We start from the raw sequence: 111,906 nt of genomic DNA on the forward strand, positions 1-111,906 counted from the left end.
CCCCTAACCCCTCCCTCGCCCCGCTGGGCGATGGAGGGGGACTTCATTTGGCAATGTGTGCTGCTGCCACGTGCAAACATGACTGCCAACTGAGTCCGACCTGACGCGCTTTGCGCGTCAGGTCTCCCCGAATTTGTCTTGGTATTTTTCTTCGTCCTCCACCCGTCGGGCTGGGCCGAGGAGCGCAGCCGAAAGTGGATCAGGGCGAGCGATTGTCTGAGCGCAGCGAGTTCGAGCTCGACCCCACTTTCGGCGAGCACCGCAGGTTGCCCCGGAGCGTAGCGCAGGGGACCCAGACCATCGGGTCGCCTTTCTTTTCCTTAGGTTTCTTTGGCGAAGCAAAGAAAAGTAAGTCGCCCGCCGGGGCGAGACCCGGCTTGCCCGAAGACCCACAGCCGCACAAGCTTGCACAGGCTTCGACAGGCTCAGCCCGAACGGTGGAAAGTGTGGCGTTAGAGGATCGCCTGCATGGATCCCGGATCAAGTCCGGGATGACAGCCAGCAAGACAAATCGCTATGAATTTAATAGCTACTCACACCCGTATCACAAGGGCCAGAGTAACAAATGACCTATAAAACCCGCGTCTGCACCGCAGCAGCAGCCGACTCAGCCTGCAAACGCTGATACTTCTGCCAGAGCGTTTCACGGTCTTCAATGAACGCAGGATTGAGAGGAATGCAGGCCACCGGGCAAACCTGCACACACTGCGGTTCATCGAAATGCCCAACGCATTCGGTGCACCGCTGCGGGTCGATCTCGTAGATTTCCTTGCCCAGGTAAATCGCCTGGTTCGGGCACTCCGGCTCACACACGTCGCAGTTGATGCATTCGTCGGTGATCAGCAAGGCCATGCTCAGATGCCTTTCTGTGCGCCCGCGGTGTGTGCCATCCGCAGCGCGGACGCCACGCCGGCGCTGACCATCTGGCTCACATCGCCGCCCAGTTTGCTGATCTCACGCACCAGCGTGCTGCTGATGCATTGCACCGGCGCATCGGGCAGCAGGAACACGGTATCTACTTGCGGACGCAGCTTGCGGTTCATGGCCGCCATCTGGGCTTCGTAGTCAAAATCGGTGAGGTTGCGCACGCCGCGCACAACCGCCACCGCCTGCTGGGCCGCGCAAAAGTCCATGATCAGCCCATCGAAAGGCAGCACGCTGACGTTGGCCATGCCTTTTGTTTCGTCCTGCACCTGTTGCAGGCGTGCGTCCAAGCTGAACAGGGTCTTCTTGTGGTGCGCTACAGCGACGCCGATCACGAGCCGGTCAAACAGCCCCGCCGCGCGGCGCACGATGTCCTGGTGCCCGAGTGTGAAGGGGTCAAAAGTGCCGGAATAAACCGCAATGCGGGTGCTGGTAGCCATGGGCCAATTATGCCCGCCTGCCCGTGGAGCCGCGTGCCCCTGCCGCCTTCAGGGCTACGCCGCCGCGCTCTTGCGCACCAGCAGGTGAAAGTGCACCGCCCCGGCCTTGCCGCTGCGATGCAGCTGCAATCCATAGTCGGCCAGCGCATCGTCCGACCAGGCCTGCGGCGCTTCCAGGTAGACATAACCGGGCTCGGCCACCACTTGTGCCGCCGCCTTGAGCGCCGGCTCGAACAGCGGCGAATCAAAGGGCGGGTCCAGGAACACAAGCTGCATGCTGGCGGGCGACGCTCGTCTCAAGGCAGCCAGACCATCACCACGCTCGATCTTCACCATGTCCGCATGCAGTTTTGCCTGCAAGGTCTTGAGCTGGTCCACCAGGCCGGGGTCTTGCTCGCACAGCAGCACCTCGGCGGCGCCGCGTGAGGCGGCCTCCAGCCCCAACGCACCGGTGCCGGCAAACACGTCCATGCAGCGCCAGCCGGTCAGGTCATGACCCAGCCAGTTGAACAAGGTCTCGCGCACGCGGTCTGGCGTGGGGCGCAAGCCGGGCTTGTTGGGCACTGGCAGTTTGCTGCGTTTGTACTGGCCGCCGATGATGCGGATTTCGCCCGGCGGCACGGTTTTCCGCCCCACCACCTTGCCCGACTTGGGACGTGGTGTGGTGGTTCCTGCAGCAGTTTTTTCAGCGGTCGGTGTGTATTTCATGGTGTGGCGCCTAGGATAACAGTCACCATTTTTTCGGGCTGCAGCTTGCGCGCAAATGCGGCCCGCACCTCGGCGGCGCTGACGTTGGCAATCTTGTCGGTCCAGCCGTCCAGGTAGTTCAGCGGCAGATCGTTCCAGGAAATATTGCTCAGGTTGCCGAGCAGCTTGCGATTGCTGTCGATCAACAGCGGAAAGCCGCCGATCAGGTTGTCCTTGGCGGCTTTGAGCTCGGCGGCGGTCGGGCCTTCGGCGACAAAGCGCGCCAGCACCTGCTGCGCGACTTCCATGGCCTGCGCGGCCTGGTCAGGCCGGGTTTGCAGACCTAGCGTGAAAGCCCCCGCATGCCTGCCCGGCGAGAAATAGCTGAAGACGCTGTAACTCAGGCCCCGTTTTTCCCGCACCTCCTGAGTCAGGCGGGAAACAGCCCCACCGCCACCCAAAATGTAGTTGCCCACCGTCAGCGGAAAAAAATCCGGGTCATCGCGCGTGTAGCCGGGCTGGCCAATCATCACATGGGCCTGGGCCGCGTCAAAGGGGATGCGCAGCACCTGTGCCCGGTCAAGTGGCGGCACTTCCGGCACCACTGGCAAAGGTGGCGCCGTCGCACAATCCATGGCGGGCAAACGCGACAACAGCCCGGTCACGAGCTCATCGGCCTTCGCCCGCGACAGTGCACCCACGATGTTCACGCGGACATTGCAGCGGGTGATGTAGGCTGAATGAAAAGCACGCATATCGGCAACGCCAATGCGGTTCAGGGTCGCTTCATTCACTTCATACCCATAGGGATGGCCGCTATACACAACCTTGCCAAATTCGCGGGATACCACGCTGGCAGGCCGGGTGTACGACTCCTTGAGATTGGCGACCAGCCGTTGCCGGTCGCTTTCCCAGATATCTGCCGGAAAAGACGGTTCGGCAATCTGGCGCGCCGCCAGTTTCACGGCCTGGTCCAGCAACTCGGGCTCGGTCAGGCTGCGCAGCGAAAAACTGAAACGGTCGGCTCCCGCAGAAGCGCCAAACTGCGCGCCCAAATCAGCCCAAGCCTCGCCCAGCGCGTTTTCGTCCAATGCCGGCGCACCACCGCGCGCAGCCACGCCTTTGGACAACAGGGATGCAGTCACCCCCGCCAGCCCGGAGCGATCTGCCGTCACGCGCCGGCTTCCGGCATCAAAATCGAGTTGCACATCCACCATGGCAATGGCCGGGCTTTCGATCAGGTAAACCTTGGCGCCACTGGCTTGCGTCCAATGCTGCACGGGAATGACCGCATGGGAAAGTAAAGGATAAAAAAGGCCTGTAGCCCAGAGAATCAGGGCGCAGGGAGCTCTTCTTTTAATAGCAAAAATCACTTTAGCATCCTGGAAAATGGTTGTAGGAAAACAGTACCAGTCATCAATGCCTGAGTGAGCCCGGCGCCTGGTGTGGCGGGCGATTCGGGTCCAGCGGCTGCGGCAGCAAGGTGGCAATGGTCAGCTGGTCGTCACCAAAATAGCGAGCGGCCACGGCCTGCACCTCGGCGCTGGTGATGGTGCGCAACTGGGCAATGAGCCGCGTGTCCGTGTCGAGCGGCAATCCATTGATCCAGTAAGTGCCGAGCTCCCGGGCCTGGCTGAACACGGCATCAAGCTTGTAAGTCTCATGGGCAGCCCACTGGGTTTTGACGCGCTTGAGTTCAGCCTCACTGACACCGTTGCTTGCAACCAGCGCCAACTGCTGGCGCAAGGCATCGGCCACCTGGGCGGCGGTTTTGCCCGCAGCAGGTACGCCGTCAAGTGTAAAAACCTGTGGGCCGCGTCCTATGAGGCCATTGGACGCACCTGCACTGTCTGCCAGGCGGTTGGCGCCCTGCGTCAAGGCCCGGTCCAGCCGTGCCCCGCTGTAGCCGTCCAGCACGGAAGCCAGCATGGTCAGGGCCAACGCGTCACGGTTAAAGGCATCACTGCCCTCTTTCGCGTCCGGAGAACGCAAGCCCGGCACCTTGAACGACAGGCTCACATAGGCCTGGCTCGCAGCGGCCTTGAAGTCCATCCGGCGCAAGCCTGTCTGCAGGGGTTCCACGCGCGGTTTGCGCGCTGGCACAGCCCGAGCAGACATGCCACCATAATATTTTTCAGCCAGCCGCCGCACCTGCGGCACGTCCACATCACCAGCCACCACCACTACCGCATTGCCAGGCACATACCAACGGCGATAGAAGTCACGCGCGTCGTCGGGGGTCATGGCCTCCAGATCGCTCATCCAACCCACCACCGGGCGCCGGTAGGGTGAGGCGAGAAAAGTCATGGCATTGGCGGCTTCATACATCAGCGCACGCGGCGAATCTTCGGTGCGCAGGCGTCGCTCTTCCTTGACGACTTCAATTTCCTTTTCAAATTCTTCGTTGCTCCACTGGTTGCGCGCAAAGCGGTCAGCCTCCAGGCGCATCACCTCCTCGAGCTTGTCCGAGGGGATCTGCTGGTAGTAGCCGGTCGCATCACGCATCGTGAACGCATTCTCGCGGCCTCCCAATGCAGCAACGCGGCGTGAAAACTCGCCCGGTTTCATGTCAGGCGTTCCCTTGAACAACATATGTTCCAGCACATGAGCGACACCGGTGGTGCCATCCACCTCGTCCATGGAGCCGACCCGTACCCAGAGCATGTGGGCCGCCGTGGGCGCACGCCGGTCGGTCTTGACGATGACGGTCAAGCCGTTGGAAAGCTGGAACTGGGTGACGGGGGGAGCGGTCTGGGCCCACGACGGGCTTGCCAGAAAGAAGCTGAGGGCGAGGGGAAAGAGAGCGTTGCGTGAGGGGGTCGGGAAGCGGGTAAACATGCCCATGAAATCCTTCGTGGTGTGTTTCATAGAATAGTGTGACTCCAAAGTACAACCAATGTTCAGTTTCTTCAAGAAAAAAAAGCCCACCGCTTCGCCCGAACCCACTCCGGCAGCAAGCCCTGCCTTGCCTGAAGCTCCGGCTGCAGGTGCCACGGCAGCACCGCCGGGCAGCGCAGTTGCGAGTGGCGGTTTGATCGGCAGCGCGCTCGTCACCCCGATCGACATTCCTTTGCCCGGTGCGATTCCTGCCAATCGCGAGCATTGGGTCAGCAAACTGCGTTCCGGACTGAACAAGACCGGGGCAAGTATTTCGGGTGTCTTCACCGGCAACCGCATTGACGATGCACTGTACGAAGATCTCGAATCCGCGTTGCTGATGGCCGATGCCGGGACAGGCGCCACCACCTATCTGCTCGATGAGGTCAAACAGCGCGTGAAGGAGAGCGGCGTCACGCACCCGGTCGCTGTGAAGAACATCCTGACGGAATCACTCGCACAATTGCTCAGGCCATTGGAGCAGGCTCTGGTAATCGGCGAGTACAAACCGACTGTGATCATGGTGGCCGGTGTCAATGGTGCCGGCAAGACCACATCGATAGGCAAGCTCACGCGACACCTTGCCAGCGAAGGCGCGTCGGTGCTGCTGGCCGCGGCCGATACCTTTCGCGCCGCTGCGCGCGAACAGCTTGAAGTCTGGGCCGACAGGAACATGGTGGAGATCGTCAGCCAGGAAGGCGGCGATCCGGCAGCGGTGAGTTTTGATGCGGTTAACGCCGGCAAGGCGCGAGGCAAGGACGTGGTGCTGGTGGACACCGCCGGGCGCCTGCCCACGCAGCTGCATCTGATGGAAGAGCTGCGCAAGATCAAGCGCGTGGTCGGTAAAGCGGATGTCACGGCACCACACGAAATCCTTCTTGTCATTGACGGCAACACCGGGCAAAACGCGCTGAGCCAGGTCAAGGCTTTTGACGACACCCTTCAGCTCACAGGCCTGATCGTCACCAAACTCGACGGAACAGCCAAGGGCGGAGTGCTCGCCGCCATCGCGCTGTGGGCACGGGAGCGCGCAAAAAATTCGCCCGGCCTGCGGCCCGTGCCGGTCTATTTCATCGGCGTTGGCGAAAAGCTGGAAGACCTCGAGACCTTTAACGCCCGCGAATTTGCTCACGCCCTGCTGTCATGACTCTTCCGGCTGTCAGGCGGCGCCCAGCCGTAGCAGCAACACGCCCAGCACGACGAACAAAACGATAAAAACCGTCTCGCCCAGCAACATGGCCACTGGCTTCCAGCCCAGCTTGAGCAGGTCTTCAAAACTGGTCTTCACCCCCGCAGCGGCAATCGCTGTCACCAACATCCAGCGCGAAGCGTCGCCCGCCACCTGGGCCACCGCCGGGGTAATCGTGCCCACACTGGCCAGCATTACCAGCACCACAAAAGCCAGCAGGAAACCGGGAACCAGGGGCACTTCGGTGTCCGGGGTTTTGACTGCCGGGTGATGGCGGTAAAGCACCGCAATCACCAACACCACCGGCATGAGCAGCATCACGCGAAAAAGCTTGACCAGCGTGGCAACATCGCCGGCCTGTGGGCCGAGCATCATTCCGGCAGCCACCACCTGTGCCACATCGTGGATAGAGCCTCCGAGCACAATGCCCGCCTGCACAGGCACCAGGCCGATCAGATTCAGCGCGAAGGGGTAGACCACCATCGCGGTGGTTGAAAGCACCGTGACACCAACCACGGCCAGCAACGTAAAGCGTTCGTTCTCACGGGTTTGCGGCAACACGGACGATACCGCCAAGGCAGCCGATGCGCCACAAATGGCCACGGCGCTGCCGGTCAGCAAGCCCTGCTCCCGCGTACTTCCGAGCCAGCGTGCCAGCAGAACGCCCAACAATATCGTCAACAAGACCGCCAGCACCATCAGCACAGCCGTCTGCACGCCAAGCGCTGCAACCTGCGCAAACGTGATGCGCGCACCGAGCAGGGCCACGCCGACGCGCAGCACCGTACGGCCGCAAAAGTTGATGCCCGGTGCGGCCTGCGGGTCGCGGCTGAGGAAGTGAAACGCCAGCCCTATCAACAGGGCATACAGCAGTTGCGGCCCGCCATAGTGTTCCGAAATAAATGTAGCTGCCAGTGCAATCACCAGGCACACCAGCACGCCCGGCGCATGGGCGGCCAACTTTTTCCGCATAACGCCAATCACGATGTGAAAGCCATGTGATGGTTCATGCTTTTTTGGAAAGCACACTGACATAGTCGTGTGCCTGCGTGTTGATGAATGAAACCCGGTACTCGACCGGCTTGTCCCCGAACGTCAGCGCCAGCCGGTGAACTTCCATCACCGGCGCACCTGCCGGGAGCGACAGTACGGCTGCCACAACTTTGCTGGCGGCCGAGGCCCGCGCGCGCTCCTGGGCGCGGAGCACGGTGATGCCGAAGTCGGTCTGGTAAAGCGCATATACCGTGCTGGCACGTTCAACGAAGCGTTTTTCCGTCAGGTTGCGAAACATGGCAGTCGACAACACCAGCCGGTCCAGAACCACCACCTTCCCGCGCAGCGACAGCTTGTTGTCTATCCGGAACACCGGATCACCGAGCTTGATCCTCAGGGCACGGGCCTCGCCTGCATCGGCTTTGTCGCGGCTAAAGCCGAGGCAGGCAATGTCCGGAAATTCCTGTTCGGAGGTAGGTTCGTTGTCTTCAGGGTCCTGGCGGCGCTCCACGTGAAAAAACTGAAACATGAAACGCGCCCGGTTGTGCGGCGCGACGAACGTTCCTTTTCCCTGGCGCCGCACCAGCACATGCTCATGTACCAGTTCGTCGACTGCATGGCGCAACGTACCCACGCTCACCTGCAGCTGTGACGCCAGTGCGGACTCGCTGGGCAGGGGCTTTCCTGGTCCGTAGTGCCCCGCTTCGATGATTTTTTGCAGCGCCTTTTTAACCTGGCGGTAAAGAGGCAGGGACTCATCGCCGGACGGGGTCTTGGACTCAGACTTGCTTTTTGTTTTCACCGGGCCATTGGACCACCGCAGGGTGGGGTCGTACAAGTCATTTATATGAGTGAATTGACAAGCCGCTGCCCCTGCCTAGACTGGCGATTCGATTCAACTTCGACCTCTGGAAAATCAATGATTCATTTTGTATTACATGACGCCAAAGACACCGTGGCCGTTGTCGTGGTGGAAGGCGTGACTTCCGGCACCGAGATGACCGGCTGGATCATGGACGAAGACCGCATGATCAAGGTCAAGGCGCAACAGGACATTCCCATCGGCCACAAGGTGGCGCTTAAAGACATGGCCGTCGGCGATACCGTGTGGAAATACGGCATCGACATGGGCAAAGTGGTGGCCGGTATCAAGGCCGGTCAACACGCCCACGTGCACAACATCAAGACTAAAAGGTGGTGATTTGACGACCCATCCGGCTACTGCGCGGCCCGCATGCGTCGTTGCGAATCCTCGCCGGGTGTTACCCCGGCTGCGGTTCACGCCTCGCCTGCAGGCCGCTCGCTACGCCGGCTGAGCCATCAAATTCGTCAAAAAAATTTAAGGATCCCCCATGTCAGTCATCGATAAAAACACCACCTTCCTCGGCTACCGCCGTGAAAACGGCCGCGTCGGTGTGCGCAACCACGTCATCATTCTTCCGCTGGACGACCTGTCCAATGCCGCTGCTGAAGCCGTCGCCCACAACATCAAGGGTGCCATGGCGATTCCGCATCCTTATGGACGTCTGCAGTTCGGCGCCGACCTCGAATTGCACTTTCGCACGCTGATCGGCGCGGGCTGCAACCCCAATGTCGCCGCCGTGGTGGTCATCGGCATCGAAGACAGCTGGACAAAAAAAGTTGTGGACGGCATTGCTACCACTGGCAAGCCCGTGGTGGGCTTCGGCATTGAAGGCCATGGCGACCATGAGACCATCATGCGTGCTTCAAAGGCGGCACGCGAGTATGTGCAGTGGGCCAGCGAAAAGCAGCGCGAAGCCTGCGCCATTTCGGAACTGTGGGTGTCCACCAAATGCGGCGAGTCCGACACCACTTCCGGTTGCGGCGCCAACCCAACTGTCGGCAACGCCTTTGACAAGCTGCATCCGCTGGGCAACTACCTGTGCTTTGGCGAAACCACTGAACTCACTGGCGGTGAAAAAATCGTCGCCGACCGCTGTGCCAACGACGCGGTGCGCGAAAAATTCATGTTCATGTTTGACCGCTACCAGGCGGTAATCGACCGCCACAAGACCAGCGACCTGTCGGACTCACAACCCACCAAGGGCAACATTGCAGGTGGCCTGACCACCATTGAAGAAAAGGCACTCGGCAATATCCAGAAAATCGGCAAGAAATGCACGGTGGACGGCGTCATCGACAAGGCTGAAATGCCGACCCATCCGGGCCTGTGGTTCATGGACTCGTCCAGCGCTGCCGCCGAAATGGTGACCCTGTGTGCGGCCTCGGGTTACGCCCTGCACTTCTTTCCCACAGGCCAGGGCAATGTGATCGGCAACGCCATTGTTCCGGTCATCAAGATCTGCTCCAACCCGCGCACCGTGCGCTTGATGAGTGAACACATCGACGTGGACACCTCTGGCCTGCTGCAAAGGGAGATCACGCTGGACCAGGCAGGCGACAAGCTGCTGGAGAACATGCTGCGCACTGCCAATGGACGATTGACAGCGGCGGAAGCTTTGGGGCATCGCGAGTTTGTGTTGACCCGCCTGTTCGAATCGGCCTGAGTCTCCGATGGCCCGCATCGTCATCACCGAGTTCATGGACGAGCGGGCGGTCGCGCAGCTGGCGGCCGCGCATGATGTCCTGTACGACCCGCTGCTGGTAGACGACATGCCCCGGCTCATCACTGAAGCCCAGAAGGCCGAGGTTTTGATCGTGCGCAACCGCACGCAGGTGCGCAACGCCCTGCTTGCCGCGCTCGGAAAATGCAGGGTGGTGGGCCGGCTGGGTGTGGGCCTGGACAACATTGATGTCAGTGGCTGTGAGGCCAAAGGCATTGAAGTGATTCCGGCAACTGGCGCCAATGCGCTCAGCGTTGCCGAGTACGTGATAGCCAGCACCATGATGTTGCTGCGTGGTGCCTTCACGGCAACGGAAGCGGTTGCTGGTGGCCAGTGGCCGCGCACAGCGCTAGGCAATGGCCGCGAAACCGCGGGCAAGACACTCGGTGTCATCGGCTTTGGCTCCATCGGGCAAATGACAGCGCGCATGGCGCAGGGCTTGGGCATGAAAGTCATGGCCTTTGATGCCCTGCTCCGGGCAGATGCAGAAGTGTTCAAACAAACAGGCGTTGCATGTTCCAGTCTGGACAAGCTGATCAGCGAGGCGGACGTGGTGACGCTGCATGTTCCGTTGGTGGACTCCACACGCGGTCTTTTCAATGCAGCACGAATTGCGGCCATGAAGAAGGGCGCTGTACTGATAAATACCTCACGCGGACACATTGTGGACTTGCCGGCTGTAGCGGCTGCGCTACGCTCGGGCCATTTGGGTGGTGCCGCCATCGATGTTTTTGATGCGGAACCCTTGCCCGCTGACACATCGCTGCAGAATTGCCCTAACCTGCTCCTGAGCCCTCACATCTCCGGCGTCACCTTCGAAGCCAACGAGCGTGTGTCTTTCATGATTGCCGACAAAGTGTTGAGAAGCCTCGCCTGAATGACCCCACTGACCATTGACGAAGCCACCCGCCTGGCAACCCGCGCGCTGCGCCTCGCCGGCGCCGGCGAAGCCATGGCAGCCAGCACCGCCAAGGCGCTGGTCAGCGCCGAGGCACAAGGACTGGCTTCACATGGTCTGAGCCGTGTAGCGCAGTACGCGACGCATCTGCGCAATGGCCGGGCCAATGGCAGCGCGCAAGCGAGGGTGGTGCAACACAAGGGCGCCGCGGTACTGGTCGATGCCGCACAGGGCCTTGCCTTTCCGGCCTGCGACCTGGCCATTGCTACCGCCATCACCACTGCCACGACGCTGGGCGTGTGTTTTGCCGGTGTGGCCAACAGCCACCACTGCGGCGTGCTGGTGGATCACCTGCGCGCGGTGGCAGAGGCCGGCATGGTGGGCCTGGCTTTTGCCAACTCACCGGCAGCCATGCCTGCTGCCGGCGGCAAACACCCGATCTTCGGCACCAACCCGGTGGCGGCCATTTTTCCGCGCAAGAATGCTGACCCGTTGATGATCGATCTTTCACTGAGCGAGGTCGCGCGCGGCAAGCTGATGGTTGCAGCCCGGGACAACCAGCCCATTCCCCTGGGCTGGGCGTTGGACAGCGAGGGCCGTCCGACCACCGACGCCAAAGCCGGGCTGACAGGCGCCATGCTCCCACTGGGCTCCGTCAGCAGTCCCAAAGGTGCGATGCTGGCACTGATTGTTGAATTGATGGTGACCGCGGTGATAGGCGCCCAGTTCGGTTTTGAAGCCTCTTCATTTTTTGTCGACGAAGGCAATGCGCCGCGCATCGGCCAGGCTTTTATCGTGATTGACCCTGGCGCGCTGGCCGGCAAGGACGTGTATTTCGAAAGAATGGAAGCGCTCGTCAGCGAAATGCTGATTGACGATGGCGTACGCCTGGCGGGTGCCAGAAGAATGGGCCTGGAGGAAAAGGCAAAAAATTCAGGGCTGACGATTCCGGATGCACTGAAAGACCAGCTCGACAGGCTGGTGGCATAGCCCTTCATGGCTGCATGAACATCCATGCAGCGCGGAGGATTCGGTTATCAACGAGCAACCTTGGAGAAAAGCATGAAACGTCGAGACATCGTATTGGCTTCCGCTGGCGCTACCCTGGGCGCACTACCTGCCTGGGCCCAGACCCCCAGTTTTCCAAAGCCGGGAAGCACCATCAAATATGTCGTGCCCTTCCCCCCCGGCGGTCTGACGGACGTGATGGCCCGCACCGTGGCGCAAAAACTCACAGAGGCCTGGAAAACCTCGGTGATTGTGGAAAACAAGGCCGGCGGCAATGCCCAGATCGGCGCCGAGCAGGTGGCCAAGTCGGCACCCGACGGCAGCAGCCTGCTGGCCATCACCCTCACCCATGCAGCCAATGTTTCGCTGTTTCCAAACGCGCCTTACAGCCTGACCAAGGACCTGCGGCCCGTCGCACTGCTGGCGGGCTCGCCCATGCTGGTGGTCGTTCCCACCGGCAGCCCCGTCAAGGACTTCAAAGACCTGATGGCGATCGCGAAGAGCAAGCAGCTCAACGCGGGCTCCAGCGGCAACGGCACGCCGCCGCACCTGACCATGGCGCTGTTCAACGATCTGAACAAGACGCAGATGACGCACATCCCCTACAAGGGCGGCGCGCCTTCCATGACCGACCTGATTGGTGGCCAACTCGATGTGATTTTTTCGAACTTTCCGGAATCCATTGCCCACGTCAAGGGCGGCAAGTTGCGCGCCCTGGCGATATGCGGCCTGAGCCGCCACCCCATGGTGCCCGACGTGCCGACCGCAATGGAATCCGGCATGCCCGGCCTGTATGTTGAAAACTGGACCGCAGCGATGATCCAGGCAAAGACGCCGGACGCCATCGTGGACCGTTACTCGCGCGAGATGATCAAGATCATGTTCAGCGCCGATGTGGAAGAACGCGCCAGGCAACAGGGCTTTCGCGTCTCTCCCAAGGGGGCTGGCGACTTTGCCGTCTTTCTCAAGAGCGAGATCGAGCGCTGGAACCGCATCATCCGGACGGCGAAGATTACTGCGACCTGATTACCGCACCAAGCGGCTTGAAGGCGCTGCAGCGCTGCATTGCCGCAGCGGGAAATGCAGTACTTCCCCTGCTTTCCCAGGTTGCGGCCATGCATTAAAGTGTTCTTTCGGCCGGAGCTTTCACCACCGGCGCAGGAGGCACCATGAACCCAACCATCGCATCTGACCCATCCGGCGAAACCCGCCAGGTTGACCGCTTGCTCGCGCACTATGGCGAAAGCCATCAGAACCCGAAGAACGAAGTCATCCACTTCATCGCGATACCGCTCATCATGCTGAGCCTGCTCGGCATGATCTTTACCTTGCACCCTTACGTTGCCTACGCCTTCATGGCCGCCAGCATGGTGTACTACGCCCGTCTGTCCCTGGTTTTTTTCGGCACCATGATCCTGTGGTCAGCCATCTTGCTGGCGCTGGTACATGCCATGGGGGACCTGGCATTTCCGCTTTCAGCAGGCATTTTTGTAGGTGCCTGGATCATGCAGTTTGTCGGGCACAAGCTCGAGGGTAAAAAGCCTTCTTTCTTCGAGGACATCCAGTACCTCTGGGTCGGCCCGCTGTTCGTGCTCAGCAAACTGTTTGGCAAGCTCGGTATCCGCTGGTAGCCGCCCGGCCGCTGGCCGGTTGAATACCGGATTTCCGCCCGCATCTGTGTTTTTCTGACTTCGACGGGAATCCTACGTGTCCAGCTTCATTAGCCGCGTTTTTCGTTTCATCCTGCGCCTGGTCCTGCGGACCTTTGCGACCATTTTTGCCTTGAGCCTGCTGCTGGCCACCCTGGTATTGCTGGCGCTGGGCTTTTTGCGCTCACTGATCACCGGCCAGAAGCCCAAACCCATGGTGTTTGGGCGTTTTCAGCGCTTTTCAGCCCAAGCCCCCTGGCAAAGCGCCGGCATGCGTGATGCTGCGCCCGCGCGCACAGGCGACGTGGTGGACGTGGAAGTGCGCGAAATCCGCGACGACAAACGCCTGCCCTGAGCGCCTGGAAGTTCGGGTTTGAAGGCAATTTGCTATATAAATAGTAGCTACTCCTGCCCGAATCTATTGGGAAAAAGCCACTTTTCATCATCAAGATTGGCCGCCAGCGGCTCTTCAGGGCCCCAAAGCGCTCCTGCGGGCTTGCGCACAGGTATTTGGACGCCACCTGCTTTGCAGGTTGGCCTACACCCCCGCTGCTGAACTAAATAGCAAAATGGGACACAAACTAGGGTAAACACGGATTAGCCGTACCCTATCAAAGCGATTGAACCTATCGCTTAGCACTCCATCCAACAGAGTGCTAATATTTGACTTCAGAAAAGGAGTTTTGCTCTATGTCCTACGCTCTCTCTCCCCAAGTGGCCCCCGCAACCACGGCTTTGGCGCCTGCCAATCCTTGGTCGCTGCTGCCGCCATTGGGTAACCTGGACGCCTATATTTCTGCGGTCAACCGCCTCCCCATGCTCACTTTGGAGCAGGAACAGGAATTCGCCCGAAAACTCAAGGATGAGAACGACCTTGATGCAGCCGGTAAGTTGGTGCTCTCTCACTTGCGCCTGGTGGTTGCCACTTCGCGTAAATACCTGGGCTACGGACTGCCCCATGCCGACCTGATCCAGGAGGGCAACATCGGCCTGATGAAGGCGGTCAAGCGTTTTGACCCGGATCAGGGCGTGCGTCTGGTCAGCTATGCGCTGCACTGGATCAAGGCCGAGATGCACGAGTACATCCTGAAAAACTGGCGCATGGTCAAGGTGGCCACCACCAAGGCACAGCGCAAGCTGTTTTTCAACCTGCGCTCGATGAAACAGGGCTTCAAGGACGACGCCGACGTGGCGACGCACCGCGACACGCTGACCGAGGGCCAGATCGACTCGATGGCGAAGACCTTGAACGTCAAGCGGGAAGAAGTCATTGAAATGGAGCAGCGCATGTCGGGACACGATGTGCTGCTGGACCCGAGCCCTAGCGATGACGGTGAAGAGGCCTTTGGCCCCATTGCTTACCTGTCTGACGCCACACAGGAGCCAACTCAGCTGATGGAGTCGCGCCAGCGTGATTACCTGGCCAGCGACGGCATCACCACGGCACTGGAAGGTCTGGACGATCGCTCGCGCCGCATCGTCGAGGAACGCTGGCTCAAGGTGAACGACGACGGTTCGGGCGGCATGACTTTGCATGACCTGGCCGCCGAGTACAAGGTCAGCGCCGAACGGATTCGCCAGATTGAAGTGGCGGCGATGAAGAAAATGAAAAAGGTTCTGGCGGCTTACGCCTGATCTCTTGTCGGCAACACCGCGAGGAGCGGTGCTTGCCCCAAGCCTGCATACGACCATCGTGTGCAGGCTTTTTTTTGCCCTAAGCCGGCGCCGGTTGCTGCTGCAACCCCTTGACCCAGGCCACCACGCTCCAGCGCACCCGGTTGCCGGTGTTGGGCAGGGAACGGTGGGGCGTGTAACGCCCGATCACCGCGGCTTCACCCGCGCTCACGGAAATCGCCTGACGCGGCAAACCGGCAAGGAGTGCATCGGGAATCACAAAACGCCCCTCCTCGCTGCGTTCGTGCGGCAGGGGCCTTTCTTGCGGGGTGCTCACCAGCTCCAGGCCGCCGGTGTCCGGGCTGGTGTCGGCCAGCGGAATCCAGCAGGCACCCAGAACGGTGTGGCAGGTCGAACCGGGGGTCACCGGTGCGGCGATGGCCACATCTGAATGCCACCCGTGCAGGGTGCGGGGCAAGGCGGGAACATTGACCCGCACGCGTATCGTCACGCCCGACGGTTCAAACTGTCCGCAGAGTTGTTCTATGGCGCCGAGGAGGCGGGGATCGTCCCGAAGTGCCTCAATACGCGGATCGCGATGGGCATCGGCGTAAACAGCGGCCAGCAGCGCCGAGGCATACACCGGATTGCGCTGCGCCACCAATTGCAGCCGGTGGAAGATATCTTCCTGGGGCTCGCTTTCTTCATACGGCGTGCGCAGCGCACGGGCCACGCGGTCCACCGTCTCCTGAACAGCCTGGCCTATGGCCTCCAGCTCTTGGGGCTTCAAGAGCTCAACAATGCGAAAAGCAGGAGGCAAGCTGGGCAATGGTGAGGGCTGCATGTTGGATGTACCGCCCCGACGGGCAGTTCTTTCAGTTGTTTTTGAGCAGAAGACGGATGTCGGAAGCCAGTGCCGCAGCGCCGCTGCCGTAACGGCTGTACAAGCGGACTTTGCCCAGGGGATCGAACACATAGCTGCCAGCGGAATGGTCCATCGTGTAGCTGCCGGGTGTCTTGCCCTCGACCTTCTTGTAGAAAATCTTGAAGTCTTTGGCAAGCTGCGGCAATTTGTCGAGTTCAGGACGAAGTGCCAGAAAGGTCGGGTCAAAGTTGGCCATGTAGGCCTTGAGCACTTCACGGGTGTCGCGCTCCGGGTCCAGCGTGACAAAAAGGCCCTGCAGACGCTCACCGTCACTGCCCAGCAGTTTCTTGATCTCGGCGAGTTCAGCCATCGAGGTGGGGCAAACATCCGGGCATTGGGTGTAGCCGAAAAACACAACCACCACCTTGCCCTGAAAGTCCTTGATGCTGCGCGACTGGCCGTTGTGGTCGGCCAGCGCGAAGTCACGTGCATAGTCGGCGCCCGTGATGTCAATGCTGGTGAATTGCGGCTTGGTTTCACCGGAACATGCACTTAAAAGGCCGGCAGCCCCTGCCGCAAAAGCGGCGCCAGCTATTAATTTGATAGTGTTTCGTTTGCCGGGAGAAGCAGGTGACGTGCTCATACGAGGTAATGATCCAGCAGCAGGGCTGCAAATAAAACAGACAGGTGAATCAGCGAAAAGCGGAAGGTCTTGCGCGCCAGTGCGTCGGAATAATGGCGCCACAGGCGCCAGCCGTACCAGCTGAAACCAATGCTCAGGCCAATCGCTACCACCAGGTAGAGCCAGCCGCTCATCTTGAACACAAAAGGCATCAGGCAGGCGGCGAACAGCACCAGGGTATAGAGAAACACCTGTAGGCGGGTGAATTCGTTGCCGTGGGTAACCGGCAGCATGGGCAGGCCGGACTTGCGGTAGTCCTCCACGCGGTACAGCGCCAGCGCCCAGAAGTGCGGCGGTGTCCAGAGGAAAATAATCAGGAACAGGATCAGGGCCTCGGGGCTGACGACACCTGTCATGGCGGCCCAGCCAAGCACCGGCGGCATGGCCCCCGACGCGCCGCCGATCACGATGTTCTGCGGCGTCAGCGGTTTGAGAATCACCGTGTAGACCACCGCATAACCGACAAAAGTTGCAAAGGTCAGCCACATGGTCAGCGGATTGACCCAGACGTAAAGAATCCAGGAGCCGACGGCGCACAGCACGGTGGAAAACGCGAGCGTCAGCGGATTGCTGATTTGCCCCTGCGCCGTGGCGCGCCAGGCGGTGCGCCGCATCTTCGCATCGATCTGCTGCTCGACCAGGCAATTAAAGGCCGCGGCAGCACTCGCCACCAGCCAGATACCGGCACAGGCTATCAATGCCAGTTGCACCTCCGCCCAGCCCGGCACGCCGGGCACAGCCAGCACCATGCCGATCAGGGCGCAAAACACGATCAGTTGCACCACGCGCGGCTTGGTCAACGCGTAGAACTGCGCGAACTTGGAAGGCACAAAGGAAGCGGCCGCGACGGAAGCGGAAGAGTCGGACGGGTTCATAGGCTGGCAGCCCTCAATTTTGACGCACTTGCCACCTGGCCGGTGCGACGGCTGGAAAAAACAGCACCGGTGAGTACCACCACCAGGGCAGCAGCCCCACCGGTGTGTGACACAGCGGCCACCAACGGCCAGCCCAGCACGACGTTGCTCAGACCGGTTGCAAACTGCCACAAGGCCAGCCCGCCAATCCACAATCCGTAGGAACGCATGGCAGGCAAATGCCGCAGCCGGCTCGCCAGCCAGAGCAAGGCGGCAAAGACGACATAGGCCGCGAGCCTGTGTACATAGTGAATGGCCGTCAGGGCCTGGAAGCTGATGTTGTCACCATCCCGCCCCACACCCAGGGCGCGCAAGAAGGTAAAGCCTTCCCGCAGATTCATGGCTGGCCAGAAACTGCCCTGGCAGGACGGAAAATCGGTGCAGGCCAGTACCGCGTAATTGGTGCTGACCCACCCACCGAGCGCGATCTGCAGCCAAAGCAAGGCAAAGGTCGCCAGCAACAGAAGCCAAGTGCCCGACGGCAGGGAAACAGACAAAGACTCCCCCTGTGCCTGCGCGTAACGCACCGCTTGCGCGCGCAGCAGGGCCAGCAAGATCAAACCGCCAAGCAGGTGCAGTGTGACGATCAAGGGAAACAGTTTCATGGTGACCGTGAGCGCGCCAAAAGCGCCCTGAATACAAACCCACACGAGGGTCGCCGTCGGCCACCATGCAGAAATAACGCCCCCACGCTCTTCACTGCGTGCAAGTCGCTGCCCCCCGAGGGGGCCGCTGCGCCTTCGGCCCGGCATAGCCGGTTCCGCGGCCCCTGCTGGTCTGGAGCCCTTCTGCGCACGACCTTCAAGCCAAGTGAAAAGTGTCAGCGTCAAAATCAGCACGCCGACACCTGTGGCCAGATAACGGTGAATCATTTCTACCCAGGCTTTGGCATGGGTCACCGGGCCGGTAGGCATGGCTGACTGCGCCTCGCTGATGGGCTGCTGCGCGCCCACCGGACTGGCATGGCCGTAACACCCCGGCCAGTCGGGGCAGCCGAGCCCGGAGTCCGTGAGGCGCGTAAAAGCACCAAACAGCACTAGGTCAAAAGTCAGAAACAGGGTCACCAGCGTAAGCACCTGCAGGCGCCGCGCCATGGGCTGGTTCTTGTTGCGCAGCCACACCCAGGCCAACGGGCCCAGTGCCAGCACCAGGCCCATGCCCATCAGGCGCAGCGCCGGACTCAGGTTGTAGAGGTCGGTCATGGTGCCCCCACGGTCGCGCACTTCGTGTCGCTCCCTGCCCCCCGAGGGGGCCGCTGCGCCTGCGGGCCGGCGGAGCCGGACCCGCGGCCCCTGCTGGCAACAGCCGCGTGCGACATCTCCCCTCCTGTGCCAGTTCGAGCCGCGGAACCGGCTTTGCCGGGCCGCAGGCGGGCGGCCCCCACGGGGGGCAGCGCATTACACGCAGCCGAAGGCGCAGTGAAAAGCGTGGGGGTCATAGCCTGCCGGCTTTGTCCCACGAACTGGAAGCACGCATCAGGCGCTCCAGGTCGCGTTTGGCGCTGGCTGCGCCAGCGGCGTCCAAGCCTGCAGGAAATCGCATCATCCAGTTGCCCAGCGGATCCACCACATAGAGGTGGTCTTGCAGGCGCTGGCCGGCGGCGGCCTGCAGCCACTGGTCCAGGCCGGCCACACGCAGCACCGTGGCGCCCTGCAGCGCTGGTTTGAGCTTGTCGGGAATCGCCGCCTCATCACTGACCAGCCATACCCGGTCCAGCCGGTCCTTCTCGCGCCCCAGTGACTCGCGCAGCTGGCGCTGAAAATAGAGGGACTGCTGGCAGGCGCTGTCGCAGGCGCCGCCCGCAACGCTGACCAGCAGCCACTGGCCCTTGAGCGCGGTCAACTCTATGCGGTTGCCGTCCGGTGCGACCGCCGCCAGGGCCGGAAGCGGGCGCTGCGGGTCAATCAACTCGCCATAGTTGCGCCGGCCTTCGGGGCGAATCACGTAGTAGGTGAAGTAGGAGGCAACGACAGGCGCTGCACACACCAACAGCACCGCCAGCATTTTCCAGCGGCCCGAACGTGTGTCAGGGGCACTGGCAGCCATTGCACCGGGCTGTGGCATGGCATGCACGGTCAGGCCCAGCGGCTGGTCCTGACCGGCTGCTGCGGCGCGGCCTGCAGATGACAGGGAGGAATCGGGCTGGGGATGTTGCACGTTGAAATCGCCGTTCAGGGTTGGGGGTGAGACGCGTGCCGCTTTTTGCGGCGCGGGGAAATCAGCTGGAACCATAGATACAAGCCGGCAACCAGGGCGCACAGGCCAAACCACTGGAAGGCATAACCGTAATGTTTGTCGACGCCAACAGCGGGCGCCGCCCAGTCACGCAGCAGTCCTTCGCTTGCCGGCCCTGTTTGCAGCAACGAAACCATCAACAGGGGCTGGCCAATTTCAGCGCTGAAAGCAGCGACGTCGAGATTTTGCCGGATACGCCCGTTTTGCACGCCTTCGAACTCGTATAGCTTGGACGGTGGCGGGGCCATGCGGCCGCGCACACTGACGAGGCCTGGCGGCGTTGAAGTGGCAGGAAGCCGTGTGCGGTCGGCGAAGTCACGCGGAATCCAGCCACGCTGCACCAGAATCCACGGCCGGCCATTTTCCAGCGCCAAAGGCGTCACCACCCAGAAACCCGACCTGCCGCCCATGGGCCGATTCTCCAGGTACACCGTGTGCGCCTCCTGCCACACGCCCTGAAGCAGCGCCTGCCGGTGCAACACATTTGCTATATTTTCAGTAGCTAACAGCGCCCGATTATCAAGGGCTGGAAGCGTATTTCTTTGTTCAATGGCCGTTTGCAACGCTGTTTTCTCCGCTGCGCGGCGCAACTGCCAGTTGCCCAGGGAAAAAGTCAGCGCGACTGTCAGCACGGCAGCCACCGTCACCACCCAGAAGCGGGCGCTCTGCAGGGAGGCATTCATGCGCGGATAATCCTGCTCATGACTTACCTCGTAGCACTTGCATTTTTGGCCATCCTCGCCAGCCTGGGATCAGCACTGTTTTTCATGCTCAAGGACGGCAGCAACGGCAAAGCCAAAACCAGCAACATGGCGCGCGCGCTGGCCTTTCGTGTGGGGTTTTCCATCCTGCTGTTTCTGTGCATCCTGATCGCCTGGAAACTGGGCTATATCCAGCCCACCGGCATTGCCGCAGGCAAATAATTAAGTTCAAAAACAAAGGCCGCTGTTCGCGGCCTTTTTTCTTTGTTTTGTTGTTGCACAAAGCAGCACAGCTTGCGCCGTGGCGGCCCTGCCGCGCCGCCTCAGAGCCAGTAGACCAGCATGTACAGGCCGAGCCAGACCACGTCCACAAAATGCCAATACCATGCAGCGCCCTCAAAGCCAAAGTGGCGTTCGGGAGTGAAATGGCCTTTTTGCAGGCGCAGGGTGATGAACAGCAGCATCAACATGCCCACAAACACGTGAAAACCGTGAAAGCCTGTGAGCATGAAAAAGGTCGAGCCATACACGCCGGAAGACAATTTCAGATTCAATTCTGAATACGCGTGGGAATATTCGTAGCCCTGCACGCACAGGAAAATCACGCCGAGAAGCACGGTCATCCACATGAATGCAATCGTCTTGCCGCGATGATTCTCGCGCAGCGCGTGGTGGGCGATGGTCAGCGTGACGCCGGAGCTGAGCAGCAAAGCGGTGTTGATGGTCGGCAACCAGAACGGTCCCATGGTCGTGAACGGCTCGATGATGTCGGCAGGGGACGCGGTCACACCCGGAGCAACACTGGGCCAAACTGCCTTGAAATCAGGCCAGAGCAAGGCATTTTCCAGGCCGCCGAGTTCCGGAACGGAATGCACACGCGCCCACCACAAAGCCGTGAAGAAGGCACCGAAAAACATGACTTCCGAGAAAATGAACCAGCTCATGCTCCAGCGGTAGGACAACTCGACCTTGTGGCCATAGAGCCCACCTTCACTTTCGGTCACGGCGGTACGAAACCACAGGAACAGCACGGCAAGCCACCAGGCCATGCCAAAAGCCAGAGAGTAAGCACCCCAGCCAGCGCCATTGATCCACTGACCTCCGCCAAAAAAGACGAAAAACAGTCCGATAGCCGCCATCACCGGATAAGCCGAAGGCGCCGGAACGAAGTAATACGGGGTTCCTGCATGTGCTGCTGAAGACATTTCCAACTCCTGTTTCGCTAAATTCTAGTATTCAAAAATCAATGATGGCCGGTCGGGCGCCCCCGCTATTTGCCCACCACCCAGGTGGCCAGAAGAATCAGGCCGCCAACAAAAACCAACACACCCACCAATGCCGCAATGACAATGTGCACCGGGTTGAGCTGCTCAACATCTTTTTCGTACTCACCCCGGCTGCGCAACCCGACGAATGACCAACCCACCGCCTTGATGGTGCGCCAGATCGAGCCCTTGCGCTGCGTCAGCGGCGTGCTCATACGCCCGATCCCGGGCGCTGAACAGCCAGATCAACTGCAGCAACCGGGCCTGCTACAGGTGCAGCCGGCGTTTTTCCGCCAACCTCAAAAAACGTATAGGACAACGTGATGGTGGCCACGTCTTTCGAGAGCTTGGGGTCAATCACAAAAACCACCGGCCACTGCTTTTTTTCACCAGGCGCCAGGGTGTATTGGCTGAAGCAGAAGCATTCAAGCTTGTTGAAATATGCTCCGGCCTGCAGCGGCGCATAACTCGGTATGGCCTGGGCAGACATGGTGCGGTTCTGCACATTCTGGAACTCGTACATCACTGTCATCAGCTCGCCTGGGTGCACCTGCAGCGAACGCTGCGCCGGCTTGAACACCCAGGGGCCACGTGCATTGGCATCAAACTCCACGGTGATGCTGCGGCTGGTATCCACCTGGGTGTTGGCCGCCATCTTCGGAGTCGCGCCGGGAATCTGCCGGTCGCCGAGGGCCAGGATATTGATGCCGGTCATCTCGCAAATAGCTTTGTAAATGGGCACCAGCGCGTAACCGAAGGCAAACATGCCGAGCACAATCACGCCCAGCTTGCCCAGCATCCGGAAATTTTCGCGTTTCAGGCCCATGTTTCAGCCTTTGCCGAAAAAGACCAGCTTGGCCATGATGCCGAGAAAGAACACCACCGCTATCGAGGCGAGGATCAGCCCCAACCGCAGATTGTTCTTTTTCTGTTCAGGTGTCATGGCACGCAGGCTATCTCTTCAGAACGGCTCAGTAACCAATCACCTTGGTTGCCGTGGCATCAAGGCGCGGAGGCGTCTCGAAGGTGTGGAAGGGTGCGGGCGAGGCCACTTCCCACTCCAGGCCTTCGGCTCCGGCGCCATCAGGATCGTTCCATGGCCGTTGTGAGGCTTTTTCACCCTTGCCGCGCATGGTGGGCAGGACCACGAAGAAGAAGAAATAGACCTGTGCAAAACCGAAGAAGAAGGCACCCACGCTGGCGATCGCATTGAAATCTGCAAACTGCATCGGATAGTCGGCGTAACGGCGCGGCATGCCGGCCAGGCCCAGGAAGTGCATCGGGAAGAAAGTCACGTTGAAGGAAATCAGCGACCACCAGAAGTGGATTTTGCCGCGGGTTTCGTTGTACATCACGCCGGTCCACTTGGGCGACCAGTAGTAATAACCGGCAAACAGCGCATAGAGCGAGCCCGCCACCAGCACGTAGTGGAAGTGGGCCACCACGTAATAGGTGTCCTGCACCTGGATGTCAATCGGCGCGACGGCCAGGATCAGGCCGGTGAAGCCGCCCATGGTGAACACGAAAATGAAACCGACGGCAAACAGCATGGGCGTCTCGAAGGTCATGGAGCCCTTCCACATGGTCGCGATCCAGTTGAAGATCTTCACGCCGGTCGGCACGGCAATCAGCATGGTCGAGTACATGAAGAACAGCTGGCCGGTCACGGGCATGCCGGTGGTGAACATGTGGTGCGCCCAGACGACAAAACTCAGGATGGCGATGGAGCCGGTGGCGTACACCATGGAGGCGTAGCCAAACAGGCGTTTGCGGGCAAAGGCCGGAATGATCTGGCTGATGATGCCGAAGGCCGGCAAGATCATGATGTAGACCTCGGGGTGGCCGAAGAACCAGAAAATGTGCTGAAACATCACCGGGTCGCCACCGCCGGCGGGGTTGAAGAAGCTGGTGCCGAAGTGACGGTCGGTCAGTGTCATCGTGATGGCGCCGGCCAGCACGGGCATCACGGCGATCAGCAGGTAGGCGGTGATCAGCCAGGTCCAGCAGAACATCGGCATCTTCATCAGTGTCATGCCGGGTGCGCGCATGTTCAGAATGGTCACGATGATGTTGATCGAACCCATGATGGACGAAGCGCCGAGGATGTGCAGTGCAAAAATGCCGGCGTCCATGGACGGGCCCATCTGCAATGACAACGGCGCATACAGCGTCCAGCCGCCGGCAGGAGCGCCACCGGGCATGAAGAAAGAGCCGACGATCATCAGACCGGCAGGAATCAGCAGCCAGAAGCTGAAGTTGTTCATGCGGGCAAAAGCCATGTCGGCCGCGCCGATCTGCAGCGGGATCATCCAGTTCGCAAAACCGACGAAGGCCGGCATGATGGCACCGAACACCATGATCAGGCCGTGCATGGTGGTGAGCTGGTTGAACAGCTCCGGATTGACCAGTTGCAGGCCAGGCTGGAACAGCTCGGCGCGGATCATCAGGGCCAGCAAACCGCCAACCATCAGCATCGTGAAGCTGAACAGCAGGTAAAGCGTGCCAATATCCTTGTGGTTGGTCGCAAACACCCAGCGACGCCAGCCCGTCGGGGCATGGTCGTGGTCATCATGCGCGTGATCGTGATGGTCTAGAACTGCACTCATCTTGGCTTCCTTTGGTGGCTTTTGCCTGTAGCTTTGTCTTTGCGCCGGACCAGATGGCCCGACCGGATGCTTGTTAAATCTGCGGGAGGTCCCGGGCCTTATTTGCGCGCGGCCTGCACTTCAGCGGGCTGGACGAGCTGGCCGGTCTGGTTAGACCAGTTGTTCTTTGTGTAGGTGGTCACCGCGGCAAGATCGGTATCGCTCAACGCTTTCCACGAAGGCATTGCGCCACCGGCCGCGCCATTGAGCAGGACCTGGAGTTGCTTGCCGTGGTCCTTGTCCATAACGATGGCTGAACCGTCCAGCGGCTTGATCGGGCCTGCGCCCTTGCCATTGGCCTGGTGGCAGGCTGCACAGTTTGCGGCATAAACCTTCTCGCCGCGGGCTTTCAGCTCGGGCAGCACCCACACCTTGGAAGGATCGTCGGCCTTCGCAGCGGCTTCCTTGACCTTGATGCCAACCCATTTGCTGTAGTCCTCAGCCGAGAGAACCTTCACATGGATGGGCATGTAGGCGTGTTCCTTGCCGCACAGCTCGGCGCACTGGCCGTAGAAGTCGCCGGTCTTTTCGGCCCGGAACCATGTGTCACGCACAAAGCCGGGAATTGCATCCTGCTTGATACCGAAAGCCGGCACCATGAAAGCATGAATCACGTCATTGGCAGTGGTGATGATGCGAATCTTGCGATCAACGGGCACCACCAGCGGGTTGTCCACCTTGAACAGGTAGTCGTCCGGGGCCGCACCGGCTTTTGGACCGCCGCTGTTCGACATTTCACGATGGGTGCTGTCCAGGGTCGAAACAAAACCAATGCCTTCGCCTTCGCCCTTGATGTAGTCGTAGCCCCATTTCCACTGCATGCCGGTCGCCTTGATGGTCAGATCAGCGCCGGTGGTGTCCTTGGAGGCCACGAGCACCTTGGTAGCGGGCAGCGCCATCAGGATAACGATCACGAACGGAACGATGGTCCAGATGATTTCGACGGTGGCAGATTCGTGGAAATTGGCGGCCTTGTGGCCGGCGGCCTTGCGGTGCTTCCAGATTGAATAAAACATCACACCGAACACCGCCAGGAAAATGACCACGCAAATGATCATCATGAACCAGTGCAACCAGTGCTGCTCTTGCGCGATTTTGGTCACGGCCGGATGCAAATTGAGCTGGTTGACAGCAGGGCCGCCAGGCAGGTCGTTGACCGCGTAGGCTGCGGTGCTCATCCAGGCAGCGAGCAGTGCCGTGACGGCGGCCAGCTTACGGCTCGCTTGCAGGACCAGGGAATTCAAAACTGCGCCGGCTTGCTTCATGCCTGACCCTATTGTTGTGCGTACGTTCATCGTGATCACTTTTAATGCCTCAATTACCGACTGATTAAGCTATTGATTATAAAGTCAGCCCCGACACCGTCCGGGCACCCCCGGACCGACGCCCCGCCATCCGGCTTCACTCAGCAACCACGCAACGCGTGGCGAATTTCCCGCGCAAGTGCCGGCCGCAACTCCGGTCGCACATGCCGCCCTACGCTGACCGAGCTGCCCTGGCCCGACACCTCAATCAACGAACCGTCACCGCTTCTGGGCTCCACGCGGACACATTCACGATTGAACTCTGCCCGTTCAAGCCGCCCTGCACTTTCCAGCTCTACGACCAGATAACTGCCCTGCAGCACGATGCGTTCCCCATCCTTGGCGTGCCGGGCATACGTCCGAAAAGCCAACCCCACCGCCACCAACTCCAGCCATGCAAAGGGCATCACCAGGGTCGCGCCCTGCACCCAGAAAAATCCGGCAATGCCGAGCGAGACGACGCACAGCGAGACATACAGCCCCAGCAGTTGCGCCGGCGTCACCGAGCAGTTGCGCTTGAGCTGCCACTGGACCGCCTGCGAATCCTGGCCGCCATGGCGAGGAGCAGTCAAACGAAACCCGGGGTGGATGTGCGACACAGTGCAGCACTCAAAAAATTGCCGCCGGTCAAACGCTTTCGGCGGCCTTGTGCATGGGAACATACCCAAAATTCGACTTTGGATTGTAGCCGGGTTTACCCCGTGCAGACCTCGCCCGTGGGGACCCATTCCGCCTGTTATGCCTCAACTCTTGGCGTCTGTGGACGAGCTGCGCGGCACCTGCAGCATGGCGCGCATGTCCTGAACCGATACAGCACTCATCGCACTGAGCTTGATTTTCGGCGGCGCCTTGAGAGCATGGCCATAAATGATCTCGAAGGTCAGGGAGAGCCGACCATCGGCCTGGCGCGGCAGATGCTCTGTCAGCGCCTGCAACAGCCGCGCGCGCCAGGCCCGGCCGCGCAAGGCGGGAAACCGTTGAGGATGGAAATTTCGGCCCAACTCGCGTAATTCCTGCAGCAGGCGCTGGGGTGTCTCGTAGGTCAAGGTAATACGTTCCATGTCCATCACCGGCTCGGCAAAACCGGTTTGCACCAGCATGTCACCCCAGTCGTGCATGTCGGTGAGCTCGTGACCGGCCGGCGGCCAGCCCATCAACTGGTAAATGGCACGCAATTCACGCACACTGTCCGGCCCGAGACACGAAAACATCAGAAACCCACCGACCCGGAGTGCTCGGTGCCATTGCTTCAGCAGCGCCTGCGGATCAGCGCTTTCGTGCAAGGCCATGTTGGCCCAGAGCATGTCCACACCGGCGGGTGGCGGGGCCTCGAAATGCACGGCACGGCTCGTCCATCGTTTGGGGTTCCACCATGGTTTTGCTATATTTTTTATAGCTGCTTGCGCCCGAACCGCATCGGGTTCCTCCACAAAACACTCTGCATCACGATAGGTATCAGCGAGTTGCCGGTGTCCCTGCAGACCGCCACGCACGGCCGCCCAATGCGCCCAGACCTGCGGTTTAAGCTTGATCCACTGCAACCTGCCCTGCATGCGCTGCGCCACTTCTTCGTGAAGCCAGGGCGACGCCGCCGGCGCCACGCGCTGCCAGCGGGCGACGGCAATCGGATCCAGGGTGGGGGGACGTTCGTTGGACATGAAAGGCAATGGGGAAGAAGCGCCGAGTATATTGACACGATGTTGCTGCGCCTGCCCAACCCGGCCCTCCCCTGATGCTGAAAAACCTGGCCAGCCAGTGCGCGGTCTGTCACAGCTGGCCTGCGCGCCGTATCTGTACCCATTGCGAGGCGCGCTTCGCCAAACCGATGTCACGCTGCAGGACATGCGCGCTGGCGTTGGTTACCGGCCTGGACCAATGCGGTGCCTGTGTTCGGCAGCCGCCGCCACTGGATGCCTGTTTTGCCGCGGTGACCTATGCCTACCCCTGGCCAGCGCTCATTGCAGACTACAAATTCGGTCAGGACCCGGCCTGGGCGGGCGTGTTTGCAAAAATGCTGCTGAACACGCCGGAGGTTGCAGACAGCCTGAACGCTCTGCAGCGCGGTGACTGGTTGTTGCCCATTCCGCTGTCGTCAGCGCGGCTCGAAACCCGCGGGTTCAATCAGGCATGGGAACTGGTGAAGGCCATTGGCAACCATGGCGCGAGGCTGAGTCAGGCAGACGCACGCTTGCTGCTGCGTATAAAAAACACGCCGCCCCAGTCGCAGCTCAAGCGGGAGGCGCGGCTGCGCAACGTCAAAGGTGCGTTTGTTGTCGATCCCTTGCGCGTGCCCGAACTAAAAGGCCGCCGCGTGCTGCTGGTTGATGACGTGATGACCAGCGGCGCGTCCTTGTTCGCAGCTGCGCAGGCCTTGCGCGAAGCAGGTGCCGCCGTGGTTACTGCTGTGGTCATTGCAAGGACTGAATAGCCCCCACGGTAGATATGGCCCCCACGGTCGCTCACTTCGTGTAGCTCCCTGCCCCCCCGAGGGGGCCGCTGCGCCTGCGGACTGGCAGAGCCAGATCCGCGGCCCCTGCTTGAAAGGGAGAGAGCTTCTCGTAGTGCCCACCTACTCACACGCGACAATCGGGCATGTTCAATATCGTTCTGGTCGAGCCCGAGATCCCGCCCAATACCGGCAATGTCATCCGGCTGGCCGCCAACACCGGTTGCCGCCTGCATCTGGTGGAACCGTTGGGATTCTCGATGGATGACAAGCACATGCGGCGGGCAGGCCTGGACTATCACGAGTATGCGGAACTCAAACGCCACGCCGGATGGCAAACGTTTCTGGACACCGAACAACCCGATCCGCAGCGGCTGTTTGCCTTGACCACACGCGGCACCAGGCTTGTGCACGACGCGGATTTCCTGCGGGGCGACTGGCTGGTGTTTGGCTCGGAAACCCGCGGCTTGGCACCGGCGGTGCGCGCGATGTTTGCCCCCGCGCAACAACTGAAGTTACCCATGCTGGCCGGCCAGCGCAGCCTGAACCTGTCCAACGCCGTGGCCGTGACGGTGTTTGAAGCCTGGCGTCAAAACGGTTTTGCTGCGCTGCGGCCTGCCGGCAACATCGATCCCGGTTAAGGCGCGCCAGCTGTATTTTTGTCCGTCTGGCGAGGCTCGGCCTGCGCGGCCTTCAAGCGCGTCTGCTCAATCAGGAACTCCATGAAAACTCTGGCGCGCGCCGGAACGTACTTGCGGCTGGGCAAGGCTGCGTACAGGGTAAAACGCCCAGTGATCCAGGGCGCCATCAGGCGCTGCAATTGCCCGTCATGCAGGTAGTTCGCCACCAGATCGAGAGGCTGGGCACTGATACCGGCGCCATCGAGCGTTGCGCGCAACAAGGTGTCGGTGTGGTTGGCCACGAGCACCGGCTTGATGTCAACCGCGACCTCCCTGTCGCCCTCCTCCGGGTTGATCAGCAACCATTCGCGCTGCCGCGCGCCTGCCTGGCTCAGACGCAGGACCGCATGTTTGCGCAAATCTTCGGGCTGCTGCGGCATTCCGGCGCTGCTCAGGTAGCGGGGAGAGGCACACAACAGGCCCTCTGACACAATCACCGGCCGCGCCACCACGTTGGCGTCATAGAGCGGGCCGGCACCCAAAATCGTCAAATCGAAGTCTTCAATCGGGGGAATGAGCGGCGAGTCCACCGTGATGTCCAGCACCACCTTGGGGTAGCGACGCCTGAACTCTGCCACCAGCGGCGCCAAGATGTATACAGCCATCACGGGCTGGGTGTGGATGCGCAGCAGTCCTGCCAGTTCATCGGTTTGCTGGCGCGTGGACGTTTCCGCTTCGTCCACGTCGTTGAGGATATGCCGCACCCGCTGAAGGTAAGCCTGTCCGGCCTCTGTCAACGACAGTTTGCGCGTCGTGCGCTGCAGCAAACGGGCACCCAGATGCAGCTCCAAATCGGTGATCAGCCGGGTCATCACGGCAGGCGACATGTCCATCGAGCGGGCAGCGGCGGCAAAGCCGCCATCGTCCACCACCTGCTGGAAAGCGCGCATCGACAAAAGTCGGTCCATAGGGTTAGTACCTAATAAATCAAGCCTTTATTGTTTCATATATAGCAATTAATAATTGAATTAAATGATGTTTTTCTTCTTTGTTGTCAATAGTAAAGTTCATTCATCGATGAGCCGAAACCAATAGAGACGACTCACCGAGGCTGGACAAGACGGGACACGATAGCTCCCGGCCTGCCCGGAATGTCTAATCATTTTTCAAAGGATTCCATCATGAACACCAAATTTGCCGCAACCGCACTGGTTCTTGCTTCCACCCTGATCGCCGGCACCAGCTTCGCCGCCTCCTCTTACCAAGAGGCCGATCGTCACGCACCTTCCGGCCCCAGCACGCTGACCCGCGAAGCCGTGAAAGCCGACTACCAGGCTGCGAAGAAGGCCGGCGGCCTTCCTCCTACGATTGAAGGCCAGGACTACAACATCAAGCCGGTTACAACTTCGCTGAGCCGCGAAGCGGTCAAGGCTGACTACCAGGCTGCCAAAAAGGCTGGTGGACTGCCACAACTCAACAACTACTCCTGATAAACCGCTCCGGCCCTTGCGGGCCGGAGCAATTCATTCAGGTTCCATAAAAAATCCCGCCTTCCGGCGGGATTTTTTTATTCGCGCCAGCAAACTCAGGCGTAGCGCCGCACCAGTGATTCAGCCACGCAGACCGGCTTGGCTGCGCCTTCGCGTTCCACCGTGACCTCCCAGGTCATCTGCACCCCGTCGTTTTCAATGGGCTGGCAAGCGAGCAGTTTCATGCGGGCGCGCAACCGGCTTCCCACCGGTACCGGCGCCACGAAACGCACCTTATTCAAGCCATAGTTCACGCCCATGCGGCTCTGCACGATTTCAAACGAAGATTCAAAAAACTTGGGCAACAGCGACAGCGTCAGGAAACCATGCGCGATCGGCCCGCCAAAAGGTCCGCCGCGAGCCTTCTCCGGATCCACATGAATCCACTGGTGATCGCCGGTAGCCTCTGCAAAAAGGTTGACCTGTGCCTGGGTAATGGTGAGCCAGTCGCTGACAGCCACTTCCTGGCCAACACAGGCCGACAGCTCGGAAAGAGTCTGGAAAGTTTTCATCGCCAGACTTTAACGTTGACTGCGCAGCAGGCTTGTCCAGCCAGCGACACAGCGACGGGCGGCAGGCAGAGCGCCTGCGGCCCGGCCGACCTCACTGGTCAAGCCAGCGGCAGATTCCCTGCCATTGTTCGAGGTCTTTTTCCACCCGGCCCGGTGCCACATCAAATACGGTGAGCCCGCGGGCCGCCAGATGAATATAGTTCTGCGTGTCGCGCAGATAGCCAAGCACCGGCAAGCCGAGGCCTTCGACAAAACCGCGCAGCTTGTCGGCCGCGATGGTGCGGGCGTCGACCCGCATACCCACAATACCCACCTGCATCTTGCCCGCGTGGCGATGTTCGGCAAGCTGGTCCAGAAAACTGCGTGTGGCAAAAATATCAAAGACGCTGGGCTGCAGGGGCACGATCACCTTGTCAGCCAGTTTGAGCACATCGTTGAAACGCCAGCCGTGAAGGCCTGCGGGCGTGTCCAGCACCACGTGGGTAATGCCCTTGGGCGGCTTGACAATCATGTCGGCGTTGACTTCCCAGGTGGCAATCGGCCGCGCCGCCGGGGGGCGCAAGCCCAGCCACAGCCGGGACGATTGCTGGCGGTCCGCATCGCCCAGCATGACCGCATGGCCCTGACTGGCGAAATAACCCGCCACATTGGTGGACATTGTCGATTTGCCGACGCCGCCCTTCGGATTTGCAATCACAACCACAGGCATACAAATCTCCCGGAATTATTGCGCTATGGTAACGGCAGCCACAGCTATGGCCAAAATCGGCACTTTCACGGCCGCCCCGCGCCTAAGAAGCCTGCATTGCAGCAATACGGCCGTCCCCCGCGTTTCTTTATACCAAATAGACCTCAGGCCCTTTAACAACGGGGGCAAGCAGCTCCTGTTTTTATAGCAAATCAGGTGAAAGCCTGGCGAACTTCTCGCTCAGAACCGCTGCGCGTCCTGCGACTCCTTACGCCGCTCCTCCGCTGCGCGCCGCTCAACACAAACCGGGTGCTTGCTGAACGCTGGTTTGGCGCACTGCTCGTTCATGCAGATCTGAAAACCCAAAAAAATCCGGTTTTCGCAGGCCTGCCTGGGACCGGATGCCTGGACCTGGGCTTGGGCGGCTCCGGCGCTTTCGGGCACGGCCACCGGCACCGTCGCTTCCGCCCCCGGTTTGGCCGCGGTAACGGCCTTCGGTACCAACGGCTTGGCGGGTGAAACGGGCTGCACCCGCTTGGCCACGGGACTGAAGGCTGGCGCCTGCGCTGCCATCGCCGGGGATACCCCCGGTTTGGCGGCAGTCGTGGCAGCAGCGGTTGCCGGCACCACGCCACCTGCCGGCACCGCCTCTGCCACCGGTGATGGGCTGGAACCGGGCTTCAAAGCCAGGACGGCCACCACAAGCACGGCCACGCCGGCCGTCGCGGCCAAGGGAATCGCCCAGCTTCGCCGCGCCGGTTGAACGCTCCCGGCGATTGTTGGAGGCACCACCACCTGCGCGTCAGATGAAAGGGCGGCACGAGGCTGGGCCCGCGTCCAGGTTGGATCTTCATCCACACTTTGAGGCTGGGGCGCCACAGCAACAACCGCTGCAGCCTCGGTAGCCCCGGAACCCATCTGCGTTGCGTCAGGGTCCTGAGAAACGGCTGCATTAGCCGCAACAACCGGCGAGTTGGCAGGTGCCACCGGCTCGCTCTGCGTCTGGAGTCGGGTCCACTCGCTGCGCTCCTCGGGAGGGGTGGCCAAGGTAATGGATGCCGTTCCGGTGCCGGAGCCCTCCGTTGACAGGCTACCGCCCAGTTTCCGTACGCGCCGGCGCGCCAGGTCAGCGTAGATGCCGGACGGAAACTTGTCGAGAAAACCTTCCAGGTCTTCCAGATCCTCGGAGTCCTTGATGTCTTTCCAGTACACCAGCTCCAGCTCCTGCGTCACCGTAGAGCCCGTAGAGCCGGTGTCGGTTGAAGAAGCCAGCCTGACGGTGGAGCCCCCGGCGCGGGACTTGCCGGTATCCGTAGCAGTACCGCCGCGGCGGCCCGGCGGGCTCACCGGTGGAACAACGGTGGGGTCGGCAGCGTACTCACTGGCGGCCTGCAGTGCCTGCGCAAACTCCTGCGCTGTGGCGAAACGTTCATCGCGCTTTTTCGCAAGCGCACGCGCCACCACCGCGTCAATGGCCGGTGGCAGCATGGTATTGAAGGTGCTGGGCGCGGCCGCCACATGACCCACGATTTGCTGAATGATGGCGAAGTCGGTGTCGCCATCAAAAGGCCTTTTGCCGGTGAGCAATTGATAAAGGACCACCCCGACCGCAAACAGGTCGGCGCGCGCATCGATCGGTACGCCCTGCACCTGTTCCGGTGACATGTATTTAAGAGTCCCCACCATGGAGCCCTGGGTGCGGGTGGCCTCGCCGGAATCCTGAATGCGGGCAACGCCGAAATCCGTCAGCTTGACCCGTCCGTCGGCCTCGATCAGCAGGTTGGCCGGCTTGACGTCGCGGTGGACAATGCTTTGCCTGTGCGCATAGTCCAGCGCAGACAGCAGGTCGCGCACCATGCCCAGCGACTCTTCCAGCGAATACCGCCGGCCGGCGTCCAGATGGTGCTTGAGGTCCTCGCCCTGGATGAACTCCATGACGAGAAAAGCCATGTCACCATGGCGGTCGGAGTCATACACACTGACGATATTGGGGTGCTGCAGGCGGGCGGCCGAGCGGGCCTCCGTGCGAAAACGCCCTTCGTATTCAGCGGCTGCTTCCGCCGAAAGGTTTTCCACCTTGATGGTCTTGATCGCCACCCGTCGGTCCAGATTGGGATCGCGCGCCTCATAGACAAGCCCCATCGCGCCTTTGCCCAGCACGCGAATGATGTCGTAGCGACCTAACTTGTTCAGGCTCATGGGTGGAAGGGAAACCGGTTGGCGATGGAAAACACGTTTGGAAACAAACGATTCTATCGATAGCCAGTCAGCTGCTGATGGAAAAATTGATCAATGGGCTACCCTCCTTGCGCTCGCAGCCGGCGCTGATCTGCCCGCTGCCGACCAGGTAACACTCGGTCCGGCGCAGTACCACGGCTTCGCTCTGGTTGCCAAAATAGACCCAGGTGCCGTAACTTGAAGCGTCTCCCAGCACAAACTGCCCGCCGCGCCACTCCAGCGTGGCATGCATGCGGGACACCCGCGGGTCGTTCAGGGCCAGGGACGCCCCCGCCCCGCGACCGATGGACACCTTCGGCGTGGCCGCGTGGACTTGCAGGGCCTGCGCACCGGCCACCAGCTCAAGCACCACAGGCCCGGCCTCGGAAACCATGGACCGCCCCATCATGGTCGCGTCTTCATCGCGCCCGCTTTGCCATTCCACACGGTACACATGGCTTGCTTCGGCCCTGCCGCGCAGGTGCATGGGCCCCAGGCTGCGCAGCGAAGTCTGCTGCATCGGCCCCAACGCTTTCCAGACGTTTTGCGTGGTGAGAATTTGCGCCGCACCGGCCAGGTCAGCCAGACGGGCTGCGGAGTTGACGGTATCGCCAAAGCAGTCACCGTCGATTTCGACCACTTCACCCGACTCAATGCCCATCTGCATCTGCACCGGTGCCCCACTGCCACCCGGGCGTATGGGCTTTTCCAGAAAACGCTTCTGAATGCTGATACATGCCGCCAGCGCGTCCCCTTCCTGAGGAAACACAACAAACAAGCCGTCACCCAGCAACTTCACGATCCGGCCGTTGTGCTGTTCGAAGACCTGGCTCAAGGCCCCGACCAGCTGCGTGACAAACCGGGAGGCGGTCTCGTCGCCCAGCCTTTCAAACATGCTGGTACTGCCCACGAGGTCCGCAAAAACGACGGTGGTCATGGAGCGACCACAGCAAACAAAGGAATGAAGAAAACAGCAACGCCGCCAGCATCCGGTGCGAACACGTAAGCATTTGTTTTCATCTGGACGATTTTCACCGAAAACACGTCACAGCCGTGTGTGAGTTTTTACCGGTTGCCGCGCAAACTATGAAACGTTGCCGATGCAGACTCGTTTTTGTCCCGTTCACACTGGACAGAACAGGATCAACGGCCTAGCGAAAACCATCCCAGAGCAGCTTGATGCCGGTGAAAAACATGCCGAGGTAAAGAATCCGGTAGAACAGCACCGGGTCAATGCGCCGGGCCAGCCGCACGCCTATCCATACGCCAATGGGCGCCAGCGGCAGCAACACCAGCGAGGTGGCCATGTTGCGCATGTCCAGCAGGCCCAGCCACGCGTAGGGAATCCACTTGGAAAGGTTGATCACAAAAAAGAAGAAGGCCAGCGTGGCGGTAAAAGTCACAGGTGGCAGGCGCAACGGAATCACATAGGCGCTGACTGGCGGCCCGCCGGCATGAGAAATAAAGCTCGTGAAGCCGGCAGTGACGGTCAGCAACGCGCCCAACCAGCGCGGCGGCAGTGGGCTGTCCGGCTTGGGCGGAAACACCAGGCGCTGCGCCAGGAACAGCAGGGTGAACGCGCCCACGATGCCGGCCACCACATTGGCGGGGAGCACCTTGAACAACAACATGCCGATCAGGGTGCCCACCAGGCCGCACGGCAGGAGAAACTTCGCCAGCCGCATGTCAAAGTTCTTGCGGAAGGCCGCCATGCCGAGGATGTCGATCAACAGCAAAATGGGCATGAGGATGGCCGCCGCCTGCGGCACCGTCACGGCCAACGCCATCAGAGGCACCGCCAGCGAGCCAAAACCGGCGCCGAAACCGCTTTTACTGACACCCAACAGAATGACTGCCGGAACCGCAACAGCGTAGAAGAAGGGGTCGGTGATGAGTGGAAAAGCCACAGGAGGGTCAGAAAAAGGTCGTTCGCCGGGAAGGCCGCTGGTTCAAGACGCCAAACGACAAAGGAAGCTGCCGATTATCGGGCCCGGGCACTTCAGCAGTCGCCGCAGGCACCGCGGGCACCGCGGGCCAATATTCAGGTATCAAATCGGCCTTCAGCCCTTTAACGGCGGGCGCAAGCAGCTATATTTTTCATTGCGATCAGGCGATATGCTCCGCGAAGCTCCTCTGCTTCAGACCCGCTCCAGCACCACGGCGATGCCCTGGCCCACACCAATACACATGGTGCACAGGGCGTAGCGGCCGCCGGTGCGGTGCAGCTGGTTCACTGCTGTGGTGATAAGCCGCGCACCTGACGCGCCCAGCGGATGGCCCAACGCAATCGCGCCGCCATTCGGGTTGACGCGAACATCGTCGTCTCGCAGGCCCAACAACCGCAGCACCGCCAGACCCTGGGCGGCGAAGGCTTCGTTGAGTTCAATCACGTCCATTTGCGCCAGGCTCAGGCCGGTCAGCGCCAGCACTTTTTCGGTGGCGGGTGCGGGGCCAATGCCCATGATGCGCGGCGGCACACCGGCCGTCGCCATGCCCACGATGCGCGCGCGCGGCGTGAGGCCGTTCTGCTTTGCCGCCTCTTCGTTAGCAATCAGCAGCGCACAAGCACCATCATTCACACCCGAGGCATTGCCAGCGGTGACGCTGCCATCCGGCCGCACGGCACCCTTGAGTTTGGCCAGCGCTTCTATCGAAGTTTCGCGCGGGTGCTCGTCCTTGCCCACAACGACGGGATCGCCCTTTTTCTGGGTAATGGTGACGGGTGTGATCTCGGCATCAAAGAAGCCGGACTTCTGCGCGGCCACCGCCTTCAACTGGGAAGCCAGGGCCATCTTGTCCTGGTCTTCGCGGCTGATTTTGTACTCGGCCGCCACGTTCTCTGCCGTTTCCGGCATGGCATCGGTGCCGTATTTTTCTTTCATGAGCTTGTTGACGAAGCGCCAGCCAATGGTGGTGTCGTACATCTGCGCGGTGCGGCTGAAAGCACTTTCGGCCTTGCCCATCACAAACGGTGCGCGACTCATGCTTTCCACACCGCCGGCAATCATCATGCGGGCTTCGCCAGCCTTGATGGCGCGGGCTGCCGTGCCGACAGCATCCATGCCCGAGCCGCACAGGCGGTTGATCGTTGTGCCGGGCAATTCGAGCGGCAGACCCGCCAGCAGCGTGGCCATGTGGGCAACGTTGCGGTTGTCTTCACCGGCCTGGTTGACGCAGCCGTATATCACGTCGGTCACAGCGAGCCAGTCCACATTGGGGTTTCGCGCCATCAGCGCCTTCAGCGGCACGGCAGCCAGATCGTCGGTGCGGACGCTGCTCAGTGCGCCGCCGTAGCGGCCGAAAGGGGTACGGATGGCGTCGCAGATAAATGCCTGGTTCATGTGTGTCCTTTAGTGAAAGTTTCCCTCTCCCTCTGGGAGATGGTTAGGGAGCAATACCAATAGGCAGACCAACCAGCTTTTCCAGCTCGTCGTGCGCCAGCCCATCGACTTTATCAATCAGCCTGAGGCCATGCAGCGTGCATTCCAGCGTGGCCAGATCGGAATAGATGCGTTTCACACAGCCGATACCGGTCAGCGGGTAGCTGCAGGTCTTGACGACCTTGCTCTCGCCCTTTTTGGTCAGCAGGTCCATCATGACCCAGGTTTGTTTGGCACCAATGGCCAGGTCCATGGCGCCGCCGACTGCGGGAATGGCACCAGGCTCGCCGGTGCTCCAGTTCGCGAGATCGCCCGTGCTTGAGACCTGGAAGGCACCGAGCACGCAGATGTCCAGGTGCCCGCCGCGCATCATCCCGAAGCTGTCGGCGTGGTGGAAAAACGCGCCTCCCTTGAGCAGGGTCACCGGCTGCTTGCCTGCGTTGATCAGGTCGTAGTCCTCGTCGCCTTCGCCGGGCGCGGGTCCCATGCCCAGGATGCCGTTTTCGCTTTGCAGGATGACCTCGATACCCTCGGGCAAATGATTGGCAACCTGGGTCGGCATGCCTATGCCCAGGTTCACATACGCGCCGTCGTGGATATCACGTGCCACGCGAGCGGCCAGCTGGTCTTTGGTCCGTTTCTGGTAACTCATGTCAGGCCGCCTGTTTGAAACCGCCGGCCTGCGTCGCCACGCGGCCGATCTTCACAATTTTGTGGACATAGATGCCGGGCGTCACGATGTGCTCTGGATCCATGTCACCGAGCTCTGCGATCTCATGCACAGTGGCCACGGTGAGTTTGGCAGCGGTGGCCATGACGGGGCCGAAATTGCGCGCGGCCTTGCGGTAAACCAGGTTGCCCCAGCGGTCACCGCGCTCGGCCTTGATCAGCGCCACGTCGCCGTGAATCGGCATCTCCAGCACATAGCCATTGCCGTTGATTTCGCGGGTTTCCTTGCCTTTGGCCATTTCGGTGCCATAACCGGTCGGCGAGAAAAAAGCGCCTATGCCGGCCCCAGCCGCACGAATGCGCTCGGCCAGGTTGCCTTGCGGCACCAGCTCCAGCTCCAGCTTGCCGGCACGGTAGAGCCCGTCGAACACATAGCTGTCTGCCTGGCGCGGGAAGCTGCAGATGATTTTGCGCACGCGGCCGGTTTTCAGCAGCGCCGCCAGCCCCGTGTCGGCATTGCCGGCGTTGTTGTTGACGACGGTCAGGTCTTTCGCACCCTGCGCCATCAGGCCGTCAATCAACTCGTTCGGAATGCCAGCCGTGCCAAAGCCGCCAATCAGCACGGTGGAGCCGTCTTTCACGCCGGCCAGGGCGTCAGCCACCGAACGGACTATCTTGTTGATCACAAAGTTGTCTCCATCGCCCAATTTCGTTGTTGCTTTTTCGATGTTTATCTGTTCGTATATAGAACAAATGTTCGTATAATGAATTTTAGGAGATTTCATCACCCATGGCAATTGCAGCTTCGCCAACCGGCCAGCACGACCGCCCTGTTCCGGGCGACAGTTATGTCCAGTCGTTTGCGCGCGGGCTGGAGGTAATCCGGTCCTTCAGCGCGCAGGCGCCCCTGCAAACACTGAGTGAAGTGGCAGAACGCAGCGGCCTGACACGTGCCGGTGCGCGGCGCATTTTGCTGACCCTGCAAACGCTGGGCTACGTCAGCAGTGACGGCAAACACTTTTCACTGACGCCACGCATTCTGGATTTGGGCTTCGCCTACCTGTCGTCCATGCCCATCTGGAACCTGGCCGAACCCGTGATGGAAGAACTGGCCAGGCAAGTCATGGAATCCTGCTCAGCCGCCGTGCTGGAAGGCACCGATATCGTTTACGTGCTGCGGGTGTCCACCCGAAAGATCATGAGCATCACGCTGGGTGCCGGTTCACGACTGCCGGCTTACTGCACATCAATGGGCCGGGTATTGCTGGCCGGTCTGCCGGAAGAAGAAGCCCTCGCCTGCCTGGAGGCCTCCAGCCTGGTGCCCCTGACCCGCCACACCGTGACCGACCTGGACGCGCTGCGCCAGAAGATTGCACAGGCACGCCGCCAAGGCTGGTGCCTTGTCAATCAGGAGCTCGAAGAAGGGCTGGTGTCCATGGCCGCGCCCATTCAGGACCGGCTGGGCCGCACGGTGGCAGCGCTTAATATCAGTGGACAGATCAATCGCACCAGTGCGAAGGCGATGCAGGAAAACATGCTGCCTGCCCTGCTCTCTGCTGCGCAGGCCATCTCGCGCCTGCTGGCTGCACAGAGCAAGGGATGAGCGACAGTGGAGCGTTCTCTTTCAAGCAGGGGCCGCGGGTCCGGCTTTGCCGGCCCGCAGGCGCAGCGGCCCCCGAGGGGCTGGTGCCTGCGGCTCCGAACCTGCTTGCGCAGGTTTGGACAGGCATCAGAAGCGAAGCCTCTGGCGAGCGGCGGCCTGCAAGGCCTCGGGAGCTACACGCAGTGAGCGACCGTGGGGGCTACGATTTCCTCGAGCCCATGATCAGCACGACTGCGCCGAGCACAATCGCGCCGATGCTCAGCCACTGGGGAATATTGACCGACTCTTTTTCCTGGACGGACAGCTGGATGGGGCCGATGTTGGCCTTGGTCGTGTCTTTGGTGAAGCTGAAACCGCCGGTGAAAAAACCGGCCAGCCCAAGCACGATCAGCACGATGCCGGTGATCCTGATTGCGTTCATGAAACTCTCCTCGCCGGATGGTTGGAAAACCGGCGCGCGCTTGCCGGAATCGCGCTGCCATCGCCGTAATTTAAGCGAAGTGGTCGCCGGAAGGCGTAGGACATTGCCGTCTCAAGCTCCTTTGCCCCCCTGAAACATCACAGCGTCAGCGGAAATCGACCCCCATGCTACGCTTGCGGCATGTTTACGCCCTCGCAAGCCGATGTCCGCCGGTTTTTCTGCTCTGTTTACGCCAAAGCCCGCTCAGGACAAGCGCTAGAAGCTATTGAAATCATAGCAAGCCAGTGGATGGAAGAGCACCCCGAGTACCACGGCGATTTTGCCGATGCCGAGGCTGCCCTGGACAAAATGTACGACGTCGAAGACGGCAAGACCAACCCCTTCCTGCATCTGTCCATGCACCTGTCAATCAGTGAGCAATGCTCCATCGACCAGCCGCGCGGCATCCGCCAGGCGGTTGAGCTGCTCACCGCGCGGCGCAACTCGCTGCATCACGCACACCATGAAGCCATGGACTGCCTGGGCCAGATGGTCTGGGAAAGCCAGCGCGCGGGAAGGCCGCCCGACGGAGCAGCCTACATCGCCTGCGTGCAGCGCCACGCCACTAAGGATTAGCCCCCACGGTTGCTCACTGCGTGTAGCGGCCTGCCCCCCGAGGGGGCCGCTGCGCCTGCGGGCCGGCTAAGCCGGACCCGCGGCCCCTGCTTGAAAAGAGAAGGAGCCCCCATGGTTGCGCGTCGGGTAATTGGCCACAAAAAAAAGCCGCTTGATCAGCGGCTTTTTGCTTCAGTGCGCCCTCAAGGGCTGCGCCCGTGGCATAGACGATACGGGCGCACGCTGCGCTCCGCTGTTCTGCGGCGTTGGCCTGGAATGGGTGGGCGCGCTGCGTACCGGCTGTTGCTTGAAAACGCCGGGGGTTTGCAGAATCGGTAGTGGCAGGTTCTTGCTGGAATCATTTCTCGGCGCGGGGCTCAAGGGCTTATCCCCATGCGGGATGCCCGGATTCAGAACGGGCTCTTTGCAGGTAATGGTGTAAAACTTCTGCGCTGCCTGGGCGACGACTTTGCCTTCCAGGTTGGTGAGGTTGAAGCCGATGCGTATCTTTTGCGTCTTCATGGGCGGTTTGCCTCCCATGGGCGGTGCCGCCAAGGTGCCGGCGAATCCGCCTCCAGTCGGCTTCCAGTCCAGCTCGCGCTTGCCGAATACATGCTTGACCTGATTGGCTGGCACTTCAATATCCTGCAAGGGCGTCAGAAAATGGTCGCCAAGAAACAGCCCCTTGCCATGAAACGCGCTGCCCGCCGTGATCGCAGTGTGCAGCAGCACCGCGCTTGGGCAGATTTGCCCATCGACCATGACGGTGGTGGCGGGTTCGATATTCATGCTGACCTTGGGCACCGTGGCGGCCTGCAAGCCCTGTGGAGCAGGGTTGTTGCACTCCATGTCATAGGTATTCCAGGCTGATTCGAACTTGGGCGACACACCGACGATGCGAATGCTGCCTGCTTCACCGCCATTCGGGTTGTTCGGCACATCGTATTTATAAGAAAAGAAGGCGATTTTCGAGTGGCTGGTGGTCACTGTTTTGATGTCACTTTTTCTCCCGTTCGTATGTTCGTAGCGGAATTTCACCTGTGCGTTGGTGACATTGGTTTCAATCACACCAGACAGATTCACCTTGCAGGCACCATTGGCCGTCGCCGTTTCAATAATGGTGAGCGACGATTGCGTGACACCGATCCCCGCTTGCAAGTCGCTGGTGCCTTGGGGCACCAGCGCACCCGCCCACTGCATGCAGACGATTTTGGCATTCGCCACCGAAGTCGGTGACGCCTCCTGAGGTTGCTGCCCCGTGTTGGCATCGGCAATATTGACATAGGTGAGTTGGTATCGGTGGCTGGTTTTCACGTCCAGCGTGTACGGGTTGCTGAAAATCAGGGTATTGCTTTTCCCCTCATTACGCAGGGTGCCGGCATGGGCATTGCAAACGTCAACAGCAAAGCTTTCAACGTAACGCTGGCTGGCATTCATGGTAACGAACTTGTCAACACTGGAGGGACGGTCACCCACCCCATAGCTCTTGCTCACGACGCCCCAATCCGGCTCGGGTGGACGACTGGTGCCAAAGCTCCAGCCCCAGGCTTTGCCATAGGCGCTCATGCGCGGCGCCACATTCCAGTTTTTAAGGCGATCCCGGCCGGCCGATATCGACAAATGCGCCTTGAACTGGAGGGGCTGGTTCCCGTGTTTCGCGGAGGACAACCGGGTGTAATGCGCGCCATTGGATTCAACGTAAATCGTCGGCGCAGCCGAGTAGTCGACCACCACATCCACATCCTTGGCCTGAGCCGGCGCACAAACCGCGAATAGGGCTGCCGCGGTCAGCAACAACATAAGTGCAGAGTGCCAGGCAGGTGCGGTACGAATTCCGGCTTGGCTCGTGATGAGGGTACGCATGATGAACTCCTTAAAGTCTTCGCTCGAATCCTTCGCACCAGCGCGAAGTGGCTTGTTTCGAAAGCAGGCTTGACTGCCTTCTGAAACATGAGTCGGGATGTGTACCGAAAGGGTTCAAAATTTCTACCGAGAGGGATGACTTCTACGGGGTAACGGCTCAGGGCAAGGGTCGTGAGGGGGAGAAAAGAGTGGTTCAGATTTTTTGAACCGGTGGCGCATTGGGAGCGACTGAATACATGCGACATGTGTCGTTTCTTTCGGAGGTTCATCATGCAAACCCGATTTTTCCGTTCTGCCTTGTTGGTCGTTACCGCACTGGGGCTGAGTGCCATTCAACCCATGGCAAGTGCCAATCCGGCGAAGCGCGCAGCGCCCGGGACACCGCCCCCACCGCCCATAGCGACCAATAAATTAGGCAACGCCAGCTTGGCGCAATGTGCGCCTGGCTTCACCAAGACGTTGGAGAACAAAGGCAGCACCGGGTATGTAACCAAATTCGTTTGCACCACGCCGGTCATCAGATGTCCGAAAAATCCGAACTACACCCAAGCAGCGGCCGAGGGGAAGGTGAACTCCAATTCAATTCCTAGCCCGGAACAGGGTGCGTTAACGCTGCTCTATACCTGCACTTATTGGACACCGGAACAATGATTTTTTGAACCCCACGCCGAAAAGTTCCGACTCACCCACATCGGGCAGGTCGCCAGATATTCCCCTCAACCGGGTTGGTTGAAAGCTTCTTTAAAAAGGAAATCCATCATGAAAAAGCAATCTACAGCTCTATTCGCCAGCCTGGTGCTAGCCTTTGCCGGCGCTGCCGCTTCAGCCTCCAGTTACGCGATGGGCGAGACATCGCACGCCATCGAGACACCACCGAGGTCTGACATGCCACAGAAATCATCAGCATCGAGATCAGCACCACCGCGCGAAATATCTGACTGCAATAACAACGGCGTTGATGACCTGGACGAGTTCTTTCCGCCAGACTGCTACGGAACGCTCACAAGCGGCGGTGGCAAATAACACCGGGTAAGGGGCTGCAACCACAAAACCCGATGCGGTGTTCCATTAAAAAGCAGCCTCCCCGTGTTATCAAAATCACCTCCGAGGGTGCCTGGAATTTTCCCGGCGCCCTCGCCCACTTTCCAAAGTTCCCTACGTGTCCCAAGTGAAATGTGTCACTGGGGCCGGCGTTGCACCGGTACCGGTTCAAACAAAAAATTTGAACCGAACACAGCGTCCGGTCGACTCAGTGGGTGCAACACCCGATTCGTTTGATGACGAATTGCATTTTCTGGCCCTAAACCCCATCAAGGAGATCATCATGCAAAGTATTTTTCTTCTGAAAAAATCCGCCGTATCCCATACCGTGCCAGTGGCGCTGGCATTCCTGTTTGGCGTGGGCTGCATGCCTGCAGTACATGCCGCCAATCAGGCCGGAGCCCAACAGCTGAAACCTTGCCCACCGGGTACACCCAGCACAATTGGCGATTGCGACCGTCGCTATGCCGCACCCGGAGAACCAGCAAAGGCTGCCGTATCCCCGGCAGCCAATCTGCCACTCAAGGCACCGGGGCTGCCACCTCCTCCGACGGTGCCCCCACCTGGCGGAAATACCGCTGCGCCGGTTGATCCGAATGCCGCTGAATCCCTGCAGGCGAATGGTTTACCGGACCTTTTCATTTATCGTTTTTACAAGACGCCACAGGAAGCAGGTTTGCCAGCAGGTTTTCCGTTGGTTGAGTTTTGCGGCTCAAATGACGGCCTGGGCGGGCCTTCCAGACGTGTTTATTTTGAGGTGCATAACCGTGGCTCAGTGCCCTCTCCGAACAGCAAGGTCAGTGTTCGGTTTGTGAATCCGAACACGCAACAGATGCAGACTGTGAATGTGTCCGTAAAACCGCTAAAGGCTCACTCGCACGTGGCAAAGAAGGTCACCATTCCACAGGGATGTTATTCAGCAGGGTCGAATGCGCTATGCAATTTCACCATCACCGCAGATCCCGACGCACAAATTGCCGAGCGCTTTGAAAATAACAATGCGCAACGTGCATTTTGTGTTGGCCCGACGAACTGAGGCGCGCGTTAAAACAGCATACTGCCACTGCCACTGCCACTGCCACTGCCACTGCCACTGCCACTGGCGCCGGCTGGAGGCATCAGGCCAGGACGCTGAGAAGAGCAGGAAAGGGGCAGCCCGATTGTCAATGCCAATCGGGCTGCCGTTGAATTTGTGCATTGGGGCATCAGCAGTTTTTTCTATCCCCAGTTACATCCAGGGTGATGCACGCCAACAGCAATCAAACAGAAGCAGGCTTAACGTGCCTGCCCCGCCGTTGGTCAGGAACCTCGGCCAGGCGAACCGGATGGAAGAGCGCGTGGTGTCTTAGGATTCGGCTTCACATCAGGCGCCGCCGCCTCTGGGGGCGGATTGGTGCAGCCAAAATCGCCCCAGGTGCAGTGCTCAAAGTCGTCAATCGACGAGGCGGCCCTGGCCGGAAGGTTTGCGCTTCCCAAGACAAACAGTAGGGAAACAGTTATTGACGCAGTAACTTGCGAGGTGATTGGTTTCATGTGTTCTCCAATGGTTGAGTTAAGCCACCGGACGCATTGCCTGGCGGCTCCAGTGAGTCAGACATTGCCGCACAGTGGTTCAAAGCATTTGCACTCAGCGTGTGACGCGGCTCTTGCCCTCTGCGGTGCGTACCTGCACACGATCACCTTTCCTGAAAACCTCGTCGGTCGCCTGCACAACGGAAATTCGCTGTCCATCATCGAGCCGCATGCTTATCTCAAGTCCTCTGGTTTTCGACATATGGGCCTCGACGACCTGCCCGGCAAAGCTGCCAGCAACACCACCCAGAACTGACGCCGCGAGCTGACCGTTTCCATGGTTACTGGTGCTGCCCAGTGCTGCGCCAACACTGCCGCCAGCTGGAGCGCCAGCGCCGCCGGCCCCACGCTCAATGGTTACAACACGTACATCGGTCACCGTGGCCATGACAATGCTGTGGGCCTTTTGAGTGTCTGCGTCCGTGTAGACATCATTGGAGTAGCTGCGCCAGGCGCAGCCCTGGGTAGACAGCACACTGGCCAGCAGGGCGGTAACCAGAAGGTGGCGTTTCATGGTGTTTTCCTTTCAGATGATGGGTCATCAATGAGTCGGAGTTGTTGTGCGGGCGGTTCAAACAAAAAGTTCATTGAACCTTTCACCTCCAACCACCGACTCAACACACATTGACTTCTCCACACACAAAGCACGCCATGCAGGTCTATACTCCCCAAAATTTCGGTGCCATTGATTCGCTCGCCATACGGGCATCAGTTCGGGAGGTATTGTGGGAGATCGTGTTGATCCATCGACGGCCCCGGAAGCTCAGGCCTTGCAGGCTGACCTTGCCGCCATTATTCGGCGCGACGAGCAAGCCATGAAACGCTTCTACCAAGCCCTGGCGCCGTCGGTCTACCAGTTCTCCATGCGCCGCTTGAGTGACCCGGTGCAAGCACAGGAAGTGGTTGTGGAGGCGCTGTACGAAGTGTGGTGCCATGCTGCCAGCTTTGCGGGGCAGTCAAGCATTCGCACATGGGTGTTGGGTATTGCCCGTTACAAGTTGCTCGACAAATTGCGCGAACGCTATCGCCATCAACATGTGTCGTTTGATGAGCAACTGGATTCGCAGTCTGACAACCATGCAGAACCAGAGTCCGACGCCCCTACAGGGTTCGAGCGCGTGGTACAGCGCGAGCAACACGACATGATTGCCCACTGCGCGGGCAAGTTACCGCCGGACCAACGGGAAGCACTCCACCTGGCCTTGTACGAGGACATGCCTTTGGCCGACATTGCCCATGTGCAGGCTTGCCCGGAGAACACGGTGAAGACCCGCCTGTTTCATGCGCGCCGCAAAATGAAAGAGTGTTTGCAGCGCTTGTTCAGGGATGTCGAAGGCCCGCTGACCGGAGTCCGCCATGACTGAACACGACACTGATGCAGTTAACAAGCAACAGTTGCGCGAACTGTTGCCGTTTCATGCGAACCAGACGCTGGATGAGGCGCAAGCAGCGCAAGTACGCGCCGGATTGCAACGGTATCCCGAATTGGCGGCTGAGCTGGCCTGGCTGCAAGGCATGCGAAGAACCATTCAAGACCAACCACTGGACCCGCTGCCCGCCGGCGATCTTGGGTGGTCAACGCTTGCTGCACGCATCGAAGCGCAACGCCAACCCAAGTTGGCCCGCCCTGCTTCAGCCGGCACCGCCTGGCCTGAAATGCTGCGGGCATGGCTGCAACGCAACCTCATTCCTGTCATGGCAACCGCCTGTGCCGTACTGGTGGCTCAGGCAGTGGTAATTGCAACAATGGTGCAGCAAGATCCGGGCTACGTCGCGGCAGGCGCGCCTGAGCCGGTATCGGGAGCCTCATCGGGGGTTTTGCTGCACGTCACCATCGCTCCAACGGTGACACAAGCACAATTGAGCGAGACACTACGCCGCCACAAGGCAACCATCGTGCAGGGCCCGACAGCGCTGGGCATCTACACCCTGCAAATCAAACCCGCAAACGATGGTGGGCCCGAATCGCGCAATGCGGCGGTTTTGGCACAACGTCTGCAACGCGAGGCAACTGCCGTTTTTGAGACCGTCACGCCCGCTGGAGACCGTTGACCATGCTCCGCACTGTCATATTCATCATGCTGCTGCAAACAGCCTGGGTATCCGGGTCTTGGGCACAACGCACCCCTGATCCCGGCTCATTCAGGGCAGCTCCCACAATACCCAACCCCGGTTTGGTGAACCGGGGCTCCATAACTCCACCTCCAAGCTCACCGCCAATAACTACGGCACCCGGGAGCCCGCCAGGCACCGTTACGCTACCTGGGCGTGAAATCAACGTTCCAGGATACCCGGCATTACCGTCCCCGCGAGGCGCGCTTAGCGTCGCCGCGGTATCACCCAGCGACGTTGAGACCGGCCAGGTATTGCTTGTGTCGAAAGACCTGGCAGCCATGCAGAATGTATTGAACGCTCTGGCTAACGAAAATACGCAGCCAATTGCCTCCACCCGATTGAACACACTGGGATGGAGCCTTGCGCTGTTTCAGTTTGCCGACCATGCCACGGCTGCACAGCGGGTAACGCAATGGCAGCAACGGTTTTCTCAGCTTAGTGTGGACTTCAACTATCTGTATCGGACGCAAGCAGGTGCCGCCGGCAGGGAATATGCCTTGGGCATGCTGGATTTACCGCCTCAGCCCGCGAAAAAAGGTGCGGCATCAAAAGCCAGCCATCAAGCCCTGCGGTCCGTCCGCGTTGGCATGCTCGACACCGAGGTGATACCCACCGCGTGGCTGCGTGATGTCACGCTCGCGAACAAGCCCTTCATGGCAGAAAGTCCAGCCGCGACCTCGGATCTGCCGGCTCCTCCTGCCCACGGCACCGCTATCGCAAGTCTGATTGCGCGTATTGCGCCGTCCATACATCTCTTTAACGCCGCAGTCATGTCGGCCAAAGGGGAGCAAACCGTTACCACCAGCTACCGGCTAATCCAAGGCGTCGACTGGCTATTGGAACAACGTGTGCAAATCATCAACATGAGCCTGTCTGGCCGGTACGATAAAAACTTCGCCATGACCATCGCCGAGCTCATGCAACGTGATGTTTTACTGACAGCCGCAGCTGGCAACCACGGCAGCAGCGCACCACCCGCTTACCCCGCCGCCTATGCAAGCAGCCATACCGGTATGCTGGCGGTTACTGCGATCGATGTTGAAGGGCAGCTTTATAACCAGGCCAATCACGGCGCTTACATTTCTGTGGCAGCCCCCGGTGTCAATATCTGGGTACCCCTTGCGCCGCCCGCGCCGCACCTGCCTTCGGGTGTTGCTGCACGCTACGTCAGCGGTACCTCCTACGCCAGTGCCCATGCCGCAGGCGCCGTCGCGTACTGGTTGAGCAAGAGAAAAGTGAGCATGACCGCGCCCTACCATTTCTGCGAAACCGCAAAAGACCTGGGCCCCACGGGACGCGACGATGCATTCGGTTGCGGCCTGCTTCAGGTTAACGCGGCGCTCCGGCACTAGATCCGGCGCGGCCAAACCGCCAATGGTGCTGGCCCCGAACCCAATAAAAAAAGCCGCTGAATCAGCGGCTTTTTCATGAATGCGAAGCGGCCAATTTTCCGACGGGCCGCCCCTAGGAAAATTAACCCCCTCGGGGGGCAGCGCATTACACGCAGTGAAAAGCGTGGGGGCTCAAGCTCAACGGAATTTGCTCTGTGGAACGGTTTTCAGGTCGCCGTCTACCGATGCAAGGTAGTTGGCCAACTGCTTGAGTTCTGTGTTGGTGTACTGCTTGGCCATGCCGGCCATGATGGCGTTGCCGCGACCGACTTTTGGATTGTTCTCGGTCTTGTAGGCCTTCAGCGCCACAAACAGGTAGTCAGCATGCTGGCCGCCAATCTTGGGATAGCTGGGGTCAATCGGCTTGCTGAAATCAGCGCCATGGCAGGATGCGCAGTTGGCCTTGCCAAGCAGGGCCGCAACGGCCGGGCTGGGAGTCTTCACCGTTTTGGAAGCAGCGGCAGCACTATCGGCCACGCCGTGCTGGCTGTAATAGGCTGACAAATCGGCAATGTCCTGGTCATTGAGTGTGCCAGAGACCCCGCGCATCGTGGGGTGCTTGCGCTCGCCCTTTTTATAGGCTTGCAGTGCAGCAGAAATGTACCTGGCGCTTTGCCCCGAGATCATCGGGACTTTGTAAACTTCTGGGAAGCTGGCCTGGTAACCCTTGATGCCGTGGCAACCAATACACATGGCGATTTTTCCTTCGCCGGCCTTGACATCGCCCTTGATGTCCTGGGAATGGGCCGCCACCGTCACAAATGAGACAGCAATGGCAAATAACGTGGGGATCAGCTTGGTCATTTTGCGCGCACAATCAGGTGAGAATTTGTTATATAAAACAGCCGCTGATTATATCTGGGCCTGCCAGGCCACCCCCTTCCTGGCTTAAACGCCGCAAATTGCCTCTGACCCCATCGTTCACACCCCCTCTTCACCATGAAATTCCAAGGCTCCAAAAACTACGTCGCCACCCAGGACCTGATGCTGGCCGTCAACGCATCCGCCACACTCAAAAAGCCCCTGCTGGTCAAGGGCGAGCCCGGCACCGGCAAGACCATGCTGGCCGAGGAAGTGGCCGAAGCCCTGAAGCTGCCGCTGTTGCAGTGGCACATCAAGTCCACCACCAAGGCCCAGCAGGGTCTGTATGAATACGACGCAGTCTCGCGCCTGCGCGACTCGCAACTGGGCGACGAAAAGGTCAAGGACATTCACAACTACATCATCAAGGGTGTGCTCTGGCAGGCCTTCACGGCCGACGAACCGGTGGCGCTGCTGATCGACGAGATCGACAAGGCCGACATCGAGTTCCCGAACGACCTGCTGCGCGAGATCGACCGCATGGAGTTCTACTGCTACGAGACGCGCGAGCTGATCAAGGCCAAACACCGCCCTCTGGTGTTCATCACCTCCAACAATGAGAAAGAGCTGCCCGACGCCTTTTTGCGTCGCTGCTTTTTCCACTACATCAAGTTCCCCGATGCCGACACGATGAAGCTGATCGTCGATGTGCATTTCCCCGGCCTCAAGAAAGAACTGCTGGCCGCGGCCATGAAGACTTTTTACGATGTGCGCAACCTGCCTGGCCTGAAGAAAAAACCATCGACCAGCGAACTGCTGGACTGGCTTAAGCTGCTGGTGGCTGAAGACATTCCGCTCGAAGCGCTGCAAAGCAAGGAAGACAAGGTCGCCGTGCCGCCGCTGGTCGGCGCTCTGCTCAAGAACGAGCAGGACGTCACCCTGTTTGAAAAACTGGTGTTCATGCAGCGCCACAATCGTTAAGCCATGGCCAACGACACCCGCAAACTCCTGCTCGAAGGCCTGTCCGACGCCGTCGGCTTTGTCGGAGGTGCGTTGTTCGGCTTCTGGCTGGCCCGCCTTTTCGGTTTCGACATTTTCGCCGCCGGCTATAGCAACAGCACCATTGTAGGCATCCTCATGGTGGGCATAGGCGGCGGCCTGGGCTTGCAGATAGCGCGGCGCTGGCGCCGCGCCCAGGAGAAAAAGCGGAGCGAAGACGCATGAGTTTTGTACAACCCGTCACCCTGACCGACCGCGGCGTGGAGTTGGTTCCCCTGGCGCTTGAGCACGAATCTGGCCTGCGTGCAGCAGCCGCCGACGGCGAGCTCTGGAACCTGCGTGTCACCTCCGTGCCGAGGCCGGAAGAAACGCGCACTTATATAGAAACCGCATTGGCCGGACGCGACACCAATGCCCGCTTTGCCTTTGCCGTACGCGACCAGGCCACTGGCACCGTGCTGGGCAGCACCAGTTATCACGACATCCTGCCGGCCGTCAAACGTGTGGAGATTGGCTACACCTGGTACGCCGCGCGCTGCCAGCGCACCCATGTCAACACCACCTGCAAATTGCTGATGCTGACCCATGCGTTTGAAACGCTGGGCTGCAACGTCGTCGGTTGGCGCACCGACAACTTCAACCATGCCTCGCAACAAGCCATCGAGCGCCTGGGCGCCCGCAAGGACGGCGTGATTCGCGGCCACGCGATGCGGCGGGACGGCACCATCCGCGACACGGTGATGTACAGCCTGCGCTCCGGCGAATGGCCGGAAGTAAAGGCGCAGTTGCTGTACCTGCTCGACAAGCCCAGGCCATCCAAATCCTGAAGGGAGTCTTGTCATGCTGATCGACTTCTTCTACACCCTGCGTTCGGCCAAGCTGCCGGTCTCGGTCAAGGAATACCTGATGCTGCTCGAGGCGCTGCAGGCCGGCGTGGTCGGGCCCAACAGCAGCAAGCTCGAAGACGGCGAGATCGGTGAAGGCGCGTACAAGATCGACGACTTCTACTACCTGAGCCGCACGGTGCTGGTGAAGGACGAAAAGCACTACGACAAGTTTGACCGCGCCTTCGCGGCCTACTTCAAGGGTGTGGAGATGATTGCCGACTTCACCAAGGACATCCCGCTCGAATGGCTGCGCAAGAACCTGGAGCTGGAGCTCAGCGCCGAAGACAAGGCCAAGATCGAGAAAATGGGCTGGGACGAGCTCATGGAAACGCTCAAAAAACGTTTCGAAGAGCAGAAAGAGCGCCATGAAGGCGGCAGCAAATGGATAGGCACGGGCGGCACCTCGCCCTTCGGCGCCAATGGCTTCAACCCGCAGGGCATACGCATTGGCCAGGAAAAAAGCCGCAACAAAAGCGCGGTGAAGGTCTGGGACCAGCGCGCCTACAAGGACTACGACGACACCCAGGAGCTGGGAACGCGCAACATCAAGGTGGCGCTGCGCCGCCTGCGCAAGTTCGCGCGCGAAGGCCATGTGGAAGAGCTGGACCTGGACGACACCATCAAATCCACCGCGGCCAATGCCGGTTGGCTCGACATCAAGATGGTGCCCGAGCGCCACAACAACGTAAAAGTGCTGCTGCTGATGGACGTAGGCGGCACCATGGACGAACACATCGCTCGCGTCGAAGAGTTGTTCTCGGCCACCAAGACCGAGTTCAAACACATCGAGTTTTATTACTTCCACAACTGCGTCTATGACTTCATGTGGAAGAACAACCGCCGCCGCTTCAGCGAAAAGTTTGCGACCTGGGACATCATTCGCAAGTACAACAAGGACTACAAGCTGATCTTTGTGGGCGACGCGACCATGAGCCCCTACGAAATTTTGCAGCCGGGCGGCAGCGTTGAATACAACAACGAGGAAGCCGGTGCCGAATGGATGCAGCGGCTGACCAACGCCTTCCCGAAATTCGTCTGGATCAATCCCGAGCCGCAAGGCGTCTGGCAGTACCGCCAGAGCATCAGCGTGATCCAGCAGCTGGTGAACCAGCGCATGTTCCCATTGACCATCAAGGGGCTGGAAGAAGCCATGCGCCTGCTGTCGAAGTGACGCGGGCTGAAGCGGCATCGCCGTTCGGCACCTGATTGCCACCACAGCGAAAAGATGGTGCCCTTGGCAGGAATCGGACCTGCGACCTATCCCTTAGGAGGGGATCGCTCTATCCACTGAGCTACAAAGGCAGACGCGTAGTTTACCAAGGTGGCTGCAGGGTGCGGTGGTTCGCCCTCTCAGGCTGCCGGATATGCGACAACACGGACGGGCCATGCGCCCTGCCGTCGGTCAACCTGCGTGAATCGCTATATTTTTGATAGCTATCCGCACCCGTGGAACAAGGGCTGGAGACATAAAATACTTATGGAAATGATGTTCTTGGCTCATTTCCCACCTCAGCACCACATCCTCATGCCAAAACCTCCGGCCCGAAGGCCAGCCCGTCCAGCTTGTCGGGATTACGCATGACGTAGATGTTCGTAGCCTTGCCTTCATCGTTATAGGCGAAGGTGATAGCCGCCACAATCTCGCCGCTGTTCATGCGCAGCTGGATGGCACGGCCGCCGTTGATCTCGCAGGGCAGCCATTCGTAGGCGGCCCAGTAACGGGCCAGCTGCGTGGCAATGAGCGTGAGCACGCTGCCCTTGCCCTGAACCACGCCTTCGAAGGAGGGCACTTTTCCGCCGCTGTCGGCGCTGACGGCGATGTCGTCCGAAAGCAGGCTGGCGAGCGACTCGGTGCTGCCGGCGGTGATGGCTTCGCGGAAAGCAGCCAGCAGGTCGTCCTGCATCTTGAGCGGAGTCACGTGGCGCACCTTGCCCTGGGCGATGTTGGTGCTGGCACGCGAAACCAGCTTGCGGCAGGCGGCTTCCTCCATGTCCAGCATGTCGGCCACTTCGGCATACGGTGTTTCAAAAATCTCGTGCAGCAGGTAAGCCGCGCGCTCTTTGGGCGTGAGCCGCTCCAGCAGCAGCAAAAAGGCCATGCTCAGCGATGAGGCCAGCAAGGCATGCGTTTCGGGTGTGTCTTCGGTGCGGGTGTGGATGGGTTCGGGCAGCCAGGTGCCGACGTAGTCGACCCGGCTGCGCTGGGCATCGCGCAGCATGTCGATGCAATGCCGCGTGCAAAGGGTGGTCAGCCAGGCGGCCGGTGTGGCAATGCTGGCGTGGTCGGCCGCCAGCCATTTGATGAAAACGTCCTGCACGGCGTCTTCGGCATCGGCCCGCGAACCGAGGATGCGGTAGGCCAGGCCGAACAGGTGCCTGCGCCTTTCTTCAAACACGGCGGTGGGGGCGATGCCTGTCATGGTGCGTGCGCCTTAACCTGACTTAGTGCGCCGAGACCTGGATGCGGTTCCAGAGATTGATCATGCCGATGGTAGCGGTCAGCGCGCCGATCTCTTTGTCGCTGAACGATTCACGCAGACGGCCGCGCAGACTGGTGTAATCCGTTTTGTGGTCGAGCACGGTCAGTGCTTCCGTCCAGGCCAGCGCGGCTTTCTCGGCTTCGCTGAAGTCGCTCACATGGGCCCAGACGACGAGGCGGTCCAGCCTGTCTTGGGTTTCACCGTCTTCACGGGCTTCGCGGAGGTGCATCTTCACGCAGAAGGCGCAGCCATTGATCTGCGAGGCGCGCAGGTGCACCAGGTGGTGAAGTTTTTTGTCGAGGCCGTGGGCGTCGATGGCTTCACGCACTTTGAGCAGGGCGGGGATGACGTCGGGAACGGCGAGGTCGATACGGACGGGAGCGGTGCTGGCAGTGGCGGTAGCAGTCATGGTGTTTCCTTTCAAAGTTGGAGGGGACACCGTATTGACGATCCAGCATGGCCGTTTGTGACGTGGAAGCTGTAAATAAATGAAGTGCTACTATTTTGATAGCTTCTGACGACCGCCACATAAGGGCTGTAGGCCAAAATGGCTATGAAACTTCGGGCCGCACGCCTCCAGAGCCCTCAATCCCGCTTCGCCCACTCCAGAAACTCCGGCTGGTAGCCCTTTGACTTCAGGAAATCGGCCATCGCGTAACCCGTGCCGGCTGGCCAGCACTTCACATCTTCATGCGCATAAAGTTTGTAGTCCACCAGCTCGGGCGAGAGTTTGACCTCGCCGTGACCAACCGCGCTGTAGGCAATGATGATCTGGTTCATGCGCTGGAAGTCGTAGACGCCGATCAGCTTGAGGTCGGTGACGTCGAGATTCGTTTCTTCCTTGATCTCGCGTGTGATGCCGCCCTCTGGCGTTTCGCCGGCCTCCATGAAGCCGGTGATCAGCGCGTACATCTTGGCGGTCCAGGCGGCGTTGCGCGCCAGCAAAATCTTGCCCTGGTATTCGATCACGCCCGCCAGCACCGGGGTCGGGTTGTTCCAGTGGGTGAAGTCGCAGGCCGGGCAACGCAGGCGCGCTTTTTCACCGCCGTCTTCCATCTCGGTGATCATGGCGAGCGGGGTTGCGCAGTTGGGGCAAAACCTGAATTCGTGCGTCATGAGAGGTGGACTTTCTGCTTTGTTTTTGATAGCTGCCTGCGCCCGACAGATAAGGGCTACAGCCACTTTTTATTCAATAAAACCCGTCAAGCGGGGAACACGCCGGTGGACAGGTAACGGTCACCGCGATCGCAGACGACAAACACAATCACCGCGTCTTTCACGGTTTTGGCGATTTCCTGCGCCACCCAGCAGGCGCCGGCTGCCGAGATGCCGGCGAAGATGCCCTCTTCGCGCGCCAGGCGCCGGCACATGTCTTCGGCGTCGAGCTGGCTGACCAGCACGGTTTCGTCGATATGGCTGGGGTCGTAGATTTTCGGCATGTAGGCCTCTGGCCATTTACGGATGCCGGGAATGCGCGAGCCTTCGCTGGGCTGCGCACCGATGATCCTGATCGCCGGGTTTTTCTCTTTCAGAAAACGCGACACACCGGTGATGGTGCCGGTGGTGCCCATGGCGCTGACGAAGTGCGTGACCTTGCCAGCCGTGTCGGCCCAGATTTCTGGGCCTGTGGTCTCGTAATGAATGCGCGGGTTGTCATCGTTGGCAAACTGGTCCAGCACGCGGCCCTTGCCGTCTTTGGCCATCTGGTCAGCCAGGTCACGGGCGTGCTCCATGCCGCCGCTTTTGGGCGTGAGGATCAGCTCGGCGCCGAAGGCCTTCATGGTCTGCGCACGCTCGATGGAAAGGTCCTCCGGCATGATCAGCACCATGCGGTAACCCTTGATGGCCGCGGCCATGGCCAGCGCAATGCCGGTGTTGCCGGAAGTGGCTTCGATCAGCGTGTCGCCGGGTTTGATGTCGCCGCGCTCTTCCGCGCGTTTGATCATTGACAGCGCGGGCCGGTCCTTGACAGAGCCCGCGGGGTTGTTGCCTTCGAGTTTGCCGAGGACCACATTGTTGCGTTGGGTGTTGATGTCGGCCTGGATGCGCTGCAGTGCTACCAGAGGCGTTTTGCCAATGGCGTCTTCGATGGTCGGATAATTCATACCCTGCACTGTGCCATAATTTGCCTCTTCGCTTCTTCCTGCCCGGGTGGTGAAATTGGTAGACGCAGGGGACTCAAAATCCCCCGCCGCAAGGCGTGCCGGTTCGATTCCGGCCCCGGGCACCAGATACAGGCCCTTCCATTATTTGGAAGGGCCTTTTTTGTTGGCGGCGTCTTTAGCCGGCAGGCCCGGGCATCAGCGCTGTTCAGCAGCAAGCATCAAGGCAAGCCCCGCCACCACAAGCGGATGCGCTGATCCTTTATCTCCGAGAAGCTGGCTGTTCATGTAGGCGCCATCGATGAGAAGCACAAGCTGATCGGCCAGCAACCCGTGCTTGCGAATACCCATCTTCTTTGCCAGAACATCGAGGCGGCGGTGCAGTTCTGCCTTGTTCCGCAGAGCGACCGCCCGGGCTGGATGAGTCGGCTCCGGAAACTCGGTTGCCACATTGAGAAACGGGCAGCCGCGGTACCTCGGCTCCGCGATGTGGTGGGCAATAAAGCGCAGGTGCGCCTCCAGCTCCGCCGCCGCATCATCCTTGTGTTGCGCGGAGATGCTGTCCCAATTACCCCAATACTCGGCATCCTCGCGCTCAAGAAACGCAACCACCAGATCGTCCTTGGTGGCGAAATGCCGATAGAGGCTGGTCTTGGCAACGCCTGATCGTTCCACCACCAGATCGACCCCGGCCGCTCTCACGCCTTCCTGATAGAACAGCGTCGCCGCGGTTTGCAGGATGCGCTCCCGCACGCTCGGTGCGCCACGTTCCTCAACCACGGGAGGTACTGCAACACTTTTTTTCATCGCCAATCCTTGACACGCTACAGATCTGTACTCTACACTCATTCAAAGAGTACAGATCTGTAGCGTTTTGCGATGACGGCTCTTTATCGAAGGAACCTGTGATGACATCAAACCAAGCTGTGACCGTTTATGGCGCCTATGGGCACACCGGCCGATTCGTCGTCTCTGAGCTGCGCCGGCGCGGCTGGACGCCCATTCTTTCCGGACGCGATCAAAAAAAACTTGAAGCCTTTGGGACAGAACACGCGGGGCTCGAAGTGCGGCCCGCATCGGTCGATGAACCGGCCTCGCTTGACCGGGCGCTCAAGGGTGCGGCGGCGGTCATCAACTGTGCAGGCCCTTTTGCCAGCACCTCTGCACCAGTGATTGAGACCGCGTTGCGTGCCGGGATTCCCTACCTGGATGTTGCAGCGGAGATAGAGGCCAACATCGACACCTTCAAGCTATTTGCTGACCGCGCCCGCGAAGGCGGCATTGTGGTGGTGCACGCCATGGCCTTCTACGGCGGCTTGGGTGACTTGCTGGCAACCGCAGCAATGGGTGACTGGACTTCGGCGGATGAAATTTCCATCGCGTACGGGCTTGACAGCTGGCAGCCGACACCCGGTACATTGATCGCCGGGCAAGTGTCGAAGCAGCGCCGGGACGGCCGCCGGGTTGTCTTCGCGAACGGAAAACTCTCGTATGTCACCGAAGCAGCGCCCGCCACCGAATGGACGTTTCCCGCACCCCTGGGCAGGCAGCCGGTCATCGCCGAATTCACCATGGCAGACACTGTGACGATCTCGCGCCATCTGAAAACGCCCGAGATCCGCTCCTACATGACGGTCGCAGCGGTCAAGGATCTGACCCATCCGGATCCAGTCACGCCGACGGCCAGTGATGAAAGCGGCCAGTCGTCCCAAACTTTTGTGGTGGAAGTGGTGGTACGCCGGGGAAGTGAAGAACGCCGGGCCGTTGCCAGTGGCCGCGATATTTATGCGTTCAGCGCGCCTCTGGTTGTGGAGGCGATGACGCGCGTTGTCAGCGGTCAGGTGAAAACTGCCGGTGTCTTTACCGCTGGAGAGGCGTTTGACGCGAAGGACTTCCTGGCCTCGCTCTGCCCTGCCCATCTCTCACTGAAAATCAGCTGACTGTTCTCAGACTTTCTGAAGTACCAGGTCGCCTGCGTTGCCCTGCCCCGGCTGGCTTGCCAGCTGTTGGGCGCGCAGCAGGCTGCCAAGCGTGCGGTAGGCCCGCTCCACTTCGTCGGTAAATGCCTGGGTGCAACCCAGCCGCACAAAACCGTCATAGCGACCGGTATTTGAAAACATGGAACCCGGCGCGATGCGTATGCCTTCGCGCAGGGCCTGATCGAACAACACCGAAGACGAGGCGCCCGGCGGCAGTTCGACCCACAGGTTGAGCCCGCCCGGCGGAATGCTCAGGCGTGTGCCCGCCGGAAAGTGGCGGGCAACAGCGCGTGCCGCCTGTTCCCGCTGGCTGCGCAGGCTGGTCCGGAGGCGCTGGAGGTGGCGCGCAAAGGCCGGCGCCGATGCCCAGCGCGCAGCCAGCAGTTGGCCCCACTGCGCGGTATTGCGGCTTTGCGCAAACTTGAGCATGTACACACGTTCGTGCCAGCGGCCGGCGCTCATCCAGCCTTGCCGCAGCCCCGGGGCCAGCGTCTTGTTGAAAGACTCGCAATAAATCACGTGGCCCGAAACGTCCCAGGCCTTCGCGGGCCGCGGCGGCGCGGGCGAATCGAGCAGCAGCCGGTACGAATCGTCTTCCACCAGCGCCAGCCCGTGTTTGCTGCAGAACGCGACCAGGCCTGCCTTGTGGCTGTCGGGCATCAGCGTACCCAACGGCATTTGCAGATGGGGCATGACAACCACGGCCTTGAGCCGCGGCTCTGTGCGCACCGCCAGCTCAAGGGCCTCCAGCGAAATACCGGTGCGCGGGCTGCAGGGAATTTCCAGCGACTTCAGGCCCTGCGATTCAATCACCTGCAGCAAGCCGTAGTAAGTGGGCGATTCCACCGCCACCACATCGCCCGGCTGCGCCACGGCGGTCAGGGCCAAGTGCACGGCTTCGGTGTTGCCGCTGGTGGCCAGCACATCCTGCGGTGCCAGGCGTACCCCGGCGTCCAGTGCGCGGCGCGCCATGGCTGCTTGAAACTCGGGGTGCGCGCCAGTGGTGGCACGGCCCAATACCAGCAGTTCAGGGTGCTCCCGCAAGAGTGCCGCTGCACTGCGGTTCATGGCCACCACGTCGAAAAGCCCCGGCCCCGGCGTGGCGCCGCCTAGGTCCACCCGCACACCGGCGCGGCGGGCGCTGTCCAGCACCAGCGAGATGCGCTCATTGAGTCCAACATAACGATCGCCAAAGCGGCTCTGGTCGGCAGCCAGAGGCGTGCGCAGGTCCGGGTCGGCCAGTTCGGCCAGTGCCGGTGTCGCCGCACCCTGAACAAAGTAGCCCACTCGCGGCCTGGCCTCGAGCCAGCCGCGTTCTTCCATCAGGCGCAGCGTCTGCAATGCGGTCGACAGGCTCACCTCGTGGCGGCGCATCAGTTCCCGCACGGACGGCATCCGGCTGCCCGCCGGCAACGCGCCCTTGCCAATGGCCTCGCCGTAGTCGGCGGCCAGTTGCTGGTACAGCGGCAGGGGGTGGGGCTTGGCCATGACTTGATCTTGCTTGGTACTGCTGTTTCGCAACAGATACAGACAGCGCCGAAATCAACCATAACAGAGGTCGCCAATCGCGCCTGATGCCCACGCGTTTCCACCCACTGTGCCTGTTGCGTCCGGGCGGTCCTCTTTACCCTTGAGGCAGGAGGTCAACACACCATGTCAAATTCATCTTCACGGCACACGGCCCTGGACAGCTTCATCCAGACCCTGGGCTACAGCTTCGACAGCCCTATCCGCATTGGCGGCAACTATGTTTCCGTGGTGCAGGACGGCAATGTTGCCTGGGTCAGCGGCCAGATACCACGCGTGGGTGACACCGTTGTGGTCGCAGGCCGCGCCGGCGCAGACATCACGCTGGCACAAGCCCGGCTCGGCGCGCAGGTCAGCGTGGTTCGTGCGTTGCTCCTGCTGCGCCAGTCGCTGGGCAGCCTGGACCGCATCGTCCGCGTTCTGCGCATCAATGTGTTTGTCCAGTGCGCGCCTGATTTCACCCAGCAAAGCGAGGTGGCCGACGCCGCGTCGGACCTGCTGCACGCCGTGCTGGGCGAGGCAGGCCGCCACACACGAACCTCGCTGGGGGTTTATCAATTGCCAAAAAATGCGGCGGTGGAAGTCGACATGGTGGTGAGCACAGATGTACCCTGAGCGCTCGCTACCGCCTGATCAGCCACTGAGTCTGCACCTGGCAGCCGGTGATGAACTCGTGTGCACCGCAGGCATGCTGCGCCTGACCACGACCGGCCCCTGGTTGGGAGAAGCCTGGGCGCCACCCGCCCAGCAACTGCCCACCGGCCAGGCCTGGCGCGCCTGCGCAGACCTGTGGGTGAGGCTGGAAAGCGTGCGCCAGGCTTCGCGCTTTCGGTTAGTACCGGCACAGCTGACTACACAGCTGCCTGAAAAAGCGGGTACTGGCAGGCATGAACCTGAAAGCCTGGCAAGCTGTCGGCCTGCTCGCGCGGCGTAAAGTCAAGGCCGTCGACCTGGTTCGCGCCTGTCTGGAGCGTATTGCCGGACGCGAGTTTCAGGTCCAGACCCTTGCGCACCAAAGCGGATTTTTGACCCTTTCCTTGCCACGGCATTGAAATAGGCGCATTCTCGAATCGCAGTTTCTTCTGCAGCTTCGGGAGTCTGTCATGTGTTCACTTCGTCACTGGCTCTACATCCTTCTTTCCAGCGCGCTGCTGGCCACGTCGCCCGTCCAGGCCGCCACCGCGCAGCCCTTAGCCACGCAGCAAATGATCGACGCGCTGGCAAAAGCCAACTCTTCCGTCGTGGGTGTGCGTGTGACTGCAGCCGAAGGCGCACGATCAACCGAAACCCTGGGCGAGCGCCGCAGCGGCTCCGGCGTGGTCATCAGCCGCGATGGCCTGATTCTGACCATCGGCTACCTGATGCTGGAGGCCGAACAGATTGAAGTCATCACCCAGGACAACAAGACCCTGCCTGCACGCGCCGTGGCCTACGACCTGGCGACCGGCTTTGGCCTGCTTCGCTCGTTGTTGCCCCTGCGGGAAACCGGCGTGGCGACACTGGGCAGCAGCCAGGGCCTGCAGCCCGGAGACTCGTTGATGGCCGTCACCGGCCCGCAGGCCACTGACGATGGCGGCGTCAGCATGACGCAGCTGGTCAGCAAGCGCGCTTTCTCCGGAAACTGGGAATACCACATCGACACGGCGCTCTTCACCAGCCCGCCCGTGCTGTCCGGTGGCGCCAACCACAGCGGCGCGCCGCTGTTCAACCAGAAAGGTGAGCTGGTGGGCATAGGCTCGCTGCTGGTGTCCGACGTGACCGGGCAAAACCGGCGCCTGCCGGGCAACATGTTTGTGCCGGTCGATTTGCTGCGTCCCATCCTGGCCGAAATGCAGCAGTCAGGGACCAGCCTGAAAAGCCGCCGTCCCTGGCTGGGCCTGAACTCCAGCGACCAGGGCGGACGCATCCAGGTCATGCGGGTCAGCAAGGACAGCCCGGCCGAGCTGGCGGGGCTGGAAGCCGGCGACGTGGTGCTGGCCGTGGACGGAGCCAAAGTCACCACGCTGGCAGACTTCTACAAAAAGCTGTGGGACCGGGTGGCACCGGACGGCGAAATCTCGCTGACGGTATTGCAAGGCGCGGACGTCAAAACCATTGTGCTCAAGGCCAGGGACCGCATGCAGACGCTCAAAAAACCCTCAGGAATCTGAATATCCAGTGAAATATGCCTCCAGCCCTTATAAATCGGGCGCTGACAGCTCCTGAAACAATAGCAATCCGGCCATCAGAATGACAATCAGAACCGGTAACCGATCTCGGTCCACACACGTTTTGACTCGGCAGCTTTGACCAGCTCGGGCATTGCCCCAACAGGGGTCGCTAGGTAAGCCCGGGCTCGCCACTGAAGCCCGGTCCAATCAAGGCCGACGCCTGCTCCGCTCAAACTCGCGCTATTGGTACCGGTCGTCCAGGGCCGCTGATTGACTGTCAGATGTGCGCCGTCCCAGAACGCCAGCGCCTGAAGTTTTCCACCGCCTGTCTGCCCCAGGTCGTATCGAAACTCAATGCTTGCGCGAATGCCTTTGTCGCCCGACAGTGCACCCACATCGTAGGCACGCACGGAGTAAGGCCCGCCCGCGGACATCTTCTGCGACGGATCGAGATTGGTACTTGCCCATTGGCCCGTCCATGACACATACAGCGAGCCTTTCTGCCCCCAGCGCTGCAGGCGGGCAAAACCCAGGTTCACTTTCGAAAACGCACCTTGTGTTCTTGACGTTGCCGCATCGGCCAGCTGCGCTTGCGCGTCATCAAAACCCACCCGGCCGCTCGTCCACCCCAGGCTCCAGGTGTTGATGCCACCGGACATCAGCGTGTCCCGCCAGTCCCCGGTCAGGCCTGCGGTCAAGCTGTCGAGATGCCGGTCCGTCTTCATGTCAATGAGGTCAATGTGCTCGCGCAGCTGCGTGCTGTCGTACTGGACTTGTCCATAGAGATTGGCATCCGGGCTTCGCACCAGCGGATGCCTGGCCCAGAAACTGCCGGTTTGGGCAGACCCATGCGCCTCGAGAGGCTCCAGGAACCCGCCAAGCTTGTAGCTCAGGGAGGAATAAGCGGCTCCTGCGCGCGTGCCCTGGCCGTTGAGCAAGGTGTCGTAGCTGGCGCGTCCATAGTTCAACCCCGGGCCGGAACTCAAACCCGCCAGGCTGAGAACATCGCCGTGCTGCAAGGGGTTGATGAAGTTCACCGTGCCGCCCAGGCGGGCTTTTCCCGTGTAGCTGTTGCCGTAACCGTCGAGCGCCAGGTTTCCAGTCGTCCCCGGGCCGGGCGAGGCATGAATCATCAAATCGGATGCGCCCATCTCGTCACCGGGTTTCAAGACCGCCTGCACAACAACACCAGGTATGTCCGACAACAGCAGCAATGACTTGTCCAGCGCCGCCTGGGTGACCGGCTGCCCAATTTGCAGCGGCGCCGCCGTCGCCTGCAACAACACGTCATTCACGCGGGTCTGGTTATCGATGCCCACCCTGCCGTAGCGTGCCTCGATCACCAGCAGGCGTACAACGCCAGCCTGGATCACTTGCGCAGGCACCACGGCCCGCGCAAAGGTATGGCCCCGGGCGTGGTAATACTTGCCTATGCGCGCGGCCAGTCCGTCTAGCTGGTCCAGCGTCAGTTTTTGTCCCTCGGCCTCGGCCACCAGTGCATGCAGGGCAGCCGTCTCGAAAAGGGTGTTGCCCAGGACCTTGACCGCTTTGACGTCCACCGGAATGGCCGCGTTTTCTGATGACGCCTGGGCATCCTTCTCTTTGCTGACAGACAACCCTGTTCCGCCGAACGGCTGAACGGGTCGCTCGGGCGGCTGGATTTGCTGCAGGACGGAACCGACACCCACAGGCGCCGGGCCAGCCGCCTGGGCCGTCAGCAGGGGTGTGGCGACCAGCAACCCAGTGGCCAGCCGCTTCAGGCAGGAAATTTTCACGGGAGACATGCCCGCAAGCCGGTAACGCATCACAGCGGACGGCAAATAGGCCAAATCAGCATGGCCATAGAGAAAAGCAAACCTGTTTATTTTTTTATCCAACACTGCTGCCAAGCGCCAGACCTGCCAGTAACAGCGGTTCAGGCCAGCGCTGCCCTTCATGAAAAAAACCATTCGATGACCAGCTCTATTCCTGAGATGCAAACATATTTCTTCTCACCCTGACCCCACCATCAACAATGTGCAGCCGCGGGTCTTGTCCTCCCGCGATCGAGGTGTCCTTCGGCTTCTCGATGGCCGGTCTGGCGGCTGTCGGTTCTTTTCCATCTCTTGCATCGGTGCTCGCGATGTGAATGACCTGAAGGGTCGATGACGCTTCGGGTACTTCGGATTTGGCACGTGCTTCGTCCTGGGCTTGCTGCGTGGCGGAATCCACGCCACGCCCGGACGTCGCTGCCGACGCGGACGCAAATGCAGATGCAGGCGTAGAACCGGTCACGGGTACCGGTGCGGGAGTAATGGCAGCGGTCAGGCCAGCGGGCTGCACCACGGTGTAGTTGGCTGCGTCAGCGCCGCCCAAAGTGAAACCGGTCACAGCCACACTTTTGCCGTTGCCCACATTCGCGTTGGCGAAAGCACCGCTGCCGATGCCCCCCACCGTCACCACATCGGTGCCCAGCGCTGCCACATTGGCTGTGCCATTCAGCGTGGCTGCGGTTGTACCGTCATATACCTTGTTGGCTGCGCCCACGCCGGTGACAGCGAGGCTGGCTGGTGTGATGCTTGCCGTGACGCCGACAGGTTGAGTAATGACATAGTTGCCCGCATCGGTACCGCTGAGGGTATAGCCAGTGACAGTCACTGCCTTGCCATTGCCTACGTTTTTGTCGGCAAACGTGCCGCCGCCTGTACCACCCAATATCACCGTGTCACCGGCGAAAGCCGCTACATTGGCCGTGCCGTTGAGGGTAGCTGCGCTACTGGCGTCGTACACCTTGTTGTTCGCACCAATACCAGTGACAGCGAGGCTGGCTGGCGTGATGTTCGCGGTCAGGCCACTGGGTTGCACAACGGTGTAATTACCCGCGTCGGCACCACTCAAGACATAGCCGGTGACAGTCACGGTCTTCCCATTGCCCACATTTTTGTCGACAAATGCGCCGCTACCGCCGCCAACCGTCACCACGTCGCCGCTAAGCGCCGTAATGCTGGCTGTGCCGTTCAGGGTGGCGCCATTGCTGGCGTTGTATACCTTGTTGTCGGCCCCCACACCGGTAACGGCGAGACTGGCCGGCGTGATGTTTGCCGTGACGCCAGCGGGTTGGGTGACGACATAGTTACCTGCGTCCGCGCCGCTGAGGGTGTAACCAGTGACAGTCACCGTTTTGCCGTTACCCACGTTCTTATTGGCAAACGCTCCGCTGCCTGCGCCGCCGAGGGTCACTGTGTCGCCCGCGAAGGCCGCGACGCTGGCTGCGCCGTTCAGGGTGGCGGCATTGCTGGCGTCGTACACCTTGTTGGCCGCACCTACGCCGGTAACGGCAAGGGCTGCTGGTGTGATGTTTGCCGTAACCCCGGTGGGTTGAGTGATCACATAATTGCCCGCGTCCGCACCGCCCAATGTGAAGCCGGTGACCGTCACGGTTTTGCCATTGCCTACGTTCTTGTTGGCGAACGTACCGCTGCCGCCACTAACCGTCACCGTGTCGCCCGAGAAAGCCGCAATGCCGGCCGTGCCGTTGAGGGTGGCAGCGTCGCTGGCGTTGTACACCTTGTTGTCCGCTCCCACGCCTGTGACGGCGCGGCTGGCTGGTGTGATGTTCGCCGTGACCCCCGTCGGTTGAGTGATCACATAGTTGCCGGCGTCAGCGCCGCTGAGGGTGTATCCGGTGACAGTCACGGTTTTGCCATTGCCCACGTTCTTGTTGGCAAACGTGGCGCTGCCTGTGCCGCCCACGCTCACCGTGTCGCCGGCGATGGCCGCGACGCCGGCTGTGCCGTTGAGTGTGGCGGCATTGCTGGCGTCGTACACCTTGTTTGCCGCACCCACGCCGTTAACGACAAGGGCTGCTGGTGTGATGTTCGCCATGACCCCGGTGGGTTGAGTGATCACATAGTTGCCGGCGTCAGCACCGCCCAATGTATAGCCGGTCACAGTCACGGCCTTGCCGTTGCCCACGTTCTTGTCGGCGAAGGCGCCGCTGCCGCCGCCAACCGTCACTACGTCGCCGCCCAGGGCTGCAACGTTTGCTGTGCCATTGAGCGTCGCCGTGGTCGTGGTGTCATACACCTTGTTATTGGCTCCCACCCCTGTGACCGTCAGGCTGGCGGGCGTGATGTTGGCTGACAACCCGGTGGGTTGTACCACGGTGTAGTTGCCTGCATCGGCACCGCCCAACGTGTAGCCCGTGACTGTCACAGCCTTGCCGTTGGCCACATTCTTGTTGGCAAAAGCGCCACTTCCACCGCCAACCGTCACTACATCACCCCCCAGGGCAGTAACCGCCGCCGTTCCGCTGAGCGTAGCGGCGGTCGTTGTGTCATACACCTTGTTGTTGGCATTCACGCCTGCGACCGTGAGGCTGGCCGGTGTGATGTTTGCCGTCACCGCTGCAGGTTGCACCACGGTGTAGTTACCGGCATCGGCACCGCTCAGCGTATAGCCGGTGACAGTCACGGCCTTGCCATTGCCGACATTCTTGTTGGCGAAGCTGCCGCTGCCCGTGCCGGCCACGGCCAAGACATCCCCGCCCAAGGCCGTGACGGCCGCCGTTCCGTTGAGCGTCGCCGTGGTGGTCGTGTCATAGACCTTGTTGTTGGCGCCCACGCCTGTGACGGCCAGGCTGGCCGGGGTGATGTTCGCGGTCATGCCCGTGGGTTGCACCACGGTGTAGTTGCTGGCGTCAGCGCCGCTGAGGGTGTAGCCGGTGACAGTCACGGCTTTTCCGTTGCCAACATTTTTGTTGTTGAAATTGCCGCTGCCACCGCCAACCGTCACCGCATCGCCACCCAAAGCTGCCACCGCCGCCGTTCCGCTCAGCGTCGCCGTGGTGGTGGTGTCGTACACCTTGTTGTTGGCATTCACACCCGTCACCGTCAGGCTGGCGGGCGTGATGTTTGCGGTCACCGCCGTGGGTTGAACCACGGTGTAATTGCCGGCGTCGGCACCACCCAGTGTGTAGCCAGTGACTGTCACGGCCTTGCCATTGCCCACGTTCTTGTTGGCGAAATTGCCGCTACCGGTACCGCCCACCGTCACGGTATCGCCACCCAAAGCTGCCACCGCCGCCGTTCCGCTCAGCGTCGCCGTGGTGGTGGTGTCGTACACCTTGTTGTTGGCATTCACACCCGTCACCGTCAGGCTGGCGGGCGTGATGTTTGCGGTCACCGCCGTGGGTTGAACCACGGTGTAGTTGCCGGCGTCAGCGCCGCCCAGTGTGTAGCCAGTGACTGTCACGGCCTTGCCATTGCCCACGTTCTTGTTGGCGAAATTGCCGCTACCGCCGCCCACCGTCACGGTATCGCCACCCAAAGCTGCCACCGCCGCCGTTCCGCTCAGCGTCGCCGTGGTCGTCGTGTCGTAGACCTTGTTGTTTGCCCCTACACCGGTGACGGCCAGGCTGGCTGGCGTGATGTTTGCAGTCAGCCCCGTGGGCTGCACCACGGTGTAGTTGCCGGCGTCGGCGCCGCTCAGGGTATAGCCGGTCACGGCTACGGCCTTGCCGTTGCCCACGTTCTTGTCGGCAAAGGCGCCGCTGCCGGTGCCGGCCACGCTCACCGTGTCGCCGGCGATGGCCGTGACGCTGGCCGTACCGTTGAGTGTGGCGGTGGTGGTCGTGTCGTAGACCTTGTTGTTTGCCCCTACACCGGTGACGGCCAGGCTGGCCGGCGTGATGTTCGCAGTCAGCCCCGTGGGCTGCACCACGGTGTAGTTGCCGGCGTCGGCGCCGCTCAGGGTATAGCCGGTCACGGTTACGGCCTTGCCGTTGCCTACATTCTTGTTGACAAACGTGCCATTGCCGGTGCCGGTCACGCTCACCGTGTCGCCGGCGATGGCAGTAACGCTGGCCGTACCGTTGAGTGTGGCGGTGGTGCCGGCGTCATACACCTTGTTGTCCGCTCCCACCCCTGTGACCGCCAGACTGGCGGGATTCACTGTCAGCGTGCCGTTGGCATAACTGATGTCGTAGCCCTGCTGGTTGGAATACAGGCCGGACCCGGTCACGGTATAGCTGCCGGCGTTGACCGCGCCCTGGGCAGTTCCGCTGAAGCTGATGCTTCCCGACAAGCTGCCGCAGGCCACGTTGGAACAACTGATGCCGGTCCCGCCATTCCACGCCAGCCTGTCATAGGTCTTGCTGGTACTGCCGACGGTGACCGTGGTGGCCTTCATGAGCGCCTTGAGAAGTGGACGGCTATTCCCCTCGTAAATGCGCCAGACGCTTGTGAAATCCCAGTTCGGATTGACGTTGCCGTTGGCAAGAGTGGCCGAGCTGAAGTTGGCCTGTTGCTGCATATCGGCCGTGGCCATGGCCATGCCGCCGCCCGAGCTGGCGTTCTGTCCGGTCGTGGTGGAGTCCCAAAAGCTGTTGTTGATGGCTATGCCGGCGACCCACAAGCCAACCAGCCCGCCCAGGTCGCTGGTGCCGCTCACGGCTCCGGTCGCGTAGCTGTTGTTGATCGTGCCTTGGACAGGGAGTGGGATTTGGGGATCGATTTTGCGTCCCACCAGGCCACCCACGCGGGAGTTACCACTTGCTGTACCGGTCGCGTAGCTGTTGTTGATCGAAGAAACGCTGCCATTGCTGTTCCAGAGCCCCACCAGCCCGCCAACATCCGAACCAGTGCTGCTGACGTTGCCACTCGCATAGCTGCCGCTGATGGATCCGCTGTTAAGCATGTCTCCCACCAACCCGCCGGTCCGGTCGTTGGAGCCCGTGACATTGCCGGTAGCATAGCTATTGACGATGACGCCTTGTCCCCACCCCACCAGCCCGCCTACAGAGAGCCCACCGGTTACGTTACCGCTGGCGTGGCTGTTGCGGATGTCACCCTGGCTCGTTCCCACCAGCCCTCCGGCTTCCGAGCTGATTCCGGTCACGGGCGTGTTGGTGGTGTAGCTGTTGAAGATGTTGCCGGAGCTCCATCCCGCCAACGCGCCGACTTTTTCCCGGCCGCTCACGCTGCCGCCGATCAGGCCCAGGTTATTGATTCGGCCCTGGATCCCCACGTAGCCAAACAGGCCAACATAAGTGCCAGTCGGCCGGCTGATGGTGAGGCCGGAGATGGTGTGGCCCAGTCCGTCCAAAGTGCCAGTGAATTGCGACAGGTTTGAGGGGCCCAAAGGCGTGAATCCGGAGCCACTGTTCCATCCGCTGGTGGCAGAGGCATCAATGTCGGCGCCCAGCACATAACGCCCGTTGAGATTGCCGCTGATGCCCTGCAAATCGGTGCCGGTGGCGCTGGTTGCGGTGCCCAGGTCGGTGATGACGGTGTATGCAGTAGTGGTGCCGGCGCTGCCTTGCTTGGTGCTGAAGTTGTTACCCGCCGGCAGGTTGATCTTCGCGCCGTTGTTGAAGTTGTAGCCGGTACCGGTACCGGGCCCGGTGCCCTGGCCGTATTCCAGCGCCAGCTTCCCCGTGCCCGAGGCGTTGAGGTTGGCGTTGATGTTGATGTTGTTCTGCGCGCGGAGCGTCAGCTCGTTGGCATTCCAGCTCACCACATCGTTCACATTGACATCACCCGCCGTGCCCGTGTTCCCGGTGGTGCTCTCGATGACGACATTGTTTGTGCCCAGACTGGCGCTCAGTAGCGCGCCCGTGGTGTTCCCGCCCGCGGCGGCAATGGTGAAGTCCACCGGGTCAATCAACCAGGTGCCGGTCTTGCCCGCAGGGGCTGCCGTCGTGATGCGAGCACTGTCGGCAATCTTGACATGCGCGCCCGAGGTCTCGATGAAGCCGCCGTTGCCACCGTTGGGCGCCGAGGCGTCCAGCGTGCCCGCAATGTTGGCGGTGCCGGCGGCCATGCCGCCCAGCAGGATGATGGTGCCGTTGCGGTTTTCGACCGTGCGTGCCTGGATCACCCCGCTGTTGTTGACCGCGCTGGCGAGCAGGGAGTCCCGGGCGCCTGCGCTCATGAGCACGCTCCCACCGTCAGCCTGGATCAGCCCGCCGTTCTCGGCCAGACTGTTGAGCACGCTTTGATCAATCTGCACCTGCAGCAACTGGTTGCCCTGGAAGGTCAGGGTGGCGGCGCTGCCGGCGCCCAGCACCACGCTGCCCAGCGGCGCGCTGATGCTGCCCTGGTTGCTCACGGTGTTGCCCAGCAGGGCGACGTAACCACCCGGAGCCGCATTGATGCGGCCGTGGTTAACCACACTGCCTGCACCGGGGCCGCTGAAGCTGCGTTTGCTGCTGTTTAAATCTGCATCCTTGATGTCCAGCGTCGATGCGACCAGCCCGCCTACGTTGACCTGGGCGCCCGCACCGAACAGGATGCCGTTGGGGTTGATCAGGTAAACCTGTCCGTTGGCGTTGAGCTGGCCCAGAATCTGGCTGCCGTTGGTGTCCAGGATTCGGTTGACCGCGATGGCGCTGGCCGAAGGCTGCACGAAGTTGACGCTTTCCTGCGCGCCGACGTTGAAGCTCTTCCAGCTCAGCGAGAGGTTCTGGCTGGATTGCGTGATGGTGGTGTTGGCGCCGGATTGGGTAACACTTCCCGAGCCGGCAGTGACCTGGCCGTCCAGCGGACCGGCCTGGGCTGTTGCCGCTCCCAGCAGCATGGCAGCCCCGCCGGCAGCGCTACTTCTGGAAACCACAACCCCGGCAATGCGGGCTACTTTGTTGCGCAAACACACAATGCTGCGTACCAGCTGGCCAACGACGTTGATGATGGGTTTTGTCCCCGATTGCGCGCTGATCTCTGAACGAAGTTTGTGCATTTTTTCACCTCCTGCGCACCTCTTTTGTCACAAGACTGTGGAGGGCACTTCGGTGGATCGTATCCAAAAGGGACTGTCTGGATGACGAAAAAAAGCGTTTTAAAAACGTGTTCTTCTCGATGTAATAAGAACGTGCTCCCCTCTTTGATGGATGGTTGCGGGCAGCTACTTCTTTTGTAGAACAGGCATTCGCGGCACTGTGGGGTAAAGCAGACGCGGTGCCTCGTCAGGCACGTGTCGTCGAGCCGATGTGACTCGCTAAAAGCGCGCACGCTCAAATCTCAAGCAGACCATGCGTCAACCGACGGAGCGGAATAGGTCTCTTTTTGTGTTCACCTCAGGCGATGTACACAGGCATGTAGTGATGACGCAAGCCTTTGAGCTCCAATGATGCGAACTCGAAGCGACGTAGAAGAAGGTAATAGTTGCATGGCATCCTTCATAGCCAAAGCAGAGGCCGGATGGCACACTTTCGCTGATGAGATCCGTCCACCTGCACCTTGCCCTCGCCGCCCTGGCACTGCTGCTGTGTACTCGGGCCGCAATCGCAGCGACCGTTCCCCTGCCGGTGTTGCCAGTAGGTCCGGTAGAAATGCGCGTGGCCTATGCGGTCAATCCCCGTCTGCCGCGGATGGACGCGCAGCAGCTTGCGATCGCGCTGGAGGCCATGCGAAGCGCGGTGCGTGAGCACTTCGGCATCGAGCTGCGTTTCGCACCGATCAGGGAAGTGACCATCGCCTCGCTGTTCGACACCATTCCGCGCGCACGCCGCGTGACGGCGATCAAGGACAGCTATGACTTCAAGTCCGGCAGCGGCGACCGCGCGGAGCTGGGCCGGGCATTCGCGCGCGGCTTTCGCGTCGGCGTCGAGCCACTGGACGAAATGATCGCTTTCGCCCGGCCGTACACCGGCGCCATCGAGCCCGCCACATTCGAGGCGTTCGGCGCGCGCATCGCCGCGCTGCAACTGGAACGCGTCGAGCGCTGGCGCACAAGGCTGGCGCTGGACGGCAGCCCAGCCATCGACAGCCAGCCTTTCAATGAGTTCCCGATGTGGCTGGCCCTGGGGTTCGGCGACGTACCGTTCGAACTGGTGCTGACCAACCAGCTGATCGCGGGCGTCGAGAACGTCTTGCCGGCAGTTCACACGGCCGTGCGCGGCGGCTACTCCAACGGCCTGACCACCTACAACCGCCTGTCGCGCTACGGCACCGTCTCCGTGTGGAGCACCTATGCATTTACCGGCAATGACGCGCAACTGGTGGAGTCGCGCGGCGGCGAAACGTACACGCACGAGGAGGCCGCGCAATTAATGGGCTTGTCTGGCGCACACGAGATCGGCCATCAACTGCTGCATGTGCTTCATCCGTTCGGCCAGCCGGCGTGCCTGATGAGCCCGGTGCCCATGTTCAGCTACCGTGAATGGGCCGGCAAGCTTTCCGCCGCGCAGTGTCCCGTCGGCAGCAACCCGGCCATGCGGCCCGGAGCGTACAAGTTCAACTACTGAGTAGCCAGCAGCACAGGCTCACGGTAGCCACATCGACCAGGTTTTCCGCGTCGCTTCAGCGCCAGATGCATGTACCTGCGTGTTGCGCACCCGCCTCCGGCACGCTCAGCAATCGCGCAGGCCCGTTTCCACCGTGGGGTAGCGCAGACGCAAACGCAACTCCTGCTTCAGGCGCGTGTTGTCGAGCCGGCGCGACTCGCTCATGAAGCTCAGCAGCATCAGCGGCAACTCGTCTTGCGCGGTGCTTCGTGCGACCCGCTGCGGGCGTGGCAACTGGTAGAGGTCGGCCGCGAGATCAAAGTAGTCGCCCATCTTCAGCCGCGTGTCATCACTCGCATTGGTGGTGCGCTGCGGCTTGCCGCGCCACATGGCCGCAATGCAAGCGCGCGCCAGATCGTCGGCATGAATATGGTTGGTGAACACGTCGTCAGCGCGCGCCAGCACCGGTGTGCCCTTGAGCAAGCGGCCACGTGGCGTGCCGCCTTCGCGGTCAGGCGCGTAAATGCCCGGAATGCGCAAGGTGTGCACACGCGCGCCGCTGGAACGGCCGAAAAAGCGGATTTGCTGCTCGGCGTCCACCCTTCGCTGCGCACGCGGTGTGTGCGGATTGACCGGCCGCGTCTCCTTGACCCACTCACCCCGGCAGTCGCCATAAACGCCGCTGGTCGAACCATAGACCAGCGACTGCGGCAGACTGCGCAGCCGCAGTGCCCGTAGCAGGGCCAAGGTGCGCGGATCGCAGCGCCAGTCGGGCAGGTTCTCGCCCGGCGGGGGTGCCAGGTGAATCACGCGAGTGGCCAGCCCCGCCAGGCGGCGCAAAGTGGCGGGCTGGTCCAGGTTGCCGGCCAACGGCGTGATGTTTTGGGCACGCAATCCGGGCCCGCGCTCGGGCGACGAGGTCAGCGCCAGCAGGTTCACGCGCGGCGCCAGAAGGCGGGCGACACGCTGGCCGACATCGCCGCAGCCGATGATCAGGACACGCTGGCGGCGGAAGCGGGAAGGCAAGGCGCCAAGGGGACTTTGGTTTGAGGGCAAAATTAGGGGGTCGGCTGCAAAAACAGCCTGAGTTTAAAAAAAACAGGACAACGTCAGAGGATAACCAGTATGACTTTCAACGTCACCGTGCTGCCCAGCGGCCGATCATTCACCGCCAGCCCGGATGAAGCACTGTTGGCAGCCGCCATCCGCCAGGGCATAGGCATGCCCTATGGCTGCAAGGACGGCGCCTGCGGTTCCTGCAAATGCAAGAAGCTCGAAGGCACGGTCGTCCATGGCCCGCACCAGCTCAAGGCCCTGTCGCACGAGGAAGAAGCTGCCGGCTACATCCTGACCTGCTGTGGCGTGGCCCAGACGGATGTGGTGCTGGAATCGCGCCAGGTGACCGACGAAAGCGCCTTCCCGATAAAAAAAATGCCGACACGCGTGAACACGATGGCGCGCGCCTCGCATGATGTGATGGTGATTCACCTGCAACTGCCGGCCAGCGACGTCTTCAAATACCACGCTGGCCAGTATGTGGAGTTTTTGCTGCGCGACGGCGACCGCCGCAGCTACTCCATGGCCAATGCCCCCCACACGCAAACCGAAAACCCGGGCGTGGAGCTGCATATCCGCCACATGCCGGGCGGCAAATTCACCGAACATGTGTTCAGTGCCATGAAGGAAAAGGAAATCCTGCGCGTGGAGGGCCCGTACGGCAGCTTCTTCCTGCGGGAAGACAGCGACAAGCCCATGGTGCTGCTGGCCTCGGGCACAGGCTTTGCGCCTATCAAGGCGTTGATCGAGCACATGCAGTTCAAGGGCATCACGCGGCCCGCCGTGTTGTACTGGGGTGGCCGCCGGCCGGCCGACCTGTACATGAACGACTGGGTGCTGTCCAAGGTGGCTGAGATGCCCAACCTCACTTATGTGCCGGTGATCTCCAACGCGCTTCCCGAAGACAACTGGACGGGCCGGACTGGCTTTGTGCACAAGTCGGTGCTGGAAGATTTTCCCGACCTTTCGGGGCATCAGGTGTATGCCTGTGGTGCGCCCATCGTGGTGGACTCAGCCCGCGCTGACTACAGCGCCATCGGGGGCTTGCCAGAAGAAGAGTTTTATGCGGATTCGTTCACCACTGAGGCTGACAAAGCCAAGGCGCTGGCCTGAGTTTTGGAGCTGCTTGCATCACGCTGCGCGCTCAGTTCGCTCTGGACAGTAGGACGGACTCCCCACTCCCACCCCTAACCCCTCCCTCGCCTCGCTGGGCGATGGAGGGGGACTTCATTTGGCCACGTGTGCTGCAAGCGCGTGCAAACATGACGGCCCCGTGTTCCGACCTGACGCGCCTTGCGCGTCAGGTCTCCCCGCATCCGCATCCGTTCCCGATTCCGCTCCCGTTCCCGCATTCATCCCCCACCCTTCTGTATGCGCCGAGGAGCGCAGGGCCAGACGGATCAGGACGGGCGATTGTCTGAGCGTAGCGAGTTCGAGCCCGGCCCCGGCTGGACCGAGCACCGCAGGTTGCCCCGTAGCGCAGCGAAGGGGACGCAGACAGCAGGGTCGCCTTTTCTTTGCTTACTTTCTTTTGGCGAAGCAAAAGAAAGTGAGTTGCCGCCGGGCAACCCCCGGCTTGTAGGCAAACCACAACCGCAAGAGGAAACGAAGGATTCAACAAGCAAAGCCCGCACGGAGTCAGCGGATCGCCCACATGGATTCCGGATCAAGCCCGGGATGACAGATTCGGGGAAAGTTTCGCTATCAATTCAATAGCTGTTCGCGCCCGTCGCATAAGGGCTAGCACCTCAAAACACTCAATAAAATCAATCCACCCGAGCCCCAGAAGCCTTCACCACCTTCTCATACTTGACCAACTCGCTTTTCATGAAAGCACCGAACTGTTCAGGCGTATTAGCCACAGGTTCGGCCATGAGCGCCGCAAAACGGGTTTTGGCTTCAGGTGAATTCAGGGCGGCAACAAAAGCCTGGTTCAGCTTGGTGATCACGTCTTTCGGCGTCGCGGCCGGAGCCACCAGACCCCACCAAGTGTCAATCGAAAAGCCCTTGAGGGTTTCGGCCACAGCCGGCACATCGGGCATGACGGCGCTGCGCTTTTCGGTGGTCACTGCAAGCGCCTTGAGCTTGCCTGACTTGATGTTGGCGGAAGCAGTGGCCAGGTTATCAAAGTTGAAATCAACCTGGCCCGACAGCAGTGCCAACTGCGCCGGGTTGCCACCGTTGTATGGGATGTGCAGCGCAAATATGCCCGCTTCCTTCTTGAACATTTCGCCGGCCAGGTGGCCGGCGCTGCCGTTGCCGCCGCTGGCGTAGTTGAGCTTGGCCGGGTTGGCCTTGGCATAACGGATCAGGTCGGACAGGCTGTTGATGTTCAGGCGTTGGGCCGTGTCGGCGTTCATCACCAGCACATTGGGCACACGCAGCATTTGCGTGATGGGCGCAAAGTCAGTGGCAGCGTTGTAGGGCATCTTGCCGTAAAGCCAGGGATTGATCGCGTGAGTGGCCACGGCGGCGATGCCGATAGTCAGCCCGTCGGGCGGCGCCTTGGCCACCACATCGACGCCGATGTTGCCACCGCCGCCCGGGCGGTTCTCGATGATGACGGTGCCCAGGGTGTCCTTGACGCGTTCAGCCATCAGGCGCGCCGTCACGTCGATAGGGCCGCCGGGCGCATAGGGCACGATGATGCGCATGACCTTGGGCTGGGCAATTGCGGCGGTGGAAGAAAGAGCCAGCGCGGCAAATGCCGACAGGACCAGCGTGCGGGTAATGAAAGAAGGCAGGAAAGTGAGTTTCATGCCCCGATTGTGCAAAAAATGACGCCCCCGGTCACCGTGGCATTCCCTAGCAGGCGGCGCTCCGACCAGGGGGGCACTTCAATCGAACAGCGGAAATTTCTGATTTCACTATGAATTCAGTAGCTACCGGCGCCCATGGAACAAGGGCCGGAGGCCAACAATACCGAAGAAATTATTCCCCGAGGTAAGCCGCCCGAACCCGCGGATCATTCAATAGTCCCTTGGCCTCGCCATTCATCGTGACCAGGCCAGACTCCATCACATAGCCGCGATCGGCAATGCCCAATGCGCGGCTGGCGTTCTGCTCTACCAGCAGCACGGTGACGCCGCGTGCCGAAACATCCTTGACCACCTCGAAAATCTTGTCGACCATGATGGGGGAGAGGCCCATGGAGGGCTCGTCGAGCAACAGGACCTTGGGCCGGCTCATCAGCGCGCGGCCCATGGCCAGCATCTGCTGCTCGCCGCCGGACATCGTGCCGGCCAGCTGGTCCTTGCGCTCCCGCAGCCGCGGAAACAGCTCGAACATTTTCTCCATGTCCGCGGCAATTTCGGTCTTGTCGTTGCGGATGTAGGCGCCCATCTGCAGGTTCTCGGTGATGGTCATGCGAGTGAATACCCCGCGGCCTTCCGGCACCATGGCCAGGCCTTCTTTGACCAGATCCCAGGAGCCCTGGCCCTTGATGCTTTTACCCATGTACTCGATGTCGCCGCCCAGCAGCGGCAGCGTGCCGGTGATGGCTTTCATGGTGGTGGTTTTGCCGGCGCCGTTGGAGCCGATCAGCGTGACCAGTTCGCCTTCGTAGACTTCGAAGTCAACGCCCTTGACGGCCTGAATGCCGCCATAGGCCACTTTAAGACCGGTCACCTTGAGAAGTGTGTTTGCCATTTTCTTGCTTCCTTCAATGACCCGTGCCCAGATAGGCGGTGATCACTTTTTCGTTTTTCTGTACTTCGGCGGGTGCGCCTTCGGCAATCTGTTTGCCGTAGTCGAGCACGGTGACGCGGTCACACAGGCCCATCACCAGCTTGACGTCGTGCTCAATCAGCAAAATGGTCCGATTGTCTTTGCGGATCTGGTCGATCAGTTCACGCAATTGCACCTTCTCGGTGGCATTCATGCCGGCTGCGGGTTCGTCCAGCGCGATCAGCTGCGGATCGGTTGCCAGCGCGCGGGCAATTTCAAGCCGCCGCTGGTCGCCGTAGCTGAGGGTGCGCGCCTTGTAGTCGGCGTACTTGCCGATGCCCACATAGTCGAGCAACTCCTGTGAGCGCTTGGCAATCGCCGCTTCTTCGGACTTGAAGCCGGGGGTGCGGAATACGGCGCCGATCAGCCCCGACTTGGTGCGCATGTGGCGCCCCACCATGACGTTCTCCAGTGCTGTCATGTCAGCAAAAAGGCGAATGTTCTGGAAGGTGCGGGCGATGCCGGCCTTGGCGACCTCATGCACCGCTGCCGGCTTGTAGGGCTTGCCGGCCAATTCAAAGGTACCGCTGTCGGGCGTGTAAAGGCCGGTGAGCACATTGAAGAAGGTGGTTTTGCCGGCGCCGTTGGGGCCGATGAGACCATACACTTGGCCGCGCTCGATATGGATGCCGACGTCGCTGAGGGCTTGCAAGCCGCCAAAACGCTTGGAGACACCGGAGACTTTAAGAATGGTTTCGCTCATATCCATTCTCCTTAAGGGTTGATTGACTGGATGGGGTCCGGACCGACAGGCTTGTTCAGCGACTTGCCGTGTTCGGGTGCGGGCCAGAGGCCCCGCGGCCGGGACAGCATGATCGTGATCATGGCCAGCGCGATCAGCAGCTGACGCAGGATGGCAGAGTCCAGCCGACCGCCTGTCATGGCCTGCAGCGGCCCGGCCACATGGCGCAGCACTTCAGGCAAGGCAGCCAATAGCAAAGCCCCCAGGATGACGCCAGGCAAGTGCCCGATGCCACCCAGCACCACCATGGCCACAATCATCACCGACTCCATCAGGCTGAAAGATTCGGGCGACACAAAGCCCTGGAAGGCAGCAAACATGGAACCGGACACACCGCCGAAGGTGGCACCCATGCCGAAAGCCAGCAGCTTCATGTTGCGGGTGTTGATGCCCATGGCCTTGGCCGCGATTTCGTCTTCGCGGATCGCCATCCAGGCGCGGCCGATGCGCGAGTTTTCGAGGCGGTGGCAGATGATCACGGACACGATCACCAGCACCAGGAAGAGGTAGTAATACATCGACACCGAGTTGACCTCGAAGCCGAAGAATTCATGCGTCTTGCCCAAGTCGAAGCCGAAAAACTTCATCGAGTCAATCTGGTTGATGCCCTTGGGCCCGTTGGTCAGGTTGATGGGCCTGTCCAGGTTGTTCAGGAACACGCGAATGATCTCGCCGAACCCGAGCGTCACAATGGCCAGGTAATCGCCGCGCAACTTGAGCACCGGCACACCCAGAAGCACGCCGAAACACGCCGCCAGCGCGGCAGCCATCGGAATGACCGCCCATATCGGCAAATGCAAGCCGTTGGGGAAAGCTGCGGCCACCGCCGGAAAGGCGCTGGCCAGATGGGGGGAGCCCAGCAGCGCAAACAGGTAGGCGCCAACGGCAAAGAAGGCAACGTAGCCGAGGTCCAGCAGGCCGGCATAACCGACCACAATGTTCAGGCCCAGCGCCAGCAGCACGTACAGCAAGGCCATGTCGACAATGCGGACCCAGGCGTTGCCGCCCTGTTGCAGCAGCAAGGGCAAGATCAGCAGCGCAATCGCCACGACCAGAAAGGTGACGAGTCTGTTCTTTTTCATCATGTTGTTCATCATGGTGGTTTCTCCTAAGCCCTGTCCGCCACACGCTCACCAAGCAGCCCGGAAGGCCGCAGCGTGAGCACAAAAATCAGCACCATGAATGCAAAGATGTCGGAGTACTGGCTGCCCAGAACGCCGCCAGTCAACGGGCCGATATAGCCGGCACCGATCGCTTCGATCAGCCCCAGCAAAATACCGCCCAGTACCGCGCCGCCGAGGTTGCCGATACCGCCGAACACGGCCGCCGTGAAAGCTTTCAAGCCGGGCAGGAAGCCCATGGTGTGCTGCACCGTACCGTAGTTGGAGGCGTACATCACGCCAGCCAGCGCTGCCAGCACGGCACCGATGATGAAGGTGGCGGAAATAACCGTGTCGGGTTTGACACCCATCAGACCGGCCACCCGGGGGTTTTCAGCGGTGGCGCGCATTGCGCGGCCCAGTTTGGTGTAGTTGACCAGGTACATCAGGATGGCCAGCGAAACTGCTGTAGCGCCCAGGATGAAGATCTGGGTCACGGTGATGACGGCGCCACCCATTTGCAGGGGCTCAGCGGGCAGAAGTGTGGGGTAAGGTTTGTAGTTGGGTTTCCAGATGATCATGGCCAGGGTCTGCAGCAGGATGGACATGCCGATGGCGGTGATCAGGGGTGCCAGCTTGGGCGAGTTGCGCAGCGGCCTGTAAGCCACTTTCTCAATCGCAAAATTGAGTGCTGCACACACCACAAAGGCGATAAGTAGCGAGATCAGCAAAATGATCCACCCCGGCGTGCCGGGCATGGCCTCCTGCATCCACACAATGATGGTCCAGCTGGTCAGCGCGCCGACCATCAGCACCTCCCCGTGCGCAAAATTGATCAGGTTGATGATGCCGTACACCATGGTGTAGCCTAGGGCGACCAGGGCGTACATGCTCCCCAGCACCAGCCCGTTGATGATTTGCTGAAGCAAAATTTCCATAACTGACTCTCCGATTGTTTGAGATTGCCAACTCTGCTTGCGCTGTAGCCGATGGGATCGCCACCGGGCCACGCGAGTTAACAAAAAGCCCGCCTATCGACACCAGCTGTGGCTGGGGTTGCTTGGCGAGCTAATGCGCAAATTGTAGCGATGCATCTCTAGCGAGAATCGAGCCAACACTCTGCTTTTCGCCGGGTTTACCCTTGAGAAATTGGATTTTCCCGGCCGAATAAGCCTTTATCAGCAGGTTTTGTTTTTCATTAGCTTCCCTGCTTATTCTTCAGCTTCAATTCGTTCAACTTATCGGAAATCCTGATTTCCAGGCCGCGGTTCACCGGCCTGTAGAAGACCGGGACGGCCATGCCGTCCGGGAAGTAGCTTTCGCCCGCGGCAAAGCCGTCTTCTTCGTCATGGGCGTAGCGGTAGTACTTGCCGTAGTCCAGCTCTTTCATGAGCTTGGTCGGTGCATTGCGAAGGTGCATGGGCACCGGACGTGTGCCGTCTTTTTTCACCAGCGCCTTCGCTTCGTTAAAAGCCTTGTAGACCGCGTTGGACTTGGGCGCGACCGCCAGGTAAACCACGCATTCAGCCAACGCCAGTTCGCCTTCCGGCGAGCCCAGTCGTTCATAAACCTCGGCAGCGTCCAGCGCCAGCCGCAGGGCGCGCGGGTCGGCCAGGCCAATGTCTTCACTGGCCATGCGTATCAGGCGCCTGGCCATGTACTTGGGCTCGGCCCCTCCGTCAAGCATGCGCACCAGCCAGTACAGCGCGGCATCGGGGTCCGAGCCCCGCACGGATTTGTGCAGCGCCGAGATGGTGTCGTAAAACTGCTCACCACCCTTGTCATAGCGGCGCATCCGCTCGCCCAGCACTTTAAGCAGCCAGGCTGCCGTGACTTCCAGACTGCCGCCTTTGGTCTCGCGGCGGGCCGCAACCTCCAGCGACTCCAGCGTGTTGAGCAGGCGCCGCGCGTCACCATCGGCATAGGCCACGAGCTGGCTCACCGCTTCATCCGCTATTGATTTGATAGCTGGCAGCGCCCGTTCTGAAAGGGCTTTGGCCACTATTTTCTTGAGATCTTCATCACCAAGCGGCTGCAGCACATAAACCGCCGCACGGGACAGCAGAGCTGAGTTGACCTCGAACGAGGGATTTTCAGTGGTGGCGCCGATAAAGGTGAACAGCCCACTTTCAACATGCGGCAAAAAGGCGTCCTGCTGGCTCTTGTTGAAGCGGTGCACCTCATCGACAAACACGATGGTGCGTTTGCCGCTTTGCCCCTGCCAGATCGTCGCCTGCTCGACGGCTTCACGGATGTCCTTGACGCCGCCCAGCACTGCCGAGATGGTGATGAAGTGAGCGTCGAAACTGCTGGCCATCAGGCGCGCCAGCGTGGTTTTCCCGACACCTGGCGGGCCCCACAAAATGCAGCTGTGCGGCTGACCGGACTCGAAGGCAATGCGCAGTGGCATGTCTTCACCCAGCAGGTGCTGCTGACCGATCACCTCCCCGAGGTTTTTGGGCCGCAAGCGCTCGGCCAGCGGAGCTGTCGCCCGCACATCGGCGTCCTGCCCGAACGGGGTTTCAGCGGAAGCGGCCATCGACCAACATTTTTTACTGGCGAATCACGTCCGCACCAGCCGGCGGCTTGAACTGGAAGGCGGCAGCGTTCAAGGCCGGGTTGACCTCGAACTGGGTGAAAGTCATGACCGAACGCTGGCCGAAGCTGTCAAGGATTTCCAGCACCGCAAGTTCACTGCCTTTCGCGCTTTCACGAAAGCCGACCGTGAGGCTTTGCACCTGGCCCTCTTTGGTTTTCGGTGTGGCCTTGACCCACTCGAGGCCATCACGGTCCGGCTGCGGCACCAGGGTGAAATCGGCCTGCAATGCCTTCAGATCCGCTGCAGCGGCAATCACCGCGGCGGGTGTGCCGTTAAGCACCTGTGCGAGTTTGCGGGCGGTTACCTGGTTCAGATCCACATCGTGCAGCCACAAGGTTTGGCCGTCAGAGACGATGCTCTGCTCAAAAGGTTTTTTGTAAACAAACTTGAACCGGTTGGGTCGCAGGAACTCAAAACTACCGCTGGAGGTTTTGGTCTTGGCGGCCTGTCCGTCACGGGGAGGGCTGGTCACCACCTGCGTAAAAACAGCGCGTCCGCTTTTTGTATTTTTGACAAAGGCTTCCAGACTTTCGAGGCCGCTGACCGTTGCCACCTGGGCGTTCGAAGCTATTGAAAAGAGAGCAAAAACACCTGCCAATGTGATTCGCCCTGCTTTTGCGAAGCAAGCGAAAGGGTGGTGCAAGGTGACTGGCAAGGAAGATGTGTGGGTCATGGCAATGAAGGGGGAAGCCCCGTTGGATAAACGATGCCTGTAGGAGTCAGGCGGCGAGCATTGGTTGCCTGAACAATGTATCGCTCCGGTAAAACCCCGGCTGTCGTCATTCTGCGCGTGCGGGCACCAGAATTTCACGCTGCCCGCTGCCCGACATGGCGCTGACCATGCCTGATTTCTCCATTTCCTCGAGCAGGCGCGCGGCCCGGTTGTAGCCGATCTTCAGATGCCGCTGAACCAGCGAGATGGAAGCCTTGCGGTTCTTCAGCACAATCTCAACCGCCTGGTCGTACATCGGGTCCTTCTCGCCCTCACCGCCGCCGCCATTGCCGTCACCAAGCAGGTCCACCTCGCCATCTACTGTGCCGCCTTCGAGTACGCCGTCGATGTAATTGGGTTCGCCCTGCTGCTTCAGGTAAGCCACTACGCGGTGCACTTCGTCGTCGCTGACGAACGCACCGTGCACGCGAACCGGAAAACCGGTGCCGCTGGGCATGTAGAGCATGTCGCCCATGCCCAGCAAGGCCTCGGCACCCATCTGGTCAAGAATGGTGCGGCTGTCGATTTTGCTGCTGACCTGAAAGGACAGACGCGTCGGAATGTTGGCCTTGATCAGACCGGTGATCACGTCCACGCTCGGGCGCTGGGTGGCAAGCACCAGGTGGATGCCTGCGGCGCGCGCCTTCTGCGCCAGCCGCGCAATCAGCTCTTCGATCTTCTTGCCAACCACCATCATCAGGTCGGCCAGCTCGTCGATCACCACCACGATGTAAGGCAGACGTTCCAGCGGCTCGGGCTGCTCCGGCGTCAGGCTGAAAGGGTTGTAGACGAATTCGCCGCGCGCCTTGGCGTCATCGATCTTGACGTTGTAGCCGGCGAGGTTGCGCACACCCATCTTGCTCATCAGCTTGTAGCGCTTTTCCATCTCGGCCACGCACCAGTTCAGGCCGTGCGCGGCCTGGCGCATGTCGGTGACCACCGGCGCCAGCAGGTGCGGGATGCCTTCATAGACGCTCATCTCCAGCATCTTCGGATCAATCAGCAGCAGGCGCACATCGCGCGCGTCGGCCTTGTAGAGCAAGCTCAGGATCATCGCGTTGATGCCCACCGACTTGCCAGACCCAGTGGTACCCGCTACCAGGCAGTGCGGCATCTTGGCCAGGTCGGCCACCACCGGCGCACCACTGATGTCCTTGCCAAGCCCGATGGTCAGCATGGACTTGGCTTCGTTATAGACCTGCGAGCCGAGGATTTCACTGAGCTTGATGGATTGGCGCTTGGCGTTCGGCAGTTCCAGCGCCATGTAGTTTTTGCCTGGTATGGTCTCGACCACGCGGATCGACACCAGGCTGAGCGCACGTGCCAGATCCTTGGCCAGGTTGACAATCTGCGCACCCTTGACGCCGGTCGCCGGCTCGATCTCGTAACGCGTGATGACCGGGCCGGGTGCAGCGGCCACCACCCGCACTTCAACGCCGAAATCCTTGAGCTTTTTCTCGATCAGGCGCGAGGTCATCTCCAGCGTCTCGGGTGCCACGGTTTCCTGCCTCAGCAGCGCACCGTCCAGCAAATCCACCTGGGGCAGCTTGGAGTCTGGCATTTCACTGAACAAGGGCTTCTGGCGCTCTTTGGCTACTCGTTCGCTTTTGGGAATCTCTACAAGCGTCGGCTCAATAAGTACCGGCACCGGATGGTGCTCCTCAATCTCGATGCGCTCTTCGTGCAAGGTTTCCTCGCGCTCGCGCGCCGCGACACGGCCCACGGCCAGGTCTTCGGCGATTTCGCGCTTTTCCCGGCGCGATTCAATCAGCTCGTCGATCCAGGCGCCCAGGCGCTGCGCAGTGTGGGCCCAGGAAAAAGAAAACACCACGGACACGGCAATCACGCCGACCGCAATCCAGACAAGGCCCGAGCCTGTGAAACCCAGCCACTTCACGCTGGCAGGACCTGCCAGATACCCCAGCACGCCGCCCGCATGACCGGGGAGCTTGAATTCGAAACGATACAAACGCGACCATTCCATCGCCGTACTGGCCACCAGCAAAAGCGCCAGGCAAGCCCAGAACTTGAGGCGGTCGCGCCCCGTGGTTGCTGCGGGCTCACCGCGCAAACCCCGGGCCAGTGAACCCAACCAGACACGAACGCCCGCGGCAAATGCCCACCACACGGAAAATCCCACAAGGAAATAGCTGGCATCGGCCAGATGGGCACCCAGCCGCCCACCCCAGTTGCGTGTAACGGCCTCACCGCTGCCCGTGGTGGACCAGGACGCGTCCAGGGGCGAGTAACTGAGCAAGGCACCGAGCCAGAAAACAAGCGCCAGCAAGCCCAAAATCAGGCTGACTTCATGCGCAAAGCGTTTCACGCCGCCCGGAGAACCGGCAGCGGCAGGTGTTCTGGAATTCAATGTGTCGAGTGAATATGTCATAGGGCGTCTGCTGAGCTTACCTCAGATGCGCAGGCCTTCAAGACAGGGAAGGAGGCAGGAAAAACGGCCCCTTAAGGTCCTTAACCCAGGCTGTTGAGCCGTTCCTTGACCCACATCGATCCGTCGGCCCGGGTCTCAATGAATCCACGCTCTTCGAGGTCTTTCATCACGCGGCTGACCATCTCGCGCGAAGCGCCCACCATTTTGGCGAGATCCTGGCGCGAAACCTTTTCGCGGATCACGGTGTTGCCTTCACGGTCAGGCACAGCCGATTCCAGCAACGCCCTGGCCACGCGTCCGTAGACATCCATCAACGCCAATGACTCGATCTTGCGGTCGGCCTGCCGCAGCCGCTGCACCAGGCCCTTCATGACCGCGTAAGCCATGGAGCTGTTTTCTGGCAAACAACGGGCAAACTCCGGCCGCGCCACCACCAGCACGTCGGTCTGTACCTCGGTGCGCACCGTTGCCGAGTGCGGTTCGTTGTCGATCAGGCTCATCTCGCCAACGTAGTCACCGGGGTGCAGGGTCGCAAGAATCACTTCCCGGCCACGGGCATCGGTGGTTACCACACGGGCCCTTCCCGTCAGGATGATGGCAAGCGCGTTGGACTTTTTGCCCTGTTCAACAATGGCCTCGCCGCGCTTGTAGCGACGCTTGACGATGGCCTGGGCCACGGATTCGGCCTGGCTGGTCGTCAACATCGAAAACAGGGGTACCCGACGAATCAGTTCGAGGTTAGAAACCATCGTAGACATAACAAACTCCTCCAGACCGCGCTACAGGCGAACGAGAAACCCGCCGGAACCCGGGAGGTGTTTCTGATCGGGCAACTCCGTGGCACGAGTTCTTACAATAGCGCTTGTTGTGCCAACTATTTCCTCTCATCAGGGGTTTTAAACCCTGATATCAGCCCCGACTCTAACTGAGTTCCATTGTTTTTCCACACGAAGTTTCATCATGCGACATTCAAAAGTTCTGATCCTGGGTTCTGGCCCTGCCGGCTACACGGCTGCCGTCTATGCGGCACGCGCCAACCTCAACCCGGTGCTCATCACAGGCATCGCTCAAGGTGGGCAACTGATGACCACCACCGACGTGGACAACTGGCCGGCTGATCCCCTGGGCGTTCAGGGCCCGGCGCTCATGCAGCGCTTCCTCGAGCACGCGGAGCGCTTCAAGACGGAAATCATCTTCGATCACATCAACAAAGTTGACTTTACCCAGCGGCCATTTACGCTAACCGGCGACAGCGGCACCTATACCTGCGACGCGCTGATCATCGCCACCGGCGCCTCGGCCAAGTACCTGGGCCTTGACTCCGAAACCGCGTTCATGGGCCGGGGTGTATCTGGCTGCGCCACCTGCGACGGCTTTTTCTACCGTGATCAGGAAGTCTGCGTGGTCGGCGGCGGCAACACAGCCGTCGAAGAAGCGCTTTACCTGTCCAACATTGCCAGCAAGGTCCACCTTGTCCATCGCCGCGACAAGTTCAAGGCGGAAGCCATCCTGATCGACAAACTCCACGAAAAAGTAGCGGCCGGCAAGATCGAACTCAAACTGCACCAGACCCTCGACGAAGTGCTGGGCGATGCAGCAGGCGTCAACGGCGTCAGGCTTAGAAGCACCCAGACCAATGCCACGCAGGATATTGCCCTGCAGGGTTGCTTTATTGCCATTGGCCACCAGCCCAATACCGACATCTTTGCCGGTCAGCTGGACATGAAGGATGGCTACATCATCACGCGGGCAGGTTTGCAGGGTTTTGCCACCATGACCAGCGTACCGGGCGTTTTCGCCGCAGGAGACGTACAGGACCATGTCTATCGCCAGGCCATTACCAGTGCCGGCACAGGCTGCATGGCCGCACTCGATGCTCAGCGCTTTCTGGAGCAGAGTTAAAGCCCCCACGGTCGCTCACTTCGTGTAGCTCCCTGCCCCCCGAGGGGGCCGCTGCGCCTGCGGACCGGCTGAGCCGGATCCGCGGCCCCTGCTTGAATTTTTACTTCTGTGGCCCCAGCGGAGATCCGGGATCCGCCCCTCGAACGCTGGTCGGGAACTTGGGCTTGAAGGTGGTTGGTTTTCAGGCTATAATCTATGGCTTAGCTGAGAATCCTCCCGGGTCTTTAGCATTCCGATTTCTATTTTTTACGGAGAGTGCTCATGGCACGCGTCTGTCAGGTTACGGGCAAAGGCCCGATGGTGGGAAACAATGTTTCTCACGCCAACAACAAAACCAAACGCCGGTTTTTGCCTAATCTGCAATACCGCCGTTTTTGGGTCGAAACTGAAAACCGCTGGGTTCGTCTGCGCGTAACCAGCGCTGGCTTGCGCCTGGTTGACAAGCTCGGCATCGACGCCGTTCTGGTGGACCTCCGCGCCCGCGGTGAGATCTAAGGAGAATCATCATGGCAAAAGGCGCACGCGAAAAAATCAAGCTGGAATCGACTGCCGGCACGGGTCACTTCTACACGACCACAAAAAACAAGAAGACCACACCTGACAAGATGCTGATCATGAAATTTGATCCCAAAGCACGCAAGCATGTGGAATACAAGGAAATCAAGCTGAAGTAATTCAGACTGGTTAGTCGACGCTTCGGCCTCGACTTCTCAAAAACCCGCTGGTCTCCCGCGGGTTTTTTTATGTCTGTGAGAAACCGAGCGTGCGATTGCCTGCTTGTGTATATGCATGCAGCATGCGGGCAAAGCCTGACAGATAAGGAGAACAGCCAGCGCTCGCAGACATGCCCCATCAACCAGACAACGCGCAGCTATGAGTTGAGGCAAGACCTCTGCTACGCCCCTCCGCGAATGATCACAGTCAGTCCATGAAAAAACCGCAGCAGCGATAACGCTGATGCGGCTCCAATCGGCTCCGGCTGGAAAACCAGCCTTCGTCGCAAGGCAGGGAACTTCAGGCGCGCGCAGCGCGCAGCTTCATCGAAAACTCCTGCAAGGCAGCAATGCCGCTTTCTTCAGCGCGATGGCACCAGGCCTGAAGATCGGTGGCCAGCTGTTCACGGGATGCCGACGTCGAAAGCCAGAGCTGGCGCAACTCTTCGCGCATGGTGACCATCTTGTCGAGTACCGGATGCTCGGCGCGGGCCTGTGCAATCTGTGGCTTGGCCGTGGCAGGCACCTTGTCGTCGTCGCGATGCAGCCAGCGGTTGGCAGCCTTCAGCACCGAAATGTCGGCCTTGCGGGCCTTCAAAGCTTCAATTTCAGCTTTGCCGGCGCGGCGCAGTTCACGTGCGAAACCGGCCATCACTTCGTATCGGTGGGCAATCAGAGCCTCGAGTGTCTTCTCGTCGGCCACCGGCTGGATGTTGCCCAGCTGAAGCTTGGGCGGCACCTTCTTGACGGTCGCCAAACCGACTTTTTCCATCGCGCGAATGTAGATCCAGCCGATGTCGAACTCGTACGGTTTGACGGAAAACTTGGCCGATGTCGGGTAGGTGTGATGGTTGTTGTGCAGCTCTTCGCCACCAATCATGATGCCCCACGGGGAAATATTGGTGCTGGCGTCAGGTGCCTCGAAATTGCGATAGCCCCAGTAATGACCGATGCCATTGATGATGCCAGCCGCCGTCACGGGAATCCAGGCCATTTGAACAGCCCAGACAGCCAGACCGGCTGCACCGAACAGCGTGAGGTCGATGATCATCATCAGGCCCACGCCCTGCCAGCTATAGCGGGTGTAGACATTGCGCTCAATCCAGTCGTTTGGCGTACCGTGGCCATACTTGACCATGGTTTCCTTGTTCTTGCTTTCGGCACGGTACAGCTCGGCACCTTCCCAGAAAACCTTCTTGATGCCGAAAGCCTGCGGGCTGTGGGGATCTTCGGCAGTTTCACATTTGGCGTGATGTTTGCGGTGGATGGAGACCCACTCTTTGGTCACCTGACCGGTGCCCAGCCAGAGCCAGAAACGGAAAAAGTGCGAGGGAATGGCGTGCAGGTCCATTGCCCGGTGCGCCTGATGGCGATGCAGGTAAATCGTCACGCTGGCGATGGTAATGTGGGTCGTGACCAGTGCATACAGCACGATTTGCCACCAAGAGGCAGCCACCAGTCCATGAGCCAGCCAGTCGAGGGCGGCGTCAAACAAGATCATGTGAGTCCTTTAAACAATCAGTAACAGTGTCCTGCCTCACTTGAAAACCTGGCTGGACAAGCCTTCCATTGTAAACGTGAGGGCCTGAATCACCAAGCCTCAAAACCGGGGAGAACACCCTATCCGGCACAAGTTCTCGGAAACGCTTTCTGCTTCTAAAAGCAGGCATTGCCTGTCTATTTACACTAAGCAGCAGCGGTTTTTTGCCAAATTGCTGCAAAAAAGCCATCCGTCCCATGCAAATAGGGCCACAGACGCAGGTAGGGACCGCTGCAGAGCTTGGCCGCACCTTCTACCCCTAGATGAGTCAAAACCGAACTTGTTTCAAGAGGAGCGAATTCTTTATTAGCGACGCCGAAGGCCTCGGCAATCGCCTCGTTTTCTTCCCGCAATACGCTGCAAGTGGCATAAACCAGGCGCCCGCCCGGTTTGAGCAGGCGTGAGGCGCTTTGCAAGATGGCCGTTTGCTTGACCACGAGCTCCTCGATGGCCTTGGGAGTCTGGCGCCACTTCAGGTCGGGATTGCGCCGTAGCGTGCCTAAGCCGGAGCATGGTGCATCAATCAGCACCCGATCAATCTTGCCGGCCAGACGCTTGATGCGGTCATCACGCTCATGCGCGATGGCCACCGGGTGGACATTGGACAAGCCGCTGCGGGCCAGACGCGGCTTGAGCGCGTCCAGCCGGTGGCCAGAGGTGTCAAAGGCGTAAAGCCGTCCGGTGTTGCGCATGCTGGCGCCTAAAGCCAAGGTCTTGCCGCCTGCGCCGGCGCAGAAGTCCACCACCATCTCGCCGCGTTTGGCGTCCACCAGCAAAGCCAGCAACTGTGAGCCTTCATCCTGCACTTCGATGGCGCCACGCGTGAACGCTTCCAGCTTGTTCAGCGCCGGCTTGGTAGACATGCGCAAGCCCCAGGGAGAGTAAGGAGTCACTACGGTCTTGATAGCTGCCTTCGCAAGCTCCTTCTGGATCTCGGAACGCTTGTCTTTCAGTGTGTTGACGCGCAGATCGAGACCGGCAGGAGCATTGAGACTGTCCACCAACGGCCAGAAATCATCGCCCAGCTGGGCCTTCAGAGGCTCCACCAGCCAGGCCGGCAGGTTGTGCCGGTGCGGCTCCATCAGGTCGGCAGGCTTGACCTGGTCACAGCGGGCCAGCCAGTCCTTTTCGGGCTCCGTCAGTGCTCCCAGCAAAAAATCCCGCTCGGCAGCAAAACCAAGAATGGCCAAACGCCGTTCCGTAGGGCCGCTCCCGTGCTGGGCCAGGTAGGTGAAGAGATTCTTCTTGCGCAGGACGGTGTAGATCGTTTCTGCCACGGTGGCACGTTCGCGGGGCCCGAGGCGTTGCTCACGGAAATGGCGTGACACCACCATGTCGGCGGGGTGTTCAAATTTGAGAACCTGCTTGAGAAGCACGGAACAACTGTCGAGTAAGGCGTTAGGATGCATGCCCTCATTGTCCCACCCGCTGACACAACCTCAGGAAAAGGCGCGGATATAGACGGGTTCGAAAGCGTGTTTCTCGATGTCGCCGAGCGTGGGCGACTCCCCGGCCCACAGAGCCAAAGTAGGCCCCGGCAGATCCAGCGAACCCTCGAGTTCACGACACAGGTGGTATCGGTCTTCATCATCCAGGCCGGGCAAGTCCACAAAAACAAGGTAGCAACGCCGGTAAGCGAACTCCTTCAGATTCTTGCGTACCAGCCAGGCCCGCGCCACCGATTTACAGCGGGCAAGGTCGGCCAGCAACTCGCCTTTTTCAAATTCATTGAGGTCATGGCGCGTGATGGACTGGAAAAATGGCGTGTTCGCCAACTCATCCCATGCGCGGCGCTCGGCTTCACCCGCCTGCTTGAGCCGCTCGCGCCAGAGCTTGAGCTCTTTCTCGTCCAGGCTACCGTCAGCGGCTGGCTTTTCCAGCTCAGCCACCGCCATACGGCAGGCCCACCAACGGTGGGGAGCGCTGTGATCGAAGAGCTGGACCAGGCAATCCATGCGCAGAGCACGTTCAGTGGCAGGCAAGCATTGCACCAGTCCCCGCAGCCCACCGGCATGCCCGGAGGTGATCTGCAAAGCCCTCTGGTAGTGACCGCGCACATCGGCACGGGCATCCAACCGCTGCTGCAGGTCACCCAGCTCGGCCATTTCATCAGCGTTGTTGCGGCCGGCACTTGCTGCCAGCGCTTCGGCTCTGGCCCGCACCCTGGTCAGGTAAGCGTGGTGCTGCTTCCAGTCGGTGGCATTGTCCTTGCACCATTGCTTGTCAAAGTGGGCAATCCACTTGGCGCTGCCCGTACCCAGCAGGTCCAGTGCCTGTCGGGAGGACCATGCGGGCAAATTTTTCCCGGCATCCAGAGCCTCCAGGCGGTCGCGCAGCACCGGATGGGTGTCTTCCACATCGCTGATCTGACGCAAGACCTGGCGCAGCGTTTCGCGCGCGAAGTCGTCAGGGAGCGGCAGGGCCAGGAGCTTGCTCATGGTCGCATAAGGTCCTACCGGCAAGACACTGGCCGAAGCAGTGCTCCAGTGACCCGGCCAAAACTCCCGATTCACCCACTCCCCCTTGATCGCTATTTCCTTGAGCGCAGCCGCTGCGACTTCCTTGCCCAGCAATTTGCCGGAAATGCGGTCGGCCTCGTATTCGTCCTGGCGTGCCAGCGCAAAGGTTTTCGCAGAAAAGCGCGGGAAATACCAGCGCAAAAAGGCCTGAGTGACCGCGGCCACAGGCCCCTCGTCATTGCGCAGGCCGTGGTTGAGTTTGGCCCAGCTCAGGCGGGTGCGGTAAATCCAGGCGGCAAAGCGGCCATGATCACCGCGCAGATGGCCATACTCGTGCGCCAGTACCGAGAGGAAACGCGGTTTATCCAGCGCCAATAACAAAGGCAACCCAATCGTGAGGTAGTTGACTGCGCCGCCGAACAGCCCGTAGCGCGGATGCTGGCTGATGCTGGCGTTGAAATCTCCGTCCAGCAATACGCGGTGGATGGGGGGTCCCTTGATTTTCCTGCGGATACGCTCCAGCGCCTCGAACAGGGCTGGTGCTGCCTCCTGCGACAGCGGCACGCCTTGCGGCTCGTCAAGCCGGCACCAGAGCGCTCGCAAGCTTGTCAGCAGCAAGCCGCCGGCGCCCAACAGCAGCCAGATGTAGCCACCCTTGAATTGCCCACGCATCATGGCGCCTAGCGTCCATGCGAGGACGCCGGCCGAAAGCAGCAAACAGCCTATGACCCACGCATAACCCAGGGCCGCGAACGCCGCCACGCTGCGGCGGTAAGCCTTGCTGTCTTCAGCACTGGCATGTTCGCTGAGTCGCACCAAATGAATGAAATCTGCGTGGTCCATGAGTCCTCTTCCCTCCCCGTTCTCTTGTGGCGACAATCTTAACCATGAGCCACGACCTTCCTCCGCTGCTAGAAACCCCGCCCGGCCTGTACCGTCACTACAAAGGCATGATGTACGAAGTCGTCGGTACCGTACGGCACAGCGAAAGCCTCGAACCCATGACGCTGTACCGTGCGCTCTACGGCGAAAAGGGCCTCTGGGTCCGGCCGGCAGCGATGTTCAACGAAGAGGTTGTGATTGACGGTGTCCTCCAGCCGCGTTTTGCGAAACAGGCCGATCCCGGGACGTCTTGACCCCCGTCACCGATAATCGTGGGTTATGTCCTCCCCCCACGAATTCACCGAAATCGAAAAACAGGTCAAGCGCCGCCGCACGTTTGCCATCATTTCCCACCCCGACGCGGGTAAAACCACGCTGACCGAAAAGCTGCTGCTGTTCTCGGGTGCGATCCAGATTGCCGGCAGCGTCAAGGCGCGCAAGGCCGCGCGCCACGCTACCTCCGACTGGATGGAAATCGAAAAGCAGCGTGGCATCTCGGTGGCCTCTTCGGTCATGCAGATGGAATACCGCGACTGCGTGATCAACCTGCTCGACACCCCGGGCCACCAGGATTTCTCGGAAGACACCTACCGTGTGCTGACCGCCGTCGATGCCGCGCTGATGGTGATCGACGCGGCCAACGGCGTCGAGCCACAAACACGCCGCCTGCTGCAGGTCTGCCGTGCCCGCAACACGCCCATCCTGACCTTTGTCAACAAGATGGACCGCGAGGTGCAGGACCCGATGAGCGTGATGGACGAGATCGAACAGGAACTCGGCATGACCGTCGTTCCTTTCACCTGGCCGGTCGGCATGGGAAAGCTGTTCCACGGCGTGTATGACCGGCGCGAAAAACGCATGCGTGTCTTCAGCCCAGGCGAAGACAAGGCCGGCGGCGACGATGAAATCCTGGCCGGACTGGACAACGCAGAAGCGGCCAAACGTTTCGGCGCCGAGTTCACCCAGGCGCAGGGGGAGCTGGAACTGCTGCAAGGCGCCTCACCCGAATTCAATCGCGAGGACTTCCTGAGCGGCAAACAAACCCCGATGTTTTTCGGCTCGGCGATCAACAACTTCGGTGTGCAGGAAGTGCTGGATGCCCTGGTGGATCTGGCGCCGGCACCCGCCGAGCGCGCGGCGATGCAGCGCGTGGTGCAGCCTTCAGAAAAGAAATTCTCCGGCGTGGTTTTCAAGATCCAGGCCAACATGGACCCGGCGCATCGCGACCGCATCGCGTTTTTGCGCGTGGCCAGCGGGGAATTCACGCGCGGCATGCGGCTGAAAGTCGTGCGCAGCGGCAAAGAGCTGCGGCCCAACACGGTGGTGAGCTTCATGAGCCAGCGCCGCGAGCTGCTGGACACCGCTTTTGCCGGCGACATCATCGGCATTCCCAACCACGGTGTGCTGCAGCTCGGCGACACGCTGACCGAAGGCGAAGCCCTCCAGTTTACCGGCCTGCCCTTCTTTGCGCCCGAGATGTTCCGCGCCGTCGAGGTGGCCGACCCGCTGCGCAGCAAACAGTTGCGCGCCGGGCTAACCCAGCTCGGCGAAGAAGGCGCGATTCAGGTGTTTCGGCCGATTGCCGGCTCCCTGCTGCTGCTGGGTGCCGTGGGCCAGCTGCAGTTTGAAGTAGTGGCGCACCGGCTCGAGCATGAATACGGCGTCAAGGCGCGCATCATGGGCAGCCAGTTCAACCTGGCGCGCTGGGTCACCAGCGAAGACCCGAACGAGTTGAAAAAATTCATGGACGCCAACTCGCATCGCGTGGCGCTCGACGCCGTCGATGCACCCACACTGCTGGTGGATCACAGCGCCACCCTGCGCGCGGTGGAGCAGCAGTGGCCCAAGATCAAGTTCCATGCACTGCGGGAACACGCGGGACTGGTGTTCCAGTCAAAAATCTAAACCTTTTCGGCCTTCTGCCCATATCGGACGGGCGCAAGCAGCTATCAATTTAATAGCGCCTGCATCACCCGCCTGCATCACCCGCCTTCTCAGTTGGCTTTCAGGTGCGACCAGCAACGCAGCAGCCAGTGCAAGAAGCTGGCCGAGCAAACATGCGGCGGGTTTCGGCCAAGCGGGAATAAAGCATGTGTCATCCGTTGTTGTTGGAAGACGCATGGCCTTGAATTCTTGTGACATCCTGATTACATGGCAGCCTTATGAGCGGACAACAGGCGCTTTTGCAATAAGCTATGCCGATGTACAGAAAGGCCAGCTTGCGCAGTTTTTTCATGGTGCTGCTCTGCCTGGTGCTTCACACCGGCCATGCACAGGACTTTGACCGGCTGTACGGAGACAGCACCACGCCTGCGTTGGCCCAGCCACTGCAATGGGTGGTGGTGCCCAAAGATTCGGTGGCCTCGCCTGACGCGTTTGCGGCTGGCGAACCCTGGGGCTTTCAGCCCTACACGAACAAAACCGTCCTTCCCACTTCAGAGCGGTACGACGTCTGGGCCACCTTCTCACTGCCTGCCAGTGAACCCCCGCAAACCTGGTTCATCCGGCTGCCGGGCCAGGTGATCTTCAAGGCGAGCCTTTTTTCCCGCGCGCCCCAGGGCGGCTGGCTTGTCCAGGCAGCCGGCGAGGCACTGGCGCCGGCCGACTGGTCATTGCGCACCCGCGTTCCGAGCTTTGAATTGCAGACCCGCGGCGATCGCATGCAGACTTACTACCTGCGCTACGAAAACAACCGGCCCATCACCGGGCAGCCCATGCTGCTGTCCCCGGTCGAGTACGTTGACGGCGCGTCCCGGGTCGGTGTGGTCATTGGCCTGATGTGGGGCATGTTCAGTGTGCTGGCCATGCTGAGCCTGGCTGCGTTCGCAATCGCACACAACCGGGTGTTTTTGTGGTTCGGCGCCGTGGTGGTGACGCTAATGTTCACGCAGCTGGTGTTGATCGGTTACGGCGGCTGGCGCATGTGGCCGCAGAGTGTGCACCTCAACCAGGTCATGGCCTGGGTCTCGGCCGCGTTGAGCATGGCCGCGGGCGCGTGGTTCTGCGCCCACGCCAGCTACGCCCGAAGCGGCCACCCACTCGTCTACCGGCTGTTGGTCGCCATCACCGCAGGCAGCCTCCTCCTGGCCGGCCTGATGGCGATTGACCGGAACTTGATTCCGCGCGATCTGCGCAACCTGTGGCTGGCACTCGCCACCGTGGCGATTCTCGGCAGCCTGGTGTGGATGTCTCTGCGCGGGCAGGCGTGGAACCTGTTGCTGCTGCTGGGCACAGCCCCCATCGGGCTGGCCGCGCTGGCACGGCTTTCGTACAACGTGGGCTGGGTGATGCACATCGAGGCAACACAGGCGGCGGGCGTGTTGTCGGCCATGGTCGGACTGCTATGGATCTTCTGTGTGCTGGCATGGCGCAGCCGGGCGGCCTTGTTTTCCAACCATCGCAGCGCCGCACTGGCAACTTATGACCCCGCCAGCGGGCTGATGCTGCCCCGGATGGTTGAGAGCCGGCTTGCGCAAATGCTGCTGCGCACCCGGCACCGGCGCATCGAATGCGGCATCGTGATGTTGCGCTGGCTGGACCAGACGCCGAGCCCCGACGAGTTGAGCGACCACAAACGCAGCACCGCGCTTTCGCGCATTGGCGAAATCCTTCGTCGGTGCGCGCGCGACATGGACACGGTGGTTCGTTACGAAGAAAACCTCTTCCTGATACTCGTTGAAGGCCCGGTCAATCGCGAAGCTGTCTCAGAAATCTCCACCAGGATCCAGGCCGCATGCATCCGCCTGGCAGACAAGCTCGGTGAATCCAATGCATTCAACCTGCACATCGCCATATGGCACGGAACGCCAGGCGACGAAAACGGGCAGAAAATCCTCAACAGCCTCCAAACCCGCCTGCGGCGAATGAATTCAGGGCCCAAGCGTTACGTCCAGTTTGTCGATGTTGCGGGTGAACCGGCGAGCCTTCCCGCAGAGGACTACATAAGCCGGGAAGACCTTCTGGCAAAAATCGATGCGATCGAGGTTTCGCATCCGGCACTGCATGACGAAAAATCGGCACCGCAACGGGTGCCAGTTCGCTAGGAAGCACCGCGCTCGCGGTGCTGGCAATGGGAGCGCGGTTTTGTAGCGCACCTGCTTGAGCGCAAAGCGCGAGCGTCTTTTTTCGATGCCCGGAATCGGCAGCACACCCGTCTTCGTTCCCAGCCTGAGGCGCAGCATGCTTCAGATGCAGGCAAGGTCCATCCACTGGGCAATGGGGTCTGAGCTGCGAATGATTTGCACCAGGCTGGCACCGGGCGCACTGCCCAGCTTCACGGCCACCACCACGGTACACACCGCCGGATCATCCAGGGCCGCCCGCAACATACCGGCGCCCGCCCCGTCACCCGGCGCTACCGTGCAAAGCGCCTCGCGCAAGCGGGCGCTGAGCACCGGGTCCAACATCACTGGCAAGCCCATGGTCAGCCGTTGCGAAACAAAAAGCTGTACGCGTTAAGCGCAGGCACGCCGCCCAGGTGCGCGTAGAGCACGCGCGAGCCGGCCGGAAATTCACCGAGCCGAACCATATCGATCATGCCCTGCATGGACTTGCCCTCATAGACCGGATCGGTCAGCATGCCCTCTTGTCGAGCGCACAGGCGGATCGCTTCCAGCGTGCCTTCGGACGGCAGGCCGTATTCGGGGCCGCCATAGCGCGTGTCCAGCACCATGTCCTTGGCGGTGATGTCACGATTCAACTCGACCAGCCTGGCTGTGTTCTGCGCAATGCGCAGGATTTGCGCCTTGGTTTGCACAGGCTTGGCAGAGGCATCAATGCCGATCACGCGGTCAGCCCGGCCGTCGGCGGCAAATCCAACCACCATGCCGGCCTGCGTGCTGCCGGTGACCGAGCAGACCACGATGTAATCAAACTTGAAGCCAAGCTCAGCCTCCTGCGCTCGCACCTCTTCGGCAAAGCCGACAAAACCCAGGCCGCCATACGGGTGCTCCGAGCAGCCCGCCGGAATGGGGAAAGGTTTGCCCCCGCCCTTGCGCACATCGTCCATGGCCTGCTCCCAGCTCGGGCGAATGCCGATGTCAAAACCGGCGGCGTCCAGCCGCACATCCGCGCCCATGATGCGTGACATCTCGATGTTGCCGACACGGTCATACACCGCGTCGGAATAGTTCACCCAGTTTTCCTGCACCAGCACGCACTTCATGCCCAGATGCGCCGCCACCGCAGCCACCTGGCGCGTCTGGTTGGACTGGATGCCGCCTATGGAGACCAGCGTGTCGCAGCCCTGCGCCAGCGCCTCGGGAATCAGGTACTCCAGCTTGCGGGTCTTGTTGCCGCCGAAAGCCAGACCGCTGTTGCAGTCTTCGCGCTTGGCGTAAAGCTCGACCTTGCCGCCCAGATGCGCGCTCAGCCGCTTGAGCGGCTGGATGGGCGTGGGCCCGAAGGTCAGCGAATATCTGGGAAATTTTTTAAGGTTGAGTGTGAACGGCATGGACGGTGATTCCGGTGAAAGCCCCATTGCGTGGACTGTGATGGCCGCAAAAAAGGAGGGCATGGCTGGCTTGGAGGTGTTGAACAGTCGTTCATAAATCGTAGCCAGAGGCAGCAGAAATTAATTGCATACTTTTGGTTTGTAAGAGCTGCATTAATCTTCTTTAGGAGTTCTATTAGAATTAATTCCGATATTTCACCAGTTCATGCAATATTTATCCACTACACCTATGGAAATCACACTCGACCGGATTGACCGTAAGCTGCTGAAGCTGCTGCAGCAGGACGCCTCCCTGCCCAACATCGAGCTGGCTGAAAAGACCAACCTCAGCCCGCCCGCCTGTTCGCGGCGCATTGCCAAGCTCAGGGAGTTGGGGCTGATCCGCAAAACCGTGGCGCTGGTGAACCCGCGGGCATTGGGCTACAACGGGCTGGTCATCATCGGCGTGGTGCTGGACCGCTCGACCCCCGACTCCTTTGCCGCGTTTGAAAAAGCCGCCGCCGGCCTGACCGGCTGCCTGGAAGTGCAGCTGGTGACCGGGGAATTTGATTACTTTGTGAAGCTGCGCATCCAGAGCATCGACTCGTTCAACGAGTTGCATGCCGCGCAATTGATCGGGCTGCCGGGTGTGAGGCAGATTCGCACCTTTGTGTGTTTGAAGGAGGTGTTTGAGACTACGGCGATTCCTGTTTGAGACCAACCCATCCAGCGTGAGATGCTATTAATTTGATAGCGCCTTATTCATATCTCACCTGGGCGGACCGCCAATTTCATCAACAGCCACGCCCAAACCACACCCAACTACACAACACGCGGCAACGGCAGCGCGGTTTTGTAGCGCACCTGCTTGAGCGCAAAGCTCGAGCGTATTTTTTCAATGCCCGGAATCGGCGTGAGCTGCTCGAGAATGAATTTTTCGAGCGCCGCAATGTCGGCCACGGCCACACGGATCAGGTAGTCGCTGTCGCCCGTCATCAGGTAACACTCCATGACCTCGTCATGCTCGACGATGCGCTGCTCGAACGCGGCCAGTGACTCCTTGTTCTGCGAGCGCAGGCTGATGGAGATAAACACACTCAAGCCCAGGCCCAGGGCTGCCGCACTGGCAATGGCCACATAACGGTCAATCACACGCGCCGCTTCCAGTGCCTTGACCCGGGCCAGGCAAGGCGAAGGGCTCAAATGCACCCGTTTGGCCAACTCCACATTGGAGAGGGAGCCGTCTCGCTGCAATTCGTCAAGTATCCGTAAATCAAGTACATCCAGCTTCATGATTCTTTATTTCAACAATTTGAAGCATTTTATGCCGCTAAATATACTTTTTGCGACGTATTTCAACAGCTCATATTGAGTCAGGAGGCCTATATTGGCAAGCATGAATGCCTCTGTCCCCCTCCATGCCCTGCTATCCACCGACATGAACGCCGCCGACTCCGATCCGCAGGAAACCGCCGAATGGCGCGAAGCCTTTGCTGCGCTGGCGGCCACGCAAGGTCCGGCCCGCGCGTGCTATCTGCTCGATGAGCTGGCCCGCCTCGCGCGCGAGCAGCGTGTGGGCTGGAAGCCCGAACTCGCCACGCCCTACGTCAACACCGTCGGCGTCAACGAACAGCCGGTGTTTCCGGGCGACCTTGCCATGGAGGAACGCCTGGCCTCGCTGATGCGCTGGAATGCGCTCGCCATGGTGGTGCGCGCCAACCAGGCCGAATCTGGCGGCTCCGCCGAACTGGGCGGCCACATTGCCAGTTATGCCAGCGCGGCTGACCTGTTTGAAACCGGCTTCAACCACTTCTTTCATGCGCGTGAAGGCTTGGGCGAAGGGCAACACCGCGGTGACCTGGTTTTTTTCCAGCCACACAGTGCACCTGGCGTGTATGCCCGCGCCTTCCTGGAAGGCCGTCTGGGCGAGAACGATCTGAGTTTTTACCGGCAGGAACTGTCTGCCGCGCAGCAAGGTGCGCAAGGCCTGTGCAGCTACCCGCACCCTTACCTGATGCCGGACTTCTGGCAGTTCCCAACCGGCTCCATGGGCATAGGCCCGATCAGCTCGATCTACCACGCGCGCTTCATGCGTTACCTCACGCACCGGCGCCTGCTCGACTGTGCGGGAAGAAAAGTCTGGGGCGTGTTCGGCGACGGCGAAATGGACGAACCCGAATCCATGAGCGCGCTAACACTGGCCGCACGCGAAGGCCTGGACAACCTGGTCTGGGTCGTCAACTGCAACCTGCAGCGGCTCGACGGCCCAGTGCGTGGCAACGGCCGCATCATCGACGAGCTTGAAAAGCTGTTTGCCGGCGCCGGCTGGAACGTCATCAAGCTGGTCTGGGGCAGCGACTGGGACGGCCTGTTCGCACGCGACATCACCGGCGCCCTGACGCAAGCCTTCGCCCACACGGTCGACGGCCAGATGCAGACCTTCGCCGCCAAAGACGGCCGCTTCAACCGCGACAACTTCTTCGGGCAAAACGAAGAGCTCGCGCGCCTGGCGCAGGGCATGACGGACGAACAGATCGACAGGCTCAAGCGCGGCGGCCACGATCTCGTGAAAATCCACGCGGCTTATGCAGCCGCCGCCAACCACACCGGCCAGCCCACGGTGATCCTGGCGCACACCAAAAAGGGCTACGGCATGGGCAGCGCCGGCCAGGGCAAGATGACCACGCATTCGCAGAAGAAGTTTGACGAAAGCGATCTGCTCGAATTCCGCAACCGCTTCAACTTGCCCCTCAGTGACGAACAGGCCAAGCAACTCGCGTTTTACAAACCCGCTGCCGACAGCCCCGAGATGCAATACATGCATGCCAGGCGCGCCGCACTCGGTGGCTATTTGCCCAGGCGCGAAACCACAGCCGATGCGATCGCAGTCCCCGCCTTGCCGTCTTACGCCAGCTTTGCGCTGGGCGCCGACGGCAAGGAAATGAGCACCACCATGGCCTTTGTGCGCATGCTGGGCGGCCTGCTGAAAGACGCGGCGCTGGGCCCGCGCATCGTGCCCATCGTGGCGGACGAAGCACGTACCTTCGGCATGGCCAACCTGTTCAAGCAGGTCGGCATTTATTCGAGCGTGGGCCAGAAGTACGCGCCCGAAGACATCGGCTCGGTGCTGAGTTACCGCGAGGCGCTCGACGGCCAGATTCTCGAGGAAGGCATCAGCGAAGCCGGCGCGCTGGCGAGCTGGACGGCGGCCGCCACCAGCTACAGCGTGCACGGCCTGGCCATGCTGCCCTTCTATATCTACTACTCCATGTTCGGCTTCCAGCGCGTCGGCGACCAGATCTGGGCGGCTGCCGACCAGCGTGCCCGCGGCTTCCTGCTGGGCGCCACCTCGGGCCGCACCACCCTGGGAGGTGAGGGCTTGCAACACCAGGATGGCACCAGCCACCTGGTGGCGGCCACCATTCCCAACTGCAAGGCCTACGACCCGGCATTTGCCTGCGAGCTGGCCGTCATCCTCGACCGCGGCATGCAGGAAATGATGGTGGAACAGCAGGACGTGTTTTATTACGTCACGCTGATGAACGAGAACTATGCCCAGCCTGATTTACGGCCAGGGTCGGAAGCCGGTATTGTCAGGGGTTGCTATAAATTTGCTAGCTACTTGTACCCGAGGGATAAGGGCCAGAGCCCTAAAACACTTGAAAAAATCACACTGATGGGCTCTGGAGCCATTCTGACCGAGGTTATCAAGGCCGCGCAGCAGTTGGCAGAACAAGGCATCGAAGCCACGGTTTACAGCGTGACCAGCTGGAGCGAACTCGCCCGCGACGGCGCGGCCTGCCAGCAGCAGGCGCTGCGTGGCGAAGCACCGGACGCTTCCTTTGTCACGCAGCAGTTGCGGGACAGTGACGGCCCGATCATTGCCGCCACCGACTACGTGCGCGCCGTGCCCGAAAGTATTCGCGCCTTCCTGCCGCCGGGCCGCAGCTACCTGACCCTGGGTACCGACGGCTTTGGCCGCAGCGACACGCGTGCTGCGCTGCGCGGATTTTTCGGTGTCGATGCGTCAAGCATCGTCCAGGCAGCGCTGCACCAGTTGAAGGCGGGCTGAAAAAGCCGGTCGATTCAGGGCTGGCTTTGCAGCCAGGCCTCTACCGCCTGCGGATACAGCAGGTGCTCCTGCACCAACACGCGCGCGGCCAGCCTGTCCGCCGTGTCGTCCGGCAACACAGGCACGGAGGCCTGCGCCAGGATGGGCCCGTGGTCCAGCTCGGCAGTGACCTGGTGTACGGTGCAACCGGCCTCCCGGCACCCCGCGTCAATGGCGCGCTGATGTGTGTTCAGCCCGGTGAAGGCCGGCAACAGCGAAGGGTGGATGTTGATCAGCCGCCCCGCATAGTGATGGACAAAATCCGGCGTGAGAATGCGCATGAAGCCGGCCAGCACCACCAGCGCGGGCTGGTAGCCATCAATCAGTTTCATCAGCGCCGCGTCAAAAGCTTCACGCGAATCAAAGGCTTGGTGACTCAGCACCTGCGTGGGCACGCCCATCGACTGCGCCAGTTGCAGGCCGCCGGCGTCTGCCCGGTTGCTGACAACCGCGGCGATGCGCGCGCCAAACCGCCGCTGCCAGTTTTGCTGCTGGGCAGTCCGGGCGATGGCAGCCATGTTGGAGCCGCTGCCGGAGATCAGGATCACAATATTTTTGGTCTTGCTGGACATAAGTGTTCTGGATTATCGCGATCAGGGTTGCCGCGGCGGCCTGGCCAGTGCAAACAGCGCCAGCGATACGACGCCCATGCCCACCAGGAACCACAGCAGGCCGGTGTAGCCGCCCAGCCCCAACAAAGCCCAGGCGGTCAGAAAAGGCGCAGCGGCGCGGGTGCACAGCGCAATGCCGGACATGGCGCCGCTGATGCGGCCCACATGTTCGCGGCCATAAAAATCGGGAACGATGTTGCTGCGCACAATGGTGATCAGGCCGTTGGCCACGCCAAACAGCACGGCGAACACCACCAGCACCGCGGGCTGGCGGCCCAGCGCAAACAGCACCAGCGTCAGTGGAAACAGGGCCAGCACGGCCAACCCGAGCGATCGGTGGTTGAGCGAGCGGCCCAGCCACAAAAAGGCAAAACGCCCCGCCACCTGCGCCGGGCCAAACCAGACCATCACCGCCACCGCCTCGGCCTGCGTCAGCCCGCGCGATTCGAACGCCGGCATCAAGTGGGCCCAAACGGTGGACAGCGCAAAGGTGTAGAGCGTGAAGGTGGCGGTCAGCAGCCAGAAGGTGGAGCCCTGCATGGCCTGGCGCAGCGTCGCCTGGTCCTCCACCGCTTTCACCGGAGCGACGCCGGGCATTGGCGGGTTCTTCCAGGCCCCACGCAGCACCCACGCATGCATGGGCGCCACGAGGAGCAAGGCCATCGCCATCACCAACAGCGCAGGCCGCCAGCCGAGGTGAGCCTGCAGCCAGGCCACCGCTGGGAACGACAGCGTGCTGGCAAAACCGCCAATCAGCGTGATGGTGGTGATGCCCTGCCGGTAACGCTCCGGAAAGCGTTTGGTCACCTCCATAAAAGCCGGCTCGTACAGCGTCATCGCCATGGCCAGCCCCAGCACCGCCCAGGCGGCGTAAAACACCGGCAGGCTGTGTGCCTGCGACCAGAGCGCGCAGCCGATGGCACCGAGCAACGCGCCGCCGCTGAGCACCGCACGGCCGCGTCCGCGGTCAATCGCCGCGCCCACCGCATAAGTGGCCAGGCCCCAGACCATCAGGCCCAGCGTGAAGGCGCCCATGACATCCGGCTGGCTCCAGCCCATGTCACGCTGCATGGGCAATACAAAGGAAGAGAAGCCGTAGTACATGACGGCCCAGACAAGAATCTGGCCAACACTGAGGGCGCTGATGATGGTGCGGTAAGACGGCAAGATGCGCTGATTATCCCGGGCGGGCCGACCCGGCTGAATGTGCCCAATTCTGCAAGGCGGAATCGCTCGCTATTTGTCCCAACTGGGACATAAAATTGCGAACGACCGTGCTAAAACTGGCGCAGCAACCCCGAACACGATGGAGACACGCAGCTCATGGATTTAGCTTTCACCCCCGAAGAACAGAAATTCCGCGAAGACATACGCGCCTGGGTGGGTGCCAACCTGCCCGCCGATATTTCGCACAAGGTCCACAACGCCCTGCGCCTGTCGCGTGACGACATGCAGCGCTGGGCCAAAATCCTCGGCAAAAAAGGATGGTTGGGTCACGGCTGGCCCAAGGAGTTTGGCGGCCCGGGCTGGAACGCCGTGCAAAAACATTTGTTCGAAGAAGAATGCGCACTGGCCGGCGCGCCGCGCGTTGTGCCCTTCGGCCCGGTGATGGTGGCGCCGGTGATCATGGCTTTCGGCAGCCCCGAGCAGCAAAAGCGCTTTTTGCCCGGCATTGCCAGCGGCGAGGTGTGGTGGAGCCAGGGCTACAGCGAGCCGGGTTCCGGTTCCGACCTCGCTTCGGTGAAATGCAAGGCCGAGCGGAAAGGCGACAAATACATCGTCAACGGCCAGAAAACCTGGACCACGCTAGGCCAGTACGGCGAGTGGATTTTCTGCCTGGTGCGCACCAGCACCGAAGGCAAGCCGCAAACCGGCATTTCCTTTTTGCTGGTCGACATGAAGTCGCCCGGCGTCACCGTGCGCCCCATCGTGCTGCTAGACGGCGAAGCCGAGGTCAACGAGGTCTGGTTCGACAATGTCGAAGTGCCGGCAGAAAACCTGATCGGCGAAGAAAACAAGGGCTGGACTTACGCCAAGCACCTGCTCAGCCACGAGCGCACCAACATTGCCGACGTGAACCGTGCCAAGCGCGAGCTCGAGCGACTCAAGCGCATTGCCAAGGCCGAGGGTGTTTACGAAGACGCGCGCTTTCGCGACGAAATCGCCAAGCTCGAGGTGGACGTGGTGGCGCTTGAAATGCTGGTGCTGCGGGTGCTGTCGGCCGAAAAATCCGGCAAGAACTCGCTGGACATTGCCGGCCTGCTCAAGATCCGCGGCAGCGAAATTCAGCAGCGCTACAGCGAGCTCATGATGCTGGCCGCCGGCCCCTTCAGCCTGCCCTTCATTGAGGAAGCCATGAAAGCCGGCTGGCAAGGCGACTTCCCTGGCGGCCTGTCGGGCGACGCACCACTGGCATCGACCTATTTCAACCTGCGCAAGACCACGATTTACGGCGGCAGCAACGAAGTGCAACGCAACATCGTGTCGCAATTTGTCCTGGGCTGAAAGCTCACTGCACAACCTCAAGAATTTGGAGCATCAGCATGGATTTTGATTTCACCGACGACCAGGAACAACTGCGCGACGCAGTGCGCAAGTGGGTCGACAAGGGTTATGACTTCGAGCGCCGCCGCGGCATTGCCAAAGCCGGCGGTTTCTCGCGCGAAGCTTATGGCCAGCTGGCCGAACTGGGCCTTGCCGGCCTGTACATCCCCGAGGACGATGGCGGCCTCGGCATGGGGCCGGTGGAAGGCATGGTCGTCATGGAAGAACTTGGCCGCGGCATCGTGCTGGAGCCTTTGGCACAGACGCTGATTGCCGGTGCCGTGTTATCGAGCTATGCACCCGCCGATGTCAAAGCCGCCTGGTTGCCGAAAATTGCTGGCGGCGAAGCGCTGGTGGTGCTGGCATCGCAAGAACGTGCAGCCCGCTACAAGCTCGATGTGTGTGAAGCAAAAGCGGTTCAAGCCGGCGCGGGCTGGGCACTGACAGCTACCAAAAGCATAGTACCCGCCGGTGACAAGGCCGATGCCTTCATCGTGCCGGCGCAGGTCAAGGGCAAGATCGCGCTGTTCCTGGTGGAGAGCACGGCAGCGGGTGTGACCACCCGCGGCTACAGCACACAGGACGGTGGCCGCGCGGCCGAAGTGGTGCTGAAAGACGCACCCGCCAACCTGATCACACTGGACGGCCTGGCCGCACTGGAACACGCCACAGACATCGGCATTGCCGCCACCTGCGCCGAAGCTGTGGGCGTGATGGACAAGACGGTGGCCATCACCGTCGAATACATGAACACGCGCAAGCAGTTCGGTGTGGTGATCAGCAGCTTCCAGGCCCTGCGCCACCGCATGGCCGACATGAAGATGCAGCTGGAGCTGGCCCGTTCCATGAGTTACTACGCCTCGCTCAAGCTCAATGCACCGGCGGTGGAACGCCGCGCCGCCATGGCCCGCGCCAAATACCAGTTGGGCGTTTCCATGCGCTTCATCGGCCAGCAGGCGGTGCAGCTGCACGGCGGCATCGGCGTGACCGACGAATACATCGTGAGCCACTACTTCAAGCGGCTGACACAAATGGAAATGAGTTTTGGCGACACCTTGCACCATCTGGGCGAGGTTTCGGCCAGAATGCAAGACACCGCAGGCGTTTTTGCCTGATCAAGCCGCAATACGACAAACACAACCATCAGCCCGCCCTCGCGGGCTTTTTTCATCAGGAGACAAACTTGACCTCACGCCGCGCCCTCTTCTCCGTCGTCGCCAGCAGCATCTTGCTGGCCGCCTGTGCAACAGCGCCCAACCTTGATCCGCAGCCGCCGATTGTTTTTGTGCACGGCAACGGCGATAGCGCCTCCATCTGGCAAAGCACGGTGTGGCGGTTCGAATCCAACGGCTGGCCGCGCGAGCGCCTGCATGCCATCGACCTGCCTTACCCGCTGGCACGCGACGAAGACGGCAAGGCTCAGCCGGGCCGCACCTCGACCGCGGAGCACATGGCCTACCTGAAAGCCGAAGTCGAGAAAGTGCTGCAGGCCACCGGCGCGCGCCAGGTCGTGCTGATCGGCAACTCGCGCGGCGGCAACGCCGTTCGCAACTACATCTACAACGGTGGCGGCGCCAGCCGCGTGAGCCACGCCATTCTGGGCGGTACGCCCAACCATGGCGTCTGGGCCATCAAGGGTTTCCGGGAAGCCAATGAGTTTTCCGGCACCGGTCCTTTCCTGACCGGGCTCAACGCACCCAAAAACACCGCTGGCGATGAAGTCACCGGCCCGGTCAAGTGGCTGACCCTCCGTTCAGACAACAACGACAAGTTCGCCCAGCCCGACGGGCTGTGGATAGGCGCCAAAGGCACGCCTACCAACGTGACCTTTGAAGGCCCGGCCCTCAAGGGCGCAACCAACAAGGTGCTGCCGCGGGTTGACCACCGCGAGACATCTTTTTCTCCCGCTGCGTTCGATGCAACTTACCGCTTCATCACCGGCCGCGCGCCGCAGTCAACAACCATCCAGCCCGAAACACCCGTGGTGCTGAACGGCAAGATCATCGGCCTGGGCCTGCGCCCGACCGATGCCGCCTCAGGCAACTACGCCAACAACCTGCCGCTGCCCGGCGCACAACTGGCGGTTTACGCCACCGACCCCGCAACCGGTGCACGCATGGGCAATGCCGTGCACAGCAAGACGGTGGGCGCTGATGGCCTGTGGGGGCCGTTCACCGCACGGGCCGGCGTACCTTATGAATTTGTCATCACCGCGCCGGGTTATGCAACCACGCACATTTACCGCAGCCCCTTCCCGCGATCCAGCCAGCTGATTCACCTGCGCGCAGACCGCCCGGCTGAAGCCGACAAAAGTGCGAAGTCCAGCACCACCCTGACGCGGCCACGCGGCTACTTCGACGCCACGCGCGACAAGATGTCGTTCGACGGCAAGGCTCTGCCGGGCGTCCCGCCTACAGGCGCCGGCGTGTCAAGCTCGAAGATCAATCTGAGCCAGGACAGTGTTCGCCCGATTGCAGCGGAGTTCAATGGCGAGAAAGTCACCGGCCGGACCTGGCCTATGGCGGAGGGGCATCTTGTGGTGCTGGAGCTGACTTACTGAGTTTTTGAAGCGCTTGCCGGTACAGAGGCTAAGAGACTGCCGACAGCGAGAGAGGAGTTTCGGCCAGGGTGATGCGAGTGATCTGGTATTGGACCCGCGCGGATCAGGCGCCTGCGTGGGATGGAGAAGTTGACAGCGCTTCTCGCACAACCCGGGCAACGGAAAATTCACCTATGGCTTTGCGTCTGCAATAGTCTGACGCAAGCCAAGCCCGCAAATCTTTTGCACCCTTACTTGCGTTGCATGACATGCAGCATCTGGCGATGTTTTGGCGAGAGACGATCTTTGCGTCATTGACGATGTGCTCCCAGGATGGCTTGGCCCCGCGCAATGTGGTTGGACGCGAAAAGTCGACTCTGCAATAGACGCATGATGAATCTCGCGCAAGGACTTCTTCCTCCAGCCATACGGGGATGTTCCAGCGATTCACTTGGCACCTGCTTGGGTCATTCACATGACTGCAACTGATTTCTATTTTTTGCAGCGGTCAGACGTGCTGAAGGAGCTGGGAGGCCCGGACTGCCAAACTCAAACCAGCAGCCGCGAAGTCCTCGGCACGTGCGCCATCAGAAACTCCATCTGGTCCGCCAGGATGCGGCGGTTGCGCAGGATGAAGTCTTCCCAGAGGCTGGGAACATAGGGGGTGTAGAGAAGCGGCATCTGCGCCTGCTCAGGCGTGCGGCTGCTTTTGCGGTGGTTGCAGGCGCGGCAGGCGGTGACCACGTTCATCCAGGTATCAATGCCGTTTTGTGCAAACGGAATGATGTGTTCGCGGGTCAGGTCTTCTTCGTGAAAATGGTCGCCGCAGTAGGCGCAGACATTGCGGTCACGGGCAAACAGCTTGCCGTTGGTCAACCCCGGCTTGAGATTGAAGGGGTTGATGTTGGGCACGCCCTTGGTGCCGATGATGCTGTTGATGGTGATGATGGACTGGTTGCCGGTGATGGCGTTGTGCCCACCATGGAACACGGCCACCTGCGCACCCATCTCCCAGCGCACTTCGTCCGAGGCGTAGTGCAACACGGCTTGTTCGAGGCTGATCCACGATTGTGGCAACCCCTGGGCTGAGAGTTTCAAGACCTTCAAACGAACCTCCAACATTTAAAAAAACGCATGGAAACCGGACTCAAACTGCTTGAGCCCTCAATATACAGCGAATTCATGACAGGACGGCCTGTGCACGGCCATTTTCCCTTTTAGCCCGCATCCAGCCGACCCGAGGTGCTATTAAAACGATAATTGGCAGCATGAAGGTTTCGCAATGAAAGTTTTCCGCGGCTACAACCACCCCCAACTGGCGGCGCAGTGCGCGCTGACCATTGGCAACTTCGACGGCGTGCACCGCGGCCACCAGGCCATGCTGGCTCTGCTTAAAAATGAGGCACAGCACCGGGGCGTGCCCAGCTGCGTGATGAGTTTTGAGCCGCATCCGCGCGACTATTTCGCCGCCGTCGCGCGCAAGCCCGAGCTGGCGCCGGCGCGCATTGCCACCCTGCGCGACAAGCTGACCGAGCTGGCCAACTGCGGCATTGACCAATGCGTGGTGCTGCCCTTCAACGCCCGGCTGGCTTCCCAACCGGCTGAAGCCTTCATCGAAGACGTGCTGGTCAAAGGCCTGGGCGTGCGTTATGTGCTGGTGGGTGATGACTTCCGTTTCGGTGCCAAACGCGTCGGTGACTACGCCATGCTGGATGCCGCCGGGGAGCGCCTGGGCTTTGATGTGGCCCGCATGAACAGTTATGAAGTAAGCAACACACGGGTTTCAAGCTCCGCCGTGCGGGAAGCCCTGGGCCAGGGGCAGATGACTCGGGTGGCCAGCCTGCTGGGCCGGCCTTACAGCATCTCGGGCCACGTGGTGCATGGCCGTAAGCTGGGGCGCGACTTGGGTTTTCGCACCCTGAACCTGCGCTTTTCCCACTGGAAACCGGCGGCCAGCGGGATTTTTGCGGTGAAGGTGTTTGGTTTGTCCGACGAGCCGCTGCCCGGCGTGGCCAATCTGGGCATCCGCCCTTCGCTGGACCCGGCGGATGTCAACGGCGGGCGGGTGCTGCTGGAGACGCATTGCCTGGCCTGGCCAGACAGCCTGGGCCCCGAGGGGGCATACGGTAAAATCATCCGCGTGGAACTGCTACACAAACTGCACGACGAACTGAAGTACGACGGTCTGGACAGCCTCAAAGCGGGCATTGCCAGGGACTGCGACGATGCGCGGGCGTTTTTTGCCCAGGCTTCAAAGTCGTTTTCAGCCTCCATGCACACAGAAACCAGCCGCCAGACCACGCGCGACCGAATTTAGACGATCTCGTCGCCCCTGGCCTCTGCCCACCCTTCAGGGCAAACGGCTTTCTTCCCGAACCGCATTTCCGGCGGCCCTGTCTGATCAGCCAGCCGCCTCAACAAGAGCATCCCATGTCTGAAACCAAAACCGACTACCGCAGCACCCTGAACCTGCCCGACACGCCTTTCCCCATGCGCGGCGACCTGCCCAAGCGCGAAGCGGGCTGGGTCAAGGAATGGGACGACAAGGGCATTTATAAAAAGCTGCGCGATGTGCGCACCGGCAAACCGAAGTTTGTGCTGCACGACGGCCCGCCCTATGCCAATGGGCAGATCCACATCGGCCACGCCGCCAACAAGATCCTGAAGGACATGATCGTCAAGGCGCGCCAGCTCAAGGGGCTGGACGCCGTCTATGTGCCGGGCTGGGACTGCCACGGCCTGCCGATTGAAAACGCCATCGAAAAGCTGCATGGCCGCAACCTTTCAAGAGACGACGTGCAGGCCAAGAGCCGCGCTTTTGCCACCGAGCAGATCGCACAGCAAAAAGAAGACTTCAAGCGCCTGGGCGTGCTCGGTGAATGGGCCAACCCTTACCTGACCATGAACCCCGGCAACGAGGCCGACGAAATCCGCGCGCTCAAGCGCATCATGGAGCGCGGCTTTGTCTACCGCGGCCTGAAACCCGTGTACTGGTGTTTTGACTGCGGCTCCTCGCTGGCCGAGTTCGAGATCGAATACGCCGACAAGAAGTCGCAGACGCTGGACGTCGGCTTCAAGTGCGCCGAGCCGGAAAAACTGGCCGCAGCCTTTGGCCTCAAAAGCCTGGACAAAGACGCCTTCGCCGTGATCTGGACAACCACCGCCTGGACCATCCCGGCGAATCAGGCGCTGAACCTGAACCCCGAGCTTGAGTACGCGCTGGTGGACACCGAACGCGGCATCTTGTTGCTGGCCTCGGTGCTGGTGGACAAGTGCATGGAGCGTTACCAGCTCACCGGCAAGGTGCTGGCCACCACGGCGGGTAAAAACCTGGCGCTACTCAATTTCATGCACCCGCTGCACGATGTGGATGACGGCTACCGCCGCCTGAGCCCGGTGTTTCTGGCCGACTACGCCACCGCCGAAGACGGCACCGGTATCGTGCACTCCTCACCTGCCTATGGGGTGGAAGACTTTAACTCCTGCGTGGCCAACGGCATCGCCTATGACGACATCTTGAACCCGGTGCAGGGCAACGGTCGTTATGTCGATGAACTCCCGCTGTTTGGCGGGTTGAACATCTGGAAGGCCGCGCCGCTGGTGATTGACGCACTGCGCGACGCCGGCCGCCTGTTTGCCACCGAAACCATCACCCACAGCTACCCGCATTGCTGGCGTCACAAGACGCCGGTGATCTACCGCGCCGCGGCCCAGTGGTTTGTGCGCATGGACGAAGGCGAAGGCGTCTTCACCAAAGACAAGGCGCCGCAAACCCTGCGCAAGCTGGCGCTCAACGCCATCGAGGAGACCAGCTTCTACCCGGAAAACGGCAAAACCCGTTTACGCGACATGATCGCCGGCCGGCCGGACTGGTGCATAAGCCGCCAGCGCAATTGGGGCGTGCCCCTGCCGTTTTTCATCCACACCGCCACCGGCGAGCTGCACCCGCGCACCATGGAAATCATGGACCAGGCTGCCGCCATGGTGGAGGCTGGCGGCATCGAAGCCTGGAGCAAGGCGAGCGCTGAATCCATCATCGGCGCAGATGGCGAACATGGGGCTCCGAACTACATCAAGAGCACCGACATCCTCGATGTATGGTTTGACTCCGGCACCACGCACGACCACGTGCTGCGTCACAGCCACGCCGCGCAGTCCACCTGGCCGGCCGACCTGTACCTGGAGGGCCATGATCAGCACCGCGGCTGGTTCCACTCTTCACTGCTTACCTCGTGCGCGATGTATGACCACGCGCCCTACAAGGGCCTGCTGACGCACGGCTTCACGGTGGACGGCAAGGGCCGCAAGATGAGCAAGAGCGAAGGCAATGTGGTGGCGCCGCAAGAGGTCTCTAGCAAGCTGGGCGCGGAAATCATTCGCCTGTGGTGCGCCTCGACCGACTATTCGGGCGACCTGGCCATCGACGACAAAATCCTGGCGCGGGTGGTGGACGCCTATCGCCGCATCCGCAACACGCTGCGCTTCCTGCTGGCCAACGTCAGCGACTTTGACCCGGCCAAAGACGCCGTGCCGTTTGACCAGATGCTGGAGATCGACCGCTATGCGCTGAGCCGCGCGGCGCAGCTGCAGGCCGACATTCTGGCGCACTACGAGGTGTACGAGTTCCACCCGGTGGTCTCCAAACTGCAGATCTACTGCAGCGAAGACCTGGGTTCCTTCTACCTCGACATCCTGAAAGACCGGCTGTACACGACGGCTCCCAAGTCGTTGGCCCGGCGCAGCGCGCAGACGGCGCTGCACCAGATCACGCACGCCATGTTGCGCTGGATGGCGCCTTTCCTGAGCTTCACCGCCGAAGAGGCCTGGAAGGTATTCGGCAGCTCGGAGTCCATCTTCATGGAAACCTATGCGGACCTGACTGCGCCCGACAACAACCTTCTAACCAAATGGAGCATTCTTCGGAAAATCAGAGAAGCGCTTAATAAGGAAGTGGAAGTGTTGCGCACCGGTGGAAGCCTCGGATCCTCTCTACAAACGGAACTAGTTCTTTGGAGCGACGATTTCGCTATTCAGATGGAACTCAAGTCACTTGCAGACGATGCAAAGTTTGTTTTCATCGCCTCTGCTACCGCTGTCCGCGAACTTTCTAGCGAAGAAATGGGCAAAGCGAAAGTAGTTCAAATTTCAGGAGACCGATCGGGGGAAATCTGGGGAATGCTGCAGATTTTCGTTGCCGTATCCACCGCTCCCAAATGCGAGCGCTGCTGGCATTACCGCGGGGATGTCGGCCACAACCCGGAGCACCCCACGATTTGCGGCCGTTGCACCAGCAACCTGTTTGGCGCAGGCGAAGCAAGAAAGTACGCCTGATGAGCAAGACCACCTTCGGAACAACTTCTACAACCTTGTTGCCGTGGCTGGGCCTGGCGCTGATCCTGCTGATCGCCGACCAGTTCACCAAAGTGCTGATCCTGGGCTATTACCGCCTGGGGGACAGCACCTACGTGACCAGCTTTTTCAATGTGGTCCGGGCGCACAACACGGGCGCCGCGTTTTCTTTCCTGGCATCGGCCTCGGGCTGGCAGCGCTGGTTCTTCACCGGTATCGGCGTTGCCGCAACGCTGTTT

At 60.8% G+C, this 111,906-nt stretch carries 107 protein-coding genes, 2 tRNA genes and 1 pseudogene (1 of these 110 only partly in view); 46 read left to right on the top strand and 64 right to left on the bottom strand.

Features of this window, described 5'->3' with window-relative positions; translation table 11 throughout:
• Positions 1 to 570: 570 nt before the first annotated feature.
• Genes B0B52_RS11335 through B0B52_RS11355 form a run of 5 tightly spaced genes read right to left on the bottom strand, consistent with a single transcriptional unit; the run spans position 571 to position 4,919 of the window.
• Positions 571 to 852, bottom strand: coding sequence for a YfhL family 4Fe-4S dicluster ferredoxin (locus tag B0B52_RS11335; RefSeq protein ID WP_077593756.1), 282 nt, complete (start codon positions 850 to 852; stop codon positions 571 to 573).
• A 2-nt stretch (positions 853 to 854) separates the two neighbouring features.
• Entirely contained in the window at positions 855 to 1,364 is a 510-nt protein-coding gene (gene coaD / locus B0B52_RS11340; RefSeq protein ID WP_077593757.1) for a pantetheine-phosphate adenylyltransferase, read from the bottom strand.
• A gap of 54 nt (positions 1,365 to 1,418) precedes the next feature.
• The gene (rsmD, locus tag B0B52_RS11345; protein ID WP_077593758.1) at positions 1,419 to 2,072 is read right to left on the bottom strand and encodes a 16S rRNA (guanine(966)-N(2))-methyltransferase RsmD; all 654 of its coding nucleotides are present in this window, start codon (positions 2,070 to 2,072) and stop codon (positions 1,419 to 1,421) included.
• Positions 2,069 to 3,424, bottom strand: a complete 1,356-nt coding sequence (locus B0B52_RS11350) for a pitrilysin family protein (RefSeq protein ID WP_077593759.1) — start codon at positions 3,422 to 3,424, stop codon at positions 2,069 to 2,071. Before B0B52_RS11350 ends, rsmD begins: the two co-directional genes overlap by 4 nt.
• 43 nt (positions 3,425 to 3,467) lie before the next feature.
• Positions 3,468 to 4,919, bottom strand: coding sequence for a pitrilysin family protein (locus B0B52_RS11355; protein WP_077593760.1), 1,452 nt, complete (start codon positions 4,917 to 4,919; stop codon positions 3,468 to 3,470).
• Positions 4,920 to 4,947: 28 nt separating this feature from the next.
• Between B0B52_RS11355 and ftsY the strand changes: the two genes are divergently transcribed.
• Positions 4,948 to 6,075, top strand: a complete 1,128-nt coding sequence (gene ftsY / locus B0B52_RS11360; RefSeq protein WP_077593761.1) for a signal recognition particle-docking protein FtsY — start codon at positions 4,948 to 4,950, stop codon at positions 6,073 to 6,075.
• Positions 6,076 to 6,087: 12 nt separating this feature from the next.
• On the opposite strand, the gene B0B52_RS11365 is transcribed toward ftsY, so the two are convergent.
• Both B0B52_RS11365 and B0B52_RS11370 read right to left on the bottom strand, forming a co-directional pair.
• Positions 6,088 to 7,089 (bottom strand): YeiH family protein, encoded by a 1,002-nt coding sequence (locus tag B0B52_RS11365; RefSeq protein ID WP_077593762.1) that lies wholly within the window; start codon positions 7,087 to 7,089, stop codon positions 6,088 to 6,090.
• Between the two features lie 34 nt (positions 7,090 to 7,123).
• Positions 7,124 to 7,912 carry a GntR family transcriptional regulator gene (locus B0B52_RS11370; RefSeq protein ID WP_077594080.1) on the bottom strand — a complete coding sequence of 263 codons (789 nt, stop codon included), beginning with the start codon at positions 7,910 to 7,912 and terminating at the stop codon, positions 7,124 to 7,126.
• Positions 7,913 to 8,029: 117 nt separating this feature from the next.
• On the opposite strand from B0B52_RS11370, the gene B0B52_RS11375 reads away from it, so the two are divergent.
• From B0B52_RS11375 to rpoH, 8 genes are all read left to right on the top strand, one after another.
• On the top strand, positions 8,030 to 8,311 hold the full coding sequence (locus B0B52_RS11375) for a flagellar biosynthesis protein FlgA (RefSeq protein ID WP_077593763.1): 282 nt from the start codon (positions 8,030 to 8,032) through the stop codon (positions 8,309 to 8,311).
• Between the two features lie 151 nt (positions 8,312 to 8,462).
• On the top strand, positions 8,463 to 9,638 hold the full coding sequence (locus tag B0B52_RS11380) for a UxaA family hydrolase (RefSeq protein ID WP_077593764.1): 1,176 nt from the start codon (positions 8,463 to 8,465) through the stop codon (positions 9,636 to 9,638).
• Between the two features lie 7 nt (positions 9,639 to 9,645).
• Complete coding sequence (locus B0B52_RS11385; RefSeq protein ID WP_077593765.1) at positions 9,646 to 10,572, top strand: hydroxyacid dehydrogenase; 927 nt, start codon at positions 9,646 to 9,648, stop codon at positions 10,570 to 10,572.
• Positions 10,573 to 11,583, top strand: coding sequence for an Ldh family oxidoreductase (locus B0B52_RS11390; RefSeq protein ID WP_077593766.1), 1,011 nt, complete (start codon positions 10,573 to 10,575; stop codon positions 11,581 to 11,583).
• 72 nt (positions 11,584 to 11,655) lie between these two features.
• Positions 11,656 to 12,627, top strand: a complete 972-nt coding sequence (locus B0B52_RS11395; RefSeq protein WP_077593767.1) for a tripartite tricarboxylate transporter substrate binding protein — start codon at positions 11,656 to 11,658, stop codon at positions 12,625 to 12,627.
• Positions 12,628 to 12,770: 143 nt separating this feature from the next.
• The gene (locus tag B0B52_RS11400; protein ID WP_077593768.1) at positions 12,771 to 13,232 is read left to right on the top strand and encodes a DUF962 domain-containing protein; all 462 of its coding nucleotides are present in this window, start codon (positions 12,771 to 12,773) and stop codon (positions 13,230 to 13,232) included.
• A 76-nt stretch (positions 13,233 to 13,308) separates the two neighbouring features.
• Complete coding sequence (locus B0B52_RS11405) at positions 13,309 to 13,605, top strand: hypothetical protein (RefSeq protein ID WP_077593769.1); 297 nt, start codon at positions 13,309 to 13,311, stop codon at positions 13,603 to 13,605.
• A gap of 335 nt (positions 13,606 to 13,940) precedes the next feature.
• Positions 13,941 to 14,885 (top strand): RNA polymerase sigma factor RpoH, encoded by a 945-nt coding sequence (rpoH, locus tag B0B52_RS11410; protein ID WP_077593770.1) that lies wholly within the window; start codon positions 13,941 to 13,943, stop codon positions 14,883 to 14,885.
• 79 nt (positions 14,886 to 14,964) lie between these two features.
• On the opposite strand, the gene B0B52_RS11415 is transcribed toward rpoH, so the two are convergent.
• The 6 genes from B0B52_RS11415 to B0B52_RS11445 form a co-directional block, all read right to left on the bottom strand.
• Positions 14,965 to 15,654, bottom strand: coding sequence for a phytanoyl-CoA dioxygenase family protein (locus B0B52_RS11415; protein ID WP_168173538.1), 690 nt, complete (start codon positions 15,652 to 15,654; stop codon positions 14,965 to 14,967).
• Between the two features lie 85 nt (positions 15,655 to 15,739).
• The gene (locus B0B52_RS11420; protein WP_077593772.1) at positions 15,740 to 16,372 is read right to left on the bottom strand and encodes an SCO family protein; all 633 of its coding nucleotides are present in this window, start codon (positions 16,370 to 16,372) and stop codon (positions 15,740 to 15,742) included.
• Positions 16,369 to 17,286 (bottom strand): heme o synthase, encoded by a 918-nt coding sequence (gene cyoE, locus B0B52_RS11425; RefSeq protein WP_077593773.1) that lies wholly within the window; start codon positions 17,284 to 17,286, stop codon positions 16,369 to 16,371. The genes B0B52_RS11420 and cyoE overlap by 4 nt, the downstream gene beginning before the upstream one ends.
• The gene (locus B0B52_RS11430; RefSeq protein WP_077593774.1) at positions 17,283 to 18,527 is read right to left on the bottom strand and encodes a heme A synthase; all 1,245 of its coding nucleotides are present in this window, start codon (positions 18,525 to 18,527) and stop codon (positions 17,283 to 17,285) included. Before B0B52_RS11430 ends, cyoE begins: the two co-directional genes overlap by 4 nt.
• Positions 18,528 to 18,759: 232 nt before the next feature.
• Positions 18,760 to 19,389: a hypothetical protein gene (locus B0B52_RS11440; RefSeq protein WP_139351925.1), complete on the bottom strand. Its 630-nt coding sequence runs from the start codon at positions 19,387 to 19,389 to the stop codon at positions 18,760 to 18,762.
• Positions 19,390 to 19,496: 107 nt separating this feature from the next.
• Positions 19,497 to 20,243 carry an SURF1 family protein gene (locus tag B0B52_RS11445; protein WP_077593777.1) on the bottom strand — a complete coding sequence of 249 codons (747 nt, stop codon included), beginning with the start codon at positions 20,241 to 20,243 and terminating at the stop codon, positions 19,497 to 19,499.
• 18 nt (positions 20,244 to 20,261) lie between these two features.
• On the opposite strand from B0B52_RS11445, the gene B0B52_RS11450 reads away from it, so the two are divergent.
• A complete protein-coding gene (locus tag B0B52_RS11450) occupies positions 20,262 to 20,483 on the top strand; it encodes a twin transmembrane helix small protein (RefSeq protein WP_077593778.1) in 222 nt (73 codons plus the stop codon).
• Between the two features lie 101 nt (positions 20,484 to 20,584).
• Here B0B52_RS11450 and B0B52_RS11455 read toward each other — a convergent pair whose 3' ends face one another.
• The 8 genes from B0B52_RS11455 to B0B52_RS11485 all read right to left on the bottom strand — a co-directional run bounded on the left by B0B52_RS11455 (position 20,585) and on the right by B0B52_RS11485 (position 27,133).
• Positions 20,585 to 21,466: a cytochrome c oxidase subunit 3 gene (locus B0B52_RS11455; RefSeq protein WP_077593779.1), complete on the bottom strand. Its 882-nt coding sequence runs from the start codon at positions 21,464 to 21,466 to the stop codon at positions 20,585 to 20,587.
• A 65-nt stretch (positions 21,467 to 21,531) separates the two neighbouring features.
• Complete coding sequence (locus B0B52_RS11460) at positions 21,532 to 21,741, bottom strand: DUF2970 domain-containing protein (protein WP_077593780.1); 210 nt, start codon at positions 21,739 to 21,741, stop codon at positions 21,532 to 21,534.
• On the bottom strand, positions 21,738 to 22,352 hold the full coding sequence (locus B0B52_RS11465; protein ID WP_077593781.1) for a cytochrome c oxidase assembly protein: 615 nt from the start codon (positions 22,350 to 22,352) through the stop codon (positions 21,738 to 21,740). The genes B0B52_RS11460 and B0B52_RS11465 overlap by 4 nt, the downstream gene beginning before the upstream one ends.
• Positions 22,353 to 22,355: 3 nt before the next feature.
• The gene (locus tag B0B52_RS22585) at positions 22,356 to 22,469 is read right to left on the bottom strand and encodes a cytochrome oxidase small assembly protein (protein ID WP_217349795.1); all 114 of its coding nucleotides are present in this window, start codon (positions 22,467 to 22,469) and stop codon (positions 22,356 to 22,358) included.
• A gap of 28 nt (positions 22,470 to 22,497) precedes the next feature.
• On the bottom strand, positions 22,498 to 24,132 hold the full coding sequence (gene ctaD / locus B0B52_RS11470) for a cytochrome c oxidase subunit I (RefSeq protein WP_077593782.1): 1,635 nt from the start codon (positions 24,130 to 24,132) through the stop codon (positions 22,498 to 22,500).
• Between the two features lie 98 nt (positions 24,133 to 24,230).
• Complete coding sequence (coxB, locus tag B0B52_RS11475) at positions 24,231 to 25,349, bottom strand: cytochrome c oxidase subunit II (RefSeq protein WP_254425700.1); 1,119 nt, start codon at positions 25,347 to 25,349, stop codon at positions 24,231 to 24,233.
• Positions 25,350 to 25,576: 227 nt separating this feature from the next.
• Entirely contained in the window at positions 25,577 to 26,047 is a 471-nt protein-coding gene (locus B0B52_RS11480) for a DUF2244 domain-containing protein (RefSeq protein WP_254425693.1), read from the bottom strand.
• Between the two features lie 171 nt (positions 26,048 to 26,218).
• On the bottom strand, positions 26,219 to 27,133 hold the full coding sequence (locus B0B52_RS11485; protein ID WP_077594081.1) for a methyltransferase domain-containing protein: 915 nt from the start codon (positions 27,131 to 27,133) through the stop codon (positions 26,219 to 26,221).
• A 74-nt stretch (positions 27,134 to 27,207) separates the two neighbouring features.
• On the opposite strand from B0B52_RS11485, the gene B0B52_RS11490 reads away from it, so the two are divergent.
• Together B0B52_RS11490 and B0B52_RS11495 are read left to right on the top strand one after the other, a co-directional pair.
• The gene (locus B0B52_RS11490; protein ID WP_077593785.1) at positions 27,208 to 27,903 is read left to right on the top strand and encodes a ComF family protein; all 696 of its coding nucleotides are present in this window, start codon (positions 27,208 to 27,210) and stop codon (positions 27,901 to 27,903) included.
• A 164-nt stretch (positions 27,904 to 28,067) separates the two neighbouring features.
• The gene (locus B0B52_RS11495; RefSeq protein ID WP_077593786.1) at positions 28,068 to 28,562 is read left to right on the top strand and encodes a tRNA (cytidine(34)-2'-O)-methyltransferase; all 495 of its coding nucleotides are present in this window, start codon (positions 28,068 to 28,070) and stop codon (positions 28,560 to 28,562) included.
• Here B0B52_RS11495 and B0B52_RS11500 read toward each other — a convergent pair.
• Positions 28,559 to 29,509 (bottom strand): LysR family transcriptional regulator, encoded by a 951-nt coding sequence (locus B0B52_RS11500; protein WP_077593787.1) that lies wholly within the window; start codon positions 29,507 to 29,509, stop codon positions 28,559 to 28,561. The two genes, B0B52_RS11495 and B0B52_RS11500, sit on opposite strands and share 4 nt — an antisense overlap.
• 213 nt (positions 29,510 to 29,722) lie before the next feature.
• Between B0B52_RS11500 and B0B52_RS11505 the strand changes: the two genes are divergently transcribed.
• A complete protein-coding gene (locus B0B52_RS11505; RefSeq protein ID WP_168173539.1) occupies positions 29,723 to 30,031 on the top strand; it encodes a DUF4148 domain-containing protein in 309 nt (102 codons plus the stop codon).
• A 95-nt stretch (positions 30,032 to 30,126) separates the two neighbouring features.
• Here B0B52_RS11505 and B0B52_RS11510 read toward each other — a convergent pair whose 3' ends face one another.
• The 8 genes from B0B52_RS11510 to B0B52_RS11545 all read right to left on the bottom strand — a co-directional run bounded on the left by B0B52_RS11510 (position 30,127) and on the right by B0B52_RS11545 (position 38,222).
• Positions 30,127 to 30,582, bottom strand: coding sequence for a MaoC family dehydratase (locus B0B52_RS11510; RefSeq protein ID WP_077593789.1), 456 nt, complete (start codon positions 30,580 to 30,582; stop codon positions 30,127 to 30,129).
• A gap of 91 nt (positions 30,583 to 30,673) precedes the next feature.
• Positions 30,674 to 31,291, bottom strand: a complete 618-nt coding sequence (locus B0B52_RS11515) for a ParA family protein (protein WP_077593790.1) — start codon at positions 31,289 to 31,291, stop codon at positions 30,674 to 30,676.
• Positions 31,292 to 31,510: 219 nt separating this feature from the next.
• Positions 31,511 to 33,469, bottom strand: a complete 1,959-nt coding sequence (locus B0B52_RS11520; protein WP_077593791.1) for a serine/threonine-protein kinase — start codon at positions 33,467 to 33,469, stop codon at positions 31,511 to 31,513.
• Positions 33,470 to 33,536: 67 nt separating this feature from the next.
• Positions 33,537 to 34,424 (bottom strand): adenylate/guanylate cyclase domain-containing protein, encoded by an 888-nt coding sequence (locus B0B52_RS11525; RefSeq protein ID WP_077593792.1) that lies wholly within the window; start codon positions 34,422 to 34,424, stop codon positions 33,537 to 33,539.
• Positions 34,425 to 34,638: 214 nt separating this feature from the next.
• Positions 34,639 to 35,394, bottom strand: coding sequence for a sulfite exporter TauE/SafE family protein (locus B0B52_RS11530; protein WP_077593793.1), 756 nt, complete (start codon positions 35,392 to 35,394; stop codon positions 34,639 to 34,641).
• A 231-nt stretch (positions 35,395 to 35,625) separates the two neighbouring features.
• Positions 35,626 to 36,828: a 3-oxoadipyl-CoA thiolase gene (pcaF, locus tag B0B52_RS11535; protein ID WP_077593794.1), complete on the bottom strand. Its 1,203-nt coding sequence runs from the start codon at positions 36,826 to 36,828 to the stop codon at positions 35,626 to 35,628.
• Positions 36,829 to 36,871: 43 nt separating this feature from the next.
• Positions 36,872 to 37,519, bottom strand: a complete 648-nt coding sequence (locus B0B52_RS11540; protein ID WP_077593795.1) for a 3-oxoacid CoA-transferase subunit B — start codon at positions 37,517 to 37,519, stop codon at positions 36,872 to 36,874.
• A gap of 1 nt (position 37,520) precedes the next feature.
• On the bottom strand, positions 37,521 to 38,222 hold the full coding sequence (locus B0B52_RS11545; RefSeq protein ID WP_077594082.1) for a 3-oxoacid CoA-transferase subunit A: 702 nt from the start codon (positions 38,220 to 38,222) through the stop codon (positions 37,521 to 37,523).
• A 104-nt stretch (positions 38,223 to 38,326) separates the two neighbouring features.
• On the opposite strand from B0B52_RS11545, the gene B0B52_RS11550 reads away from it, so the two are divergent.
• On the top strand, positions 38,327 to 39,139 hold the full coding sequence (locus B0B52_RS11550) for an IclR family transcriptional regulator C-terminal domain-containing protein (RefSeq protein WP_077593796.1): 813 nt from the start codon (positions 38,327 to 38,329) through the stop codon (positions 39,137 to 39,139).
• Positions 39,140 to 39,338: 199 nt separating this feature from the next.
• On the opposite strand, the gene B0B52_RS11555 is transcribed toward B0B52_RS11550, so the two are convergent.
• Complete coding sequence (locus tag B0B52_RS11555; protein ID WP_174575489.1) at positions 39,339 to 39,560, bottom strand: hypothetical protein; 222 nt, start codon at positions 39,558 to 39,560, stop codon at positions 39,339 to 39,341.
• Between the two features lie 180 nt (positions 39,561 to 39,740).
• Between B0B52_RS11555 and B0B52_RS11560 the strand changes: the two genes are divergently transcribed.
• Entirely contained in the window at positions 39,741 to 40,175 is a 435-nt protein-coding gene (locus tag B0B52_RS11560) for a DUF1841 family protein (protein WP_077593797.1), read from the top strand.
• 171 nt (positions 40,176 to 40,346) lie between these two features.
• Here B0B52_RS11560 and B0B52_RS11565 read toward each other — a convergent pair whose 3' ends face one another.
• On the bottom strand, positions 40,347 to 42,017 hold the full coding sequence (locus B0B52_RS11565; RefSeq protein WP_139351906.1) for a hypothetical protein: 1,671 nt from the start codon (positions 42,015 to 42,017) through the stop codon (positions 40,347 to 40,349).
• Between the two features lie 270 nt (positions 42,018 to 42,287).
• Between B0B52_RS11565 and B0B52_RS22180 the strand changes: the two genes are divergently transcribed.
• The 3 genes from B0B52_RS22180 (at position 42,288) to B0B52_RS11570 (ending at position 44,094) form a co-directional block, all read left to right on the top strand.
• On the top strand, positions 42,288 to 42,668 hold the full coding sequence (locus tag B0B52_RS22180; protein WP_139351907.1) for a hypothetical protein: 381 nt from the start codon (positions 42,288 to 42,290) through the stop codon (positions 42,666 to 42,668).
• Between the two features lie 108 nt (positions 42,669 to 42,776).
• Positions 42,777 to 43,040, top strand: a complete 264-nt coding sequence (locus B0B52_RS22185; protein ID WP_139351908.1) for a hypothetical protein — start codon at positions 42,777 to 42,779, stop codon at positions 43,038 to 43,040.
• A 301-nt stretch (positions 43,041 to 43,341) separates the two neighbouring features.
• Positions 43,342 to 44,094, top strand: coding sequence for a CARDB domain-containing protein (locus tag B0B52_RS11570; RefSeq protein WP_139351909.1), 753 nt, complete (start codon positions 43,342 to 43,344; stop codon positions 44,092 to 44,094).
• A gap of 591 nt (positions 44,095 to 44,685) precedes the next feature.
• On the opposite strand, the gene B0B52_RS11575 is transcribed toward B0B52_RS11570, so the two are convergent.
• Positions 44,686 to 45,144, bottom strand: a complete 459-nt coding sequence (locus B0B52_RS11575) for a hypothetical protein (RefSeq protein ID WP_077593800.1) — start codon at positions 45,142 to 45,144, stop codon at positions 44,686 to 44,688.
• A gap of 301 nt (positions 45,145 to 45,445) precedes the next feature.
• Between B0B52_RS11575 and B0B52_RS11580 the strand changes: the two genes are divergently transcribed.
• The 3 genes from B0B52_RS11580 to B0B52_RS11590 all read left to right on the top strand — a co-directional run bounded on the left by B0B52_RS11580 (position 45,446) and on the right by B0B52_RS11590 (position 48,097).
• Complete coding sequence (locus B0B52_RS11580; RefSeq protein WP_139351910.1) at positions 45,446 to 45,994, top strand: RNA polymerase sigma factor; 549 nt, start codon at positions 45,446 to 45,448, stop codon at positions 45,992 to 45,994.
• A complete protein-coding gene (locus B0B52_RS11585) occupies positions 45,987 to 46,682 on the top strand; it encodes a hypothetical protein (protein ID WP_077593802.1) in 696 nt (231 codons plus the stop codon). The genes B0B52_RS11580 and B0B52_RS11585 overlap by 8 nt, the downstream gene beginning before the upstream one ends.
• Before the next feature lie 320 nt (positions 46,683 to 47,002).
• A complete protein-coding gene (locus B0B52_RS11590; protein ID WP_168173540.1) occupies positions 47,003 to 48,097 on the top strand; it encodes a S8 family serine peptidase in 1,095 nt (364 codons plus the stop codon).
• A 177-nt stretch (positions 48,098 to 48,274) separates the two neighbouring features.
• On the opposite strand, the gene B0B52_RS11595 is transcribed toward B0B52_RS11590, so the two are convergent.
• Positions 48,275 to 48,940, bottom strand: a complete 666-nt coding sequence (locus tag B0B52_RS11595) for a cytochrome c (protein WP_077593804.1) — start codon at positions 48,938 to 48,940, stop codon at positions 48,275 to 48,277.
• A gap of 135 nt (positions 48,941 to 49,075) precedes the next feature.
• Here B0B52_RS11595 and B0B52_RS11600 point away from each other — a divergent pair, with 135 nt between their 5' ends.
• Genes B0B52_RS11600 through B0B52_RS11615 form a run of 4 tightly spaced genes read left to right on the top strand, consistent with a single transcriptional unit; the run spans position 49,076 to position 51,994 of the window.
• Positions 49,076 to 49,918: a MoxR family ATPase gene (locus B0B52_RS11600; RefSeq protein WP_077593805.1), complete on the top strand. Its 843-nt coding sequence runs from the start codon at positions 49,076 to 49,078 to the stop codon at positions 49,916 to 49,918.
• 3 nt (positions 49,919 to 49,921) lie between these two features.
• The gene (locus tag B0B52_RS11605) at positions 49,922 to 50,161 is read left to right on the top strand and encodes a hypothetical protein (RefSeq protein ID WP_077593806.1); all 240 of its coding nucleotides are present in this window, start codon (positions 49,922 to 49,924) and stop codon (positions 50,159 to 50,161) included.
• The gene (locus B0B52_RS11610; RefSeq protein WP_077593807.1) at positions 50,158 to 50,763 is read left to right on the top strand and encodes a GNAT family N-acetyltransferase; all 606 of its coding nucleotides are present in this window, start codon (positions 50,158 to 50,160) and stop codon (positions 50,761 to 50,763) included. Before B0B52_RS11605 ends, B0B52_RS11610 begins: the two co-directional genes overlap by 4 nt.
• 13 nt (positions 50,764 to 50,776) lie before the next feature.
• On the top strand, positions 50,777 to 51,994 hold the full coding sequence (locus B0B52_RS11615) for a VWA domain-containing protein (protein WP_077593808.1): 1,218 nt from the start codon (positions 50,777 to 50,779) through the stop codon (positions 51,992 to 51,994).
• A gap of 55 nt (positions 51,995 to 52,049) precedes the next feature.
• On the opposite strand, the gene B0B52_RS11620 is transcribed toward B0B52_RS11615, so the two are convergent.
• The 5 genes from B0B52_RS11620 to cysM all read right to left on the bottom strand — a co-directional run bounded on the left by B0B52_RS11620 (position 52,050) and on the right by cysM (position 55,408).
• Positions 52,050 to 52,125: transfer RNA gene (locus tag B0B52_RS11620), tRNA-Arg, on the bottom strand.
• Positions 52,126 to 52,346: 221 nt separating this feature from the next.
• Positions 52,347 to 53,243 (bottom strand): RNA polymerase sigma factor SigJ, encoded by an 897-nt coding sequence (gene sigJ, locus B0B52_RS11625; RefSeq protein ID WP_077593809.1) that lies wholly within the window; start codon positions 53,241 to 53,243, stop codon positions 52,347 to 52,349.
• A 22-nt stretch (positions 53,244 to 53,265) separates the two neighbouring features.
• Positions 53,266 to 53,712, bottom strand: a complete 447-nt coding sequence (locus B0B52_RS11630) for a carboxymuconolactone decarboxylase family protein (RefSeq protein WP_077593810.1) — start codon at positions 53,710 to 53,712, stop codon at positions 53,266 to 53,268.
• A 176-nt stretch (positions 53,713 to 53,888) separates the two neighbouring features.
• Positions 53,889 to 54,419, bottom strand: a complete 531-nt coding sequence (locus tag B0B52_RS11635; RefSeq protein WP_077593811.1) for an NUDIX domain-containing protein — start codon at positions 54,417 to 54,419, stop codon at positions 53,889 to 53,891.
• An 86-nt stretch (positions 54,420 to 54,505) separates the two neighbouring features.
• On the bottom strand, positions 54,506 to 55,408 hold the full coding sequence (gene cysM, locus B0B52_RS11640; protein WP_077593812.1) for a cysteine synthase CysM: 903 nt from the start codon (positions 55,406 to 55,408) through the stop codon (positions 54,506 to 54,508).
• A 40-nt stretch (positions 55,409 to 55,448) separates the two neighbouring features.
• Here cysM and B0B52_RS11645 point away from each other — a divergent pair.
• Positions 55,449 to 55,533 (top strand) — tRNA-Leu (locus B0B52_RS11645).
• 70 nt (positions 55,534 to 55,603) lie between these two features.
• Here B0B52_RS11645 and B0B52_RS11650 read toward each other — a convergent pair.
• A complete protein-coding gene (locus tag B0B52_RS11650) occupies positions 55,604 to 56,212 on the bottom strand; it encodes a TetR/AcrR family transcriptional regulator (RefSeq protein WP_077593813.1) in 609 nt (202 codons plus the stop codon).
• Positions 56,213 to 56,313: 101 nt separating this feature from the next.
• Here B0B52_RS11650 and B0B52_RS11655 point away from each other — a divergent pair, with 101 nt between their 5' ends.
• Positions 56,314 to 57,345 (top strand): trans-acting enoyl reductase family protein, encoded by a 1,032-nt coding sequence (locus B0B52_RS11655; RefSeq protein ID WP_077593814.1) that lies wholly within the window; start codon positions 56,314 to 56,316, stop codon positions 57,343 to 57,345.
• Positions 57,346 to 57,351: 6 nt separating this feature from the next.
• Here B0B52_RS11655 and B0B52_RS11660 read toward each other — a convergent pair whose 3' ends face one another.
• On the bottom strand, positions 57,352 to 58,872 hold the full coding sequence (locus tag B0B52_RS11660; RefSeq protein WP_077593815.1) for a PLP-dependent aminotransferase family protein: 1,521 nt from the start codon (positions 58,870 to 58,872) through the stop codon (positions 57,352 to 57,354).
• Between the two features lie 165 nt (positions 58,873 to 59,037).
• On the opposite strand from B0B52_RS11660, the gene B0B52_RS11665 reads away from it, so the two are divergent.
• From B0B52_RS11665 to B0B52_RS11675, 3 genes are all read left to right on the top strand, one after another.
• Positions 59,038 to 59,526: a RidA family protein gene (locus B0B52_RS11665; RefSeq protein WP_077593816.1), complete on the top strand. Its 489-nt coding sequence runs from the start codon at positions 59,038 to 59,040 to the stop codon at positions 59,524 to 59,526.
• Between the two features lie 272 nt (positions 59,527 to 59,798).
• The gene (locus tag B0B52_RS22590; RefSeq protein WP_217349796.1) at positions 59,799 to 59,963 is read left to right on the top strand and encodes a hypothetical protein; all 165 of its coding nucleotides are present in this window, start codon (positions 59,799 to 59,801) and stop codon (positions 59,961 to 59,963) included.
• Positions 59,964 to 60,014: 51 nt separating this feature from the next.
• Positions 60,015 to 61,061: a S1C family serine protease gene (locus tag B0B52_RS11675; protein ID WP_077593818.1), complete on the top strand. Its 1,047-nt coding sequence runs from the start codon at positions 60,015 to 60,017 to the stop codon at positions 61,059 to 61,061.
• A gap of 86 nt (positions 61,062 to 61,147) precedes the next feature.
• Here B0B52_RS11675 and B0B52_RS11680 read toward each other — a convergent pair whose 3' ends face one another.
• Both B0B52_RS11680 and B0B52_RS11685 read right to left on the bottom strand, forming a co-directional pair.
• Positions 61,148 to 62,998: a ShlB/FhaC/HecB family hemolysin secretion/activation protein gene (locus B0B52_RS11680; RefSeq protein ID WP_254425694.1), complete on the bottom strand. Its 1,851-nt coding sequence runs from the start codon at positions 62,996 to 62,998 to the stop codon at positions 61,148 to 61,150.
• Between the two features lie 25 nt (positions 62,999 to 63,023).
• On the bottom strand, positions 63,024 to 69,776 hold the full coding sequence (locus tag B0B52_RS11685) for a YDG domain-containing protein (protein WP_077593819.1): 6,753 nt from the start codon (positions 69,774 to 69,776) through the stop codon (positions 63,024 to 63,026).
• A gap of 478 nt (positions 69,777 to 70,254) precedes the next feature.
• On the opposite strand from B0B52_RS11685, the gene B0B52_RS11690 reads away from it, so the two are divergent.
• The gene (locus tag B0B52_RS11690) at positions 70,255 to 71,283 is read left to right on the top strand and encodes a hypothetical protein (RefSeq protein ID WP_077593820.1); all 1,029 of its coding nucleotides are present in this window, start codon (positions 70,255 to 70,257) and stop codon (positions 71,281 to 71,283) included.
• Positions 71,284 to 71,388: 105 nt separating this feature from the next.
• On the opposite strand, the gene B0B52_RS11695 is transcribed toward B0B52_RS11690, so the two are convergent.
• The gene (locus B0B52_RS11695; RefSeq protein ID WP_077593821.1) at positions 71,389 to 72,318 is read right to left on the bottom strand and encodes an SDR family oxidoreductase; all 930 of its coding nucleotides are present in this window, start codon (positions 72,316 to 72,318) and stop codon (positions 71,389 to 71,391) included.
• Positions 72,319 to 72,387: 69 nt separating this feature from the next.
• Here B0B52_RS11695 and B0B52_RS11700 point away from each other — a divergent pair, with 69 nt between their 5' ends.
• Entirely contained in the window at positions 72,388 to 73,431 is a 1,044-nt protein-coding gene (locus B0B52_RS11700) for a CDP-6-deoxy-delta-3,4-glucoseen reductase (protein WP_139351911.1), read from the top strand.
• A gap of 653 nt (positions 73,432 to 74,084) precedes the next feature.
• On the opposite strand, the gene B0B52_RS11705 is transcribed toward B0B52_RS11700, so the two are convergent.
• The 9 genes from B0B52_RS11705 to B0B52_RS11745 form a co-directional block, all read right to left on the bottom strand.
• The gene (locus B0B52_RS11705) at positions 74,085 to 75,077 is read right to left on the bottom strand and encodes a tripartite tricarboxylate transporter substrate binding protein (protein ID WP_077593823.1); all 993 of its coding nucleotides are present in this window, start codon (positions 75,075 to 75,077) and stop codon (positions 74,085 to 74,087) included.
• A 172-nt stretch (positions 75,078 to 75,249) separates the two neighbouring features.
• Complete coding sequence (locus tag B0B52_RS11710) at positions 75,250 to 75,966, bottom strand: ABC transporter ATP-binding protein (RefSeq protein ID WP_077593824.1); 717 nt, start codon at positions 75,964 to 75,966, stop codon at positions 75,250 to 75,252.
• A 13-nt stretch (positions 75,967 to 75,979) separates the two neighbouring features.
• The gene (locus B0B52_RS11715; RefSeq protein WP_077593825.1) at positions 75,980 to 76,747 is read right to left on the bottom strand and encodes an ABC transporter ATP-binding protein; all 768 of its coding nucleotides are present in this window, start codon (positions 76,745 to 76,747) and stop codon (positions 75,980 to 75,982) included.
• 11 nt (positions 76,748 to 76,758) lie between these two features.
• Positions 76,759 to 77,868, bottom strand: coding sequence for an ABC transporter ATP-binding protein (locus tag B0B52_RS11720; protein ID WP_077594085.1), 1,110 nt, complete (start codon positions 77,866 to 77,868; stop codon positions 76,759 to 76,761).
• 26 nt (positions 77,869 to 77,894) lie between these two features.
• The gene (locus tag B0B52_RS11725) at positions 77,895 to 78,824 is read right to left on the bottom strand and encodes a branched-chain amino acid ABC transporter permease (RefSeq protein ID WP_077593826.1); all 930 of its coding nucleotides are present in this window, start codon (positions 78,822 to 78,824) and stop codon (positions 77,895 to 77,897) included.
• A 260-nt stretch (positions 78,825 to 79,084) separates the two neighbouring features.
• The gene (locus B0B52_RS11730) at positions 79,085 to 80,425 is read right to left on the bottom strand and encodes a replication-associated recombination protein A (protein ID WP_077593827.1); all 1,341 of its coding nucleotides are present in this window, start codon (positions 80,423 to 80,425) and stop codon (positions 79,085 to 79,087) included.
• Positions 80,426 to 80,438: 13 nt separating this feature from the next.
• The gene (lolA, locus tag B0B52_RS11735) at positions 80,439 to 81,158 is read right to left on the bottom strand and encodes an outer membrane lipoprotein chaperone LolA (protein ID WP_077593828.1); all 720 of its coding nucleotides are present in this window, start codon (positions 81,156 to 81,158) and stop codon (positions 80,439 to 80,441) included.
• Positions 81,159 to 81,264: 106 nt separating this feature from the next.
• Complete coding sequence (locus B0B52_RS11740; protein WP_077593829.1) at positions 81,265 to 83,586, bottom strand: DNA translocase FtsK; 2,322 nt, start codon at positions 83,584 to 83,586, stop codon at positions 81,265 to 81,267.
• Between the two features lie 80 nt (positions 83,587 to 83,666).
• Positions 83,667 to 84,344: a Crp/Fnr family transcriptional regulator gene (locus tag B0B52_RS11745; RefSeq protein WP_077593830.1), complete on the bottom strand. Its 678-nt coding sequence runs from the start codon at positions 84,342 to 84,344 to the stop codon at positions 83,667 to 83,669.
• Positions 84,345 to 84,546: 202 nt separating this feature from the next.
• Here B0B52_RS11745 and trxB point away from each other — a divergent pair, with 202 nt between their 5' ends.
• The 3 genes from trxB (at position 84,547) to rpmG (ending at position 86,162) form a co-directional block, all read left to right on the top strand.
• Positions 84,547 to 85,488 carry a thioredoxin-disulfide reductase gene (gene trxB / locus B0B52_RS11750; protein WP_077593831.1) on the top strand — a complete coding sequence of 314 codons (942 nt, stop codon included), beginning with the start codon at positions 84,547 to 84,549 and terminating at the stop codon, positions 85,486 to 85,488.
• Positions 85,489 to 85,749: 261 nt separating this feature from the next.
• Positions 85,750 to 85,983, top strand: coding sequence for a 50S ribosomal protein L28 (gene rpmB, locus B0B52_RS11755; protein ID WP_077593832.1), 234 nt, complete (start codon positions 85,750 to 85,752; stop codon positions 85,981 to 85,983).
• An 11-nt stretch (positions 85,984 to 85,994) separates the two neighbouring features.
• Positions 85,995 to 86,162 carry a 50S ribosomal protein L33 gene (rpmG, locus tag B0B52_RS11760; protein ID WP_007863188.1) on the top strand — a complete coding sequence of 56 codons (168 nt, stop codon included), beginning with the start codon at positions 85,995 to 85,997 and terminating at the stop codon, positions 86,160 to 86,162.
• A 340-nt stretch (positions 86,163 to 86,502) separates the two neighbouring features.
• Here the strand turns inward: rpmG and B0B52_RS11765 are convergent, their stop codons facing one another.
• From B0B52_RS11765 to B0B52_RS11775, 3 genes are all read right to left on the bottom strand, one after another.
• On the bottom strand, positions 86,503 to 87,702 hold the full coding sequence (locus tag B0B52_RS11765) for an acyl-CoA desaturase (protein ID WP_077593833.1): 1,200 nt from the start codon (positions 87,700 to 87,702) through the stop codon (positions 86,503 to 86,505).
• A 185-nt stretch (positions 87,703 to 87,887) separates the two neighbouring features.
• A complete protein-coding gene (locus B0B52_RS11770; RefSeq protein ID WP_077593834.1) occupies positions 87,888 to 89,150 on the bottom strand; it encodes an RsmB/NOP family class I SAM-dependent RNA methyltransferase in 1,263 nt (420 codons plus the stop codon).
• Positions 89,151 to 89,180: 30 nt separating this feature from the next.
• Entirely contained in the window at positions 89,181 to 91,043 is a 1,863-nt protein-coding gene (locus B0B52_RS11775; protein ID WP_077593835.1) for a M48 family metallopeptidase, read from the bottom strand.
• A 44-nt stretch (positions 91,044 to 91,087) separates the two neighbouring features.
• Between B0B52_RS11775 and B0B52_RS11780 the strand changes: the two genes are divergently transcribed.
• Both B0B52_RS11780 and B0B52_RS11785 read left to right on the top strand, forming a co-directional pair.
• Positions 91,088 to 91,336: a DUF1653 domain-containing protein gene (locus B0B52_RS11780; protein ID WP_077593836.1), complete on the top strand. Its 249-nt coding sequence runs from the start codon at positions 91,088 to 91,090 to the stop codon at positions 91,334 to 91,336.
• A 25-nt stretch (positions 91,337 to 91,361) separates the two neighbouring features.
• Positions 91,362 to 92,987 (top strand): peptide chain release factor 3, encoded by a 1,626-nt coding sequence (locus B0B52_RS11785; RefSeq protein WP_077593837.1) that lies wholly within the window; start codon positions 91,362 to 91,364, stop codon positions 92,985 to 92,987.
• Here B0B52_RS11785 and B0B52_RS22190 read toward each other — a convergent pair.
• Positions 92,976 to 93,224 carry a hypothetical protein gene (locus B0B52_RS22190; protein WP_139351912.1) on the bottom strand — a complete coding sequence of 83 codons (249 nt, stop codon included), beginning with the start codon at positions 93,222 to 93,224 and terminating at the stop codon, positions 92,976 to 92,978. The genes B0B52_RS11785 and B0B52_RS22190 overlap by 12 nt on opposite strands.
• Before the next feature lie 59 nt (positions 93,225 to 93,283).
• On the opposite strand from B0B52_RS22190, the gene B0B52_RS11790 reads away from it, so the two are divergent.
• Positions 93,284 to 95,125: a 7TM diverse intracellular signaling domain-containing protein gene (locus B0B52_RS11790; protein WP_168173541.1), complete on the top strand. Its 1,842-nt coding sequence runs from the start codon at positions 93,284 to 93,286 to the stop codon at positions 95,123 to 95,125.
• 18 nt (positions 95,126 to 95,143) lie between these two features.
• Here the strand turns inward: B0B52_RS11790 and B0B52_RS22700 are convergent.
• The 3 genes and pseudogenes from B0B52_RS22700 to B0B52_RS11800 form a co-directional block, all read right to left on the bottom strand.
• Positions 95,144 to 95,224: pseudogene (locus B0B52_RS22700) on the bottom strand (ArsR family transcriptional regulator); the annotation flags it as partial.
• Positions 95,225 to 95,266: 42 nt separating this feature from the next.
• Positions 95,267 to 95,503 (bottom strand): hypothetical protein, encoded by a 237-nt coding sequence (locus tag B0B52_RS11795; protein WP_077593839.1) that lies wholly within the window; start codon positions 95,501 to 95,503, stop codon positions 95,267 to 95,269.
• Positions 95,504 to 95,505: 2 nt separating this feature from the next.
• Positions 95,506 to 96,534, bottom strand: coding sequence for a 1-aminocyclopropane-1-carboxylate deaminase (locus B0B52_RS11800; protein WP_077593840.1), 1,029 nt, complete (start codon positions 96,532 to 96,534; stop codon positions 95,506 to 95,508).
• A gap of 229 nt (positions 96,535 to 96,763) precedes the next feature.
• Between B0B52_RS11800 and B0B52_RS11805 the strand changes: the two genes are divergently transcribed.
• The gene (locus tag B0B52_RS11805; RefSeq protein WP_077593841.1) at positions 96,764 to 97,228 is read left to right on the top strand and encodes an Lrp/AsnC family transcriptional regulator; all 465 of its coding nucleotides are present in this window, start codon (positions 96,764 to 96,766) and stop codon (positions 97,226 to 97,228) included.
• Positions 97,229 to 97,335: 107 nt separating this feature from the next.
• Here B0B52_RS11805 and B0B52_RS11810 read toward each other — a convergent pair whose 3' ends face one another.
• On the bottom strand, positions 97,336 to 97,806 hold the full coding sequence (locus B0B52_RS11810) for an Lrp/AsnC family transcriptional regulator (protein ID WP_077593842.1): 471 nt from the start codon (positions 97,804 to 97,806) through the stop codon (positions 97,336 to 97,338).
• 103 nt (positions 97,807 to 97,909) lie between these two features.
• Here B0B52_RS11810 and mdeB point away from each other — a divergent pair, with 103 nt between their 5' ends.
• Positions 97,910 to 100,585: an alpha-ketoglutarate dehydrogenase gene (mdeB, locus tag B0B52_RS11815; protein ID WP_077593843.1), complete on the top strand. Its 2,676-nt coding sequence runs from the start codon at positions 97,910 to 97,912 to the stop codon at positions 100,583 to 100,585.
• 14 nt (positions 100,586 to 100,599) lie between these two features.
• Here the strand turns inward: mdeB and purN are convergent, their stop codons facing one another.
• Together purN and B0B52_RS11825 are read right to left on the bottom strand one after the other, a co-directional pair.
• Entirely contained in the window at positions 100,600 to 101,196 is a 597-nt protein-coding gene (gene purN, locus B0B52_RS11820) for a phosphoribosylglycinamide formyltransferase (protein WP_077593844.1), read from the bottom strand.
• 21 nt (positions 101,197 to 101,217) lie between these two features.
• Entirely contained in the window at positions 101,218 to 102,402 is a 1,185-nt protein-coding gene (locus B0B52_RS11825; protein WP_077593845.1) for an MFS transporter, read from the bottom strand.
• Positions 102,403 to 102,558: 156 nt separating this feature from the next.
• Here B0B52_RS11825 and B0B52_RS11830 point away from each other — a divergent pair, with 156 nt between their 5' ends.
• From B0B52_RS11830 to B0B52_RS11840, 3 genes are all read left to right on the top strand, one after another.
• Positions 102,559 to 103,740, top strand: a complete 1,182-nt coding sequence (locus B0B52_RS11830; protein ID WP_077593846.1) for an acyl-CoA dehydrogenase family protein — start codon at positions 102,559 to 102,561, stop codon at positions 103,738 to 103,740.
• A gap of 38 nt (positions 103,741 to 103,778) precedes the next feature.
• Positions 103,779 to 104,894: an acyl-CoA dehydrogenase family protein gene (locus B0B52_RS11835; RefSeq protein ID WP_077593847.1), complete on the top strand. Its 1,116-nt coding sequence runs from the start codon at positions 103,779 to 103,781 to the stop codon at positions 104,892 to 104,894.
• 68 nt (positions 104,895 to 104,962) lie between these two features.
• On the top strand, positions 104,963 to 106,339 hold the full coding sequence (locus tag B0B52_RS11840) for an alpha/beta fold hydrolase (RefSeq protein ID WP_077593848.1): 1,377 nt from the start codon (positions 104,963 to 104,965) through the stop codon (positions 106,337 to 106,339).
• Between the two features lie 528 nt (positions 106,340 to 106,867).
• Here the strand turns inward: B0B52_RS11840 and B0B52_RS11850 are convergent.
• Positions 106,868 to 107,425 (bottom strand): HNH endonuclease, encoded by a 558-nt coding sequence (locus B0B52_RS11850; RefSeq protein ID WP_077594086.1) that lies wholly within the window; start codon positions 107,423 to 107,425, stop codon positions 106,868 to 106,870.
• Between the two features lie 175 nt (positions 107,426 to 107,600).
• Here B0B52_RS11850 and B0B52_RS11855 point away from each other — a divergent pair, with 175 nt between their 5' ends.
• From B0B52_RS11855 to lspA, 3 genes are all read left to right on the top strand, one after another.
• Positions 107,601 to 108,635 (top strand): bifunctional riboflavin kinase/FAD synthetase, encoded by a 1,035-nt coding sequence (locus tag B0B52_RS11855; RefSeq protein ID WP_077593850.1) that lies wholly within the window; start codon positions 107,601 to 107,603, stop codon positions 108,633 to 108,635.
• 113 nt (positions 108,636 to 108,748) lie between these two features.
• A complete protein-coding gene (gene ileS, locus B0B52_RS11860) occupies positions 108,749 to 111,649 on the top strand; it encodes an isoleucine--tRNA ligase (RefSeq protein WP_077593851.1) in 2,901 nt (966 codons plus the stop codon).
• Positions 111,649 to 111,906: the 5' portion of a signal peptidase II gene (lspA, locus tag B0B52_RS11865; protein ID WP_077593852.1), read on the top strand. The gene runs 240 nt beyond the window's last position; the window shows 258 of its 498 coding nt (coding positions 1–258); its start codon is at positions 111,649 to 111,651; the stop codon falls past the right edge of the window. Before ileS ends, lspA begins: the two co-directional genes overlap by 1 nt.

The organism is Polaromonas sp. A23 (assembly GCF_002001015.1).
GTDB lineage: Bacteria > Pseudomonadota > Gammaproteobacteria > Burkholderiales > Burkholderiaceae_C > Polaromonas.

What these genes read in the sequence shown, in the direction of transcription:
- B0B52_RS11335 (WP_077593756.1), bottom strand. Translation starts at nt 852, where the DNA reads ATGGCCTTGCTGATCACCGACGAATGCATCAACTGCGACGTGTGTGAG.
- coaD (WP_077593757.1), bottom strand. Translation starts at nt 1,364, where the DNA reads ATGGCTACCAGCACCCGCATTGCGGTTTATTCCGGCACTTTTGACCCC.
- rsmD (WP_077593758.1), bottom strand. Translation starts at nt 2,072, where the DNA reads ATGAAATACACACCGACCGCTGAAAAAACTGCTGCAGGAACCACCACA.
- B0B52_RS11355 (WP_077593760.1), bottom strand. Translation starts at nt 4,919, where the DNA reads ATGAAACACACCACGAAGGATTTCATGGGCATGTTTACCCGCTTCCCG.
- ftsY (WP_077593761.1), top strand. Translation starts at nt 4,948, where the DNA reads ATGTTCAGTTTCTTCAAGAAAAAAAAGCCCACCGCTTCGCCCGAACCC.
- B0B52_RS11365 (WP_077593762.1), bottom strand. Translation starts at nt 7,089, where the DNA reads ATGCGGAAAAAGTTGGCCGCCCATGCGCCGGGCGTGCTGGTGTGCCTG.
- B0B52_RS11375 (WP_077593763.1), top strand. Translation starts at nt 8,030, where the DNA reads ATGATTCATTTTGTATTACATGACGCCAAAGACACCGTGGCCGTTGTC.
- B0B52_RS11380 (WP_077593764.1), top strand. Translation starts at nt 8,463, where the DNA reads ATGTCAGTCATCGATAAAAACACCACCTTCCTCGGCTACCGCCGTGAA.
- B0B52_RS11385 (WP_077593765.1), top strand. Translation starts at nt 9,646, where the DNA reads ATGGCCCGCATCGTCATCACCGAGTTCATGGACGAGCGGGCGGTCGCG.
- B0B52_RS11390 (WP_077593766.1), top strand. Translation starts at nt 10,573, where the DNA reads ATGACCCCACTGACCATTGACGAAGCCACCCGCCTGGCAACCCGCGCG.
- B0B52_RS11395 (WP_077593767.1), top strand. Translation starts at nt 11,656, where the DNA reads ATGAAACGTCGAGACATCGTATTGGCTTCCGCTGGCGCTACCCTGGGC.
- B0B52_RS11400 (WP_077593768.1), top strand. Translation starts at nt 12,771, where the DNA reads ATGAACCCAACCATCGCATCTGACCCATCCGGCGAAACCCGCCAGGTT.
- rpoH (WP_077593770.1), top strand. Translation starts at nt 13,941, where the DNA reads ATGTCCTACGCTCTCTCTCCCCAAGTGGCCCCCGCAACCACGGCTTTG.
- B0B52_RS11420 (WP_077593772.1), bottom strand. Translation starts at nt 16,372, where the DNA reads ATGAGCACGTCACCTGCTTCTCCCGGCAAACGAAACACTATCAAATTA.
- cyoE (WP_077593773.1), bottom strand. Translation starts at nt 17,286, where the DNA reads ATGAACCCGTCCGACTCTTCCGCTTCCGTCGCGGCCGCTTCCTTTGTG.
- B0B52_RS11430 (WP_077593774.1), bottom strand. Translation starts at nt 18,527, where the DNA reads ATGACCGACCTCTACAACCTGAGTCCGGCGCTGCGCCTGATGGGCATG.
- B0B52_RS11440 (WP_139351925.1), bottom strand. Translation starts at nt 19,389, where the DNA reads ATGCCACAGCCCGGTGCAATGGCTGCCAGTGCCCCTGACACACGTTCG.
- B0B52_RS11445 (WP_077593777.1), bottom strand. Translation starts at nt 20,243, where the DNA reads ATGAATGCCTCCCTGCAGAGCGCCCGCTTCTGGGTGGTGACGGTGGCT.
- B0B52_RS11450 (WP_077593778.1), top strand. Translation starts at nt 20,262, where the DNA reads ATGACTTACCTCGTAGCACTTGCATTTTTGGCCATCCTCGCCAGCCTG.
- B0B52_RS11455 (WP_077593779.1), bottom strand. Translation starts at nt 21,466, where the DNA reads ATGTCTTCAGCAGCACATGCAGGAACCCCGTATTACTTCGTTCCGGCG.
- B0B52_RS11460 (WP_077593780.1), bottom strand. Translation starts at nt 21,741, where the DNA reads ATGAGCACGCCGCTGACGCAGCGCAAGGGCTCGATCTGGCGCACCATC.
- B0B52_RS11465 (WP_077593781.1), bottom strand. Translation starts at nt 22,352, where the DNA reads ATGGGCCTGAAACGCGAAAATTTCCGGATGCTGGGCAAGCTGGGCGTG.
- B0B52_RS22585 (WP_217349795.1), bottom strand. Translation starts at nt 22,469, where the DNA reads ATGACACCTGAACAGAAAAAGAACAATCTGCGGTTGGGGCTGATCCTC.
- ctaD (WP_077593782.1), bottom strand. Translation starts at nt 24,132, where the DNA reads ATGAGTGCAGTTCTAGACCATCACGATCACGCGCATGATGACCACGAC.
- coxB (WP_254425700.1), bottom strand. Translation starts at nt 25,349, where the DNA reads ATGAGCACCGCAGCCTACGCGGTCAACGACCTGCCTGGCGGCCCTGCT.
- B0B52_RS11485 (WP_077594081.1), bottom strand. Translation starts at nt 27,133, where the DNA reads ATGTCCAACGAACGTCCCCCCACCCTGGATCCGATTGCCGTCGCCCGC.
- B0B52_RS11490 (WP_077593785.1), top strand. Translation starts at nt 27,208, where the DNA reads ATGCTGAAAAACCTGGCCAGCCAGTGCGCGGTCTGTCACAGCTGGCCT.
- B0B52_RS11495 (WP_077593786.1), top strand. Translation starts at nt 28,068, where the DNA reads ATGTTCAATATCGTTCTGGTCGAGCCCGAGATCCCGCCCAATACCGGC.
- B0B52_RS11500 (WP_077593787.1), bottom strand. Translation starts at nt 29,509, where the DNA reads ATGGACCGACTTTTGTCGATGCGCGCTTTCCAGCAGGTGGTGGACGAT.
- B0B52_RS11505 (WP_168173539.1), top strand. Translation starts at nt 29,723, where the DNA reads ATGAACACCAAATTTGCCGCAACCGCACTGGTTCTTGCTTCCACCCTG.
- B0B52_RS11510 (WP_077593789.1), bottom strand. Translation starts at nt 30,582, where the DNA reads ATGAAAACTTTCCAGACTCTTTCCGAGCTGTCGGCCTGTGTTGGCCAG.
- B0B52_RS11515 (WP_077593790.1), bottom strand. Translation starts at nt 31,291, where the DNA reads ATGCCTGTGGTTGTGATTGCAAATCCGAAGGGCGGCGTCGGCAAATCG.
- B0B52_RS11520 (WP_077593791.1), bottom strand. Translation starts at nt 33,469, where the DNA reads ATGAGCCTGAACAAGTTAGGTCGCTACGACATCATTCGCGTGCTGGGC.
- B0B52_RS11525 (WP_077593792.1), bottom strand. Translation starts at nt 34,424, where the DNA reads ATGACCACCGTCGTTTTTGCGGACCTCGTGGGCAGTACCAGCATGTTT.
- pcaF (WP_077593794.1), bottom strand. Translation starts at nt 36,828, where the DNA reads ATGAACCAGGCATTTATCTGCGACGCCATCCGTACCCCTTTCGGCCGC.
- B0B52_RS11540 (WP_077593795.1), bottom strand. Translation starts at nt 37,519, where the DNA reads ATGAGTTACCAGAAACGGACCAAAGACCAGCTGGCCGCTCGCGTGGCA.
- B0B52_RS11550 (WP_077593796.1), top strand. Translation starts at nt 38,327, where the DNA reads ATGGCAATTGCAGCTTCGCCAACCGGCCAGCACGACCGCCCTGTTCCG.
- B0B52_RS11555 (WP_174575489.1), bottom strand. Translation starts at nt 39,560, where the DNA reads ATGAACGCAATCAGGATCACCGGCATCGTGCTGATCGTGCTTGGGCTG.
- B0B52_RS11560 (WP_077593797.1), top strand. Translation starts at nt 39,741, where the DNA reads ATGTTTACGCCCTCGCAAGCCGATGTCCGCCGGTTTTTCTGCTCTGTT.
- B0B52_RS11565 (WP_139351906.1), bottom strand. Translation starts at nt 42,017, where the DNA reads ATGCGTACCCTCATCACGAGCCAAGCCGGAATTCGTACCGCACCTGCC.
- B0B52_RS22180 (WP_139351907.1), top strand. Translation starts at nt 42,288, where the DNA reads ATGCAAACCCGATTTTTCCGTTCTGCCTTGTTGGTCGTTACCGCACTG.
- B0B52_RS22185 (WP_139351908.1), top strand. Translation starts at nt 42,777, where the DNA reads ATGAAAAAGCAATCTACAGCTCTATTCGCCAGCCTGGTGCTAGCCTTT.
- B0B52_RS11570 (WP_139351909.1), top strand. Translation starts at nt 43,342, where the DNA reads ATGCAAAGTATTTTTCTTCTGAAAAAATCCGCCGTATCCCATACCGTG.
- B0B52_RS11575 (WP_077593800.1), bottom strand. Translation starts at nt 45,144, where the DNA reads ATGAAACGCCACCTTCTGGTTACCGCCCTGCTGGCCAGTGTGCTGTCT.
- B0B52_RS11580 (WP_139351910.1), top strand. Translation starts at nt 45,446, where the DNA reads ATGAAACGCTTCTACCAAGCCCTGGCGCCGTCGGTCTACCAGTTCTCC.
- B0B52_RS11585 (WP_077593802.1), top strand. Translation starts at nt 45,987, where the DNA reads ATGACTGAACACGACACTGATGCAGTTAACAAGCAACAGTTGCGCGAA.
- B0B52_RS11595 (WP_077593804.1), bottom strand. Translation starts at nt 48,940, where the DNA reads ATGACCAAGCTGATCCCCACGTTATTTGCCATTGCTGTCTCATTTGTG.
- B0B52_RS11600 (WP_077593805.1), top strand. Translation starts at nt 49,076, where the DNA reads ATGAAATTCCAAGGCTCCAAAAACTACGTCGCCACCCAGGACCTGATG.
- B0B52_RS11605 (WP_077593806.1), top strand. Translation starts at nt 49,922, where the DNA reads ATGGCCAACGACACCCGCAAACTCCTGCTCGAAGGCCTGTCCGACGCC.
- B0B52_RS11610 (WP_077593807.1), top strand. Translation starts at nt 50,158, where the DNA reads ATGAGTTTTGTACAACCCGTCACCCTGACCGACCGCGGCGTGGAGTTG.
- B0B52_RS11615 (WP_077593808.1), top strand. Translation starts at nt 50,777, where the DNA reads ATGCTGATCGACTTCTTCTACACCCTGCGTTCGGCCAAGCTGCCGGTC.
- sigJ (WP_077593809.1), bottom strand. Translation starts at nt 53,243, where the DNA reads ATGACAGGCATCGCCCCCACCGCCGTGTTTGAAGAAAGGCGCAGGCAC.
- B0B52_RS11630 (WP_077593810.1), bottom strand. Translation starts at nt 53,712, where the DNA reads ATGACTGCTACCGCCACTGCCAGCACCGCTCCCGTCCGTATCGACCTC.
- B0B52_RS11635 (WP_077593811.1), bottom strand. Translation starts at nt 54,419, where the DNA reads ATGACGCACGAATTCAGGTTTTGCCCCAACTGCGCAACCCCGCTCGCC.
- cysM (WP_077593812.1), bottom strand. Translation starts at nt 55,408, where the DNA reads ATGAATTATCCGACCATCGAAGACGCCATTGGCAAAACGCCTCTGGTA.
- B0B52_RS11650 (WP_077593813.1), bottom strand. Translation starts at nt 56,212, where the DNA reads ATGAAAAAAAGTGTTGCAGTACCTCCCGTGGTTGAGGAACGTGGCGCA.
- B0B52_RS11655 (WP_077593814.1), top strand. Translation starts at nt 56,314, where the DNA reads ATGACATCAAACCAAGCTGTGACCGTTTATGGCGCCTATGGGCACACC.
- B0B52_RS11660 (WP_077593815.1), bottom strand. Translation starts at nt 58,872, where the DNA reads ATGGCCAAGCCCCACCCCCTGCCGCTGTACCAGCAACTGGCCGCCGAC.
- B0B52_RS11665 (WP_077593816.1), top strand. Translation starts at nt 59,038, where the DNA reads ATGTCAAATTCATCTTCACGGCACACGGCCCTGGACAGCTTCATCCAG.
- B0B52_RS22590 (WP_217349796.1), top strand. Translation starts at nt 59,799, where the DNA reads ATGAACCTGAAAGCCTGGCAAGCTGTCGGCCTGCTCGCGCGGCGTAAA.
- B0B52_RS11675 (WP_077593818.1), top strand. Translation starts at nt 60,015, where the DNA reads ATGTGTTCACTTCGTCACTGGCTCTACATCCTTCTTTCCAGCGCGCTG.
- B0B52_RS11680 (WP_254425694.1), bottom strand. Translation starts at nt 62,998, where the DNA reads ATGAAGGGCAGCGCTGGCCTGAACCGCTGTTACTGGCAGGTCTGGCGC.
- B0B52_RS11685 (WP_077593819.1), bottom strand. Translation starts at nt 69,776, where the DNA reads ATGCACAAACTTCGTTCAGAGATCAGCGCGCAATCGGGGACAAAACCC.
- B0B52_RS11690 (WP_077593820.1), top strand. Translation starts at nt 70,255, where the DNA reads ATGAGATCCGTCCACCTGCACCTTGCCCTCGCCGCCCTGGCACTGCTG.
- B0B52_RS11700 (WP_139351911.1), top strand. Translation starts at nt 72,388, where the DNA reads ATGACTTTCAACGTCACCGTGCTGCCCAGCGGCCGATCATTCACCGCC.
- B0B52_RS11705 (WP_077593823.1), bottom strand. Translation starts at nt 75,077, where the DNA reads ATGAAACTCACTTTCCTGCCTTCTTTCATTACCCGCACGCTGGTCCTG.
- B0B52_RS11710 (WP_077593824.1), bottom strand. Translation starts at nt 75,966, where the DNA reads ATGGCAAACACACTTCTCAAGGTGACCGGTCTTAAAGTGGCCTATGGC.
- B0B52_RS11715 (WP_077593825.1), bottom strand. Translation starts at nt 76,747, where the DNA reads ATGAGCGAAACCATTCTTAAAGTCTCCGGTGTCTCCAAGCGTTTTGGC.
- B0B52_RS11720 (WP_077594085.1), bottom strand. Translation starts at nt 77,868, where the DNA reads ATGAAAAAGAACAGACTCGTCACCTTTCTGGTCGTGGCGATTGCGCTG.
- B0B52_RS11725 (WP_077593826.1), bottom strand. Translation starts at nt 78,824, where the DNA reads ATGGAAATTTTGCTTCAGCAAATCATCAACGGGCTGGTGCTGGGGAGC.
- B0B52_RS11730 (WP_077593827.1), bottom strand. Translation starts at nt 80,425, where the DNA reads ATGGCCGCTTCCGCTGAAACCCCGTTCGGGCAGGACGCCGATGTGCGG.
- lolA (WP_077593828.1), bottom strand. Translation starts at nt 81,158, where the DNA reads ATGACCCACACATCTTCCTTGCCAGTCACCTTGCACCACCCTTTCGCT.
- B0B52_RS11740 (WP_077593829.1), bottom strand. Translation starts at nt 83,586, where the DNA reads ATGACATATTCACTCGACACATTGAATTCCAGAACACCTGCCGCTGCC.
- B0B52_RS11745 (WP_077593830.1), bottom strand. Translation starts at nt 84,344, where the DNA reads ATGTCTACGATGGTTTCTAACCTCGAACTGATTCGTCGGGTACCCCTG.
- trxB (WP_077593831.1), top strand. Translation starts at nt 84,547, where the DNA reads ATGCGACATTCAAAAGTTCTGATCCTGGGTTCTGGCCCTGCCGGCTAC.
- rpmB (WP_077593832.1), top strand. Translation starts at nt 85,750, where the DNA reads ATGGCACGCGTCTGTCAGGTTACGGGCAAAGGCCCGATGGTGGGAAAC.
- rpmG (WP_007863188.1), top strand. Translation starts at nt 85,995, where the DNA reads ATGGCAAAAGGCGCACGCGAAAAAATCAAGCTGGAATCGACTGCCGGC.
- B0B52_RS11765 (WP_077593833.1), bottom strand. Translation starts at nt 87,702, where the DNA reads ATGATCTTGTTTGACGCCGCCCTCGACTGGCTGGCTCATGGACTGGTG.
- B0B52_RS11770 (WP_077593834.1), bottom strand. Translation starts at nt 89,150, where the DNA reads ATGCATCCTAACGCCTTACTCGACAGTTGTTCCGTGCTTCTCAAGCAG.
- B0B52_RS11775 (WP_077593835.1), bottom strand. Translation starts at nt 91,043, where the DNA reads ATGGACCACGCAGATTTCATTCATTTGGTGCGACTCAGCGAACATGCC.
- B0B52_RS11780 (WP_077593836.1), top strand. Translation starts at nt 91,088, where the DNA reads ATGAGCCACGACCTTCCTCCGCTGCTAGAAACCCCGCCCGGCCTGTAC.
- B0B52_RS11785 (WP_077593837.1), top strand. Translation starts at nt 91,362, where the DNA reads ATGTCCTCCCCCCACGAATTCACCGAAATCGAAAAACAGGTCAAGCGC.
- B0B52_RS22190 (WP_139351912.1), bottom strand. Translation starts at nt 93,224, where the DNA reads ATGTCACAAGAATTCAAGGCCATGCGTCTTCCAACAACAACGGATGAC.
- B0B52_RS11790 (WP_168173541.1), top strand. Translation starts at nt 93,284, where the DNA reads ATGTACAGAAAGGCCAGCTTGCGCAGTTTTTTCATGGTGCTGCTCTGC.
- B0B52_RS11795 (WP_077593839.1), bottom strand. Translation starts at nt 95,503, where the DNA reads ATGGGCTTGCCAGTGATGTTGGACCCGGTGCTCAGCGCCCGCTTGCGC.
- B0B52_RS11800 (WP_077593840.1), bottom strand. Translation starts at nt 96,534, where the DNA reads ATGCCGTTCACACTCAACCTTAAAAAATTTCCCAGATATTCGCTGACC.
- B0B52_RS11805 (WP_077593841.1), top strand. Translation starts at nt 96,764, where the DNA reads ATGGAAATCACACTCGACCGGATTGACCGTAAGCTGCTGAAGCTGCTG.
- B0B52_RS11810 (WP_077593842.1), bottom strand. Translation starts at nt 97,806, where the DNA reads ATGAAGCTGGATGTACTTGATTTACGGATACTTGACGAATTGCAGCGA.
- mdeB (WP_077593843.1), top strand. Translation starts at nt 97,910, where the DNA reads ATGAATGCCTCTGTCCCCCTCCATGCCCTGCTATCCACCGACATGAAC.
- purN (WP_077593844.1), bottom strand. Translation starts at nt 101,196, where the DNA reads ATGTCCAGCAAGACCAAAAATATTGTGATCCTGATCTCCGGCAGCGGC.
- B0B52_RS11830 (WP_077593846.1), top strand. Translation starts at nt 102,559, where the DNA reads ATGGATTTAGCTTTCACCCCCGAAGAACAGAAATTCCGCGAAGACATA.
- B0B52_RS11835 (WP_077593847.1), top strand. Translation starts at nt 103,779, where the DNA reads ATGGATTTTGATTTCACCGACGACCAGGAACAACTGCGCGACGCAGTG.
- B0B52_RS11855 (WP_077593850.1), top strand. Translation starts at nt 107,601, where the DNA reads ATGAAAGTTTTCCGCGGCTACAACCACCCCCAACTGGCGGCGCAGTGC.
- ileS (WP_077593851.1), top strand. Translation starts at nt 108,749, where the DNA reads ATGTCTGAAACCAAAACCGACTACCGCAGCACCCTGAACCTGCCCGAC.